Raw genomic sequence first — 108,933 nt, 5'->3', positions numbered from 1 at the left:
CGGCAGCCTGACAAGCAACTTCAACGTGTCCAGGCCGGGCAGTGGCGCCTATACCAGCGCCTACGACATCTGGGCCGACGGATCCACCTACGAAATCATGCTCTGGATGAACAAGCAGGGCGCTGTGGGTCCGATCGGCTCTCGCCAGACCTCGACCTCGGTCGGCGGTCACAGCTGGGACGTCTACAAGGGCTCGAACGGCTCCAACGCGGTCTTCTCGTTCGTCCGGACCAGCAACACCAACTCGGGCTCGGTCGACATCAAGGCCGTCCTCAACTGGATCCGCAGCCAAGGCTGGATGGGTGACGCGACTGTCGCCGAGGTCCAGTTCGGCTTCGAGATCACCTCGTCCAGCGGTGGCCTCAACTTCACCAGCAACAGCTACTCGGTCAACTACTCCTGACCCCGACCCTGGCGAGGCGCTGCCGGCTGGCGGCGCCTCGTCGCTGTTCGGCCCAGGGACTAGCGGTGGAGTGGCAGTTTGCGGGTGTCGATCAGTTCTTGGGCGACGTCGCGGAGTTTGCGGTTGTTGTCCTGGGAGTAGCGCTTGAGGATGGCGAAGGCGCGGTCACCGTCGACGTCGAAGCGCTCCATCAAGATGCCCATCGCCTGGCCGACCAGCTTGCGGGCGTCCACCGCGGCGGCCATGTGGGTCTCGTTGCGCGCGGTGACGACGGCGACCAAGGCATGCCGGGCGAGGATGTGCGCGATCGCCTCGTCGTCGGCACCGAATCCGTCCCGATGGATCGAGTAGAGACCGAGAGCGCCGACGATCTCGCTTCCGGTGGTCAGCGGGACGTCGAGGACACTTCGTACGCCGAGTCTGGCCACCGTGGCCGCCCATTCGGGCCAGCGGTCGTCGGTGGCGGTGTCGGCGACGTACACGGTCGAGTGGTCGCGCAGGGACTCGGTCAACGGACCCGCCCCACCGGCGACCTGATGCCGGAAGATCTCGGCCACGACCGGATGCGTGACCGCGGGAATCTCCAGCTTCCGGCCACGATTCGACGCCAGCGCGACGCCTGCGTGTGAGCAGTTCAGCGCCTGCAGCGCGAACTCGACGACCGCCTCGATGGTCTCCTCCACGCCACCGGTCCGGTGCAGATCCACCGCGAGCTGGGCGAACTGCTCCGCCGACGCCACCTCACGTGGCCGGATCTGCGTCACGTCCGCCAGTCCGGAGCTGTACCGCTCGGTGTGCCGCACGCTGGGGAGGGCATCTGTACTCATATCGTCAAGGTAACTTGACGACGAGGATGCGTCAAGGTAGCTTGACGATGTCAAGTGACATTCATCAGACGTCAAGATAGGTTGACGACCATGGGTGACGCGACGCAGCCTCCGGCGCCGACAGACAACAGGGGCCTTGAGGAGCTGCTCGATGTACTGCGAGTCAGCGATCAGCGCGCGAACTACGAACGCCGCATCGCCCACGACGAGCACGCTGGACACTCCGTCCAGGTTCTGGTGAAAGCCCTCGGCGACCTACCCGGCGTCACCGGACTCGAAGCGCTGCGCGCCAGCCGCCGCGTGGTGGAACTCCTCACCGGCGCCCGCTGGCACATGATCCGCCAAGCCCGCGAGGAAGGCTCCAGTTGGAGCCAGGTCGGCACCGCCCTCGGCGTCAGCAAACAAGCCGCCTACGACTTCTACCAACGCAACCTCGACCAGCAAGACGCTTCGCCCGACGAGAACAGCACCCCCCGCTCCCGAGCGGCCCAGGGCCCCAAGCCCACCGACTGACGGAGCTCCGGCCCAATGATGCGGCTGAGCCTGACTTACCGGCCGCTGCACAGTCCGGGATGGAGACTGGCCGCGGCCGGCGTCCGGGGTCAGTTCCACCAGTAGAAGTAGTAGCCACCACCCCGGTAGTAGATCTCGCCAACGATGTAGTTCTTCACGAACCCGTAGTCGTACCACTGCCTGACGCAGGCGTCGTACACGTAGCCGCACGACACCTCGCCTTCCGACTGGGTTCCAACGGGCTGTGCCGATGCTGCGGTCATCCCGCCGCCGGTCACCGCCGCCACGATTCCGGCCACCGCGATCGCTCGTCCGATACGTCTCATCGTGAACTCACCCTTCGCTCCTGGTGCTTGCCGTGCGCAACATCGTCACGCCTTGTGGACTTTCGGTACCCTCCGTAATTGCCCGCAATCGCTACCGTTTGTAACGATTGATTGCTTTGTGTAGTGGTGGGCACCGGGGCGGTATCGGTGACCGCAACGGGAGGCGTCATGAGTATCGGGTTCGGAATCTTCTTGATGGCGGTAGGGGCGATCCTCGCCTTCGGCGTGCGCGATCGCAGCGGAGCCGTCGATCTGACGGTGGTCGGCCTGATCATCATGCTGGCCGGCGCGGCCGGTATCTGGCTGTCGTACAGCATCACGAACAAGCGCCGGAGGGTCGAGAGCCAGTCGATGGATCCGGCCGTCGAGGAGGAGTACCGCGCCGTCCAGGAACCGGCGCCGGGCGATGCGCCCAGCTCGGCTGCCGAGGAACCCGTCGACCAGGCAACCATGCCGGTTGCGGAGGTCCCGAGGGTGGCGACCGAGCGGCACGTCGACCTGGATCCGGCCGCGAACGGGCTGCAGATCGAGGTCCCTGAGCGCCGCGTTCCAATGCGCGCCAGGCCGGACCGCGCCGTACCGGCGAGGAGTTCCTGGAGCTCGCGCCTGCGCACCCGTTTCCAGTCGCGCCGATGACCGGAGCCGATGTGGGACTGGCGTTCTGTGGAAGCGCTCGCGGCCGACCGGCCGTGTGTTGTCGAGTTCCTGACCGATCCCGCCGTACCGCCGTGCTCAGAACCCGTGGGCCGGCTCGTCCGGGGTGGCGCGTTCCTGCTTCATCTCGGCCTCGCGCTGGTGTCCCCGATCCGGGGTGAGCTGGTCGCGGACCTGGTGATGACGAGCGACGAAGGGCTCGTAGTAGGTGCGCTCGTAGTCCTCGACGATCTGGAAGGTCCAGCGACCCTCGTTGACATTGCGTCCGGCGATCTCGCGTTCGACCTGGTCGGCGAGGTCGTCGTGACCGCCGGACCGGAGCAGTGCGATCGCCTCGGCGAGTTCGTTGTCGGCCTTGCCCGTCAGCTGATGGAACTCGTACAGGGCGCCGCGGGCACGGATCACCGTCTCCATCGCGAGGGTCAGTTTGCCGACTGCTTCGACGGTGGTCGTGCTGACGCCGTCAGGTCGCTGGAACTCCGCCGGTAGGTCGTTCATGCCCCTTCGGTACCCAAGCGGTGACTGGTCAACGCAGTACCGCGAATTGGTGACGACGCCATCGCATGGGTGGCCCACGGCCGGGAACCGGGCAGGTTCGGCAAGGAGATGCCATCGGGGTGACGACGAAGTCTGGAGCGGATTCATGAAGGCGCTGACCTGGCAAGGCAAACGGAAGATCGAGTACGGCGAGGTGCCGGACCCGCGGATCGAGGATCCGACGGACGCCATCGTCAAGGTGACGTCGAGCGGGATCTGCGGATCGGACCTGCATCTGTACGAGGTGATGAGCCCGTTCCTGGACGCGGGTGACGTGCTCGGGCACGAGGTGCTGGGGATCGTCGAGGAGACGGGCTCGGCGGTGCCGAACCTGAAGGCCGGCGACCGCGTCGTCATACCGTTCCAGATCGCTTGTGGTGCGTGTTTCATGTGCGACCAGAATCTGCAGACGCAGTGTGAGACCACTCAGGTGCGCGATCAGGGGATGGGCGCGGCGTTGTTCGGCTACACCAAGCTCTATGGCCAGGTCCCTGGCGGACAGGCGGAGTATCTCCGCGTCCCCCAGGCGCACTACGGGCCGATCAAGGTCCCGCACGGTCCCCCCGACGATCGTTTCGTCTACCTGTCGGATGTGCTGCCGACGGCCTGGCAGGCGGTCCAGTACGCCGGAATCCCGGACGGCGGCACAGTCGCCGTACTGGGTCTCGGCCCGATCGGTGACATGGCCTGCCGGATCGCTTTGCACCTGGGATATCGCGTGATCGGCGTCGATCTGGTCGCTGAGCGGCTGGAACGCGCTCGGCTGTACGGCGTCGAGACGCTCGAGTACGCCGATGACGTGGCCGAGGCGATCCGGAACCTGACCGACGGTCGCGGACCGGACTCGGTGATCGATGCGGTCGGCATGGAGGCGCACGGCTCACCGGGCGCGAAGTTCGCGCAGCAGGCGGCCGGCTTGCTTCCCGACGCCGTCCAAGGGCCGCTGATGCGGAAGGCAGGAGTGGATCGCCTCGCGGCGTTGCTGCTGGCGGTCGAAGCCGTCCGGCGGGGTGGCACGATCTCGCTGGTCGGCGTGTACGGCGGGATGGCGGATCCGTTGCCGATGCTCACGATCTTCGACAAGCAGATCCAGCTCCGGATGGGGCAGGCCAACGTCCGCCGCTGGAGCGACGACATCCTCCCGCTGCTCGGCGACGACGACCCGCTGAAGGTCGACTCCTTCGCCACCCACCGCCTGGCGCTGTCCGAAGGTCCGGATGCCTACGACATGTTCCAGAACAAGCGCGACGGCGCCGTCAAGATCCTGCTCACCCCGTAACAGGACGCACCGGCCGATCGCCGATCGGCCGGTGCGCGGTTTCTACTCGGCCATCACCTGGGCGGCGCGGTCCCAGGCGCGGTGCAGGCCGACGGCGGCGAAGAGCTCGGTGGTGAAGGGCTTGCCGATCGCGTCGCCGAGGACGATCCCGGGCGCGGTGGTGTCGATGCCGGCCGCGGTCAGTACCTCGACTCCGTTGCCCCAGGCACCGATCGTCTTGCAGTGCCGGAAGAGCTCACCGAGCAGGACGGTCAGTTTGATGTCCTGCAGCTCCGGGTTGCCGTCAGCAACGACCAGGGCGTCGTACTCGATCGAGCGTGTGGTCAGGAAGGTCCGCTCGACGGTCTGGGTCGACCGGGCACGTTTGATCGTGCCGCCGACGGGCGCGAGCAGCCGCAGTACGGCGCCTTGAGCCTCGACCGCACGCCGCAGTTTGGTGATCCCGGGCAGGTCGGCACCGTCGGCTGCGACCACGCCGATCACGCGTCCGGCGATCGGTCCGGGCTCCACGATGATCTGCGAGAGCGCGGGCGACGGCACGGCGTCTGCGACCGGGGTGCCCTTCGGTGCGGGCAGACCGAGGCCGGCTGCGACCGCCGCGCACAGCTCGGCGTCGACGTTGGCGAGGACTCCGAGCATCCGTTCGCGGATCGGCTGCTCGTAGCACTTGCCGAGCTCGAAGGTGAATGCCTCGATGATGTGGACCCGCTCGACCTCGGTCATGCTCGCCCAGAACAACGACGCCTGCGAGAAGTGATCGGCGAACGACGCCGGGTTCTCCCGAACTTTGGCCCCGCTGACCTCACGCGGTACATGGACGAAAGCGCCCTCATCCACCTCGGCGGGAACCGGCTCACCCTCGGCGCCAAGACTGTTCGGCAGGTACGGCGCGATGCCGCGATGGACCGCGGTCTGGTGCATCCCGTCGCGCAGGTTGTCGTTGACCGCGGCGTGCGGGCAGTTGATCGGTAACTGGGTGAAGTTCGGTCCGCCGAGGCGCGTCAACTGGGTGTCGAGATAGGAGAACAGCCGGGCCTGCATCAACGGGTCGTCGGTCACCTCGATCCCCGGGACCAGATTGCCGGTGTGGAACGCGACCTGCTCGGTCTCGGCGAAGTAGTTGGTCGGATTGCGATCCAGGCTGAGCTTGCCGATCAGCTGTACCGGACACAGCTCTTCGGGCACGATCTTGGTGGGATCGAGCAGGTCGATGCCCTCGAAGGTCTGGTCCTCGGAGTCCGGCATGATCTGGATCCCGAGTTCGAACTCCAACGGCGTACCGGCGTCGATCGCGTCGGCCATGTCCCGGCGGTGGAAGTCCGGATCGGCCCCGGCCGCGATCTGCGCCTCTTCCCACACCAGCGAGTGGATGCCCGCGACCGGCTTCCAGTGGAACTTCACCAGGCAGGTCTCGTCCTTGGCATTCACCAGCCGGAAGGTGTGGACGCCGAAGCCCTCCATGGTCCGGTAGGACCGCGGGATGCCGCGGTCCGACATCGCCCACATCACGTGGTGGGTCGCCTCGGTGTGCAGCGAGACGAAGTCCCAGAACGTGTCATGCGCCGACTGGGCCTGCGGGATCTCCCGGTCGGGATGCGGCTTGCCGGCGTGGATGATGTCGGGGAACTTGATGCCGTCCTGGATGAAGAACACCGGCATGTTGTTGCCGACCAGATCGAAGTTGCCCTCGTCGGTGTAGAACTTGACCGCGAAGCCGCGGACGTCGCGCACGGTGTCGGCGGATCCGCGCGAGCCGAGCACGGTCGAGAACCGCACGAACACCGGCGTCTCCTGCTTGCCCTGCAGAAAACCGGCCTTGGTCGCGGCGGCGGCGTTCCCGTAGGCGGTGAAGGTTCCGTGTGCGGCCGCTCCGCGGGCGTGCACGACGCGCTCCGGGATCCGCTCGTGGTCGAAATGGGTGATCTTCTCACGCAGGTGGAAGTCGTCCATCAGCGTCGGGCCGCGCGTTCCGGCCTTCAGCGAATGATCGGTGTCCGGGAGCCGGACGCCCTGCGCGGTGGTGAGCAGCGAACTGGTCTGAAGCTTGCCCTCGGCGGCGCCGACCGGTCGGTCCTCCGGGGAGCGTGCAGGTGCTTCGGGCGCCGCACTCGCGCGGCGAGGGGCGCTGGAAGCCTTACGTTTCGGGGGCATGAGGTTCCTCCTGATCGATGCCGACCGCAACCGGTACCCCCGGCGTACACATCGCGGTCAGGAGATCGGCCAGCCCGCCGTGCGCCCGCCCGCGGAGCCGGGAGCTGGTGAGAACGTCGAGATCGCGGGGCTGCAGCATGACGTAGCCGGCGGCTTCCAGCCGGAACCACAGGTCGCGGTCCTCACCTGTGTCGAGGGCGCGATAGCCACCGACACCGGCGTACGCCGAAGCCCTGACACCGAAGCTCGCGCCGTGGATGTGATCGTGATCGGCGGGACGCGTCCGCGCTGCGACCAGGGCCTGGTACGCCGACCGGACGTCGGCCGTCAGGTGCTGGGCAGGCTCGAGGTCGACCAGACCGGTCACCGCGTCGACCCCGCGCTGGGCATGGTCCAGTTGCCGCTGGATCCAGTCGGGACGTACCCGGGTGTCCGCGTCCGTACCGAGCAGCCAGACCTGGTCGCGCGGATAGTTGCCAAAGGCCCGTAGTAGGTACTGCATGCCGAGGTCCCGGACCTGGCCGAGTGGTCGCCGGACGACGTTGTGCAGGACGACGACGCCGGGCAGTTCGTCCTTGGCGAGTTCGGCGGTCGCGTCGGTGCAGCGATCGGCGACCACGCAGACCTGGACCGGTACGGCGACCGGTTCCATCGCGATCCGGAGCGCCTGCAGGCATCCCGCGATCAGGTGCTCCTCGTTGTGGGCGGGTACGACGATGCCAGCGGCCCGGATCATCGGCGGACGAACACGTGCAGCAGGAAATCCTCGTCGACGTGCTCGACCAGCTGGTCCAGTTCGGGGCGGTCCCGAAGCACCTGGTGTGTGGCCGCCGCGTCACGAGGCGCTTCCGGAGCCCAGGGCCGCCAGTGCACCGCGAGCAGGTGGCCACCTGGTTCCAGCAACCGGAGGAGATTGTCGAGGCTGGCTTGCAGATCGTCGTCGCCGAGGTAATACAGGATCTCGCTCAGCACCATCAGGTCGACCGGTTCGTCCGTCGCCGTCGCAGGCAGGGCCGCGACACTCAGCTCGGCACTCGGAGCCGCCTCCGCGGCCTGGCGTACGGCGGCGTCGACGGGATCGAAGGCGATCACCTGGTCACTTCGCTGGACGAGCAGCGCGGTCAACGCGCCAAGACCGCACGCGGGTTCGAGCGTCCGGCGATAGCGCTCGGCCGGGAGACTGGCCAGGACGACAGCACGCTTGCGCCGCTCGTACCAGCTGTCGGCGGTGTGCCACGGGTCGTCCTGGGTCGCGTACAGGTCGGCGAAGCGTCCGATCGGTGCGGAGCCGATCGCGGGTTCGCGGAACAGAACGTCGTACGGGCGGTCGAAGTGGGTGAGCATGGCGCCGTCGACGATCGGGTCCTCGCCGTTCGGTCCGATGACCAGCTGGGACTCGAAGGCCTTGATCGCGATCTGTTTGCGGACCTGCTGGTCGTCGTCCAGGGGGCACCGCGTCGCGAGCCGCCAGGGGAGCGTCGGCTCGGCGGTGTTCATCCAGTGCCAGGCCCAGATCGGGTACGACCATCGGTGGGCGTGGACCGGGGCTGCGGCCAGGCCGGCCCGCCCCACCGCGGCATGGTCGGGATGGGGATCACCAGGCCACGGCACGATGACGCAGTCCGCGTCGCGCAGCAGGGGCTTGAGCTGTTCGGTCAGTTCGGTTTCGTGTTCGGCGACGGCCGAATCCGGAAGACCTAGCAGATGGACGGCGGCGGACTCGAGACCGAGGACGGCCATCGCCTGGGTGAGCTCGTCTCGGCGTACGGCGGCCAGTTCGGCGCGGGCAGTGGAGTCGAGGGCAGGGAAGGCTGCCTCGCCATCGCTGGCCACGATGAGGGAGACCGCCGCACCGGCGGCCTTCAGAACCTGTACGACGCCGCCCGCGCCGAGCGTCTCGTCGTCGGGGTGCGCGGCCAGCACGGCCACTCGCCGCAGACCGCCGGTCTCGAACGGCGGCAGGTCCTGCTGGTCGAGAAAACGTCGCCAATCGGATTCGTCGGTCACCGCTCGGGCCACGTGTGGTCCTTTCCTTCGCTCATCAACCGGCCGAGAGCGGCCAGGTCGCGTTCGGCGTGGTGCTGGCGGACGTAGACCTGGAGGTCGGTCAGAGCCTGGGCGAAAGCCCGGTCGCGCGACAGCGGGGTGGGCCCGGTGATCCGCGGGACCTGATCGATCGTTGCCCGGACGGCCTGCTCGACCGCGGCGCGCAGGATCCAGATCTCACGCATGACACCGGCCTGAGGTGACTCGTCGATGAGCCGGGCAGTGGCTGTCAGCAGCGCCGCGGCCGCGGCCAAGGTGGCCTCGAGCTCGCCCACATGAGCCAGTTGGTGCTCGTCGGGTCCCAGCCCTGCCTGGAGGTACCGCATCGCCCGGTCGACCAGGCCCCGGGCGCCGCCGAACCAGACGGCCGCGACACCGCCGCCGCCCCACCAGAAGCCGGGGCGGTCGAGATAGAAGCCGGCGGGTCCGACCTGGTCGTCGTCGCTGACCGGAACGTTGCCGAGGACAACGTCCGGGCTGTCCGAGGCGTCCATCCCGACCGCCTGCCAGGTATCCGGCCGCCGCTCGATCCGGGGATCGTTCAGATCGATGTCGAACAGCAGGCCTTCGCCGTCCGGAGTCAATGCCGCCACCAACGCCCGGTCCAGACTGTGCGCGCCTGAACAGAACCGGACCGTCCCGGTCAGCCGGTGATCGGCCACCATCGCCCCGGTTCCACCGGACCGGGCCGCCCAGACGCCGTACAAGGTGTTTCCCGGTACGGGGCGGCCGGCCTGCCGCAAGATCGACACCGCATCGAGGTGGCCTTCGGCGAGCCGGGCCAAGGCCAGATCCCGATGGCCGAGCAGAGCCAGCGCGGCCCATCGATCAATGGTTCGGCCCGTCCCCGGCTCCGGGACCTCGAGATCGCCGTCCCTCACCAACTGCCGCAGCTCGGCAGCCACGGATGACGCATCACGACGCGGACTCATGCCGCGCCGGTACCCGCGGAAGAAACGCTCGGCTCAGGGCCGGCGCGGACGCAGCAAAAGGTCGTGTGATCTCGCTTTCGCTGGGTACCGAGGGGGTCCGTCGGTGGAGGAGGATCACGAAGCAATGGCTGAAAATCAGGTCGGTGCGTGATGGCCAAGCAGGAGTTTCACGTCGGTGACTTGGTCGAGTGGGACAGCCACGGTGGAACGGCGTACGGGAAGGTGGAGCGCCGCATCACCGAACGGACGGAGGCCGGCGGCCGGACCGTGGATGCCTCGCCCGACGAGCCGCAATATCTCGTGCGGAGCGAGAAGTCCGGCGGTACGGCGGTCCACAAGCCGGGTGCCCTTCGGCACCGGAGCACCCGATGACTGAGACCCGGGGATGAGGGGTACCTGCAGACGTGGCTGATTCTGCTATTGCCGTTCTCGACATCGATGGGACGCTCATCGATTCCAACTACCACCATGCGCTCGCGTGGTACCGGGCCCTGCGGTTCGTGGGGGAGACCTACCCCGTCTGGCAGCTGCACCGGCTGATCGGCATGGGCGGCGATCAGATTCTGACCGCACTCGATGGGGAAGACCTGGAGCGACGGGTCGGCGATCGTGCCCGCGAACGACAGGGCGAAGAGGTCGACGCGCTGCTTGCCGAGATGGCACCGTTGCCCGGAGCCCGCGATCTGCTCGTCGCGATCAAGCACCGCGGGCACCCGCTGGTCCTGGCCAGCTCGGCCCAGGAGCGCCACGTAGAAGTCTTCCTGGACAAGCTGGATGCGCGAGACCTCGTCGACGGCTGGACCACGAGCGCCGACGTCGAGTCGTCCAAGCCGGCTCCGGACCTGCTCCAGGTGGCGCTGAAGAAGCTGGGCGCGTCCGCGCGTGCCTCGAGCGTCATGGTCGGTGACTCGGTGTGGGACATCAAGGCGGCGAAGAAGGTCGGCATGCCGGCGATCGTCGTACGTTCTGGCGGCTTCGGCGACGACGAGCTTCGGGACGCGGGTGCCGTCGCGATCTACGACACCCCCGGAGACCTCGCCGACGCCTTGGATGACACCGCTCTGGCCTGACAGCAGCTGTGGCGCCCGGCTCGTCGTCGGGGACTTCTCAGAAGCCTGGGAGGAACAGGCACAGGATGTGTCCGTGGGGGTCGCGGATGACTCGTACGCCGTCGGGTTGGGGCTGGTGGTCTTCGACGGTCGCCCCGAGGCTGACTGCGCGGGCGGTTTCGCGTTCCAGGTCGTCGACCTGTACGTCGAGGTGGGCCTGCATCTGCTGGTCGCCGGGTTGCTGGGGCCAGGCCGGCGGGGTGTGGTCGGTTTCGAGCTGGAAGCTGAGGCCGGGGCGGTCGTCGTCGGGGTGGCGGAGGCGGGCCCAGTGCGGTTCGCTGCTGGTGATGGGCCAGCCGAGGAGGTCGCGGTAGAAGGCTGCCAGTACCGGTGGGTCCGGCGTACCGAGCACGGTGGCGACGAGCTTCGCAGGCATGTCATTCTCCCAGTTCGGGTTTGGCTAGTGGGGTGGTGGCGGGGCCGTCGAGGACTGCGCCCTCGGCGGTGAAGCGGGAGCCGTGGCAGTTGCAGTCCCAGGTGGTGTCGCCTTGGTTCCAGCGCAGTGGGCAGCCGAGGTGGGTGCAGACCGGTACGACGGTGTGGAGTTGGCCGTCGTGGTCGCAGTAGGCGCCGACGGTGTGGCCGTTGACGTCGTACAGGCCGCCTTCGCCGACCTCGAGGTGGTCCAGGCCGCCGCCGAGCAGGCGGCGGAGGTGACCGGCGGCGAACTCCTTGCCGACCTTGAGATTGTCCTTCACCAGGCCGGCGACGGCGTGCGCGTCGCCGATCCGGCCGGCGTCGTACAGGGTGCTGAAAGGGTTGGCACGGTCGAGGACGAGGTCACGAAGGATGCCAGAGGCAACGGTTCCGTTGCTGAGTCCCCATTTGTGCATGCCGGTGGCAACCAGGATGGGTGAACCCGGTGCCTTGCCGACGTAGGGCAGGTGGTCGGGGGTGCTGTAGTCGTGGGCCGACCATCGGTATTCGGGTTCGATGCGGTGGTCCCAGAGCGAGCTCGCCCAGTCGGTGAGTTTGCGGTAGGCGTCGTCGGTGTCGGTCTGGTCGCCGACCTCGTGGTCGCTGCCGACGATGATGAGCCCGTTGGGTCCGCCACCTGGCCAGGGGCGGGTCGACCGGGTGGGGCCGTTGGCCGAGATCGCCATCCCGGCTGGTGCCGGGACGGGCAGGCGGACGGCGATGCCATGGGACTGTTGGGGCCGGGTCCGGGCGAAATACCCGCCGAGGATTCCGATCGGCAGCAGGGTCGCGACGATCGCGTGCTGGGCCTGTACGACGGCGCCCGGCTCGGTCTCGGCAGTGATGCCGTCGTCGTCGGCCGAGAGTGCCGTCACCCGGGTGTTCTCGAAGATCCGGCCGCCGGCCTGGGTGAAGGCCTGCGCGAGACCGGCGAGGTAGCGCGTCGGGTGCAGTTGTCCCTGGTCGTCGAAGCGGACCACGCCGGTGGCCGTGAGCGGTAGACCCAGCTCGGCGGGATCGGCGTACTGCGCGGGCAGCCCGAGCTTCGCCGCAACATCGGCTTCGTGCCGAAGGTCAGTCTCATCGGTGGCGTAGACGAAGGCCGGCGTACGGGCGAACTCGCAGTCGATGGCGAACCGGTCGACGAGTTCCGCGACTCGCTCGACACCGGTTTGGTTCGCGGCCGCGTACTGACCGGCGGTCTCCAGACCGTGCCGGTCGGCCAGAGCGGCATAGATCGCTCCGTGCTGCGAGGTGACCTTGCCGGTCGTGTTCCCGCTGGTCCGAGCGCCGATCCGATCGGCCTCGAGCAGTACGACGTCGGCTCCGGTCAGCTGGAGTTCCAGAGCGGTGGTCAGCCCGATGATGCCGCCGCCCACCACCAGGACCCCGGACCGCACATCGGCGTTGATCCTCTCGTACCGGGGTGGATCGGCAGTGGCCAGCCATACGGATGTGGACGTCGTCATACGGCGCCGGTACCCACCCGGAATCGGCGATGCAGATCTAGCTGTGTCCTTGGTGGTGGCGAGCGACACGGGCGCGGTTGCCGCAGCCGGGGCCGCACCAGGCCTGGTTGGTACGGCGCTGGAAGAAGAGCTGGCCGCATCCGGGGGCGTCGCACAACGCGAGATCGTGGCGGTCGTCACGGTCGGCGTCTCCTTCGCGACCCGGAAACACACCCGCTCACAGATCGGGACACGCGCGGTGTTCCGGTTGCCGTAGGCATCGGGTCTCCGGCTCATCGCTTCGTGCGTGCATGGATTGCCCCGGATCGGGGCACAGCGAGCGCGACGACAGAGCCGGGGGAGGTGGCCGCGCCGAATGTTCACCGAGATCAACGGCCATCGGGTGGCTGAGGTTTTCCGAGTGACGCATGCCGGGCCAAGGCCGAGTGCACTGACCTGCCTGCGGTGTGCGGCGCATTTTGCCGATCTGGACGAAGTGTGGCGCACGACCTGTTCACTGGCCGGGCGCACCCGAGGCCACGAGCTGGTGGCCGACCCCGACGACGGGCTGCTCTACTGCACGCGCTGCCCACTGGTTGCCTACGGCAAGGACGACGCCACGAGCGAACCGGAGTGCCCGATGCCGCTGCAATCGCGACCTGCCCATCACCGCTCGACCACTTGATCGCCAGCCTGGAATCTGCGCCAGAGCGCATCGCGACAGTCAGTTGACTCGTGCCGCTCTGCTTGCTGTCGCTCTGTTCGCCACCGTGCCATCACGCCAGTTCGGTTGCTCTGGCGCGCACGGCCAAGGGGATGACCAGCCAGAAGAGGGTGACCCAGAGCAGGAGGACGGCGACGGTGATGAGCGCGATGTGGCGGGACAGAACGACATCGATGGCGAGCAGGACACCCCCGGTGATCGCGGCGACGAGGAACGCCAGGCCGATCCGCGTGAAACGGTCGGTGATGACGACGAGCTGGTCGCGCAGGCCTTGGCGGTGGACGATGCGGTGGAAGGAGATCGGTGCGAGGAACGTCGCCGCCGCGAGGGCGCACGCGATCAGCGTGGCTGCGTAGACGACGTGGGTGAACTGGTCGGCGGCCTGGAACTGGCTCTGGAAGGCGATACTCAGCAGGAACGCGAACAGGATCTGGGTGCCGGTCTGGGCGAGGCGCAGTTCTTGCAGCAGTTCGTTCCAGTGCCGGTCGAGGCGTTCACCCGAGTCTTCTTCTTCGCGGGTGTAGCCGGCGTGTGAACGGGTCATGGCGGGCCCTTCATCCGTCGAGTGCGCCTGAAGGGAATTCCAGTTCCCTGCCGCCGCCGGATTCATGCAGTCCTAGTACGCCGTACCGCCGGTAACGCTGCGAGCGGGCGGTCAGCCTCCACCGTGACTGCCATCCCTGGAATGTGCTGTGGGCTGAGCTTCCCGCATGAGCGAACCGGTATCAGTGGAGACCGCCTTTCAGCCGGTCGAGCCAGTAGTTCAGCTCGAGGTCGGCGCGTCCTCCGTCGTGCGAGCTGCACCGGATCCGGGGGATCGCCATCGGATCGAAGCCCTTGCCTTGGGGGGATCGGGACGGGTTGGCTCCGACGAGCAGGACGGCCTCGTTGCGGTACGCCGTACGTCCGGAACCACCGTGAGCGAGGAGGGAGCGGTTTCGGGGGTGCACGCCCAGGGGTAGCGCCAAGGTCCTTGGCGCCGGGAGGCCGGCGGCGGTGACGAGTCCTGAGAGACCGCCGATTTCGGCCTGGACCTCGGCGTCGGTCAGTGTGTGCAGGTTCGGGTGGCTGAGGGTGTGGTTGCCGATCTCGCAGCCGAGCTCGGCGAGCTTGCGGAGTGCGCGGACGGCTTCGGGACCGTGATAGCCGAAGGGATTCTTGGTGATGTAGAAGGATGCGATCGCGGGGAAGTCCGGGTGGTCGGCGTGGAAGTCGAGCATCATCCCCAGGGCCGATGCGGGATGGACGGTGCCGCCGGCGTCCACCGCGAACTGGCCCGGGCTGCTGTCGTCGAAGGTGAGGACGACCGGTCGCTTCCCGGCCGGAACGGCCGTGAAGTTGCCGCGGGCAAGGTCTATGGTGCGGATCGGGTAGTAGCTCTCGCGACGCAGCCGGTCCAGCTCGGCGCGGAAGAACTGCGGCGTCATGTCGTAGCTTCCGGCGTCGGCGCGGACCAGGCGGTGATGCATCAGGACCGGAACCAAGCCGGTGAAGGGTGGCTTGGCCTTGTCGGGCTTGCCAGGCTTGGCGGTCGGCCTGGACGGCGGGGCTGCCTGCTGCTCGACAACGACGGGCGTCGGGTCCGGGCCGGTATCGGCGCATCCCGTGACGCCGGCAGCGATGGCGAAGCCGAGAAAGGTCCGCCGGGGGATGACGTTCATTCGTAGACCACCAGTTCGGGCCGCGGGGTGAGGGCCAGCACCTCGGGTGGTGTCATGAGCGCGCCATGCCGGGTGTCTTCGTGGTAGAAGAGCTTGAAACCGGTATGGATGCCCTTCGGCAGTGACTTGGTCAGTCCGTGGTACGTCGAGATCTTCTGACCACGCGTGCCGATCCCGTCGACCGACTTGGTGGTGACGACACCGGCGTACGGGCGCACTGACTGCTCCGCTCGCACGATCGGCTTCGACAACTGGTGGAAGACGAACAGTTTCTCCGGCAGCCGGTTCGTCGTGACCAGACCGGACAAGTACGCCGCGATCGCGTTGAGCTCGGCTCCCGTCGTCCGCCCGAAGACCCGTCCCGGCACTTGTCCGGGTCCGACCTCCCATTCGGGATCGACCGCGAGCCCGACATCGGGCTGACGCAGCCACGGCTCCAGGCGTTTGATCTCGTCGAGCGGTTTCGCCCGGCCTGGCTGCACGTCGAGCATCAGCAACATCTTGTGCCGGCGCGCCACGGCCAGGTAGCGGTCGATGGCCGCGGGGCTGATCCGGGAGCGATACTTGCCGTCGTTGCCGGCGGCCCCTTGTGCGGTGACGACGATCAGCTCCAGCACAGGCAACGCCGTACGGCCGCCGCGGTAGGACGCCGCCAGGCGTTCGAGGCGGGACGCGCGCTCGTCGAGGTTGCTGTCGAGCGGTCCGAGAGCCGGCGAGCCAGGTGCGCCCACGAACGCGACCAGTTGGTGGTCGGGCAACAGCCGACGCCCACCACGGGGTAGTTGCACCGGCGGCTTCGGCTGCGGCTTCGGCTGTGGCGACGGGGTGGTGATTGCCACGGCTCGGGAAGGGGGTTTCGCTTCCGCTGTCTCGATCGGAGTGTCGCTACAAGCGGTCAAGGCCGAAACGGCGGCAAGGACGAGAAGACCACGGGTTTGTTTCAGCACGCGGAGCTCGGTTTTCAGGAGTAGCGCCCGAGCGGTTTTCTGCACCCGGTCGATCACCTAATGTAGTCGATCGGACACGGAAAGCGATCAGAAATCGCGGAGGACGAGGCAAGCTCCTCCATCCCGGACCGGCGATGCCCGACGGAAGGCGAGACGTCGAGACAGTGAAACCGCAGTTCAAACCACGTTTTCAGCTGTACAGGTACTTGCCGTAGACCGACACCGTCGTACCGATCGGGGTGTCGGCGAAGATCTGGTGGATCTGCGGGCGCAGGACGCGGACGCAACGGTGGCTGGCCGGGTACGGCTTGATCAGCGAGTTCACGCGAGATCCGTGGAGAGCGATTCCCGGGCGATCTTTGAGGAAGTAGAGCGAGTCGTACATGTAGGCGTCCTCGTAGAGGCTGCTCTCGTGCGCGCCGGCGTACTTGCGCCACACCTTGCCGGTGCGGTTCGGGGTGTCGTAGCCGGGAGCGCCGGTCGAGATCCAGACGATCCGCTTGTACTGCTTGTTGACGACTTGGTAGAGCACCTGGCAGGTCTTGTTGACGTAGATGCCGTCGGCCTTGGTCGGCGTCGGCTTCGCGGTCGCGTTGATCACGGAGTAGGCCTCGTCGAGCGTCAGGCCCTTGCGGCTGATCGGCATACCGTTCGTCTCACGCCAAGCACACAAGGCCTGGCGGCCCCGGACCGTGATGTCGCCATCGGCGTCGCCGACCGGGTAGCCGAGCTTCTCCAGCTTCTGCTCCACCTTCAGTGCGTAGTACTGCGCGTTGTGCGGATTCTTCGGCTTCGGCTTGACCGTGGGCTTCGTGGTCGGCTTCGCCGTGGTCGGATTGGCCGTCGGCGTGGCGGTGGGCGTCGGTGTACTGGCTGGGGGAGCGCTCGTCGTACCGCCGGCGCTGGGTGACTGGCTACTGGTCTCGCTGGCGGCCACATCCGAGCAGCCCGCGAGAACGATGGACAGAACGACTGCAGCGGCTACCAGACCATGTCGACGAGACATGATTCCCCTCTCCCTCGAGCACCTTCAAGAGTTGCAGAACCACGCCGAGTGAGCGCGCAGCGACCCGCTGAGATTAGTCCTCCGGGGTTTCAGCGTCGCGGGATCGCGCTCTCCCGTCACCGAACCGTTGTCAAGGGCCCCATCGCGAGCTGCCGCCCTGCCAGACTGTGCCGATGGAGTTCCGCGTCCTCGGGCCGCTCGAGATCGTCGTCGACGGACGGACGATCCCTGCACTCGCGCCCCGGCTGCGGACGCTGCTGGCGACACTGCTCCTGCGTGCCCACCGGGTCGTCTCGGTGGACGAACTGATCGACCGCCTCTGGCCCGAGGACGATCAGCCCGCGAATCCCAAGGCGTCACTGCACACCTATGTACGGCGTCTCCGCGAGATCGTCGGCCCTGATGTGCTGCAGACCCGTGGTCAGGGCTATCTGCTGACCGCCGAACCGGCGGACCTCGTCGCCTTCCGCTCCGCCGTGACCAAGGCCGCCGCTGATCCGGGGCGGCAGGTCGAGCACCTGCGGAACGCTCTCGATCAGTGGCGCGGGGAAGCGCTCTCTCTGGATCCGCATGTTGCTGCCGGACTCAACGAGGAACGGCTCTCCGCTGTGGAGCAGTACTACGACGCCCGGCTGGCGCGCGGCGACCACGCGGACGTACTGCCGGAGCTCGTGTCGCTGGCAGCCCAGGAGCCGTTGCGAGAACGGCTCGGCGGACTGCTGATGATCGCGCTCTATCGCTGCGGCCGGCAGGCTGACGCACTTTCGGCGTACGACGCGATCGCCGCGCGCCTCGCCGACGAGTTCGGGCTCGACCCGGGCGACGAACTGCGTCAACTCCGCCAGGCGATCCTCACCTCCGCACTGGAACTGGCCCCGCCGCCCGACGACTGGCATCGGCAGAACCAGCTCCCGCTCGATATCCGCCAGCTCGTCGGCCGCGACAATCTGGTGGCTGAGGTGGCGAAGCTCGTGTCCGCGACCGACGGCGTACCGGTCGTGGTCCTTTCAGGCGCTCCGGGAGTCGGAAAGAGCGCTCTTTGCGTTCACGTCGCGCATCAGCTGGCCGCGGATTTCCCCGACGGTCAATGGTTCGTCCGGTTGCGAGGGGCGTCGGGTCAGCCGCGCCGCGCGGGCGACGTACTGGCTGAGCTCTTGCGCTCTTCTGGTGTCGATCCGTCGGTGATCCCGGACGACCTGGACGATCGGGCTGCGCTGTTTCGTGCCCGGCTGGCCGATCGGAGAGTGCTCCTGGTGCTCGACGATGCGCGGGATGCCGCTCAGGTCCGTCCGCTGCTGCCGGGTCGTTCTGGCAGCGCGGTGATCGTGACGAGCCGGAGTGCTCTGGGTGGCCTGATCGCGCTCGACGGGGCGATCGGTTTGCGCGTCTCGACGTTGACCGACGCCGACAGTGCGACGCTGATCAGTCTGTTGCTCGAAGCAACTGATGACGATGCTGTGCGCGAGTTGGTTGCTGCCTGCTCCGGTCTGCCGCTGGCGCTGCGGATCGCCGGTGCCAATGCGGCGCGCGGCTCGGTCTCGGAGTACCTCGCCCGGATGCGTTCCGCCGGAGCCTTGCCGACGCTCACGATCGACGACGATGTCGCGGTCAGCGCGGCGTTCCAGACGTCGTATGAACTCCTCGAACCTTCAGTCCAGCGTGGCTTCCGCCTGCTGGCCCAGTTCCCGGGTGCCGAGTTCGGCTGCGATGCGGCCGCGGCGCTGATCGGTGGAGATCACGAGATAGCGCTCTCCAGCCTCGAAGCCGCCAGCTTCCTGGAGCCGGTCGCCGACGGCCGCTACCTGATGCACGACCTCGTCAAGGAGTACGCCGGCCTGCTCGCGACGCCCGACCTCGCTGCCTGGAACGCCTTGTGCAGCTGGTATGTCGGTACGGCGAACGCCGCGATCAGCGCGTTGTACCCGGCCGCGGTCCGGCTACCGATCACGTCGTACGACGGCGTTGTCCCGGCGGACCCGGAGACCTGGTTGGAGACGGAGCTCGCCAACCTCGAGGCGCTCGCGACTGAGGCCCTGCGGATCGGGCCGGCCGAGATCGTCTGGCTGATCGCTGACATCGTTCGCCCGTATCTCTACCAGCACAGCCTGATCAGCATCTGGCGCAACCTGGTCGAACTCGGCGCCGCGGCTGCTCCGGACACTCGGGGCCGCGGGGCGATCGAGCACGCGCGGGGCGTGCTCGCGCGGATCACGGGCGACGCGACGAGCGCAACAGAGCACAGCACCCGTGCAATGGAGCTGTATCGAGAGAGCGGTTTCTCGGTGGGAGAAGCGGCGCTGCTGTGCAATCTCGGCCTCAGCTACAACGACCGTGGTCAGCTACGGAAGTCGTCCGAGCTGCTCGCGGCCGGGATCGCGCTCTTCCGTTCTCTCGGAGAGCTCGACCGGCTGCCGGTCGCGCTGCTGAACCAGTCGCTCAACCACCTGCATCTCGGTCAGTTCCGAGAGTGCATCGCCTGTGCGACGGAGAGCCTGGAGCTGGGCCTGTCAGGCCAGGGCTGGGTCGCCCGCGTGAACCTCGCGGCCGCGTACACCGACCTGGGCGAGTACGACAAAGCCGCGGCCGAGATGGCGCTGCCGCCCGGTGGCAACCGCCTGGACCTGATCAGCTGGCGCAACTCACTCGCCGAACTGGATCGCTCCCGGCGTGACTACCCGGCCGCGCTGGCCCACGCCACCGAGGCACTCAACCTCAGCCTGGAGGTCACCTCGTCGTACCACGAGTGCTTCAGCCGCCTCGTCCTCGGCGAGATCCACCTCTCCGCCGGCGACCTCCCGGCCGCCCACGCGCACCTCGGTCAGGTCGAAGTCATGGCCCGCGCCACCGGCTACGGCACCATCCTCGCGGACACCCACATGTGGCAAGCCGTCTGCCTCTTCCGCATGGGAAACCCGGAGAGCGCTCTCGAACTCGGCCTCACCGCCCTGGCCGAACTCGAATCGGTCGAGTACGCCGTCGGCCAGTACCACGCCAACGCTCTGCTCGCCGACTGCTACCGCTCACTCGGCCACCCCGAACAGGCCGCCGTACACCAATCCGCCGCCGACACCATCCGGCAGCGGACCGGCTACGTACCGGTCTAGGCGGTCAGAGACCGAGGTCGCGCAGGAACTCCGGCTTGTACGCCTGCAGCACGACGTACCGGGGATCCGGCACCTCCATGCCTGCGTTCTTCGCCTCGTCACTCGCCTCGTCATGCGCACCCACCGGCACGCTCGGATCCGTCCACTCCTGCTCGGCCGCGTTCCACCGAGTCACCGTGTACTCCGCCGTGAGGTTGTCCCCGGCAACAAGCTCCTTGACGGTCCGCTCCGCCTCCAGCGCATCCTCGAGCGTCTGCGTGTACAGCAGCATCCGGTTCCCGTCCCGCGTCACCGTCACCTGGTTCCCGAGCCGCTTGCGCGCATCGTCATCCAGATCGAGCGCCCGCAACCGATCCCAGAACGTCAACCCGTGCTCTTCGTTCCCCAGCACGACCTCAACCCGAAACTCATCCGCCATGCTCACACCCTACAGACAGCCAACCCCGCCCCCGCCCGCAACCAGATAAGACCCCAACCCAGGTCGGCCTCACTCCGCAACGCCGCCGCGCCACAGCACCTTTTGTACTTCATCTCGGACCCACACCAGCATGGCTGGTTGCGTCCCGGCGGCCACGCAACCCCGGTGGCGTCGTCCCGGGGCCATTTGATCGACGTAAAGGTCTGTCCAGGCACCTCCAGCAGTGGCTGAGCTTCCAGGGCTCGGTCGTAGAAGAAGCGAACAGACCGGTGCATGACAAGGACCGGCGAGTTGTGCCGGCGCAATACGCGTTCGACATCGTGGTAGTAGTCCGTGATGCTGTCGAGGCTGATACGCACAGGCCAGACCTCGTGCGCCCCAACGAGCTCAGACCGGCTCCAGACGTGGACCTGCCCACGGCTGACCTGCGGTTCCCGCAGGATGTCCAGCGCGTCGAAGTACAGGTTGGTTCTCTCGACCACTCCCATCTCACCCCTCCGGTCGAGGCTGTCCAACTCGATACCCAGCGCCTGCCTCATCCGCCGCCGGGCGTTGAGCAGCAATCGTGCCCACCCCGAGTCGCGCTTCTCCTCCTCACACAGCAGTTCGAACCCCTGCGAGTACAGGATCAGCGCCTCCACGTACTCACCCCGTCGTTCGCGCGCCTCGGCTGCACACCACCGCGCCATCACATCGGAGGCACCGTCAGGCAGCGAGTCTTCGTCGTCGTAGCCTCCGCCTCCGGCTGCCCGCTGTGTTGCCACCTTGAGCACCCATCGACCACTTTCTCCGGGCCTGGATGACCGAACCGTGCTCAAGGTCGACGATTCTCTCCACACCAACCGAAGGCGCCCGGACTCCGACCGGACAGTCCAGCGCGCGAACGCGGACGTCCGAAGACGCGCAGTACGTGGTCAGCGTGTTTTCCGACGTTGCGACGCCGAGCTGGAGTGGGCGAAGAGCCTGAGTATGCGACTGCCTGAGGGCGCCTACGCCATGGCCGATGATCCGGGTTCGTGGCGAACGGTCCCCGATCACCTCAAGATGCGCTTCTAATCAAGCTTGACTAGACGGTTCTTGCCCGTGTACTTTGGCCAAGTAGTCAAACTGGACTAGCTCAACCAATCCATGCGCAACACGGGAGAAGGAATCGAACCCATGGGAAGGCTCGCGATCGAGACGAGAGGGTCGAGCGGAGGTGGGCGCACGTCGGCGACGAAGCTCCTGGTGCTCGGTATCGTGCATCTCTCCGGCGGCGCGCACGGCTACCAGGTGCGATCCGAACTGCAGGGCTGGGGTGCGGAGAGTTGGGCCAAGATCAAGCCCGGCTCGATTTATCACGCACTGAAGAAGGCGGCGGCTGATGGCCTTCTCACCGAACACGCCGAGCCGGGCAACTCCGGGCCAGAGCGCGTTCTGTACCGCGCGACTACTCGGGGACGTAACGAGATGGTCGAACTGGTCCGTGATGGTCTGCGGCGCACCCATGACCCGGACATGCTCAACGCGTCCATCGCCATGTTGCCCATGCTGACCCGGGTGGATGCCATCGCGCAGGTTAACGAGCGGGTCGCGCGCCTGGAAGCGGAGCTCGTAGTGCAGGCCAAGTGGCGGGAGCACCCCAATCGGGACGCCCCTGAGCACGTCCGCGATCAGGTCGAACTGTGGGTGGGACAGGCACGCACCGAACTGGAGTGGGCGAGGAGCCTGAGCAAGCGACTGTCTGAGGGCGCGTACGCCATGGCCGATGATCCGGGTTCGTGGCAAACGGTCCCCGGTCACCTCAAGATGCGCTCCTAAGCAACCTTGACTGGATGTTTCGTCCTCCGCTTACTCTGGCCGAGTAATCAAATTTGACTAGTTAACCAATCCGTTCGCAACACCGAGAGAAGGAATCGAACCCATGGGAAAGTTCGCGATCGAGACGAGAGGGTTGAAGAAGAGCTTCGGCACGACCCACGCGGTCGCCGGTGTGGACCTGGCCGTGAGCACGGGGGGCGTGTACGGCGTGCTCGGTCCGAACGGGGCGGGCAAGACCACCACGATCCGCATGCTGGCCACGCTCCTGCGCCCCGATGCGGGAGAGGCGCAAGTGCTCGGCTACGACGTCGTGCGTGACGCCCGGGCGGTGCGGAGCAGGGTGGGCCTCACCGGGCAGTTCGCGTCGGTCGACGAGGACCTCACCGGGCTGGAGAACCTGTTGCTGCTCGCCAGGTTGCTCGGCTACTCACGCCGCCGAGGCAGGGAGCGGGCGACCGACCTGCTCGACGCGTTCGGTCTTGCCGAGGCGGCCGACCGGCAGGTGAAGAAGTACTCCGGAGGGATGCGCCGGCGCATCGACATCGCGGCGAGCCTGGTCGTCACTCCCGAACTGATCTTCCTCGACGAGCCCACGACCGGGCTCGACCCGCGCAGCAGGAACCAGGTCTGGGAGATCGTCAGGGGCATGGTCGCCGAGGGCGCCACCGTGGTGCTGACCACGCAGTACCTCGACGAGGCCGACCAATTGGCCGACCGGATAGCGGTGATCGACCACGGGAAGGTGATCGCCGAGGGCTCGAGCGGCGAGCTCAAGGCATCGGTCGGCGCCGGCTCGCTGCACGTACGGCTCCGTGCGCCCGAGCAGCGAACCGAGGCCGAACGGGTCCTCGCCGGCGTCCTCGAGGTGCCGGCCGAACCGTCCGCCGACCCGGCCGCGCTGTCCGCGCGGATCTCCGACCCCGAGCGGGTAGCCCGCGCCCTGGCCGAGCTGTCCCGCAGCGGCATCGACGTTACCGAGTTCGCGCTCGGTCAGCCGAGCCTGGACGAGGTGTTCCTCACCCTGACCGGACACGCCGCCGAGGAGACACCCGAGGAGGATGCCGCATGACCGCCACGTCCGCGGAGCAGGGATCGGCGCCGGTCACTGAGGACGCGCTGCGCAGCGTGCTGTTGGCCGGTGAGCGGCCGTCTCGCCCGGGCCCGGTGCGCACCTCGTTGACATTCGGCTGGCGCGCTCTGCTGAAGATCAAACACGTCCCGGAGCAGCTCGTCGACGTGACCATGTTCCCGATCATGTTCACACTGATGTTCACCTACCTGTTCGGTGGCGCGCTCGCGGGGTCGACTCAGGAGTACCTGCAGTTCCTGCTGCCCGGGATCCTGGTGCAGGCGAACGTCATGATCACCATGAACACCGGCATAACGCTGAACACCGACATCCAGAAGGGGGTGTTCGACAGGTTCAGGTCACTTCCGGTGTGGCGACCGTCGCCGCTGGTCGGCGCCCTGCTCGGCGATGTGATGCGCTACTCGATCGGGTCGGCGATCGTGATCACGCTCGGACTGGTCCTAGGGTTCCGGCCGGAGGGCGGCGCCGTCGGCGTGGTGCTCTCGGTGGTGCTGCTGCTGGTGTTCTCGTTCTGCCTGTCGTGGCTGTGGACGATGCTCAGCCTGATCCTGCGCACGCCGAACTCGGTGGCGGGGGTCAGCATGATGGTGATGTTCCCGCTGACGTTCGCGAGCAACATCTTCGTGGACCCGAAGACGATGCCCGGGTGGATGCAGGCGGTCGTCGAGGTCAACCCGATCACCCACCTGGCGACCGTGGTACGCGGCCTGATGGCCGGCTCGGTGCCCGCCGGGGAAATCGGCTGGGTGCTCGTCTCGTCGGTACTTCTCGTCGCGGTCTTCGGTCCCATCACCATGGTCCTCTACCGCAACAAGAAGTAGCTGCCGCTACCGCGAGCACTTGGTCCAAATCCACTCCGACAAACCCGGCAAAAGCCATCACCCGGACACGACAAGGAGAGCCGAATGAGCACCATCCCCAAGAACGACTCGGAAACCGTTGCGCACACGCCCGGGCGGGCGAGCAGCATCGGGGTCTGGATTCTGCACGTCGTGCTGGCGGCGATCATCGCCGGCGGCGGAATCTCGAAGCTCGCCGGCGACCCGGTCATGGTGGACATGTTCGCCGACATCGGGGCTGGCCAGTGGCTCCGGTACCTGGTCGGAGCGCTGGAGGTCGCGGGAGGGGTCGGACTTCTGATCCCGGCTCTGGCGGGCCTGGCCAGTCTCGGGTTGGCGGCATTGCTGACCGGTGCTGTCATCACCGATCTGTTCGTGCTCGAGCAGAGCCCTTGGCTGCCGCTCGCATGTCTCGTCGTGGCGGCCGTGATCGCAAGGGCGCGGTGGTCGCGCACCAAGGCCGTCGTCGGCACGCTGCTCAGGCGCTGAGACAAACCTCTCGAAGGGAGATGTGAGATGAACGAGATGGCCTTTCGCGTGACATCAAACGATGGCACCACCATCGCCTACGACCGGAAGGGAAGCGGTCCGGCCGTCATTCTGGTGGGCGGAGCACTCGACGAGGGGGTGGAGAACGCTCCCTTGGCGCCGGCTCTCGCCGAGCACTTCACGGTCTACAACTATGCGCGTCGGGGACGCGGCGCGAGCGGCTTCACCGAGCCGTACGCCGTGGAAAGAGAGATCGAGGACCTGGATGCGTTGATCGCGGAGGCGGGTGGCTCGGCACACCTGTTCGGGGCGTCCTCTGGTGGCGCGCTGGCGCTGGAAGCGGCCGCGGCCGGGTCAGCCATCGACACGATCGCCGTGTGGGAGGTGCCCTACGCGGTCGGGGACGACATCCGCCAGCAATTCGAGGAGTACGTCGCGGACACCCGACGCGCCTTCGACGCCGGGCGAGACGAGGAGGTTCTCGAACTGTTCATGCGCCTGTCCGGCGCTTCCGACGACAACATCGCGGCCAGGAAAGCGGTCGGCAAACAAACGTCGCATTGGGCGGATTCGGTCGCCCTCGCGCCCACGCTGGTCCACGACAGCGTCTTCCACAACCGCTACCAATTGCCGGCCGATCGACTGGCAACGGTCACCCAACCGGCCCTGGTCACCACCGGAGGACCGATCACGGTCCCCTACATGGCAGGCCTGCCTTCGGATTTCTTCGACCGCGCAGCCGACGAGCTTGCAGACCTACTACCCCACGCTCAACGGGAGACCCTCGACGGGCCGGATCACGTCGTCGACCCACAGACCATCGGCCCACTGTTGCTACGGTTCTTCAGCAGCGAACACTGAGAGGCCCGCTAGGTGGTGCGGGAAGACCGTTTAGTCACCGCGCAAGCAGATCTTCGTCGCGCCAGGGGCACGGGGCGGACAGGCGGTGGCGAGGTTGATGTCGTCGGCGGCATCACAGGCCTGATCCTGGGCGTGCTCGCCACCAACGTCTTCGTCGCCACGCAAGGCCGCGCCGTCGTACTGACCTGGCCTTCAGCTGACTCGACCTGGCCTACTCGCTGCTCATCGGCTCCGTCGTCGGTCGTACCCCGCACTCCGGACCGCCTCAGTACCGCCCACCGAACCCCTGCGCAGCACATGACCAGGCACCTCGGGAGGGCCAGTGATTCCGGGCTGTAGTCGCATGCGGTCACCGTTCCCGGGTCGACCTGTGCTGTGCGTCGACGAACTCGGCTACATGCAACTCGACCGCCGCGGCGGCGGCTGGACCAAGACCTTCACCGACCCCCGGCTATGCGCAGCCATCGTCGACGGACTCACCTTCGGCGGCACCATCCTCGAGACCGGCACCGACTCCTACCGTCTGGCCCAACCCACAAAGCAGCGGACTGACACCCGTCGGGCGCGGAAGCGGTGTCGACGCAAACCAACATCCGCGGCACCGCCAACAAGCGGTGTCGGACGAAACCTCCGCAGCCAATGGACAACGGCACGGTCGGTGCAGTCGATGGCCCACTGCGCACACGCAGCGAAGAGCGTCAAATGGCGAACACTCAGCGAGGCGGATCGACGAGCACCGGTACCGCTTCGCGGACCTGCAGTGGCGTCGAGGGACCAGTGATCGGAACGGGACCGACGTACTGAATGGGTCCACCGGCAACCTGGAAGCTGGCGGCGTACTCAACGGTGACCGACAACCCAACCTGCCCACGCTTCAGATACTTGTGGGTGATTTCCTTCGAGGGGTATGGCGCCCCGGGGGAGTAGGTGGTCTTGGACGTCCGGTCGCCAAAGCTCCAGATGTACTTAGAAGGCGTCGCCTTCACGACGACAGGGAAACCAAGAATCGGTACCTGGTAGGTGAGCACGCCGGTCTTGTCCGTGTAGACGATCGTGTCCTGGTTGAGGAGTGTCTTGTCCTTCGGCTGGACATGTACCGTCAGCTTCTTGAACAACACATCCTTCGACTCGCTAAACACCTGATCCCAAGTAACATCCTCCGGCCTCGGCCGCACCACCGGCCGCGGCGTAGTCCCCACCGGCCCAACAGGCCGCCCCGGCACATCAGGCTGACACCAATCAGGCCCCGGCACGGAACCATCCGGCTGCACCCGCCCACACAACCCAATGTTCAGCCGAACACCCTGCTTGAGGATCTTCGCCGGCGGCTTCTTGGGCAGGTTTGCGTGGCTTGTAGGGGCCTTCTTGCGGGAGCTCGAACTGTCTCGCGCGGGCGGTTGGCCGGTTTGTAGACGGTTCTGCTTGTTCTTGGTCCCATGGACCCTCAACCCGGTGTGAGTCTTCCCGCCGGTGACCGGTGGTGGTGAAACGTGGGCCACAGGCTCAGTAAGCACCTGCCCGCCGTCTACCCGCACGTTCGCAGCTGGGGCCAGGCTCGGCCACCATGCGACGGACATACCGACGACGGCAACGAATCCCCACCGGAAGACCTTCATTGCTCTGCCGAATCCATCTCGTACATGACCCAGTTCGTACCGCTCGCGGACAACGCAATCGTGTCGACGTAGTTCGTCGGTTCACTGATGATCGGCTTCGACGTGGGGGTGTCCTTCGTCGTGAACCTGCCGACCGACAGTTGTGCTTTACCGCCGACTCTGCCCGTCGAGCCGCGGGCGAGTTGAGAGACATCCTTGATCTTGAAGCGAAAGTCTCCGCTGATCCCACCGTTGGCGGCATTCACCTTCGCCACGAAGTCGGCGTACTCCTTGCAGCCCTCGCAACCGGCGTCGCTCTCGTCGAGAAGCGCCGAGGTATCGCCGGTGGCGGCTGCGTAGTTCTCGAGTTCGATGTAGTACCGATAGAACGCGTCCGCGGCACCCAGAGTCAGGCCGTTCGCGGCCGCGGGACGCTGAGGTGCGCCGCTGGGCGTGGTCGTGGGCGTCGAACTACTGCCGCTACCGGTGGTCGGAGCGGTGGCCGGCGGCGGCGGACTTGTGTTGGGGCGGCCGGCTTCGGGGCTGCCGGGGCCGCAGGCGCTGAGGAGGAGCGCGCTGAGGCAGGCGGCCGCCAGGAAGGCCGGTTTGTTGCGGATGGTCACCGAGTTCACCTCTCCGTAGTCAACACGATCGTAAACGGAGGACGTACCAGCCGGGGATACCGGTCGAGCCACCTGTGGATAACTGAACGGTCCTGAGAGGAGTGGTCAGCTGGAGATCGTCAGCGTAGATCCGCGACGACGCTCGCGAAGACCTGTTCGGGAGCCAAGGCTCCCGCCTCTTCCCGCCACTCGGCCAGGTGGTCCGCCATCACCTCGGCATCGAGAGGTTGCAGTCCGCTCTGGAGCAGTGCCTGTGCCTGTGCCACCGTGATCTGCTCGTAGTGCAGGTCGCGATCCATGAAGTAGTCGTCGCGGAGCCCGTCGTTGCGATGGAAGGTCCCGAGGTCGGGGACGAAGCAATACACCTCTTCCCCCAGCACAGCCGCCACCCAAAGAAACCGCTCCCCGTCCTTGACGACGTACAGGCTCACAGCTTTCGTCCCTCCTTGGCCGTTCTGATCTCTTCGATAGGTCGGTTGACAGTCTGCCCAGGGACCGGCGACCCGGGCCGGAAGCGCTGCGACTCCCGGCCAAGACCATAGCCCGCGACGCGTACAGAGCAGCCTCCGAGTTCTGTCAGGTCGGCGAGCCCCGGAGGCGTCGCCAAGCCATCGGTCAATCGGACGGCTTCGAGGCGGGCCTGCTCGCGGACCAGTGGTGACAGATCCCGATTGCGGGCGATCTCGTAGGGCTTGGTGGTCCCCTCCTTCACGGCAAGCGACGTCCGGGAGTGCACCTGAACCTCAATCCGCCGCCCCCGGGAATCGAGCGTCGCGACATGAAGACCCTTGTACCGGCTGCCGTCGACATACGAGTTGCGCACAGCGGTCACTAGCCAGCCGTAGCGAAGCAGATGTTGTGCAGCCCGTTCCGCAACCTCGACCAGTCGATCGTGCGCCGCGGCGGCAACCGTGTAACGCTGCGCATCCTCGATCACTGGGGCTTGTTGCCGTCGCCCCGTCAGGCTCTTGATCTTGCGGGCCAACGAGTGTGGTGACTTGATCCGATGCTGCAACTGGTAGAGCTCCACACCCGGCCCTACGAGCGCCGCAATCTCCGCTGACGCCGCAGCGTCACGCCAGCCAATGCCGGACAACAGTTCAAGGGCTCGCCGCGTCGCGAGCACCCCGGACTCGGCCACGATCGCAGCCTTGTCAGGCAACGGCCGACCCCAATCCAACCCATGATGCCGCCGGAGCCGCTCGTAGAGCTCTGCCGGCTCCGGCAGATCCTCCAACCTGTCAGACATCTCGCCTCCCGACCCAAGACCCTCCCTCGAAGGTAAGGAGTTCGAGCAGGCCTGTGGGGCGAGATCTGAGATCTGTGGATAACTGCAGCTATTCGATGCGTGACCCTCACCCGCGGATCACCCACCACCTACACGCTCAACGAGGCGGATCGACGAGCACCGGTACCGCTTCGCGGACCTGCAGTGGCGTCGAGGGACCAGTGATCGGAACGGGACCGACGTACTGAATGGGTCCACCGGCAACCTGGAAGCTGGCGGCGTACTCAACGGTGACCGACAAGCCAACCTGCCCACGTTTCAGATACTTGTGGGTGATTTCCTTCGACGGGTATGGCGCCCCGGGGGAGTAGGTGCTCTTGGACGTCCGGTCGCCGAAGCTCCAGGTGTACTTAGAAGGCGTCGCCTGCACGACGACAGGAAAGCCCAGGATCTCGATCGGGTAGGTGAGAACGCCTGTCTTGTCGGTATAGACGATTGTTGCTTGGTTGACGAGGGTCCGATCCTTCGGCTGGACGTGGACCGTCAGCTTCTTGAACAACACATTCTTCGACTCGCTAAACACCTGATCCCACGTAACGTCCTCCGGCCGCGGTCTCACCACCGGCCGCGGGGTCGTCCCTTGCGGCCGGTCAGGCTGCCCTGGCACAACCGGCTGACACCAGTCAGGTCCAGGCACCGAACCGTCCGGCTGCACTCGCCCGCACATCCCAATGTTCAACCGCACGCCCTGCTTGAGGCGGCTGCTCGGCGGCCGTTTCCCGTCCTGGTTCAGCGGACCTTTCAGGTTTGCTGCCGGCTTCTGACGATGCTTGGGCTTCTGCTTCGGTGTCGTAGAACCCTCGTTGAGGCGATTTCGTTTCACCTGTTTTCCGGTCGCCATGGCGCCTTCTTTGCCCTTTTGAACAGAAATGACAGGCGGGTTCGAGGCGTGGGCAACTGGTAGCAGGAGGGCCGAGTTGTCGTCCTGGCGTGACTCAGGAGTAGCGATAGCGCCGATCGGCCACGAGAGTGCCGCCAAGGTCAGCAGAACCGCCGCGCCTACCCGCCCCCGCCTCATTGCTCTGCCAGATCCGTCTCGTACATGACCCAGTTCTCGCCACTTGCGGAGAGCGCGATCGAGTCGATGTACTCCGCAGGCTGGACGATCGCCGGCTTCTCGGAGGGCGATTCCTTGACCGTGTACTTGCCAACCGCGAGGAGGGCCTTGCCGCCAACTCGACCGGTGCTACCCCGGGCAAGCTGGTACACGTCCTTCACCTTCTCGTCGAACTCCCCAGTCATCCCGCCGTTGGCGGCATTCACCTTCTTGACGTAGTCGATGTACTCCTTGCAGCCTTCGCAGCCGGCCTCACTCTCGGCCACCAGCGGCGCGGTGTCACCGGTCCTCGCTGCGTAGTTTCTGAGGTCGATGTAATACCTGTAGAACGCGTCGGCGGCGGGCAGCGTTAGGCCGTTGGCGGCTGCGGGGCGCTGGGGAGGACCGGTGGGCGTAACTGTGGGCGTCGAACTGCTGCCGGGGGCAGTAGGAGCGGTCCCCGATGGTGGTGCTGTGTTGGGGCGGCCGGCTTCGGGGCTGCCGGGGCCGCAGGCGCTGAGGAGGAGCGCGCTGAAGCAGGCGGCCGCCAGGAAGGCCGATTTGTTGCGGATGGTCACCGAGTTCACCTCTCCGTAGTCAACACGATCGTAAACGGAGGAGGTGCCAGCCGGGGATCCCGGTTGACGTACCTGTGGATAACCCAGCGACAACCCACGCAGGAAGATCAGGTTGTATCGATCGACTAAACTTCTGAGTCATGGAGCTCAGGCACTTGGAACACTTCGTGGCCGTCGCCGAGCAGAAGCACTTCACGCGGGCGGCCGAGGCGATGTCCATCTCCCAGTCCGGCCTCTCGGCGTCGATCCGCGCGCTCGAGCGTGAACTCCGGGCCTCCCTCTTCGTCCGCAACACCCGCAGCGTCGAGCTCACCGAGGCGGGACGCGCCCTCCTCTGCGAAGGCCGCCGTACCCTCGCCGCCGCCGAAGCCGCCAAAGACGCAGTCGCAGCAGTCCAGGGCCTGCTCCGCGGCCACCTCACAGTCGGCCTCGAGCAGTGCCTTGGCGTAGTCGACGTACCGGCCGTCCTCGCGAAGTTCCGCTCCGCCTACCCCGGCGTCGAGATCGAGGTCCGCCAAGGCGGCTCCACCCCGATGCTCGACGAGCTAGCCTCCGGCCGACTCGACGTCGCGTTCGTTGCCACCGCAGGCGACCCGATCGACGGCCTCGACCTCCGCCCGCTCTCCCGCGAGCCCATGGTCCTCGTCTGCGCCCCCGACCACCGCCTGTCCGCCGGCCGGCCAGTCTCCCTGCACGATCTCGCAGGCGAGTCCTTCGTCGACTTCGACCCGACCTGGGGTGCCCGCACCATCTCCGACCGCGCCTTCACCACCGCCGGCGTCGCTCACCCCGTCACGATCGAGGTGAACGACGTACACACTCTCCTGGCCCTAGTCGCTCACAACCTCGGCGTGGCCCTGGTCCCCGAGCGCATCGCAGCCAAGCGCGGCGACCACATCACCGTCCCGCTCACTCCCGGCAGCGCCTCAGAGTGGCAGGTCTCCGTAGCAGTCCCCACCGGCACCGCCGCCTCCCTAGCCGCCGACGCCCTGCTCGGCATGCTCCCGACGACTGCGGTCCACTAAAACGGACGGCCGCCGTACGACGGCCGTCCGCACCTGCTACCAGGCGTAGTCCTCCGGAGCGGTCTTGTACCCCGGGAAGATCTCGTCGAGCTTGGCCAGCGCCTTGTCGTCGAGCTTCACATCTACAGCCCGTACGGCGGACTCCAGCTGCTCCATAGTCCGCGGCCCCACAATCGGCCCCGTCACAGCCGGCTGGTGCAGCAGCCACGCCAGCGCCACGTCCCCCGGCTCATGCCCGAGCTCATCCGCAAACGCCTCGTACTGCTCGATCTGCGGCCTCAGACGCTCCAGCGCCTCCTTCGCGCGGCCCTCAGTACGACGTACGCCCTCGTTCTCCTTGCGGATCACGCCACCCAACAGCCCACCCTGCAACGGCGACCACGGAATCACGCCGAGTCCATACTCCTGCGCCGCCGGCAAGACCTCGCGCTCAACATCCCGCACGATCAGGTTGTAGATCGACTGCTCGCTCACCAACCCATTGAAGTTCCGCTTCGCCGCGGCCGCCTGCGCCTGCGCGATATGCCATCCAGCGAAGTTGCTGCTCCCGGCGTACAGGATCTTGCCCTGCTGTACGGCGACCTCGATCGCCTGCCAGATCTCGTCCCACGGCGTAGCGCGGTCGACGTGGTGGAACTGGTACAGGTCAACGTAGTCCGTCTGCAGCCGCTTCAGACTCGCGTCGAGCGCGCGCCGGATATTGAGCGCCGACAGCTTGTTCGTGTTGGGCCAGTCCGACCCCATGTCCCCATAGACCTTCGTCGCCAGCACCGTCTTCTCACGGTTCTTGGGATCCTTGGCAAACCACTCGCCAACGATCTCCTCAGTGCGACCCGGGTAGATCGACCGCCCATACCCGTTGGCAGTATCGAAGAAGTTGATGCCCTTCTCATGGGCCGCATCCATGATCGCGTGCGAGTCCTCAACACTCGTGTGCGGCCCAAAGTTCATCGTGCCCAGGCAGATACGGCTGACAGTAAGGCCGGTCCGGCCAAGATGAGTGAATTCCATACCTCCCAACCTCCTCCTCGCCATGCTGACCTGTCCAACAGAAGAATCCACTCAGTTCAATCACTGCTCGTTCTGAGTCCGGTACGACGTGCCGTGGCACAGGTCGCGATCACGCTCAGCTCCTAGGCTCGTCACCATGGCGACCACCAAGTTCGACGTCGGCAGCTACCAACTCACAGCCGAGATCACCGGAGAGCGCTCACCCACAGTCGTCTTCATTTCCGGCTCTGGCGGCGGTCGACACTACTGGGGCGCAACCATCGCCCACCTGCAGTCCTCAACCACCCTGTTGACCTACGACCGCGCTGGCATCGGCGACAGCGAGATCCCCGCTGACCCAACGCTCCGCACCTTCGGCGCCTCCGCAGACGAACTGCACAGCCTTCTCGCAGCAACCGACCTCACCGGACCATTCATCCTGGTCGGTCACTCCTTCGGCGGTCTCATTGCTCTGACCTACGCCGCCCGGTGGCCAGAGAACCTCGCCGGCCTGGTCCTCGTCGACACCTCCGACGTCCATCTGAACCTGGACATCGACGTACCAATACTTACCGCCGCCGACGGCGACAGAGACGGCCACCTCACGTACGACGTTGCAGCCAGCGTGGAGGAAATCACGCGCAGCCGACGCCCTCTCGCCGTACCGGCCGTCGTCATCGCCAGCCGCGTCGGCCACTGGCTCGAACTCGAAGACCACAACCGCTGGCAGCCCTTCAGCCCCGCCGAACTAGATGACCGTTGGCAACGCCACCAACGATCCCTGGCCGCTGACCTCGGCGCCATCCACAAAGTCGCCCGCTACGGCGGACACAACATCCAAAACGACGACCCAACCATTGTCGCCAACTCGATCGACGACCTCATTGACCTCGCCCGGCAGCCGACGCAGTGATCGACAACATCGCCGTGCCGACTGCCAACGTGATGTCCGACGCTCAAATCATCTGGGACTACCACCAGATGAACCACGCACTGCGCCCCGCCGACATCGGCATCGGCCTCGGCAGCCACGACCTCGGCGTCGCAACCTACGCAGCCCACCTCTTCCACCAAAGCCTGTTCCCCACGCTCGTCTTCACCGGAGCCACCAGCCCAAGCACCACCGCCTACTTCCCGCGAGGCGAAGCAATCCACTACCGAGACCAAGCCATCAAACTCGGAGTCCCCGCCGCCAACATCCTGGTCGAACCCCGCGCCACCAACACCGGCCAGAACATCGCCTTCACCCGCGACCTCCTCGCCGGTACGCCGGTGAAGTCCGTGCTGCTCATCTCCAAGCCCTACATGGAACGCCGAGCCTTCGCCACCTGCCAGAAGCAGTGGCCGGAAGTACAGGCGACCTGCGCCTCCGCCCCAATCGACCTCACCACCTACATCAACACCATTGGCGACGCCAACTTCGTCCTCAACATGCTGGTAGGAGACCTCCAACGAGTCATCACCTACCCAGCCCGAGGCTTCGCCATCGAACAGAACGTCCCAGCCGACGTCCACCACGCCTACGACCGCCTCATCGCCGCCGGCTACACCAGCAGACTCACGACCTGACACCGATAGCGCGGGCCGCAGTCAGTCAGAGCCGAACGCGAGAACGTGCAGTAGACCAACGAGGGAAGCCGCGCCGATGATCTCGCCAGCTTCGATGCGATCGCGGACCGACGCCAAGCTGATCCACTCGATGCGTTGAGCTTCGTTGATGTCCTCTGGCGCCCCAATATGGTCGGCACCACGCGACACAAACAGCAGGTTCTCGGCATCCGTCGTGCCCACCGACGGTTGAAGAGCGGCCAGCGGCTTCACGTTCCTCGGGCGCCAGCCGGTCTCCTCCTCGACCTCCCGGGCCGCCGTGACTGCCGGCTCCTCATCGGGATCGACGTAGCCACCAGGCAGCTCCCAGACCCACCGATCGATGATGAAGCGGTGCCGCCAAATCATTAGCACATGCTCTCGCTCGTCATCGAGCACAACCATCATCGCGGCCTTGGGCACCCGCAGCACGTACTGCTCAAACTGCGCACCATCAGGCAACTCAACAGACGCAATACTCAGCCGCAGCCGACGGGTGTCGTCGATCAAACGCTCGCCATGAACCTTCCACAAGGTGGATTCGCTGCCGCCGTCCGTCGCCACGCGACGGTACCGGTTCATAGTGAGTACTGCCCATGGTCGACTCCGTGCGCCCAGGCTGCCTCGAATGCTGAGGTACAGAGCTGAACCACATCTGAATCAGTGCTCATCTCGTTTCCGACGAACCTCCCGTCCCCCGCGAACAGACAGAACTGCACGGTCGCTTCGTCAAAGATCCATGCGTCGTTGCCGGGGAGCGCTATAGCCGACACCAGCCGTCGCGGCACCCAGCGGATCGCCTCACCGGCAGCGATGTTGACGCGTGAAGTCACGGCATGCTCGAAGGCGATGTAATCCGACACTGGCTCGCTGATGACCCGTACCCGCTTCATCTCGATACCTCGCGCGGTTGCCGAGTTGACGACCTCCGTCCAGCCGGCGTACTCACGAACCGCTTGATCGAGGTCACCCGCCTGCCACGCCGTATAGGCAGGATCATCAAGCATGTACTGGTCCCGAAACTCCAGCTTCAGCAAGGTCCGCGTGCTGCTTGCCAGTAGTTCATCAAACGACGGCTCCGGCACGACATGCCTCCTTGATCATCGCCGCAATTTTGGCGGGTAGCGTTCACAACAACGGACGCCGAGTTGCTGAGTCCGCTGTCCTCCGGTGCGGCCTCTGGCGGACGGACTCAGGTCGCACTGACAACAAGCCGCGATGCCACCTTCTCGATGACCTGGTGGTTCATCGCCTGGTCGAACGAGGTGACCGATCTAGGGGTACTCGCGCGAGTAACGGACGGTATCTATTGCCGTCCTAGCTCCGCCTATGCGCGGTATCAGTGGCCGCCGAGGATCAGCGATGCGCTGGTCTGAAGGACGGCATCGAGAGCCGGGATCCCTGGTGTGGTCTCCTCTGTTGGGATGTCGAACCGACAGGACTGCCAACGACCGCCGGATCCGATATCCCGTGGAGCCGCAGTTGATAGCCAAGTTGAGCGTACTGTCCGTAGGTCAACCACATTGTGGTCGGGTGACAAGGTAACTGCGACGAGCGTCCAGTTTGCGTCACGTCGCATGACCTCGAACTCGTTTCGGGAGAGGTAGATCGTCAAGCGCCCGCGGCGTGTTGAACTCTTGACTTCAAGGTGACTGGCGAAGTCTGAGGCCCTAACAGCTATGTCATAGCCCAGACCGTCCGACCACTGTGAGACTTGCTCAACCTCAGCGTTGACGGACTCTTTCAAGAGGCTGACGAGTGCTGCTTCCCCTGCTGCGCCGATCCGCGCACGCAGCTCGGTATCCACTTTTCCCCACGAGGTCACGAGGTGTTGAAACGCCTCGTTCGAGTCAAGTGAGAGTGCGTCGGCTGCGATCAGTGCGTCCTCGGGCAGTTCGCTGGGTTCCCGCACTTGGAGGTCGGCATCCCGGAACCAGGCCGCCTCTGCGACCGCCCTCGCGTAGACCCGAACCGTGGCTGGGGCGCCGTTCGCATCCTCGGTAAGGAGGCCAGTGCGCGTCAGCCAGAGAAGGGCTGTTTCGTACTGTGTTGGTGTGAGGTCAGAGAGACGCGGGCTCGTCACCAAGAGGGAACGAGTGCGAGCTACGCCGCTGCTCGGGATTCGTTCGAGCCAGCGGACGGCGCCGCGAAGGATCGAGTCAGGTGGAATGGGCACGGAGGTGACCCATCAATGCTTGGAGGTCAGCCTGAGCCAGGCCACCACCGAACGCCGGTTCTTCGTCCAGGTCGGCTAGCTCCCGAACCGCAGGGTCGTCAAGAATGCGACCCATGAAGTCGAGCTTGCTGCCGAGTCGCTGCTCTACTATCTCGTCGATCGTTCCCTCAGACACCAAGACGGTTACTCGGGTCTCGGTGTCCGCCGACAAACCTAGTCGATGGATTCGATCGAGGCTCTGAAGGAATCGGCCGGCGGCGAAGTCGCGGTCGACATACACGGCATCGTGGCAGTCGTGATGGAGACTTATGCCCTCGCCCAGGGTTGCAGGGTTCGACAAGAGGACGAAGCAGGCTGGATCTCGCCGGAAACGCGAAATCTCTCCGTCACGGTCTTCAGTCCCGCCGTGGACGAGTGCGGGTGAGAAGGCACCAAGCATCTCCCGGAGGGTGTTCAGGCTGCGGATGAACGTAGACCAAACGATGGTCTTGCGTCCCTGAGCCGCGTTGTCTTGAACGATCTTCAGGACCTCTCGATATTTCGGCGACAGCTCATAGCTGGGTAGGTCCTGCATTAGCTGTGCCAACGAGGTACCGGGCGGTGGTGACAGGGGTGGGACTCGGTACGCCAGCGGCTCGTACCTAGTCGTGCCCACGGCAAGCAGTGCAGGACTAGTCGCGGCCATCAGCATGTAAACGATGATCTTCCCGAGCTCTTCGAGATCGTTCCCGGCCCCAGCTGCTCGAGCTGAGAACCTCCCAAGAAGGGCGCCGTACACCTCATCGTGGAGGGGCGGCAACGGCAGACGGCGAACCTTCGTCGACACCGCGGGAAGGCCGAGCTCGGCCTTCGTTGTGCGGGTGAACAGCGGCCGAAGTGCTCGGCTCGCCTGTGCGAGATCTCCGCCGGCGACAGCCTGGACCACCTTCTGCCTCCCGGTCCCAGGCCACACGAAACCAAAGAGGTTTTCGAGGTCCTTGACGCCGTTAGGAGCTGGTGTGCCGCTCAGTATGAGTCGCCGACGGCTGTGTGGGCCTAAGGCGAGGCAGGCGGCCCCGTAGGTCCCGTCCGCTCCGAGTTTCATTCGGTGGGCTTCATCCAACAGCAGCATCGACGGTTTGGCATCGAGCCACTTGCTTAGCGGCGTGACCAACCCGGCCAGGCGTTCGTAGTTGACAATGACCGCGTCTGCTGACGGGCTAGGTGCCTTGCCAAGTATTTCCATGCGTAGGGGAGAGGCAAGGCAACTCGAGTTTTCCGTCTCCCACGCTTCGTAACTGGATTTCGGGCCAACGATGAGAAGCCGCTCGATCTCGTCGGAGCTCCGGAGAGCGTAGAAAACCGCCAGGCCGACACGAGTCTTTCCTGCTCCCGGCACTGAGAAGTTCGCGCCATGTCGGAGGGAGAGGAGTTTGGCGACATCGCGGCGCTGGAACGAAGTGAGGTCGCCGACCCAGTCCGGGCCGAGCCACGCTTGTAGATCGCTGGACTCGGCGGGTTCGTCAGGTTCGCCGTCCGAGAGCAGGCGCTGAGCTACCGCGTCCGCGTCTCTTACCGAGTCCTGGACGAGGGCTGACAATTGTGGCGTCCAAACAACGTCGCCGTGCCCCCATTGTGCGAGGTATCTCAGGTTGGTCAGCAGATCATCGAGTTCGAGTTCGACGATCGTCGTGGCGACTTGTGTACCAGTGCGAAAACGCAGCGTCAGGGATCGGAGGTCAGCCTCCAGACCCAGTCGAGTCTGGAGGCGTACCTTGCTGGCCCCGCTGCCGAAGCCGAGGGTGAGGCTAGGGTCGGTCATGCCTGGTTCAGTCCCGCCGCACCGCATTTAGCAGCCACTCGACCCCAGGACCGGGGTCATCGCCGACGGATCGCGTGGCCTGTCTGGCGAGTTGCTGCAGGCTGTCGCGCAGCGTGAGGAGCGCCTCGTCCAAGACATCTATCTCCAGAGTCCGCTCCGCTTTCGCCTTTGCGAATTCGCGGGCGCCCTGGATGAGACAGTCTGCGGCTTCGGAGATCTGGTCTGGCACCGCAGACCGCTTCTTTTGGAGCGTGTTGTTCTGACCTGCACGGCGCGCGGCCTTCCGGAACACGTCATCGGCCTCCTCAAACAGTTTTGCTGCTTCGGCCGCCTTTGTGTGGTCGTCGCCGATCATGTCGGCCTTGGCTTTCAGTAGCCTGTCGGTGAGCGCCTTCGCTGCTCGAGCATGAGTGTTCCGATCTGACACGACGATGTTGTGCGGGAGTCCCGGTATGTTGACCGAGGTTGCACCAGGGACCTCTGGCTTGAGCTCCTCAGGCAGCCGGTCGCTGATATAGCCGGAGTAGAAATCGCCTTCAACGAACCTGAGAGAGGTCTTCGGAAGACCGAGCAGGATCGCAGCGAGTCGAGCCTCCTTCAGCTGCTCGGCTGCGTCCGTGTCCGAGATAGCCAATGCGTGGTAGTGCCGGTAGAGCTCACGAAAGCTCTCCTGCTGGTCGTTGAACTGTAGGAGTGTGAGCTTGGCTCCATCCGCGGTGGCGCTTCGTTCGACTGCGTCCTCGATGAGCTGAAACGACCATCGATCGGCTTTGAGCGACTGGGGGCGAAGGTTCCACTCATGCGCCACATCCTCCTCGCGGACACCTGCCTGAATCTGCTCCTCGACTGAGATGAGCCTATTGATATAGGGGTAGTCGCGCCGCTTGTCACGGCGAAGCTGGATGCGCAACTCGACCTGGTTGATGTCTCGCCAGTCAGCCGAGGAGGGGAGGACGCCGACCCGGATGTCTGTCACCCCTAGTTCCTTGAGCGCGACGCACCGGGTGTTCGCGTCGACGAGCACTCCGGTCCGGGTAACGACGCCCGCTGCGAGCTGTCCATCCCGACGAAGCTCATCGAGGAGCTCTGCGTACTCCGGGTCTGGCTGCGACGGGTCAGATGGCTTCGCCTTGAGTAGCTCCTCGAGGTAGGCCTGCGATTCATCGCTCCACGGCGCCTCGTCAAGCCTCGCATCGCGGATCGCGTCCACTGTGCGCTGCGCCCGGACTCGGTGTGTGTTTGGGTTGAGGTACAGCTGCGCGACTGGCATCGATACCACCGGAAGGTTGGTAGGACTGCCGCGGAAGGACAGAGGGACGGTCTCTGGATTCTCCTGGCCCTTGAGATCGGCAAGTCGCTTCTCGATGATCTCGGCAATCTCGCCACTGGCCGGCGGCCAACCGTAGCTCCCACTCACTCGTTATGCTCCTCAATTCAGCGCAGGTGCCCGATCGTGACCACGACCGGGCGCGTCAAGTGAATGATGTCAGTCAGCGCCGACATTTGGGCTGTCTACGTCGAAGCAGAGTGGAAGAGGTGGCTGAGTGGCTCAACCCGCGTGGGATGCAGCTGACCTAAACGCAGGCGTCATGGTCAGGGGAGCCCTCTGGCTGTTGCAGCATGTTGGCGTGGGTAACGTCTTCACAAAGAGCGACATCCGCGAGGCGTTTCCGGACACCGCGCAGGCCGACCGTCGCATCCGTGATCTGCGTGACTTCGGCTGGGTGCTGCACGCGCGCTCCGAAGATGCCTCGCTGCTCCAAGAGCAGACTCGCTTCGTTCGCGCGGGTGTGGAGGTGTGGGACCCGCGTGCTCGGCGGGCAGCTGATCCCCAAAAGGCGATCTCGGCCAAGGTCCGGGACGATGTCATGGCGCGGGACAGCTATATGTGCACTACGTGCGGCATCACCGGGGGTGAGGAGTACCCAGACGCCGTGATGCAGTCCGGCGTGCTCTCGGTGACCAAGCAAACCGTGCGGCTACCTGATGGTAGCGAGCGTGAGGAGCTCGTGACTCGGTGCAAGCGTTGTAGGGCGGGACGCGGCGCTCGGTCCGTGAGTGTTGCTGAGGCGATGGCTGATGCAGCTGGTCTTGGCAATGACGACCTAAGAGAGCTGATCGGCTGGATCGGAGGCGGTCGGCGGCGACCCCTGCCGATTGAGCGCGCCTGGAGTTCGTATCTGGGGCTCCCTCCCGATGCTCGAGCTGACGTTCGTGCGCGTCTCGTTGAGAGAAGCCTGGAGGAGTGAGTCAGGGGGTGGCTAGAACAGGCTGGCACGGAAGCGGCATCGTGCAGCCGGTTGGCGCATCCCAGCAGAAGGTAGTCCTCGATCGATGCGCGGCACGCCTGGCCGATACGGGATCGTCTAGCCGTTAGGCTCTGTCTGTCGAGCTGACTCCGTGAGGATTGCGTCCGTGCTTCCAGATCTCCTGCACGTCATGTACGTCGATCGGCGCGATGCCGTCAGAGGTTGTTTGGCTACGAAGGGGGACCTATTTTGACCGCTGCTGGTGTGACTGTTTAAGCTTCGAATACACGTTCGGTTTCAAGGAGGGCCTACATGGATCCGCTGAGAGTTGTAGAGATTTGCGCGGGTGCCGGCGGCCAGGCTCTGGGGCTCGAGCGTGCAGGCTTTGAGCATGCGCTAGCTGTGGAGTTAGACCCGACAGCTGCGGCGACGCTAAAGCTGAATCGCCCAGACTGGGAAGTGCGTGTCGGTGACGTCGCAGACCCAGGCGTCTGGAATCCGACGGATTTTGTCGGGGTCGACCTCCTCGCTGGTGGCGTTCCGTGCCCGCCCTTCTCGATCGCCGGGAAGCAGCTCGGAGCGAACGACGAGCGAGATCTCTTTGCCTGGGCGGTCGAGCTCTGCGGGCAGATCAAGCCGCGCGCCTTGCTTCTCGAAAACGTGCGTGGCTTGTCGGCGCCGAGATTTTCGGCTTACCGGCAGCACGTGCTGGATCGTCTTGACGAGCTTGGGTATGTAGCGGATTGGAGACTTCTCCAGGCATCAGATTTCGGTGTGCCTCAGCTTCGGCCGCGGTTCGTCCTGGTTGCTCTTAGCAAGGAGGATGCGCCCTACTTCAGTTGGCCGGAGACCACGCCTATCGGTAAGACGGTAGGCGAGGAGCTTGCAGACCTCATGGCGGCCGGAGGCTGGAAGTATGCTTCGCATTGGGTGACAAGGGCAAACGGTATCGGCCCAACCCTCGTGGGAGGATCTAAGAAGCACGGCGGTGCCGACCTCGGTCCTACGCGAGCGAAGCGCGCGTGGGCTGAACTAGGTGTCGACGCGATGGGTGTTGCCGATGCACCGCCCCCATCTACGGCCTCGAGAACCTTCACGCCGAAGCTGACCATTGAGATGGTTGCGCGCCTGCAAGGTTGGCGGGACGAATGGAAGTGGCAGTTCGCGGGCCGGAAGACCTCGAAGTACAGGCAGATCGGCAACGCATTCCCGCCGCCAGTCGCAGAGGCTGTCGGCCGCCAGATTGCCGGTGCGTTGAGGAACCATGGAGAACCGCGAATCCTGGACGACGCTGTCGTTCATGACCCCGTCTACCGCCTGCTACGGAGCGTGGATGAGTCTCTGACCATCGCGCAGATCTTGACCCGTATTGAGGGCGAGCTCACGCTCGAGGAGATCCAGCTGCGCATCAAGCACCTGATGCGTGACTTCGACATGCAGGCCGGGGCGAGGAATGGCGAGGAGGCGTTCAAATTGGGACACTTCCGAGCGTTCGTCGGGCAGGATGATCATGCTCGGCATGAGTACATCGCCCAGATGCGCTCAAAGGTTAGCTAGATCGTTCCAGAGCTCTTTGAACAGTCACAACGCTGTGCTCAATCGACTCGTGCTCCCAGAGGCGGATGACGCGCCATCCGTCGGCAAGCAGGGCTGCATCCGTCTGCCGGTCTCGCTCAACGTTGCGCTGAAGTTTCGGAGACCAGTAACCGGTATTCACGGCGGGCTGGCGTCCGTGCTCTGGGCAACAGTGCCAGAAGCATCCATCAACGAAGATGGCTAGCTTGCGAGCTGTAAATACGATGTCGGGCCGCACGCGCCGAGCGGACGTCCGGATCAGAAGATCCTTCCGGAACCGTAGGCCACTTCGATGAAGAGCAGACCGCAACTGGACTTCTGGTTTGGTGTCAGTCCTTCGTATGGCCTTCATGTTGCGTGATCTGCCGGGGGTGGTCGGTGTGTCGACGCCGTAGATCACTTGGTGGGCGCTCGGTTGCAGCTTGCTGGCCTTGCCTGTCGCTGACTTAGCCGAGCTACTCCGGGCTGTCATGGAGCTTCATCGGGCGAGTCAGCCACCGCGCCCTTCTGCTTCCGGGTGTCTGGAAGCTTCGGTGCCGGTTCGATCGACTCCTCGGCGGCACCCGCCACCCGCCATCGGCGGCCTTCCAGTTCGATCGTCCACGGTGCATTGCTGCTTGCCGGCACCACCCGCACGCTGACGACCTCGCCCGGTTGAGGAACCTCGACACCAAGCCGCCGTGCTACCTCCCGATGCGCCTCGTAGTCGCCGCCAGGGATTAGATAGCCCTCCGGCCTCAGCATCGTTCGAGCGCCATTGCCGTCTCGGACGCGCGCCATGTAGTCGTCCTGCTGGGCAACGGTCGCAATGGTGTTCCGACCGATTCGCCTCTGGGTCACGCGCCTGAGCAACTCAGTGACGCGGGCTTGTCCCGAGCTTGGGCTAAAGACGCTCTCCAAGGTTACTGGGTCGAGCGCGAGGAGAACATTCGGAGGCAGGCTAGCCTCCAGCCGAATCCACGCGACTTGCTGCCTCCCGTATGAATTGAGGCCTGTCTTTCCGTCCCGGTTCTCACTAGTACGACGGTTAGCGTCGCTTGCGCGCACTACTCCGAGACTCCAGGCACTCTGCTCATCGCTGGCGGTGGCTACCAACAGCAGCTGTCCGAAACACTCTGGCGGCAGCATCCAGCCCCCCATGCGCTGCGAGTACTTGCAATCGATGTCGTGGCCGCAGATTCGGTAGTCGAGAAGCTGGCCGTCATCGATGATGTCGTCGAATTCTCGGCGGAGGTTGATCTCCAACAGGGTCCCGAAGTGAGTTTTCTCAGTCTTGTACAACTGCTCCCACCTGTACCGACCGGTGTGCTGACCGTCATACAGCTGATCGAAGGTGGATCGGAAGACGGCAGCTGCTCGTCGTCCGTCCGGATCGACCCGTCGGAAAGCGTCGACGACCTCGTCCCGCGCGTAGTCGCTCTCGGGGTCACCAATGGACAGCCCAGGCAGATAGTCGTCCGTCACCAGACAGATGTTAGAAGAGCCGAGGCGATCGCTGGCAATCGAGTGCGCAGTTCCGTCAGACCCGGCAGGCCGCGCTAGCAGCACTTTGAAGCTGGACTCAAGTATCGACCCTCCGGAGCGCCCGCGGCGGTCCGTCATCTGGCCCGCCCTCATCCAGCCCACCGCATCGGCAGACCGGACAGATGGCGCCGTCCACTGGCGGTCGTATAGACTCGATACCCCTGCTCGGGTATTACCAGTCCGACGCCTTTGAGAAGTCCGGACACTCCCGTTGCGTTATGGCCCCCGCGGGGCCGCAGCTGGGCCGGTGGAGTTGATAGGTGATGGCCGACTTTGGTTGGCCAGCAGCGGCCATGGAATCTGCCGCGGCCTTGTTTGTTCGTTCTAGTCGTCGTCCGCATGTCAGCTGACGTGGCCGACGGCTGTCTCTAGCTGCATCGACGAGGAGGACTACCTGATGGACCTTGGACGGATGAAGATTCGGGCGGGAGGACGCCCAAACTATCTCAACGTGGACGTTGATTACGTTGAGATCGGCTACCTGCAGCTCTCAATCGGCGGTGGCGTCACAGTTTAGGCGCACAAATTCGAAGACAGGCCGATGCTTGATGCAGTCCGCCGGTTTGTCGAGCCAGTGGTGACTGCGACTGCCTCGCTATAGCTGGTCTCGCTCGCATGACACCCGGACACGCCTGGGGTCATGCGAGCTGGGTCCGCGACCAGGCAGGGCGGCTCGTACCGCGTCGCACGGATCATCGAAGATGACGCCGATCAATCAAGAGTGCCTAGGTGGGCGTTGATTTGGCGTACGGCGTCGACGAGGTCGGGGTATTCGATGACCTTTAGGCCGGCGGCGGTTAGGAGCTCTACGCCTTCGCAGTCTACGAAGATGGTCGGCTCGCGCCAGGCCATTACTACGCGGGTGATGCCGGCGGCGATGATGAGTTCGGTGCAGGTGCGTGGGTGGGAGGAGCGCTTACTGCAGGGCTCGAGGGTGCTGTAGATGGTTGAGCCGGGTAGGCGCGGGTCGTCGGCGGGGAGTTTGTTGATGGCTACTTCTTCGGCGTGGTCGCGAAGGCCAGTCTCGCGGGAGTAGCCGGTGGAGATGGTCTGGCCGGAGGCGTCGATGATGATCGCGCCGACGGAGAACGCGCTCTCTAGCGGTGGGCAGGAGCGGGAGAGTTCGATGGCTTGTTCTAGCCAGTAGCGATCGTCGTGGTCAGTCATCAGCAGCCCTCTCCAGGAGATAACGCAACAAAACTACGTCACCGATCTGGCGGACCTCTGTGAGGTCCATCCGGTGGGCGGAGTTGTGGGGGAAGTTGCCGGGGGCTACGAAGTGGGCCGCGGTTGGATCGCCTACGAAGAAGGGGGCGATGACGAGGTGGAGTTCGTCTGCCAGGCCGGCGGTGAGGAACTGGGTGTGCATGGTGGTGCCGCCCTCCACCATCAGCCGTTCGATGCCGCGGTTGCCGAGATCCCGCAGTACTAAGTGCAGGTCGTTGGCCTCGATGACGGTCGCGACCTCGCCGAGTGAGGCGGCGGTCTTCTCGAAGGCGGAGATGTAGACGAGTTTGTCGACGTCGCCTTCGGTGAAGAAGTTGGCGGTGGGGGAGAGGTCGCCGGTGGACGTGATCGTCACCTTGGTGGGTGAGAAGGGCAGACTGGCGGCGACCCGGCGATCGCGGCGTTCCTGGGAGCGGACCAAGAGGCGCGGATTGTCTACGCGGATGGTGTTCGCGCCGACGAGGATTGCGTCGACGCGTGCCCGTACGTCGTCCACTCGGTCGAAGTCCGCGTCGTTGGAGAGGAGCAGGCGTTGGTCCGTGGCGTCGTCGATGTAGCCGTCAATCGAGCTGGCGGCCGACAGTACGACGTACGGGCGGTTGGGCATTGTGCCTCCGGAGTGCGGGATCAGGGTTCGCGGCTGGGTGGGCCGCTGTGGCGTGCTGGTATCTGCGGCCTGCCCAGCTGGGGTCGGTCTTTGACTGCGCCTTGGGCTGGGGCGGGGTTGGAGGCGGCGGCCAGGGCGCGGCGGAGGTCGGGGGGAAGGGGCAGGCGCGGTGGTCCGGTTGGTTGGGCGGTTGCGCGGTAGTTGAAGGACGGGTTGGGTAGTCCGTCTAGCTCGAGGACGGGCTGACCGATTTCGCGCTGGAGCAAGGCGCCTGCGAGCTCGAAGGGGAGGTCGTTACCGCGGTGCGCGAAGATTAGCGCTTCGCGATACGGCAGGCCGCCGTCCTCTGATTCGAACTCGCGGTAGATCAAGCGGTGCGATGGGCCAAGCTCTCGGCCGTAGCGTGACTCTGCGATGACGGGAACTTTGAGCTCGGCGCAGTCGCGGAGGTCGTGGTGGTTCGGTGAAGAGCCCAGGCGCTTGCCGTCCAGATCGTCTTCGCGACCTTCAGCGAGTGCCCGGAGACCGAGTTTGAGCGCTCGGAACTCGCGATCGCGCAGACCGCCTGGCTGTGTCGCGGCGGCCTGCTCGAGTGCAGCGAACTTCCGTCGCAGCCGTGGGCTGATGAGGATCCGGAACTGGACAGTCATTTCTTTGGCAGGTCGGAGTCATCGACCGGCTCGTTGAGGTCCCAAACGTCCTCGAGCGGGACGGACGGTTCGTCGTCGGTCAGGCTGTCGCGTGCGGCGTCGTACACGTACTCGAAGCCCGCGGTCTCCGCGGCCAGTACGGCGAGTTGCTGCCAGGCTGCCCACGGAATCATGACGGCCTCCGGCTGGCCGGCGTCGCCGATGATGAAGGGGCCATGTTCGCCGCCCCGGATTCGGCCGAGGATCTGCGGCAGGCTCGCCGCCGCGGAGGTCGGATCGATCACCCAGATCCGTTCACCCCCAGGAAGTATGTGTGGCGTCTCGGCGCTCATGAGTCCCTCCGATGAGGTGATGTTTCGTGGAGTTCGGCGTCGTCGATCGGGCTGAGGTCCAAGCCGAGTTCGGCGGCGATGTCTTCTAGGGGGACGGAGTTGCTCGGGTCGTTATTGAGGCGGTGGCGGGTTAGGGCTTGGGTGGTGTCGAAGCCTTCTCCGTCGAAGACTCGGGTGTCTAGGGCTTGCCAGAGTTCGAAGGGGACGACTACTGCTTCGGGTTGGCCGGCGTCGCCGAAGATCAGGGGGTCGGCGTGGCCGAGGCGGAAGCGTTCGAGCATCTGCGAGAGGAGCTCTGCGGCGACTGAGGGGTTGATGACCCAGACGCGGTCTCCGTTGGGGAGGAGGTAGGGCGTCTCGTCGCCGGTGGGCATGGGGTTCCTCTCGGTTGCGGTGCGTCGGTCTCAGCATAGGAGGCGGGGGTTGTGCCAGGGTGGAGTTATCCACAGGGCTGGAGGACTGGATGGGTGAAGGTCGTTGGGTGTTGGTGCGGGCGGGCGATGGGTTGAAGGGGAAGGCGCTGCAGCTGCTGCGGCAGGAGTTGGCTGAGCAGGATTTGGCGACTCAGGAGATGCCGGGGGAGGCGATTGCGGTGGGGTTGGCGGGTGGGGCCGCGGTGGCTGACACGGTGGTTGGGGCGTTGCGGGACTGGATTCATCGGCGGAAGAGTCCGGAGGCGGTGGTGCTGACGATCGGGGCGGATTCGCTGGAGGTACGGCGCGCGACCGTGGACGAGAACACCAAGCAGATCAAGGCGTTCCTGCAAGGGAACGTTTGAACGTTGTGGCGCTCAAATCAGCGGCGTAGCTTCGGAAGTGGGTTGTACGGCGGGGTGACTCGTCAGAGGAAGCTCTGCCTGGGATTCCCTCCAAACCGGGTGGAGCCCAAAGGAGCCCGGAGCGCTTGGCGCCCCGGGCTCCCTCACGGACCGTTGCGGGACGGTCGCCGTACCGGGATCATGGACGGAGATCCTGGGAGGGGTGTACGTGGGGGACTGGGTGGACGTCGTACTGCTGGATGACGATCCGGAGTTGGCGGATCGTGGAATCAGGCAGTTGCGGCGCGGGCTGGCGGAGCATGAGATCGACACGCGTGCCGTCGGGGAGACCGCGCCGGACGGCAGCAAGGGTGACGCGACTGCGTTCAATGCGGTGGCGATCGCGCTGGGTGGGGCCGGTGGGATGGTGCCGGTGCTGATCACGATCTTGCGGGACTGGATCGGTCGGCGTGCGCCGAAGCAGCGGGTGAAGCTGACGATCGGTGCCGACTCGATCGAGCTGGACTCGGCGGCGACGGATGAGCAGCAGCGGTTGCTCGAAGCGTTTCTGCGCAAGCACGAAGCGAGCTGAGACGTGGGGCGCCGAAGGGCGTTGCTCGTGGCAACTTACGAGTACGAGGACACGGGGTTGCGCCAGCTCGTGTCGCCGGCTCAGGACGCGGAGGCGCTGGCCGTCGTACTCGAGGATCCGGCGATCGCTGGGTATGAGGTGCAGGTGCTGATCAATGAGCCGTCGAGCCGAGTGGGCGAAGCGATCGACGAGTTCTATGCGACGGCCGAGCGCGATGATCTGACTCTGCTGTATTTCAGTGGGCATGGGTTGAAGGACGACAGCGGCCGGCTGTACCTCGCGATGAAGAACACCAAGCGGGAGCGGCTGCGCTTCACCGCGCTGCCGGCGCACATGGTGGACGAGGCGGTCAATGAGAGTGTCGCGCGGCAGAAGCTCCTGATCCTGGACTGTTGCTACGGCGGCGCGTACGCCGTTCAGCAGCTCGCGAAGGCGGACACGGCGGTCGACACCAAGGCCGAGCTTGGTGGCCGCGGCCGGATCGTGCTGACGGCAACTGAATCGACCCAGTACGCGTTCGAAGGGGCCAAGGTCCACGGGCAGGCGTCGCAGTCCGTCTTCACCCGTTGCATCGTGGAGGGGCTGCGTAGTGGTGCGGCCGATCTCAATGCCGACGGTGATATCACGGCCGACGAGCTGTATCAGTACACGTACGACGCCGTCGTCGCCGAGCAACCGAATCAGCGGCCCAAACAGATCGCAGACGTCCAGGGCCGGACGGTGATCGCCGCCAATCCGCACTGGGAGCTGCCGCCGCGGATCATCTCGGATCTGGAGAGCCCGGCGCATCGCGACGCCGCTCTGCAGCAGCTCGGTCTGTTGCTGGAGGCAACCAACGATCGGGTACGGCGAACTGCGCGCGCCAAGCTCGTGGAGTTGCTGGACAACGACAGTCGGGCCATCGCCGACACCGCGCGGGCGTATCTCGACCGTCCACCCGTGCGCCCGCAGCCGGTGGCGGCGCCCATTTCTCCGGTACGGCGTCCCACCGGGCCGACGTTTGGCGCGGCCGCACGAGCCGCCGTGCGGCGCTGGCGTCATCGGGTGAATCTGTTGCGCGGGCCGGCGGCGACTGTGCGCGACGCGACGTCGAGTTGGTGGCTGGTCGGCCTGTTGGCAGTCGCTGCGGGGCTTGCGATCTGGGCCGCCGCGCTCCGCGCCACGCCGTACACGATCGGGGTGGCAGCGGTCCTGACGAGCGCCGTCGTGGTGCAGTTCCGGGCGGTAGATACGGCCTTGGCCGCCGGCCTCCTGCCGCCAGGCGTCCTGAGTGCGGCGATCGTCGCGGGCGATCTGATCCATCTGGGGATCCACGACAACCTCCCGCGGGCACTCTTCATCGCAGCCCACGCGCTTTGGCTTGCGGCAGCTATCGTCGGCCTGCTCAAGTGGCGGCCGCCGAAACCCGGTCTGCGACTCGGTCAACTGATTCCGGCGGTGGTCGCGGCGGCGCTCGTCCTGATCGTGGTGGTGTCCGACTATCGCAGCCCGCACCAACTCGGCGGCGCGCCGCACCTCACCTATCCGGTTGCTATCGGTCTCATCGCGGCCGAGTTCGCGCTGATCGGCCCGCTGCTTGACCTCGGTCGTTCGTTCACCATCGGTTGGGTGGTCGGTGGATTCGCCCTGTGGCTCGGTCTGTTCGACGCGCCGCGGAGTTTGACCTTCCCGTCGACTGTGGTGGCGGCGCTGCTAGCCGTCTGGTTGCTGATCGGAGTCCTGGTGGTCACCAGGCGACGACCCGGCGCCCCGATCCGCCGGTTGGTGATGCTGACGCCGTTGCTGGCTCCCGTCGTACTGGGTGCTGTCGCGTTCGCCGTCGTACCGCCGGCTCTGCAGACACCGGGTGTTCTCGACGTTGCCCTCAGCTCAGACGACCGCACGCTCTATGCGGCCGATTTCACCAACGGCAGGATCCTGAAGTTCGACACGACGACGCGCGAGCAGGTCGGCGATGCTCTGCCAGTCGGCCGTACTCCGGCGAGGGTCTTACTGGCTCCCGACGGTACGACGATCTACGTCGCGAACGCGGGCTCCGACTCGATCTCCGTGATCGACGTGGCGGCCTGGAAGGTCGTCGGTACGCCGATCGCCGTTGCCCCCGGTCCGCTCGAACTGGCATTGAGCCCGGCGACTCATCGCCTCTATGTCCTCAGCCCGAAGTCGGAGACGATCACCGAGATCGACACCGAGACGCGACAGACGGTAGGTGGTCCGCTGGCCAGCGGACCGAGCCCGTCCGATCTCGCGGTCGATGCAAAGGGAACGTGGCTGTACGTCGCCAACCGCGACGCGGGCACCGTCTCGGCGACCGACACGACAACCCGGCAGGCCGCTCGCAGCCCGATCGCGGTCGGCGCCGGCCCGGCGGACCTGGCGCTCAGCCCGGACGGCTCGCTGTACGTCATCAGCAAAGCGTCGTACTCCGTGATCAATACCAACGTCCGGTCGTCGCGCCCGACTCCGATCACGCTGCCCGAGACCGAGAGCAGCGCCGCTGTAGGTGCCGACGGCAAGTACCTCTATCTTCGTGGCGGTTCGGGTTCGAAGGATGCGATCCGCGTGGTCGACGTCGGCCTCCGTGAGGTTGTCAGGACGCTCGCCGCCGATCTGGGCGGCCTGATCAAGCTTTCGGTCAGCTCGGACGGCGGGCGGATCTATGCGTCCAGTTTGGTCCAGCGGGGGATCATCGTGATCGACGGTGCCGGTCCCAAAGAGATCGGCTTGATCGAGATCGGACGCTGAGCCCGGAGCGCTGGGCGCCCCGGGCTCCCGCTGGTGTCAGCGGCGGTAGGAGTCGGCGTACGTCGAACTCGGCGTACCGACGCCGGTCAGGTTGTCGTAGCCGGCGGTTCCGACTAGCGGGCCGTTGATGGCGAAGGTGATCAGGCGGGTGAGGATTGCGCTGGTGGGATCGGTGATGTCGGCGTAGTCGTTGCGGACGACGCTGTAGAGGTTGCCGTCGGTCGGGTCCTTCAGGTCGGTGACGGCGGCGGTTCCGGCGCGTTGGTAGATCTGCGGGTTGGCGAGGCCGATGGGCGAGCCCTGCGCTTCTTGGGCCAGCGCTTGGATGCCGGCGATGAGTGGACTGGAGAGGCTGGTGCCGCCGAGGCGCACCTCGCGGTAGCCGATGGTGCCGTCGTGGAGGAGCCAGGTCTGGCCGACCATCATGCCGCTGTTGTTGTCGCCGTCGGCAACGATGTCCGGTACGACGCGCATCGGGTACGCCGAGGTTTCGCCAGTCAGCAAGGTCTTCGCGAGCTTGGTCGGTACGACGCCCGCCTGGTACGACGGTTGCCGCACCTTGGCGCTGGTCCCGCCGCCGGTGCCGCCGGTGAACGCGGCCGGGTAGCCCTGGCGCGGGTCCGGGCTCCAGCCGTTACCCGTCTTCGGCGAGCGGATGTTGCCCCAGCCGAACTCCCACAACTTCTTGCCGTTGGCATCGAGCGGCATCGTCGTACCGCCGACGCCGGTCACCCACTGGCTCTCCGGCGGGTACTCGGTCTGGACGCCGTTCGAGTCCTCGTTCTGCCCGCAACCACTGGTCGGGTCCTCGGTGCCGCAGTCGCCGGACGAGAAGTACACGCCGATGCCCTGGATCGCGGCGCGCTGGAAGACGTCTTCGTACGCCGCGCGGATCGCTTCGGTGGCCGGCCCGTTCGCGCCGTCACCCCACGAGTTGCTGACCATGTCGGCGAGGTGATTGTCGACGAGCCGGTTCAGCGCGTCGATCAGGCTTGCGTCGCTGCAGTCCTTCGCGCCGACGTACGCGACGTTGGCGTCGGGTGCCATCGCGTGCACGGCCTCGATGTCCATCGACTCCTCGAGGTAGATGGAGTTCGGTGGGCCGCCAAAGCAGTCCGGCGAGCCGCCGGGCGTCGTGTACTGCTTGAGCTGGCCCGGACGCCAACCCTGGAAGTTGTGCTTGTTCGCGTACGCCGCGACGTCGGCCTCGATCGTGGGCGATGCGTAGGGGTCGATGACGCCGACTGTGACGCCCTTACCGGTGTACTTCGAATTGGTCAGCCCGTACGCCGAGCGCAGCTCCTGCGGGCCGTAGCCGCACAGGGTCCACGGACGGATCTTGCCTTCGACCGGGGGCTGGTCGGTGGCGGGCTTCTGGCCCCAGTAGACGGAGCAGGGTTCGGCGCGGTAGAGGGCCGGCATGGGTCCCCAGGGATCCGGGTCGGCGGCTGGAGACTTCGAGAGAGCGGTTACTTGGTTGCTGGTCTTGACTCGGACGCCCTGCTTGGACTGATCCTCTAGCCCGATCACACCCTGTACGGCGGCCGCGATCCGCTGCGGGACCTTCACCTCACTGGCGGGTGCACGGTGAAGGCCCTTGGCGTCGGCGTAGTTGTGCAGTTCGACCTCGAAGGCCTGCTGCACCTTCTCGACCGAGCCATGGAACGCGACTGCGTGCTGGTCGGTGCTGGTGACGTTCAGTCCCTTCGACTTGAGCCAGGAGACGACCGCGTCGGTCTGATCCTGGGTCGGGCCGAAGCGCCGGTTGACCTCTTCGGCGGTGAGGAAATGGCGGTAGTTGGCGCTGTGCGGGTCGATCACGGACTCCGCATAAGCGGTCATGCCCTGCGGATCACGGCCGGAGAGCGTGATCCGTGCGTCTAGTTCGGAGTGCGGGTCGGTGGCGCCGCGGTCGGTGCTGCTGGTCGCCCAGCCGGGCCGTGCGCCGGGTACGACCCGGTCGGCGGGGGCCGCGGCGGCTGCGGGCAGCAGCGTGGCGAACAGCGCCGTACCGCAGACGGCGATCGCCAGGCCGCTGAGCCCGGTGCGTGTGGACCTGATCAAGGTCTCGTCCCTTCGTGTGTCGAGAACGGCAACCGGGACAGCGTGCGGGACCGGTGCAGACCGGGCAATCGATTTCATCACGGTGCTGGCAGGGCTTCGGGGTGCGCCGAAACCCTGCGCCCTCAGGGATCCGGAGATCCCTGAGGGAGCGCTTTCTCACAGGTTTCCGAAGAATTTCCGCAGGTCGGCGGTCACATCGGCGGGGCGCTCCAGGGAGGCGAAGTGGCCGCCCTGGTCGTAGGTGGACCAGTGCACGATGTTGGTGTTGTCGCGCTCAGCCAACGGGCGGATGGTCTTGAAGTCGTCGGCGAAGACTGCGACACCGGTGCGGGCGTGGTTGAGCTGCGGTTCGGCGCCGGACCTGGCCTCTTCGTAGTGGTAGCGGCCGGCGGCGGCCGAGGTGTTGGTGAACCAGTAGAGCGAGACCTCAGTGAGGATCTGGTCGCGGGAGACCAGGCTGGTTCCGTTGCCGAAGTTGTTGAAGAGCTCATTCCAGGCGAGCTGGCCGACCGGAGAGTCGGAGATACCGACGGCGACGGTCTGCGGGCGGGTCGAGTTGATCGCGTTGTACCCGCCGACCGACTGGAACCACTTCAGGTGTTCGAGTGCTGCGTAGTCCTCCGGCGTGAACTTCTCGAACTCGGACGGGTCGCCCGAGGGGAACGAGAACAGCTGCAGGACGTGCAGCCCGAGGAAGCCTTCGGGATTCAGTACGCCGAGCTCCCGCGAGATCATCGCGCCGGCGTCGGACCCGTGGGCGCCGTACGAGTCGTAGCCGAGGCGGCGCATCAACGCGTCGAAGGTCTTCGCGACCCGGGCCATCGTCCACCCGCGATCGACCAGCGGGGTGCTGAATCCGAAGCCGGGGATCGACGGGATCACCACGGAGAACGCTCTCTCGGCGGGCTCGCCGTACGCCTCGGGGTCGGTGAGCGGGCCGATCATGTCGAGGAAGTCGACGAACGAGCCCGGGTAGGTGTGGATCAGCAGCAGGGGCGCCGCGTTCTCGACCTTCGACGGGACGTGGATGAAGTGCACGGTCTGGTCGTCGATCTCGGTCAGGTAGTGCGGGAACTCGTTCATCCGCGCTTCCTGGGCGCGCCAGTCGAAGCCGTTGCGCCAGTGGTCGACGGCCTCCCGCAGGTAGTGGTTCGGGGTGCCGTAGTCCCAGTCGTCGCCGGGAGCCGGCTCGGGCAGCCGCGTCCGCTCGAGGCGGGCGTTCAGGTCGTCCAGGTCGCTCTGGGCGATGTCGACGGTGAAGGTGCGGATGTTCTCGTTGTTCGTCATGGCTTCACCGTATGATCCGTATAGGAACATTAGATTCCTAATTGATCGAGGAGTTTTCAAGTGCTGGAGACCTCGTCACGACTGCTCTCGTTGCTGGCCCTGCTGCAGACGCGGCCCGCCTGGACGGGGGCCGAGCTGGCCGAGCGGCTGGACGTGACGACGCGGACGATCCGGAACGACATCGACCGGCTGCGCGAGCTCGGGTATCCGGTGGACGCGGCGCGCGGGCCGGCTGGGCATTACAAGCTCGGGGTCGGTGCCAAGCTGCCGCCGCTGCTGCTGGACGACGAGGAAGCGGTTGCGGTAGCGGTCGGTCTGCGAACCGGCGCCGGCCTCGCCGGGATGGAGGAGAGCAGCGTGCGCGCTCTCACCAAGCTCGAGCAGGTCCTGCCGCATCGGCTCCGGCGTCAGGTGAACGCCGTCCATCGGGCGACCTCGAAGGGGCCGGACGACACCGGGACGAACTTCAACGCGCCCGACATCGACCCGTCGTTGCTGAGCACGATCGCGGCCGGCATCCGCGATGAGCACTACCTGCGGTTCGACTACGAGATCCCACAGGGAGCGCTCTCCCGTGACGCTGGATCCGCCCGTACGTCGGACCTCCCGGTGCTCGTGCAGCCGTACCGGCTGGTGAGCTGGCACGGCTTCTGGTACGTCGTCGCCCGCGACGAGCACGACGAGTGGCGGACCTACCGCGCCGACTGGATGTCGTTGCGGATGGCAACAGGTATGCGGTACGTACCGCGGCCGATGCCGGAGGACGACTACACCGAATTCGTCCTGCGCGACGTCGCGTCGACCGGCTGGAAGGTGCATGCCCGGATCACGGTGTTCGCTCCGGCGGAGGAGGTGCTGAGCCGGATCCACGCGGCCGTCGGGGTGGTCGAGCCGGTGGACGAACAGACCTGCATTCTCGTCACGGGGTCGGAATCGCTGGAGATGATCGCGGTGTACATCGGCATGCTCGGACTCGACTTCCGGATCGATGGCCCGGCCGGTCTGGTCGAGCACCTCAAGATCCTCGGAGAGCGCTATCTCCGGGCGATCTCCTAGGCCTTCTCCGTGCCCAGGCCGGCGTTGCGGGCCTGGATGATCGCGGTCGCGCGGTCGGCGATGCCGAGCTTGGTGAAGATCGCGGACACGTTGTTGGCAACGGTTTTCGAGGCGAGGTGCAGGCGGTCACCGATCGCCGGGTTGGACAGGCCGGCCGCGAGGAGATCGAGGATCTCGCGTTCCCGACTGGTGAGCTCCGGGAACGGTTCGGCCGTGGCCGCTGGTGCGGCGAAGAACCCGAGCACGCGGCGGGCGACGCCGGGTCCGAAGATCGCTTCCCCGGCCGCGACCGCGCGGATCGCCCGAGCGATCTCGTCCTGCTCCGCGCCCTTCACGAGGTAGCCGCGCGCGCCGGCCCGCATCGCGGCGAAGACCGAGTCGTCGTCCTCGAACATCGTCAGCACCAGTACGGCGACCTCCGGCGCCGAGCGCGCCAGCTCACGGGTGGCCGCGAACCCGTCGAGGTCGGGCATCTGCAGATCAAGTACGGCGACATCCGGCCGGCTCGTGATCACCTCGCGAACCGCTTCCCGCCCGTTCGATGCAACCCCGACGACCTCGATTCCCGGCAACGAGGTCAACAACGCCGCCAGTCCGGCCCGAACCACAGGATGGTCGTCCGCCAGCACCACGCGGACGGGAGCATCAGCCGGAGAGCGCTCTCTGCTGTCGCTCATGGCGTGACCAAGGGGAGGCTGGCACGGACGAGGCCGCCGGTCGGGGTCGGACCGGCTTCGAAGGCGCCGCCTAGTTCGGCGGCTCGCTCGCGCATGGCGTGGAGACCGACGCCGGGGTGCCAGGCGCCGTTGGGTGGGCCGTCGTCGGTCACTTCGACCTCAAGGTCATTGCCACAGCGCAACGCTAGTACGGCCGAGGTCGCTCGGGAGTGCCTGACCACGTTGGTGAGCGCTTCCGTGGCGATCCGGTACGCCGCGACCTCCAGTGCCGCAGGTAATGCGGGCAACCCCTCCGCCGCCACCTCGACCTGGATCGTTGCACCGTCCGCCCGGAACGAGAGCTGATCCGCTCGCTGGCGCAGCGCTCCGACCAGCCCGAGTTCGTCCAACGCCGGCGGACGGAGGTCGTCGACGAGTCGCCGGACATCACCGATCGCCGCACGGGTGTCGGTCCGCAGGGTGTTGAGCAGGTCGCGGGTCTTGTCGGTATCGGTGTCGACGAGGTTCGCGGCAGCATCGGCGGTGAACGCGATCCCGGTCAGCGTCGGCCCGAGACCATCGTGCAGATCGCGGCGCAACCGACGCCGCTCCTCCTCGCGCGCAGCGACCAGCTTCTCCCGCGATGATTGCAGTTCGGTCGACAGTCGAGTCGCGTGGACTGCAACCGCCAGCGGTACGGCGACCAGTGCGAGCACATCGCGATCGGCGGTCGACAACGTGGACTCGCCTGACCGTAGGCCGATCAGCAGTTGCGCGACCGACGTACCGCCGTACTGGAGTTCTATCGGTACGACGATGTCTGGCGGGATCCCGTCGGAGGCGATGACTGTGTCGTCGATCGTGAGAGCGGTATATGGGAAGCGCAGGCCGGAGCGGATCGCGGCAACGACACCGGGGAGTCCGGCGGAGAGCTGTTCGCCGACCCGGGACGCGATCCGGGCGGGATCGCCGCGGTCACCGTAGAGAGCCCGATCTACGAGTTGCCGGAGGCGGGGCAGGACCGGCGCGATGATCAGCGCCACGAGAACGGTGACGGCCGCCGAACGACCCACCCGGGACGGGATCAGCGCACCGAGGAGAGCGGCCAATGCGGCATAGGAGCCGATGGCAACCAACGTCAGGAGTCCCCAGGTCAGCGCCCGCGAGACGACCAGCCGGATGTCGAGCAGTTGGTGGCGCACGATGGCGACCGCGACCGCGATCGGAATCAGTGGGATGGCCAGCAGGACGAAGATCGGGGTTCCGGCGATGAAGGCCCAGGGCGTGATGAAGAGCAGGGCGACCACCGAGGCCAGGAGCAACCAGAGGAGCTGACGACGGCCGATCTCGTCCGCTCGGCGGAAACGGATCACGAGGCAACTGATGGCGAGCACGATTGCCACCAGATTGCGGACCTCGGCGACGGTCCACAGTGGCTGCAGGTCGGCGTACGACGGGATGGTCAGGTACCCGCCAGGGAGGCCGGGGGTAATCGGATCGCCGCCGGTACCCGACTCGAGCGCGAACAGTGGTGAGGTGACGATGACTCCGATCGAGACCCAGCGCCAGCGTGCAGAGAGCGCTCTACCGTTCGGGAACAGCAGCAGGGCGAGGGGGAGGAAGAGCCCGATCGACCACGGCCAGGCGAAGAGGGCAACGGTGGTGGCGAGGCGCTGTGCCGCGATCGGTGCGCCGGCGTCGGCCAGGACGGAGGCCAGCGGGGCGCTGAACGCGGTCGTTGCGTGACCGATGCCATCGGCAAGGAACAGCCAGCCGATCGGGTTGCTGGGCCGATGCCACGCGATCACCGCGCCGCATAGGCCGAACGTCACCCCCATCAGGCCGTTCGTGACCACGAAACCGTCCAGCATCTCGGCCCAGCCCCAGCCGGTCACGAGCGACAGGACGACACCGGCCAGCACCTCGGCGACGGCCAGCCCGCCCAGGGCGCCCGCGAGCGTCCGCCGAGAATGCGCTCTCTCGGCCGGCGCTGGTTCGGAGGTCGTCATAACGGCAGTGTGCTCCCGAGAGTGTCCCGGCGTCTCGGGATCACGATCCCGGACCGGCCGGGGAACTGCCCGAGATCGGGGGACAGCGCTCTCAGGTGCAGTACGGCGGAACTCGCGACGGTGGTTCCAGACGAACTGGAAGGAGATCTGAAATGTCTGGAATCAACAAGGCCGGCCTCGTCGTCCTCGGCCTGCTGTCGGTGGCGGATTTGTTCACCCCGCTGATGACGGATGGCGAGCACCCGCCGATGGTGATCGCCATCGGGAGCGCGGTGGTGGGCCTGATCAGCCTCGTGCTGGTCGTCCTGGGGTGGGGTGGCAAGCGATGGGTGCTGGCTCCGCTGATCACGCTGCGGTTGGCCTCGGCGTTGCTGGCGGTACCCGCGTTCTTCGCGTCCGACGTACCGGCGCCTGCCGTAGCAGCAGCCGGAGTCGGCGTCGCGGCGACGATCTTCGGAGTGATCGCGGTGCTGCTGCCCGCCCGAGTGCCGGCGCGTGCATGATGAGCCAGGTCCAAACGACCGCTCCGCGCGGCGACATCCGTACGGCGTCGCGCTGGTTCGGCGCCTTGATCCTCCCGATCGGGCCGGCGGCGATCGCCTTGCTGCGTTACCTCCTGCCCTACGACACCGTCGACGATCCGGCGACGATCACCAGCAAGATGCTGGCCCATCCGGGCAGGGCCTCGTTGGTGCTGTGGCTGGCGTTCGTGGGGGTCCTCACGCTGGTGCCTGGCGCCTACTTCGTGGCCCGGCTGATCCGTCAGCGAGCTCCGTTGCTGACAGCGCTCTCCCTGTTGCTCGTCGTACCGGGGTATCTGGCGCTGCCGTGGATGACGTCGACTGACATCTTCACCTGGTCGGGCGGGCAGGCGGGGCTCGACGCCGCCTCGATCACGAGGGTCGCGGAGGCGACGCACGGGTCAGTGGGCGTGGCAGGCGTGGTGTTCGTGGTTGGCCACGTGCTGGGGACGGTCTTGCTGGGGAGCGCTCTCTGGCGTTCTCGGATGGTGCCTCGCTGGGCGGCGGTGGCGACTGCGATCTCGCAGCCGATCCACTTCATCGCGGCCATCATCCTGGTCAGTCACACGCTGGATCTGGTCGGTTGGGGTCTGCAGGCAGCCGGGTTCGCCGCGGTGGGGTGGGTGATCCTGCGCCTGCGGGACGACGAGTGGGAACCGTTGCCCTAAAGGGAAACGTACTGAAAACCAGGCTCGTCCGGCGCTAGTCTCGACGTGCCTAAGGGACCGTGCACAGGGGGATGACAGATGAGCGAGATCGAGGCGCCGGGCGAGCTGGGCGCGAAGGTACAGATCGGCAGCTTCAAGGTTGCCGATGCGGCGCGGGCCGATGCCGCCGGAAGGGCTTTCGTGCTCGACCAGATGGCGCAGCGGCCCGCCGTACTGACCTTGAAGGCGTGGGCGCTGGAGCAGCTGGCGCCGGTGGCGGGGGAGACCGCGGTCGACGTCGGTTCGGGAACCGGCGAGGACGTGGTCGTGTTCGCTGACCTCGGGCTGCGTGCCATCGGCGTTGAGCCGAGCGCCGGGCTGCGTGAGGAGGCGGTACGGCGTGGGCCGGCCGGCAAAGGGGAGTTCGTCGACGGGCTGGCAGACAAGCTGCCGTTCGACGACGAGTCGGTCGACGTTCTGCGCTGTGAACGCGTTCTCCAACATGTCGATGACCCAGCCGGATCGGTGCGGGAGATGGTCAGGGTCTTGCGGCCCGGCGGCCGGATCGTGCTTATCGACACCGATTGGCAGACGGCGATCATTCACCCGGCCGATCCCGATGTGCTGCAGCGGATGGTCGGCAGCTTCCTGTCCCAGTCGGCGAATCCGTACTCGGGCCGGCAGCTCCGCGGTCAGCTCGCCGAGGCCGGGCTCGAGATCACCGGCGAGACCGCGGCCACCTGGCTGGAACCGCAGGCGGGTGCGCGCCAAGGGTTCGTCTCGATGATGCATCTTCGCGCTGCGCAGAGCGGCGCGATCACCGAGGCAGAGGCGACGGCGTTCGCCAACGGAATCACCTCGGCCGCCGACCGGGGCGCGTTCCACATGTCGTTGACCATGTACGCCGTGAGCGCGGTCAAACCCCCTGTTGCTTGAGGAAGGCAACAGTTCGGCTCATCGAGGTCGGCCAGGCCGCGACGAACGAGTGCTCCTCGCCGGGATAGGTGTAGAGCGTCGCCTTCTTGCCGGCCGCGGTGAGCGCCGAGAGCGCTCTCCGGGACCAGGCGATCGGGCAGGTCGAGTCGGCCTCGCCGTGATGGATCAACACCGGTTCGGTGACCCGGTCGAAGAACGTCACCGGTGACACGTTGCGCCAGAACTCCGGGTTCCGCGCGGGCTCGCCGTACGCGCGCAGGATCGCGCCGGCGTCCGCTGCCTCCGGCCGGGTCCAGCGGTTGAAGTTCTCGACGGTGTCGGTGCTGACCGAGTCGTACACGATCGCGGCCTTCACCAGGCCGGGCTGCGTGACGAGCACGTTGTAGGTGACCCCGCCACCCATCGAGCGGCCGAACATTCCGATCCGCTCGGGATCGACGTACTGCGAGGTCCGCAACGCGAGGACGGCGTTGATCGAGTCCTCGGTGTAGCCGAGCCGGAGGTTGAGTTCGGAGCGTGGATCCTTGGACGACTGCGCGTGGTTGCGGTAGTCGGTGTGCAGTACGACGTACCCGCGGCGGGCGAGGTAGTCCTGCTCGCGGGCGAGACCGCGGCCGGTGGTGTAGACGGCCGGGTCGATGTAGCCGTGGTTCAGGACGACGGCGGGATGCGGACCCGGAGTCGATGGGACGTTGAGGATCCCGGAGATCGTGAGTGCGCCGCTCGCATAGGTGATGTGGTGCCGGGTGTAGGCGGCGTTGCGCGCCAGCACGCGGTCGAGGCGGAGGTTGCGGCCGTCGTACTTCTTCGCCATCAGCGCCGGGAGAGAAACCGGGTGAGCGCTCTCTGGCGTTCTCGTGGGGGTCCCGCTGGGCGTCGCCCCGGTGCTCGGGCTCGCAGACGAAGGGCTGGGGCTCGACGGCCCGCCGGACGGCGTGGGTCCGGTGCTGCTCGGAGCGCTCGCGGTGGGTGCCGTGTCGTTGCTGCTGCATCCGACGGCAGCCGCCGCCACGAGCGCACCGAGAGTCGTCAACGCTGTCCGTCGCTCCATGCGGGTCAGTCTGCCGTCCGCCATCGAAAACCGATCGAAAGCGCCGGGAAACGAGGCGAGAGAGCGGTTGCTCAGCCGTCGCTTCGGCAGATCCTCGACGCAGCTTCGACGGAGCTCTGACAGAGCCTTACCGGAGCCGAACGGCGCCGCTCATGGCATTGACGAACCTCGCGAGCGGGAGGAGGGTCGAGGGGAGCGGGCGAGGTCTGGGGGAGGGCCGACCGACTGCCGGGTTGAGGCGCTGACTGGGGCGAGGCGCGCTTCCGGCGACGATCGGTCTGTACGGCGCTGCGTCGTCTGATGCGCGCCGTGTCGTGAGCAGCGACCGGGGGTCCGGGGAGCAGACATGAGCACCATCGAGAACATGAGAGAGCGCGTTCGCGGGCAGATCTTCACTGCCGGCGACGACGGGTACGACGACGCACGCCGCGTCTACAACGCGATGCACGACAAGCGGCCGCAGGTCGTCGTGCGCTGCGAGAACGCCGGGGACGTGATGGCCGCGGTCGACTACGCCCGCACGAACGAACTGGAACTGGCGGTCCGGGGCGGTTCGCACAGTGTGCCGGGGTTCGGCACCGTCGACGACGGGGTCGTGATCGACCTGAGCGGCATGCGCAACGTCCGGGTGGATCCGGTCAGCCGGACCGCGAGGGCAGGCGGCGGCGCGACCTGGGGTGATTTCAACGCGGCCACGCATGCGTTCGGGCTCGCGACCACCGGCGGCATCATCTCGACCACCGGCGTCGGCGGCCTCACGCTCGGCGGCGGCATCGGGTACCTGGCCCGCGGTCTGGGCCTGTCCTGCGACAACCTGATCTCGGCCGACGTGGTGACCGCCGACGGGCAGTTCCTGATCGCCAGCGAGAAGGAGAACGAGGACCTCTTCTGGGCCTTGCGCGGCGGTGGCGGCAACTTCGGAGTGGTGACCGCGCTCGAGTTCCGGCTGGCTCCTGTCTCGACCGTGTACGGCGGTCCGATGCTGTTCGAGATGTCCGACGCGGCCGCCGTACTGGCCGGGTTCCGGGACCTGATCGGCGATGCGCCGGAAGAGCTCGGCGGCTTCCCGGCCTTCCAGCTCGCACCGCCGTTGCCGTTCATTCCCGAGGATCGGCACGGCGAGCCGTTCACGTTGATCGTCGCCTGCTGGGCCGGCGACCCGGAACGCGGAGAGAGCGCTGTCTCGGCGTTCCGGGAGTTTGCTCCGGTGGTCGCCGAGCACGTCGGCCCGATGCCGTACCCGGCGTTGAACAGTGCGTTCGACGGCCTGGTTCCGGCCGGACTGCAGCACTACTGGAAGGCGAACTTCGTCACCGAGCTCACCGACGACGCGATCGAGGCCCACCTGCGTCATGCGCCGGGCTTGCCTGCCGTCAACTCGACCGTGCACATCTACCCGATCAACGGCGCGTGTCATCGGGTCACTCCGGATGCGACGGCGTTCGCCTACCGCGACGCGAAGTTCGCCACCGTGATCGCCGGCATGTGGCCGGACCCGGCCCAGAACGAGGCGGGTACCGACTGGGTCCGTTCCTACTACGACGACATCGCACCGCACTCCGAGGCCGGCGGCTACGTCAACTTCATGGCCGACGACGACCAGGGGCGGATCCGCGACAACTACAAGGGCAACTACGACCGCCTGGTCGAGGTGAAGCGCAAGTACGACCCGGGCAACCTGTTCCACCTCAACCAGAACATCGCGCCGTGATCCGGCTCTGACCCAGCACACACAGCACTGCGGCCCGGTACGTCGTACCGGGCCGCGCTGTGACGTTCAGGGCTGCTGCGGTGCTCAGGACTTCAGGACTTCGGGGCGAGCTTGTGGACGACGATGCCGGACTTGAAGGTGGTGGTGCCGAGCAGATCGAGGTGGTGGATGTCCAGGCCCTGCCCGCTGAACATGGTTTCGCCGTCGGCCAGCACCGGGAAGACCCAGAAGTGGTACTCGTCGACCAGCTTGTTGTCCAGCAGCGTCTTGGAGAGCGATCCCGTGCCGAACTTGAGCAGGTTCCCGCCGTCCTGCTGCTTGAGCTCGCGGATCGCCTCGACGGTGTCGCCCTGAAGCAGGGTGGCGTTCCAGGTCGTCTCGGTCAGCGTGCGGCTGGCGACGTACTTCGGCATCTTGTTGAAGGTATCGGCCATGTCGCCACTGCGCTGCGACCAGGCCTCGGCGAACCCCTCGTAGGTCCTGCGGCCGAGCAGCAGGGCCTCGGTCTCGGCCATCAGCGCGCCGGAGTAGCCGAAGTGGTCCTCGTCCCAGTAAGGGCCGGAGTAGTCCTGCGGGTCCGAGATGACGCCGTTCAGGGTGACGAACGTGGACTCGATGAGCTTGCGCATGATGCTTCCTCTTTCAGTGTTGGTACGGGTGCTTGGTGCGCGCATCCCGGAGCGCTTGGGCCCACCAGGTGAGCTGGTCGAGCATGAGCTTGGCTTGGGCCTCGTAGCCCGCAGCCGGCCGCGGCCAGGAGCCGTCGGCGGTGAACTGCTCCCAGTAGCAGGGGAGGGTGACCGTGTTGCGGATGGTGACGGCTTGCAGTTCGGCGAAGACCTGCCGCAGCTGTGCGGTAGCCAGCAGGCCACCGCTCTCCCGTCCGTAGCTGACGACTGCGACGGGCTTGGCGTGCCACTCCTCGTAGAACCAGTCCAGTGCGGTCTTCAGTGCGGCAGGAAAGCTGCTGTTGATCTCCGGAGTGACCACTGCGAACGCATCGGCAGCAGTCAGCCGCGGAGCCAGTACGGCGACCTCCGCCGGCACCGGGTCGTCAGTATCCAGAAGCGCAGTGGGCAGGTCGGCGTCTGCGAGGTCGATCAGGTCGACCGTGAACTGTTTGGCCGCCTGTGTCGCCAGCCAGTGCGCGACGGTCGGTCCGAACCGGCCGTGGCGGGTGCTGCCGATGATGACTGCGAGTCGCATTTCCTGCCTCCTCTCTGGTGCTCTGTACTCTGCCGGAGACCGTTTACGGTTTCTTTCCGGTGCGGACGGCGGCCGCCGGAAAGATAGGGTGCGGCCATGCGTTTCGGCGTACTAGGACCGGTCACAGCCTGGACCGACGCGGGGGAGCCCGTGACGATCCAGGGGCTCAAGGGGCGTGCGCTCCTGGCCGACCTGCTGGTCCACGAGGGCCGCCCGGTCCCGGCTGACCGTCTGATCGACGACCTGTGGGGAACGCAGCTCCCGGGTAACCCCGCCGGGACGCTGTCGGCCAAGGTCTCGCAGCTGCGCCGTGCGTTCGAAGACGCCGAGCCCGGCAGCCGGAGCCTCGTGCGCTCCGGACCAGCGGGCTACTCGATCGCCGTCGACAAGACCTCGTACGACGCGCTGGCGTTCGCAGACCGGGTCTCACGGGGCGAGCTGGATGAAGCGCTGGGACTGTGGCGCGGACCGGCGTACGCGGACTTTGCCGACGAGGCGTTTGTGGAGACTGCGGTCGCGCGACTGACAGAGCAGCGCCTCACGACTCTGGAGCGCGCAGATGTGCCGGTCGGGGAGCTGTCTGCTCTGGTGGCCGAGCATCCGTTGCGTGAGGGGCTGCGTGCGGCCCAGATGCGTGCGCTGTACCGAGCTGGCCGGCAGAGCGAGGCCCTTGAGAGCTACGAAGAGCTAAGGCGACTGTTGGCCGATGAGCTCGGGCTGGACCCCAGTCCGCCGCTGGTCGCGTTGCAGCAGTCGATCCTGACGCAGGAGCTACCGCACGCGCGCAGCAACCTGCCTGCTCAGCGGACCGACCTGATAGGTCGGTCGGACGCGGTCAACGACGTCGGTGCTGCACTCGCATCCTCGCGGCTGGTGACGCTGACCGGACCAGGAGGAGTGGGCAAGACACGACTGGCTCTGGCCACGGCGGCTTCGGTGGCAGACCGGTTCGCGGACGGCGTTGTCCTCGTCGAGCTGGCCGCCGTCACCCCGGCAGCGCTCTCGGTGCGAGACGCGCTCACCGACGCCGTACAGGCTGCTCTGGATCTGCGAGACAGCAGTGGTCCGGCTGAGACCGCAGTGGAGCGCCTGGCGGCCGTCATGGGCTCACGACTGCTTCTGCTCGACAATTGCGAGCAGGTGATCGCTGAGGTTGCAGACCTGGCGGACGAGCTGCTGGCTGCAGCACCGGACCTGCGTGTGCTGGCGACCAGCCGTGAGCCTGTCAACCTCGCAGGCGAGGCGGTGTGGACCGTACCGCCGCTGGAGGTCCCGCCGGCTGGTCAGGAGCCAGATGCGGCGGCAGACTGCAGTGCGGTCCGGCTGTTTGTCGCTCGGGCAGCTGCAGCATCGCAAGACTTCGCACTGACCGCAGACAACCTTGCTGACGTTGCTGTGCTGTGTCGGCGGCTGGACGGCATCCCACTCGCTCTGGAACTCGCCGCCACGCGCGTGCGTGCTCTCGGCATCCAGGGCTTGGTAGCTCGGCTGGACGACCGGTTCCGGCTGCTGGCGACCGGGCATCGTGGAGCTGCACCACGTCAGCAGACTCTGCAGGCGATGATCGATTGGAGCTGGGAGCTGCTAGCTCCCGACGAGCAGATCGTGCTGCGACTCCTCGCCGTACACGCTGATGGCAGTACGGCGGATGCCGCGGCCGAAGTGTGCGCTGAGCCGGCGATCGACGTACTGGAGGTTCTGGTTCGACTTGTCGACAGGTCGCTCGTCGTACCGGTGCATGGTGTCGACGGACCGCGGTACCGGTTGCTGGAGTCAGTGGCGGCGTACTGCCTGGAGAAGCTGCGTGCGGCTGGCGAACTGGAGTCAGCGCAGCAGCGGCACCTCGAGTACTACGTGGCGCTGGCGGAGTCGGCCCAGCTCTTCGGTGCTGAACAGAGCCGGTGGCTGCGTCTCCTGGATGCGGATGCGGCGAACCTGCGGACGGCGCTCGACCGGGCCGTAGCCACTGGACAGTCGGACCTGGCTGAGCGACTTGTCGACGCGCTGGCGTGGTTCTGGTTCCTGCGTGGCCGTACGGCGGAGGCGGTCCGCGCGCTGGACGCCGTACCGGAGTCAGCGCGCGCAGGTGTCTGGCGGGCTGGGTTCCTCTATCTGCAGGCGGATCGCCGGGCAGGTGCCGAGTGGGAGCGCTGGTCGGAGACGGCTGATGCACGCGATCAGTGGTGGGTCGCATTCACCAGCGTTGATGTCGGTGAAGTCGTCATGGGTGAGGCGCTACTGGAGCGATGCCTGAAGGCTTTCGAAGCAGCCAGTGATCAGTGGGGAGTTGCTGCGGCGCTCCTGGCTCGCGCCAAGCACGCACACCTGCGGTCCGACGTGAAGGCGCTGCGAGCTGACGCAGTGGAGAGCACGCGAAGCTTTCGTGCCTTGGGTGATGCGTGGGGCGAGCTCCAGGCGACAAGCTGGCTCGGTGCAGCGGCTGAGCTGGATGGTGACTTCGAGGAAGCCGCACGCCTGCACGGTGAGTGTGTGCAGCTTGCGGAGACGCTTGGGCTGTGGCCCGACGTAGCTGGGGCGCTGGGCATGCTCGGCTGGACTGAGATCAGGCGGGGCGACTACCAGGCTGCCTGTGCGCACGGCGAGCGTGCGCTGCGACTGGCGACAGAGCAGGGGCAGCGGTCGTTGCAGGCCCTGGCTGAGATCGTGTTGGCCTTCGGAGCTCGGCGGATGGGCGACCTTGGCGACGCAGAGCGCCGACTGCGGGCGCTGCTCGCAGCAGCCCGCGCGCAGAGCGAGTCGGTGCTCTACCTGTCGATGGTGCTGGCTGAGCTCGGGTTCGTACTGGAGTTGCAGGGTGATCCGGCTGCGGCTCTGGACCTTCACAAGGAGTCCTTTGAAGTCTCTGAGGCTCACGACTCCGTCCGGAGCATGTGTCTGGCGCTTGAGGGGATGGCTGCGGCTGTCGAGGACAAGAACGTAGCCGCGCAGCTTCTCGGAGCGGCGTCAGCCACCCGAGCAGCCGGTCAGCACCTGATCGCCTCCACCGAAGTCGAGGACCTCGCACGGGCCGTTGCAGCAGCAGAGACTGCTCTCGGCGCAGGCTACGACGAGGCGTTCGGACGCGGCCGTGAGCTCACGCCGCGGCAGGCCTTCGACCTGCTCTGTGAGTAGATGTTCTGTGTTTGAGATTATTTGCTAAGCCAAGTAGTTTGGTGCTCATGGATTACGGCCACGATCTGGTCTTCGGGACCTTCCTGACCCCCGCGATCGACGACCCCGCGCGCGTGATCGCGCTGGCACAGCTGACCGAGCAGGTCGGGCTGGACCTGGTGAGCTTCCAGGATCATCCCTACCAGCCGCGCCTGATGGACGCCTGGACGCTGCTGTCCGTCGTCGCAGCGCAGACCCAGCGCATCAAGGTCACCACGAACGTCGCCAACCTGCCGCTGCGGCATCCGGTGGTGCTGGCGCGCAGCGTGGCCACGCTGGACCAGATCACTGGCGGCCGGGTGGAGCTGGGCCTCGGCGCCGGCGGATTCCTGGAGGCCGTCGCGGCCAACGGCGGACCGCGCCTCACTGCGGGCCAGAGCATCACAGCCCTGGAAGAGGCCATCGCGATCATGCGGGAGGTCTGGACGCCGACAGGTGGCGGTATCAAGCTTCCCGGCAAGCACTACACGGTTGCTGGTGCGAAGCGCGGCCCACAGCCTGCACACGACGTGGAGATCTGGCTGGGCGCGTACAAGCCACGCATGCTGGCCGTCACCGGCCGCCTGGCCGACGGTTGGCTCCCCAGCAGCGGGTACGTCGGACCGGACCAGCTCGCTGCGATGAACAAGCTGATCGACGAGGCGGCTGTCGAAGCAGGACGCGACCCGGCATCGGTACGGCGCCTGTACAACCTCTCTGGGCAGTTCGCCGGCAGCGGTGGGTTCCTGCAGGGGCCAGAGCAGGTGTGGATCGACCAGCTCACTGAGCTGACGCTGGGCGAGGGGATGAGCACCTACATCCTCGCTTCTGACGACCCGACCGACATCCGCCGCTTCGCTGAGGTCGCGGAAGGGGTTCGCGAGGCGGTCGAGGCCGCGCGGAACGGGACCGCAGCCGTCGCTCAGACGCCACCACAGTCGTCCGGGTTCGCCGTCGTACCGACTCCACCGCCTGCGGTACGACGGAGCGCCGTACAGGTGCTGGACGAGTCGGAGCGACCTACCGGGCCGGCGCTGGACCCGTCGCGCACGTATACGTCGTACCAGCTGTCGTCGGGGCAGCACCTGATCGACGTACACGACCATCTGCGCTCGGAGCTCGAGCAGATCCACGATCTGGTCGAGCAGGTCGCGGCTGGTTCGATGGGCATCGGTCAGGCGCGCTCACACATCAACACGATGACCATGCGGCAGAACAACTGGACGCTCGGCACGTACTGCGAGTCGTACTGCCGGCTCGTCACCACGCATCACTCGATCGAGGACGCGTCGCTGTTCCCGCAGCTGCGCCGGGCCGACCCTGCGCTGGTACCGGTCGTGAATCGGCTGCAGGAGGAGCACCTCGTCATCCACGACGTACTGGAGGGCGTGGACAAGGCCCTGGTCGCGCTGGTGGATGGGTCCGGCACGATCGACGGACTGCGGGCAGCGGTCGACCTGCTGGACGACACGCTGCTCTCGCACCTGTCCTACGAGGAACGTGAGCTGGTCGAGCCACTGGCTCGACTCGGCGTCATGTAGTGGACTACTTCGCCTCACCGAGCAGTGAGGCGAGGATGTCGAGCAGGCGAAGCGTAGGAGCCTCACCGAGCAGCCGGGCCGCCGACGTGGGCGGCTCGGCGTTCAGACGGACCTGCAGCAGCTTGAAGTCGCGCACGTTGGCCGGATTCACCAGGTCCGCGTGCACTGCGCCCAGAAGCTCAGCACCTGCAGAGGCGTTCGTGTACGTCATCCGGATGAAGCTGTCGCTGACAGGGAAGAGAAACGGGCGCTTCAGGTGCAGCAGCTTCGACTTCTTCGCCTGCCCGAAGCCCCGGTGCCCCGAGAACACCTCGTCGAGCGCCATGGCCGAGTCGAACAGCGCAGTCCCCGGCGCAGCGTCCTCCAGCCGCGCATCGACCGGCACCGCGGCGAACTCCTTCTCCGCATCCACCTCGAGCAGCCAAGGGATGTCCAGCGCCCGCAGGTCCGCACCGATCACCATGGTGCGCGCCAGATCCTCCAGCGTCACCCGGTTCGGGTCAGCCCCACCGACATTCGTCATCCCCGGCAGCCCGTCGTAGTACCGCAGGACGGCGCCGTTGCCCTCGGCATAGATCCGCAGCTGGGCGATCGCCTCGTCGACGACGATCTTCCGAGTACCGATGTTCATGGCCACACCCTCACACTCTTTGTGGCAGACCCGCCAGCAGACGAGCCATCATCCGAGCGATTCCCTCACAGCGTTTCCGCAGATCGTAGGCGACCCGGCGCTCATCCACACGCCTGGGTCGCCCCACTTATCCACAACCAGTAATCACCGTGCCACAACACCCCCAAACTCCATAAACTCTCCGTGACATCCCCACCACCGAACGGAGGCGCCCATGACCCACCCCCGGCGACTGCTCGCGCAGATGCAGGCGGTGGGCCAGGAGCCAGAGTCGGCGCTGAATCCGCGGGAGGACATGACCTCGCTGTGCGAGTGCCCTGTCTGTGGCGCGACTTCTCTGACCGCGCAGCCGTATGAGGTGTGGCCGGTTCCGGAGTATGCGGAGTACGTCGAGCCGGATGCGGAGACATACCTGTGTTACCGCGACGGCCGGCTCAGGTCCGAGGAGGTTACGGAGTTGCGATGGGGCGGGCAGGGCGCGCCGCCGGCTACTGACGCGTCCGGAGCCGTCGACTACGGACATATCGACAGCATGAGGTTCCAAGAGGGGGTCTTCGACCTTGAGGGAGATTTGGGGCTCGATGACCGTTCGCGCCGTGGCTGCGCGGATCGTGCTGGATGGCGGTGGGTGAGCCTGTGGTGAGCTTGATCGGGCAGGCGGATCTGCCGGAGGGGTTTGTGTATCCGGCGTCGTTTGTGCGGGTGGTTGAGCTGGGGCTGGTTGAGTTTGAGCCCTGGCAGGTGTTGAGCGGGGAACTGCTCTACTTCCAGTACCGAGGCTTGGGAGAGCGGTATCCGGGGCGGGTCCTGGTTCCGTTCGCGCGGCGTCGGGACAACGACGATGTTGCGTGTTGGGGCGCGGGCGGTGCGGAGGTTTTGCTCGTCCATGACTTTGCTGGTCCGGGGTGCGAGCTGAGGGAGACGCTGCCTTCGTTTTATGACTGGCTGCGGCGGGCGGTGGAGGACCTTATTGAGTTTGAGCCGGAGTAGCTCCTATGTGGGCGGCGAGGGCTGGGGCTAGGGGGTAGGGGAGTTCCGGGGGGAGGGCTGCCTGGGCAGTGGCAGAGTCGGATTTTGTCAGGGCGTGGATGTGGTGCATTTCGGGGGTGGCGTCCTCGATGCGGATGATCCAGTCGTTGACGTGGTGGGTGACGGCTGGGCCGGAGAGGCCTAGTTGGAGGGAGCGGATGTTGGGTTGGGGGGTGAGGGTGAGGGTTTGTTCGGGGTCCCATTGAACGCGGACGGGGGAGGTGGTGAGTGATTCGCGCCAGGCCTCTTCGCTGGCGTGGTGGGCGGGGTCGTAGTGGGAGAGGGTGCTGTTCGCGAGGGCCCACTCGAAGCCGGAGCGTTTGAGGTGGATGCGCAGGACGCGGGTTTGGCCGGGCTTGGTGGCCCAGCCGGAGCGGTAGGCCATCCAGAGGAAGGAGGGCTTGATCCAGGTCATGCGGGAGAAGCCGAAGGGTGCGACGAAGGTGCCGGCGGCAAGGGCCGGTACGGCGATCTCGGGGGCGTAGGCCTGGTAGACGGCGATCGTGTCGTCGTCGTGGAGCGCACGGATCTGGCGGTGCATGGGGACCTCAGAGGTTGGTGATGAGGGATCGGATGGTGGCGAGGGTTTCGTCGGGGTGGGTGAGGTGAGCGTTGTGGTCGGCGGTGGGCCAGGACTCGATGGTTGCGTTGAGGGCGACGGCCAGGCGGGCGTGGGCTTGGGCGACCGGGGCGGCAGGCTTGCGGTCGGCAGTGATGAGGATCGCGGGGACGACCGGGAGGGTCGACTCGTCGAGGGCGGCGGAGAGGTCCGCGAGGCCGTGGACTGCGTGGCCGAGTTGGGCGATGTCCAGGTGGGCGGTTCGTTCGAAGACGGCTGCGCAGTCGGGGCGGAGGGTGCGGTTGCGGGTGCTTCGGGCGACGGCGGCGCGGAAGGTGGCGGCGACCAGGCTGCGCAGGACGGGCAACTTGCCGAGTGAGGCGAGGGTGCTGGTGAGGCGTTCGATGCGGGCGCACGATCGCGGGTCGTTGATCGGGGTCGGGTCGATGAGGACCAGACCGGCGACGCTCTCGGGGTGGTCGTCGGCCAGCAGCAGCGCTACCGCGCCGCCGAGGCTTTGGCCGACCACGACGACGGGGCCGAGACCGAGTTCGTTGATGAGGGCATGCAGATGCGCGGTGGCGTCGGCGAGGCGGCCGGGTTCGGAGGAGGTACCGGTACCAGGGCGGTCGTGGACGATGACTCGGCAGCCGGGGTCGGTCACAAGGCCTTCGACGATGCCTGGGAAGAAGCCGTCGCAGGACTCGGCCCCGCCGGGCAGGAGGAGCACCGGCGGACCGGAGTCGCCGTGGATCTTCACGTTGTCCAGCTGCACAAGGGCTCCTCTGGGTTCACGACGTAAATGAGTTGAGGGAAGGGTGAGGCGGTTCGCATGATGAGGGTATGACTACGACTTGTGGAGTGTTGCTGATGGGACCGGTTGCCGACGTGGCGGCGCGGGCTCAGCAGCAGGCCGGTCGTGGCTGGAGGTCTAGCCGCCTCCAGTCGTGATGGAGGTGGTGGTCGCCGGGGTGCTCGCCGGGTACGGGATCGCAGTACCGGTTGGGCCCGTGGGGACCTACTTGGTGGGCCTGAGTGCGCGAAGTTCGGCGCGAGTGGGAGCTTGTGCAGCTCGCGGCATCGCATCGGCGGACGGGATCTACGCGCTGGTCGCAGCCGTGGCCGGTACGGCGTTGGCTCCGCTCCTCATCCCGATCGTGGTGCCGTTGCGTTGGGTGTCCGTGGTGGTCCTCATCGGGCTCGCGGTGATCGGCGCGGTCACCGGCGTACGGCGGTATCGCGCGCGCCGGTTGACTGGAGTCGCGCGGGAGACTCCGGTTCGCGGGCGAACGGCGTACTGGGGGATGCTCGGGATGACGCTGCTCAGTCCGATGACGGTGATCTATTTCGCGGCGCTGGTACTCGGCGGCTCCGGAAGTCGATCGACTGCAGAGCTGGCCGTGTTCGTGGCTGCTGCGTTCTTGGCGTCGGCGAGCTGGCAACTGTTGCTCGCCGGTGGCGGCGTCCTACTGGGACGCGTGCTGACCGGACCCACAGGTCGGCTCATCACCGCGCTGATATCCAGCGTGGTAATCGTGGTGCTCGCGATCCGACTAGTTGCCTAGGGCAACTGATGGGCGACCGCGCCGGCTGGATTGAGGAACAGCAGGACCGGTGGGCCGGTGTTGGGCAGGATCTCCGTGTACGCCTGCAGCTGGGGAGCGTAGTAGGCGACGCGGCTGTCCAACGCGGCCGCCGGGATGACGTCGGTCTTGTAGTCGACGACCGTCAGGCGGCCATCGTCCTCGCGGTAGATGAGGTCGACGAAGCCTTCGAGCACCGTGCCATCGGGCTGGACCGTGCCGACATACGACTCGCGCCAATGATCGCGGGCCGCTGCTCGCTGCACGACGTCCGCAGCGAGGGCGGAACGAACCAGCGCGGTCACGACATCGGCGTACTCGAGGACGCCTTCGGCGAGGCACTGGCTCGACACGGCGGACTCGAGACCGGCGCCGGTCGAGAGATCGACGACCTGCAGTACGCCGTGGACCGCGCGACCGATCGCGGTCCCGTACCGGCCCTTCGACCACGGTGGGAGTTCAAGGTCGCGTGGCGCCTTGGCGGTCCCGGGGTCGACAGGCTCGTCGGTCAGGGCAGATTCCGGTCCCGTGCCTTCGAGACCGGATGCACTGCGCGCCGACGGGCGACGGCTGGCCTGCCGGGCTGCGGTGATCTGTTCGTCCCAGTCGCGCCGACTCATCGGCGGCGTGACGTCCGAGGTGGATCGCGGGTCGCGATCGGCCGGCGGCGGACCGTCGAACAGCGTGATCCCCGGCAACTCCGCGGCACCGGCAGAGGCGAACATCTCGGCGTTGCTGGAGTGACGACGCGTACCTGATCGGTGCAGCGAGACGACGAGGTGGTCGCGAGCGCGGGTCGCGGCGACGTACAGGAGACGGCGTCGCTCGTAGTCGTCCATCTGCTCGTCGACCGGCTGGACGAGATCGAAGTCCTCGGTCTGGACCGAAGCCTTGAGCTTCACCGCATAACCGCCGATCGGCGGCCACAGAACCTGGACGCCGCGCTGCCGGTTCGGCGCGGCCGTCATGCCGGACAGGATGACGATCGGGAACTCGAGCCCCTTCGCGGCGTGGATCGTCATCACCCGGACGGCGTCCGCGTCCGTCTCGGGCAGGACGGCCTCGGCGACGCGCGACGCCTCCTCGCCCTGGTGAGCAGCCCAGGCGAGGTACGAACGTAGACCGCCGTGCTCAACCTCCGACCAGGCACGGGCCTGATCGACGACGAACCGGATCCGCCGCCAGGTGTCGCGGGCCCGCGGTCCGATCGCAGCGACCTCGAGCATCCGGCGGTCGGCGACGATCTTGGCGAGGACTTCGCTCGGGGTGAGCCAGCGCGACGCGTAGTACGTTCGGCGCAGCCAGTCCATCGCTTCGCCGATCGGATGCGTCAGCAGGTCGTCGGAGACCGGCGCGGTCAGCGTGAACGAGCCGCCGGAACGCTTCCAGGTAAAGAGATCGTCGTCCCCACACCCGAAGAGCGGCGAGCGCAAGGTGGTGACGAGCGCGAGCTGATCGCTCGGGTCGCCGAGCGCGCGAGCACAAGCGAGCAGATCGCGAACCTCAGCGGTCTGATAGACGAGTGAGCTGGCCTCGGCCCGGTACGGAATATCGGCCCGATCTAGTGCATCTTCGAGGAACGGCAACGACGTCCGCGCCGGAACCAGTACGGCGATATCGCCGGCCGCGGCTGGTCGCCAGGCCGACGTGCGTTCGTCGTACACGAGCCAGCCGTCGCGCAGAGCCTTCTCCACGGTCGCCGCGACGTCAGACGCTTCGCGTTCACGAAGAACCGAGGCCTGTGCGCGCGGAAGGTCGTCATGTGGCACTGCGCCAAGGATGGTGACAGCGGGTCCGGAGACAGAGTCGTCGTACGGCGCCGGCGTGGGCTCGGGCGGACTGTCGTCGGTAGCGCGCCGGAAAGGCAGGACAGTCGCAAGCTCAGGCTCTGGTTCGGCAGGGGAGTCGTCCAGGAAGTCGAAGAGGGTGAGCTCATCGTCGGGGTCGCGACTGACGTCCGCGGGAAGCGGCGCGGCCGGTGGCGGCGGAGCTGTAGTGGGCGTGGTCGTGCGATGCGGCGTCAGCGCGTGGTACGTGGGTTGAGCGCCGTCCTTGGGCTGGATCAGCGTCGTGAAGACGTGGTTGATCCAGTCGAGGATCGGCGGCACTGTGCGGAAGTTGGTCGTCAGCGTGACCGTCTCGCCGAGCAGGTCCTGGGCCGTCAGGTACGTCGCGATGTTCGCCCGGCGGAACCGGTAGATCGACTGCTTGGGGTCGCCGACGACGAACAGCCGACCGTCGGGAACCTCGACGTCCTGCCAATCCGAAGCGTCGCCGTCCGCGCCGGCCGCGATCCGGACCGCGAGCTCGATCTGGATCGGGTCCGTGTCCTGGAACTCGTCCAGCAGGAGCCGTTCATACCGCTCGTGCAGCGCAGCACGGACGGAGTCATCGCGCCGCAGCAGGTTGCGCGCCAGCACCAGCAGGTCGTGGAACTCGAGCCGCCCCTCGCCCCGCCGTACCTCGGCCGACTCCAGCACCCGCTCGGCGATCCAATGCGAAAGGTGCCGAAGGCAAGCATCGAGGAGCAGCTCGACGAGAGACCCGGCGACCTCGACGACCTCGGCGCAGTCCGAGCGCAGTTTGGCGACGTCCGGCCAGTTCTCCTTGCGGCCGATCTTGCCGACCTTCAGCCCGCGCAACGCCTGCAGGTAGGCCAGCTGCGTCTCCTGATCGGTCGCCGCCTCCAGCATCACGCCGAGCTCACGAATGGTGTGAACCTTCGGCAGCAGTCGGTCCTCGGGATCGCGGCAGGAATCGACGGCCGCGCCCAGTTGGGCGGCGGCAGCGATCAGCCCGGTGAGGTCCGGCATCGACACGAGCTCTGGCGGATCCACCAGGACGTGCTCCTCGATCAAGTCCCAGTCGTTGCCGAACAGCCGCGCCAGCGACCGCAGGTGCTTCAGCTCGACGCCGACCGCCATCGCGAGCAGCAGCGGCTCGGCGATCGAGTCGTCATCCAGCAACCGTTGCTGCAGCTCGGCCCACCGCTCCTCGAACGCGACCGACGAGCCGACCTCATCCAGTACGTCGATCAGTGGCGGCAGCCCGGCCTCGATCGGATGCGCGAGCAGCAACTGTTGCGCGAACGCGTGCAGGGTCCCGATCGACGCCGAATCCAGATCGTCGAGCGCCTCGTCGGCCAGCGGTCCGGCCGGTCCCTTCCGCGCCTTCTCGAACTCGACCCGCAGCCGATCCCGCAGCTCCGCCCCAGCCTTCTCGGTGAACGTGACCGCAGCAATCGTCCGCAGCGGTACGCCGTCGCGCAAGACCAACGTGGTCACCCGGTCGACCAGCGCATGCGTCTTCCCGGACCCAGCACCGGCCTCGACGAACAACGTCGTGTCGGTATCGGTCCGGATCCGCTCGCGCGCCGCGCCGTCGAGCAGTTGCTCACTCATCGCCGGCCTCCTCGTAGACGACCGGATCGATCAGCCGCACCAATCGCTCGAGCGTTGGGTCATGCCGCTTGCGTTCCCAGCGCGCTCGCACCTCGCTGTGCCCGAGCCCGTCCGGATTGCAGTACGGGCATTGCACCCACAAGAAGTCCGGCACCTCGGGCGCCTTCGGCGGGAACAGCCCGTTCGCGATCGATGACACGATCACGTCCAGCGTTTCGACGTACCGGGCCTCGACCTCGGGCGTCAGTGGCACCGGGATCCGTTTGCCGCCACGCCGGACGAACCAGTACGACGCCTCGACCGGGGTCGTCGCCTCACCCAGCCGAGCACGGGCCGCGTACGCGTAGACCGGGAGTTGGAGCTTGGTCCCGCCGGCCACCGGGTCGCTCTCGATGCCTTCGTAGCGCGAGAAGCCGCCCGTCTTCACGTCCGTGACGTAGATCGTCCCGTCCCGTCCGAGGTCCACCTTGTCGGCGGATCCGCGCAGCAGCACCCGCCCCGACGGCACCGGAATCTCCACCGGCGGCTCACCGTCGAACCCGAACCGCAGCTCGCTGGCGACCACCGAAGCGTCGCGCGACACCCGCCACCGCTCGTCGTCTCCCAGCAGCACCATCAGGTCGCCCAGGATCCGCAGCCGCTCCCGCTGCCACAGCCTCGGGTGACCGGTCAGCCCCTCTGCCTCGAACTGGTCGGCCAGGTCTGCCCCGATCGCGAGCAGCAGTTGCCGTTGCTCGGCCGACCACCCCTCGCCGTACTCGGGAAGCGAGCCCGCCAACCGGGACACGAAAGCGTCGAGGCTGTTGTGAATCAGGTTCCCGACCTGGATCGGTGAGATGACGAGCAAATCCTCCGGGGCCTCCAACGGCTCCACCTGAAGCAGCCGCTCGACGAAGTACGCATGCGGACAGGTCGCATACGCCTCCAACGACGTCGGGGAGGCAATCCGATCCTCCACCGCATACTCCGGCAGCCCCGGTACGCCGGACAGGTCGCCGTCGAACCGTGTGAACGCCAACGACCCGCGCCCCCGCAGCATCTCCCGAGCCCGCACCAGCACCCGATCGCTCAGCCACAGACCGGCTGCCGCGGACCGCACCTGCCACTCCTGCTCACTCGCCGGCATGGTTGCCGTCGTCAACGACCCCGCGTACGACGCCGAGGTCCGGAGCTGGTCCCCATAAGCACCCTGGTCCCAGGCGGTCGCGGCCAACGCGTGGTCGCCACTCAACTCCCGCATCGAACCGAGCAGCCAGCGCGTCGGCAACCGGCGTGACGATCGCCGCAGGTCACCCCGGGGGAACGACGCGACCACCTTCTTCGCGCCGGCCGAGAACGCGACCAGCAGATGCCGTTGCTTCTCATCGAGCCGATCCCGGAACGACGCCAACTCCGGTGCGGCCGCTTCACGCACTCGATGCGGCAGCAGGGCGTCCTCATGCACACGCCCCGGATAGAGATCCTCGGACAGCCCAACGACGTACACGATGTCGGCTGCGAGCCCGACGCTTGCCGACAGTGGAGCCACCAGGATTCCGGTCCCGAAGGTGCCGACTCGCGGCAGTGATTGCTGCAGCTCCAGATCCAGCACGTCGCGCAGCACGGACAGGCTCGCCGGTGTCCCGAGCTCGTCCAACGTGGAGAGCCCGCGCAACGAGCCTTCGACGGCGGCCGCGGCATACTGCTCCTCGATCGGCAGGGCGGAGTAGTCGCCGAGCAGATCCTGGAAGAGCTCCAGAACTCCGATGGCCAACGCCGACCAGCTCTCCAGTTCGGCGACAGTCCGCAGTCGTCTCCGCAGTTCAGAGGCAAAGGCGTGCAGGGCCTCGGCTCGGTCCGCGTTGGCGCGCGCACGCCGGATCGCGGCCGGTCGCGGATCCTCGGCCGCCTCCTCCTGATCGGCGGTCCGGCGCTCCGACTCCGCGTACCGGGCGAGCCGCGTGTCCCAGTCATCACCGCGCACCACACCGGCCGCGCGCGACATCCGCTCCCACTGCGGCACCGGGATGCGTTCGCCGGTGAAGTCGCGCGTCGGGGCGTTCGCCAGGGCGCGGAACACATCGGCGCGCGGCAGGTCTTGATCGACGAGCGCGAGCACCTCGAGCAGCGTCCGCGCGATCGCCCGCTCATGCACCGGCCGCGTCCCCGGGCCGTTGACGGCGATCCCCGCGGCCGCGAGGTGCTCGTGCAGCAACCGTGCGTACGGCGTGATCGCCGAATACAGCACGGCGATCCGGTGTGCGGGAGTCTTCTTGAGCGACGCGACCACGTCCCGCACGACACAACGGATCTCGTCGTCGGCATCGGACGCGTTCAGGATTTCGGTCGCGACCGGATAGTTCCGCGAGATCGACGTCGGCAGGTCGAGACCGATCCGCTCGAGTGAACGTCGGACCGCCCGATCGGCACGCCGTACGTCGGTGAATCCCACGATCACCGTCAGATCGGCCGCGGCGGCTCCGAGCGCCTCCACGAAGGCGGCCTCGGCCTGGGTGAGCTCCTGCGGAAGGTAGAGCACGAGCGCGCCGAGCTCGCGGACGATCGCCGGCTCGGCGTCGACGCGGGCGGAGGCAGCCCGCAGCAGGTCGGTCTCGTCGTACCAATCGGTGCCGAGATCGGACCCGACCTGGCGATGCAGTCGCACCAGATCCGGGCCGAGGACCGAGGCCGCGGCGACTCTTTCCAGCGCGGGCTCGGACAGATCGCGCAGCTCACGATGGGCTGACGCAAGCGCTTGGATGGTGGACGGATGCTCGGCGACGTCCTCGAAAATGCCCGGAGCCTTGGACAAAGCGGTCCGCCAGGTCGCCGCGACGATCGGACGCGTGGCCGGCCGTCGTGGCGACAGCACACCGGCCGCGAGCTGCTCGGCCAATCGCTCGAGGGTGGCGAGGAACAACCCCGCGATGCCGGTCGTCGCGAGCTCCCGGCGGGCGACGACACCGGCCAGGTTGTTCGGTAGCAGCAGAGTGACAGGCGCCATCGGATCGTCGGCCTTGAGCCGCGTCACCACGGCATGCAAACGCTCCAGGGCGGGCGCGCCGTACGCCGTGCTCTCGATCCGGGTGCTGCTCACGAAATCCCCGATCTCTCGACTGTCACCGCAGACGGTAGACCCTGCCACGGACAAGTTCCGAAACGGCGCGAAACGCCCTGGTTTCTGCAGGGTTCCCGGCGGGCTCGGACAATGAAGAAATGACCAGGCAGACGGCGATCGCACGGGTGCTGATGGTGGCTGTGTTCGCACCGTCCGGCGGCCTGTTCGGCAAGGGCGTCGCCGAGGTCTCGCAGGGCCGGGAGTGGTGGCCGTGGCTGGTCGCGGCGCTGGTCTGGCTGATCGTGTCGGGGTCGATCGCGATGGCCGTGTCGAACCATCTCGACGAGCACAGATAATGCTCCGATGGTCGCTGCCGTGCATCACGTCGAGATCTGGGTCCCGGACCTTGTCCGCGCCCAGCAGAGTTGGGGCTGGGTACTGAATCGGCTGGGCTGGAAGGACGGTGACGGCTGGCCCGGCGGGATGACCTGGACCGCCCCCGACGGCAGTTACGTCGTGGTCGAGCAGAGCCCGGCGATGTCGGCCGACGTCCACGACCGGCTCCGCCCCGGGATGAACCACCTCGCGCTGAACGTCGCCTCCCGCGCCGAGCTCGACGCGCTCGTGGCCGAGGCCGCTGCCAACGGCTGGACGCTGATGTTCGCCGACCGGCATCCGTACGCCGGCGGGCCGCAGCATTACGCCGCATTCCTGCACAACGAGGACGGGTACGAGCTGGAGCTCGTCGCCCCCAACTGAGGCCGTCTGACTGATGCGTGAGACTACTGATGCCTGGAGTGACCACTGGGACTACTGGTGTGACACAGTTGTCCAGGCAGTAGGTGTCGCGGGGCAGAGGTGGAAGGACGGTGCTCGTGACGGAGAAGCCTGACGGGGAAACTGCGCCCCCAGTGGCTTCGCGCTCGGCGCGAGAATCAGATACGGGGCCTGAGGTTCTGGAAGCGCGGATCCGCGGCCTCCAGTACGCGCTGGGGCAGTTGCTGGAGCATGCGCGCCGGCTGACCCAGGGCGAACACCAGCGGGCTGTCCAGCTGCATCGGCAGCTCCAGGAGCAGACTGCGATCGCGCGCCGCGAGTCCCGTGCGCAGGTCGACGCGAACACCGCTGCGGCGCTGGCAGAGGCAGAGCCGGCCGCACGGCTGCTCGCACACCGCCTCGCCCCCGGACTGGCCTCGATTCCGCCGAACGACGCCCGCTGGCGCTCCCGGCAACTCGTGGGCGCCGGAGTCCCGCCGTACATCCGGATCGGTGAGCTGGAGGCCGGTACGCCGGTCGCCGTGCCGCTGCTGCGGACCAACGGCTGGAAGGTGACCGCGGACCGGAACGAGTCCGCGCGCCGGCTGCTGCAGAGCGTCGCACTGCGGCTGGTCGCCGCTGCAGAGCCCTTCCGGCTGCGGATCGACGCGTTCGACCCGAAGCTGACCGGCACCATGGGCCTGCTCGGCCATCTGACCACGAAGTACCCGCAATTGGTGCCTAGGGCAACCCACACCGCTGAGCAGCTGCACGCGGTGCTGTCCGGACTGGTCGACGTGTCGTCGCTCCGGGCCAGCCGGCAGGCGCAGCTCGGGCACAAGCGGTTCGAGGACCTCATCCGGGAGACCGGTCGAGTGACCGATCCGTACCGGCTCGTCGTCCTGTTCGACTACCCCTCCGGCATCGATCAGCTCGCACAGCGCGATCTGCTGCGGCTTGCGGCGACGGCGGGGGAGCGGGGCATCTGCTTCCTCGTCCACCACGATCCGTCGTCCCCGGCCGAGAGTGACGTGGATACGAAGCAACTGCTTGAGCTACTGGACGCAGTGGTCGTCACCGGCGACAAGGTGGAGGCAGCGACGCTGCCGGGAGTGGCAGCCAAGCTGGACCCGGCCTTTGAAGCGAACGTTGCTGCAGGCATCTGTGACGTGGTCGCCGAGCTCGCAGAGATCGCAGTACTGCCGACCATCGACTTCGAGCGCACACTGCCGGACCGCTCCACCTGGTGGCAGCCGGTCAAGGATGAGATCGGCACAGTGATCGGGTACGACGACCGCACGCCCGCACTGGTGCGGTTGCGCAGCGGCAACCCTGCACTGCCGCATGTGCTGGTCGGTGGCGCGGTCGGTCAGGGCAAGTCGAACCTGCTGCTCGTGCTGATCCACGGACTGGCTGCGCGGTACGACCCTGTCGATCTAGAGATGTACCTGCTGGACTTCAAGCACGGTGTGGAGTTCTCCGCGCTCGGTCCGGCCGGAGAGCGTGAGCACTGGCTGCCGCATGTGCGGGTGCTGGGGATCCACAGCGACCGGGCGTTCGGTCTCGCCGTACTGCGGCATCTGTCTGATGAGCTGGCGCGGCGGAGCGAGATCTTCAAGGCGCACGGCAACGTTGCGGACATCGCTGAGCTGGCTCCGGGACCGGACCGGCCGCCGCGGATCCTGGTGGTCCTCGACGAGTTCCAGGTACTGCTTGAGGACGACGACGAGCTGGCGGACGAGGCGGCCAAGCTGCTGGAGCGGTTGGTGCGGCTGGGACGTGCGTACGGCGTTCACGTCGTACTGGCGACTCAGACGATCGAGGGGGTCAAGCGGCTGTCGACGCGGCGAGACTCGATCTTCGGTCAGGTGCCGTACCGGATCGCTCTGAAGACCACGCCAGCTGATTCACAGGCGATTCTGCGCAGTGGGAACACTGCGGCGGCTGAGCTGCAGTTCCGCGGTGAGGCTGTGCTGAACGCGAACTTCGGCTCACCTGACGACAACCAACACGTCCTGGTCAGCTTTGCGGACAAGGCGGTGCTGGACGACCTGCGGCGTGAGCTATGGCTCCGAGCCGGTACGGCGGCGCACCCGCCGCGCGTGTTCCACCTGGCAGAGCCGGCACGGCTGGCTGACACTGCGGCTGCGGTGAAGCCGGAGCTGGGACGGCCATGGATCGGTCTGCCGATCGCAGTGACCGAAGAGCCGGTGCAGGTGGAGGTACGGCCCGAGCCGGGAGCCGGCGTACTGGTTCTGGGTGACGGTCCGGTGGATGCGCTCGGCGTACTGACTGGGTTGGCGTTGTCGACTGCTGGGGCTGCAGTGGAGCCGCCGCGGTTCATTTTCATAGACGGGACCGACTCCTCGCCTGCTGTCGCGGACGGCAAGGGTGCGCTGGTGCATGCGCTGCGCTCACTCGGGTGTGAGGTCGAGACGGTCGACAAGCACGATGAGGTCGGACCTCGGTTGTTTGCGTTGCGGAACGCGCTGCGGGACGGACAGGTCGGCGGTCAGACCTATCTGCTCGGCTTTGGCTTCCATGGCGTGCCGCGGATGCAGCTGCATGCGGAGGGGTTCTTCGAGAGCCCGGCCAATGCACTGCAGGACATCGTCCGGGACGGTCCGGCGCAGGGGCTCATCACCTTCGGCTGGTGGAACAGACTGCACGTAGCTACCGAGCACCTCGGCTATGGACGAGCGAACGTGGCGACGCATCTGTTCTTGCGGCATCCGCAGGACGGTGTCCGGGCTGTATGCGGACCGCTGGTTCGGTGGGCTTCGGAGCCACACCGCGGGCTGCTGTGGGACGGACTGCATCCGGAGGCGCAGGTCGTCGTACCGTTCGCTGCTTTGCGGACTGACGAGGTAGAGCGTGCAGTGGAGTTGGTGCGGCGATGAAGACGGAACAGCAGCAGTGGTCCGAGTACGCACGTGCGCTGCGGATCGTCGCAGGTGCCCGTACGGACGCTCAGCAGGCGCAGGACCGGCTCACCGCCACCAAGTCCCGCGCAGAGGCTGCAGCGCAGGCTGAGGCCGCTGCCATGGCCGAACGCGGCCGACAGGTAGAAGAGCGGCTGAACGCGCTCGCTGAGAAGGCTGCGGTCAGTCTGCAGCGTGCTGGGCTGCCGGCTGACGGGCGTCGGATCAACATCCCGTCGCCGGAGATCCGCGGTCTGAGCGACCTGGAGTCCGCCGCGGCCCGCCTCACCAAGCAACTGGGTGAGGCGGTCGACCAGCTCGAGGAGGTCCGGGCCGAGGGGCGCGCGCTTCAGGAGCGGCGCAAACGTCGTACGATCAGCGCCGTCCTGACGCTGGTCGGGTTCGTGCTGGTGTGGATCACCGCGTCGTTCCTGGCCGGGGTCGAGGCGGCAGCGATCGGTGCGGTCACCATGCTGGCCGCATCGCGGATGCTCGGGCTGCCCAGGCTGCCTGGAGCGCGGTGGTGGGGCTGGGGCGGTGCCGTCGTGGTCGTGGTCGCGATGGCGGCCGGGCTGCCCTGGTGGCTCGCGATCCTGGTACCGGTGGTCGTGGCCGGTACGGCGATCGTGCTGCCGAAGAAGCGCAACTGACATAGGAGTGGGTTCAGGTGTCCGACGTACAGCGGCTCAAGGAACAGCTGTTTCAGGTCTCGATGGAGGCCAAGCAGGCAGCGGGCGGGCTGGCCGGCTTCAAGCTGCGCTTCACGCAGCACAGCCAGCAGGTCGAGAGCCTGATCGCGGGTACGGCGACCGGGGTGGACCGGGACATCTCCGAGATCCTGGATGCGGCCGGCAAGGCCGTGGAGCAGGCAGCCGAGGCTCTGGAGATCGCCTCGGCCGGATGCAAGAGCTACGCCGACCAGATCTGACCTCCGATGCCGTCGGACCTGCAGCGGGTGGCGCGTGGGTTGGTCGAGTGCCTCGACGAGGTACCGGGCGTGCTGCACCACCTACAGCGCACAGCCGTCCGCTGCCGCGAGAACGCGGCAGTAGCGGCGCAGGGCGGTGCGACTGTGGCCGCGCATCAACTGGACGCTGCCGCACGGGCGTGTGAGGCGGCAGCGCACTACCTGTCGATGGCACCGCCGAAGGCGCGACTGTGGGCCGATCGACTGGTCGGTGGCGGATCGGGGACGGACCGGCTCTCGTCGGACTCCGCCGATCGCAACCGCGCTACTGGCGGCAAGGGCGATGTGGTCGAGCGCGACACCCGCGGTCGCACCAAACGGCTCACGGCGACCTTCGAGGACGTAGAAGTTGCCGACGACAACGAGCCCCCGCTGATCACCGTCGCCCGCAAAGCCTTCGAGAAGTTCCGCAAGGACCACGAGAAGGACGACGAGCAGAACCCGAACCCCGACGAACCTCTCGAGGTCGAGATCGTCGTCACCGAGACCGGCGAGTTCGAGATCGAGGAGAAGACCGAGAAGGAAGAGAAGGAGGAGGAGAAACGCAACGAGCGCCTCCTCGCCGACCACGAGTTCCTGGTCGACCTCGAGGAAGAGGTCGACGAGTTCCTGGTCGACCTCGAGGAAGAGGTCAAGAACCTCCTCGAAGCCATGGCCGAATCCGCCGACCAGTCCTGGGACCACGCCACCTTCACCATCACCCCCACCACCATCGAAGCCACCTTCGACTACCCCGACAACGACAAGCCTCACCCCATCGTCGTAGACATCAACCTCCCCCCGCTCAGGCACGACGGATCGTCGAAAGCGGCAGCGAGCTTCAAGGAGTATCGCGAGCGGCTGGCTGGGAGCGGTCGAACCCGGCCGCTGGTCGGAGATGGTCCAGAGGCTGACTTTCAGCGCAAGCACTGCGGTCCGCTCGAGTACCGACTGACGTCGGACGAGGACCTACCGCGAGCATCGTGGGCCGATGGTTTGGACGATCTGCTCAAGCGTGCCCAGGACGCCAAGTACGTCGCGCCCTCCTCGGAGCGGTCGTTCTACCGCCCGGAGTCCCTGCCGCCCTTCCTGCGGAAGATCGCTGAGGAGAAGAACGATCATCAATTGCTCAAGTACCGCGCGGTGATCGGGGACGTCGACAATCCGGTCGAAGGGCTCGAAATCATCACCAACGATGCGACTGCGGCGGCATACTTTCGAGAGCGGATGCGACTGCTCGACATCCCGGGACAGGTAACCGTACGGCGAGAGGACGATGACTGATGGCGGAGTACCTGGTCGCACCGTTGGAAGAGCCGGACTGGGTGCTGGAGGTCGACGATTTTGCCGAGGCGCTGCAGAGCAGGTGGCCGGGGGCACGTGTCGGCCGAGGAAGTGTCGAGGGCTCGACGATGGCTTTCGAGGCTTTGATTTCGCTGGAACCGGCACCGCGGGAGTTGGGGGTGGCGCTGAGTGGGACACGGCAGGCGGTAAGTCTCGATCCTGCGGACGCGGAGGCTGCGGCGGAGTTTGCGCAGTGGATGGCCAGCAGCGTGCTGCCGGGGGCAGGCCTGCATCTGATCGAACCAGGCTCGTACCGGACTGTGGAGTTGAGCGCCGACATCTCGGTCGGGCAGATTCTTGCGGCGCTGCGCGCTGAATGATCTCCGGAACTGCGGGCGGCTCGGTGTGCGGGCGGTTCGAAAGGAAGTTCGAACGGGGTTGGGGAAAAAGATCTGGGGAATTGCGTCATGAAGCTTTGTGGGGGCCGTCACTACCAGTGAACCCATCCCCACAGGGAAGTGGAAGTGATCGACGTGAACCGTAGGTCTTGGATGCCGCTGATGGGAACAACCATGACGCGCCGGGTGCATTGAGATGTCCGGTGAGTCTGGTTCACAACGTTGCCGTGTACGGGTGTGGTTCGGGGACCATGTCGTCGCGGATTACAGTGCCGAGGCCGAGTTGGCCGAGAGGTATGCGGAGGCGATGGCGCGGCGGTTCGCGGGGTTGAAGGTGACCAGCGATCCGATTCCGGTGACCGATCCGGGGCAGTACCGGGCGTTGCCGGGGGAGCGGTTGTGGGAGGTTGCTCCGAAATGAGCTCTCGCCGTTTTCGGCTGATTCGCCACCATGATGTCTCCGGGGTGAGTGGGACGGGGCCTGTTGCCGAGGGCGTGCAGTTCACCGATGGATCGGTGGCGCTGCGCTGGTACGGCGACTATCCGACGACGACCGTGTGGGACGGGATCGAGTCGGTGGTCGCGATCCATGGTCATGGCGGGGCGACGGAGGTCGAGTGGATCGATCCGGAGTCCGGTCCTGATCCGGAGCTGATGGTGCCGCCGCGCGAGACGCTTGCGGCGCGGCCGTGGCCCGACCTGCACTCCGCGCCCGAACCCGAGGACCCTGACCCTTTGCACCACGAGCGCGACTCAGGCTCGTACGGCGGTGCGCCGCCGGGAAGCTGGTCGTCGTACCGCGTGTTCCGCTGACACGCCCGACGCGACACCCCTAAGCCGGTCCGGATCCGGCGCCGCGGACCCGGGCCGATGCGGCCGCCGATGCCGACCTCCTTTCCGGCATCGGCACCGCCCTCCCCTGTCTCGGGCCCAGCCGAATGCGAGTCCGGCTGGGCCCGAGCACTCAGCGGAAGTCGGTCGCCTCGAGGACGTCCAGGTCGTGGAACGTCGTCGGTCCGTCGCACAGCGCCATCAGGGCGGCCGCGAACTCACTGGTGTCGGGTCGCTTCGAGTTCTCCATCGCTTCCTCGTACGACGCGAACTCGACGATCGCGACGTACCGCGTCGGGTCCTTGCGGTCCGAACACCACACGGAGCGGATCGGCATCGGCCCGTCGCCGCCGGCCTCACGCTTGGCCCGGTAGTCCTCGGAGAGCGCCGTGACCTCGTCCGGTTTCGACGTCCGGTACTCGATGATCTGAACGAAACCAGCCATTTCTCCCCCTTGCTCAAGGCGCCGTCGAAAGGTGCCGTCATGGCCGACACTGCGCCTGGAACCGGTTGTCGGCAAGTGTTCGCGGCCTGCGGTGACGGGACGCCGTACCGGGGTCACTTTCGGTGTGCGGTTCTGCCCTCGGCTAAGCGAGCTGGGTTTTGTCGGTGGGGCCTGATTTGCTTACCTGCATGGAGATTCTGGTCCTTGGTGGGACGGCATGGTTGGGGCGCGAGCTCGCGGCTCAGGCGGTGGCGCGTGGGCATGCGGTGACGTGCGTGGCGCGGGGTGAGAGCGGTGCCGTGGCCGAGGGCGCGGAGCTGGTCGCGGTGGACCGCAGCCTTCCTGATGGGTACGGCGCTGTGCCCGATCGCGACTGGGATGCCGTGTTCGAGGTGTCGTGGCAGCCGGGGTTCGTGCGTGGGGCGCTGGCGGCGTTCGGGGCGCGGGCCAAGCACTGGACGTATGTCTCCACGGGGAACGTGTACGAGAAGTTCGATACGCCCGGGGCGGATGAGACGGCGGCGTTGCGGGCGCCGTCCGAGGATGACGTCGCCGACCGGGAGCAGTACGGCGAGGCCAAGGTCGCGTGTGAGCAGGCGTCGATCGAGGCGGTGGGGGATCGCCTGGTGATCGCGCGGGCCGGGTTGATCGGTGGGCCGGGCGACGGGAGTGATCGGGCCGGGGCGTGGGTGGCGCGGGCTGCCGCGCGGCCGGAGGAGCCGATGCTGGTGCCGGATTCGCCTGACACGCCCACCGCGGTGATCGACGTACGGGATCTTGCCGGGTGGTTGCTCGACTGTGCGACTGAGGGCCGGACGGGAATCTTCGACACCGTCGGTCCCGCCGTGCCGTTCGGGGAGTGGATCGAGCTCGTGCGCGAGGTCGGTGGACACACCGGTCCGGTGGTCAAGGCGAAGCCGGAGTGGCTGGAGGAGCGAGAGGTCGGTCAGTACATGGGGCCGGAATCGCTCACGATGTGGATGTCCGACCCGGAGTATGCCGGTTGGTCCTGCCGGAGCGGCGCCGCGGCGGCAGCGGCGGGGCTGGTGCATCGGCCGCGCCGCGAGTTCTTGGCCGACACGCTCGCCTGGGAGCGCGAGCTGGGCCTGGAGCGCGAGCGACGCGCCGGGCTGAGCCTTGGCAAGGAGAGGGAGTTGATCGCGGCACTGGAAGAGTAGAGGGTTGGGGGATGCGGCTGGTGCTGATTTCGGACACCCATCTGCCGGTGCGGGCGAAACGCCTGCCTGATCCGGTGTGGGAGGCGGTCGACAGCGCCGACGTGGTGATTCACGCCGGCGACTGGGTGAACGTTGCGCTGCTCGACGAGCTGGAGGCGCGCGCTGCCCGGCTGATCGGCTGCTGGGGCAACAACGACGGGCCCGAGCTGCGTGCCAGGCTGCCTGAGGTCGCGCGGGTGACCCTCGACGGGCTGAGCGTGGCGGTCGTGCACGAGACCGGTACGGCGAAGGGTCGCGAGGAGCGCTGCGAGAAGGCGTACCCGGGAGTCGATCTGCTGGTCTTCGGGCACAGTCACATCCCGTGGGACACGACGAGTCCAGGTGGCCTGCGCCTGTTGAATCCTGGATCACCGACCGATCGGCGCAGGCAGCCCCAGTGCACGTTTCAAACGGCTGTCATTACGGCGGGCCGGCTTAAAGATGTTGCCTTGCACAACCTTTAGATCCCCATCGACGGCCGGGTCGGCGTAGGATCTGGATATGACTCCGGCCGGGCGCGGAGGGGTGTCGCCGTACCACCGAGTTACGGCGTCCTCGCGCCCGGCCGAGCGTCGTACCGGGATCTTTGTGCGTCTGGGTCAGACGCGCGCGGCTTGTTTGGCGCGGTCCTTGAGGCGGTCCCGCACCTCTTCCGGCGTGTAGGCGCGACGCTTCCGCTCGCCCCGTGCAATCACTACGCCCGTTGCGGCCACGCCGACGAGCCCCGCAAGTCCTACGACCTTCCATACCTTCATGGCGACTAACCTAGCGACGTGGAGAGCCGGATTTCACTGGATGACGCTACGGAACTGACACGAACAGGTGACATTTGGCTGTTCCGTGGTGAGAGTGCCGCCGATCGCGCGATCCAGACCTTGACCAACAGTCCCGTCAACCATGTCGGGATGGCGATCGTCCTCGACGACATGCCGCCGCTGATGTGGCACGCGGAGCTCGGGCGGTCGCTGGAGGATATGTGGACCGGCACGCATCACCGCGGTGTGCAGCTGCACGACCTGCGGGATGCGGTGACGGTGTGGGCGCGTAAGTACGGTCAGCGCGGCTGGTTGCGTCAGCTGGATCACCCGGTCACGCACGAGATGGAGGACGCCGTACTGCGGACTGTCGCACGACTCGACGGTACGCCGTTCCCCTCGACCGCCCGACTGGCGTCGCGCTGGGTGCGTGGGCGGATCCCGGCGCTGAAGCGCGGTCAGCGGGAGCTCGAGTTGGAGTCTGCGTACTGCGCGGAGGTCGTCGCGGTCACGTACGAGGAGATGGGCCTGCTGATGCCGGGGCGGCGGCCGAACTGGTACGACCCGGGGCGGTTCTGGAGCGGTGACGAACTCGCCTTGATGCACGGCGCGAAGCTCGGGGCCGAGATCGCGGTCGACGTTCCCGTGGAGTAGGCGTGCGGAAACTGTCGGTGGCCTCTGATTGGCTTGTGGTGGGTCGGAAACCGAGCTCGAGGAGGCCCGCATGTATGCCGTGATCGACACCGAGACGACCGGTCTGTTGCCGAGCCATCGGCACCGCGTGATCGAGATCGCCGTTGTCCTGCTGGACGAACGCGGCCAGGTCGAGGACGAGTGGGTCACGCTGCTGAATCCGCAGCGCGACCTGGGGCCTCAACACATCCACGGGATTCTCACTGCCGACGTGCTGGATGCGCCGGAGTTCGGTGCGGTGGCGCGACGGCTGGGTGAGCTGCTGGCCGGGCGGATGGTTGTCGGGCACAACGTCGAGTTCGACCTCGGGTTCCTGCGGGCGGAGTTCGCGCGGCTCGGCTACATGGTGCCGTTGATCACCGAGCGATCGATGTGCACGATGGCGCTGGCCGGACATCTGTATCCGGGGGCTAAACGGACGCTGGGTGCGTGCTGTGCGGCAGCTGGGATTTCGCTCGAGGGATGGCACTCGGCGCTGGCCGACACCCGGGCGACGGCTGAGCTGTTCGGTCATTATCTCCAGGAGTTTCCGTCCCCGCCGCCCTGGCAGTGGGCGTATGAAGAGCTGCGCGGCTGGCGCTGGCCAACGCTGCCTCAGGAGGAGTTCACGCCGACGGTGAGGCCGGTGCACGCCGGTGGCCGGCACGGGTGGATGAGTCGACTCGTCGACCAGCTGCCGCGGGTGCCGGAGCCGCCACAAGCTGACTCGTATCTGGCGCTGCTCGACGGCATCCTGGCGAACCGCGAGATCACCGCGACCGACGCCGACCAGTTGGTGCAGGTCGCGACGGAGCTCGGGCTGACGCGGTTGCAGGTCCAGGATCTCCACTGTGACTACGTTTCCGGGCTGGCCGAGGGGTCGTGGGCAGCCGGTGGGATCACGCCGGAGCGCCGCAGCGATCTCGACAAGGTCGCAGTGATGCTCGGGTATCTGGAGTCCGATGTGGACGATGCGTTGCTGAGGGCAAGCTCCGGCCAGTACGTCGTTCCGCCACGGCCCGGGGCGAGCGGGTTCCCGGCGGGAAGCACGCTGGTGTTCACCGGCGACATGATCGAGTCCCGCGAGGTGTGGTGGGATCGGGCGGTCGCTGCCGGGTTCGCGCCGCAGGAGGCGGTCCGGCCGGACACGACCTTCGTGGTGGCCGCGGACCCGGACAGCCTGTCGGTGAAGGCACGCGCGGCCCGGGAGTTCGGCGTACCGATCATCTCCGTGGACGCGTTCCGGCGGCTGCTGCCGGCCGAGGAGAGACAGCAGCATGCGAGTTAGGGTGCGGGCGTGGAGATTGCTGAGCTGGGGCGACGGGTTTATCAGACTGCGCACTTGACCGGAGAGTTCCTGCTGCGGTCAGGGCAGACGACCGGGGAGTACTTCGACAAGTACCGGTTCGAGGCCGACCCGGTGCTGCTCGACGAGCTCACTGCCGCGATGGTCGCCCTGGTCCCGCCCGACACCGAGGTGCTGGCCGGGCTCGAGATGGGCGGCATCCCCGTGGTGACCGCGCTGAGCCGCCACACCGGCCTGCCGTGCGCCTTCGTCCGCAAGAAGGCCAAGGAGTACGGCACGAAACGGCTGGCCGAGGGCGCGGACGTGGCAGGCCGACGCGTGACGATCGTCGAGGACGTCGTCACGACCGGCGGTCAGATCGTCCTGTCCACCCACGAGCTACGCGCGGCAGGCGCCGAGATCAACCACGCGATGTGCGTGATCAACCGCAACCCCACCACGCCGGAACCCTTGACCGAGGCCGGCCTGACGCTGCACCCGCTCCTCAGACCGGCCGACCTCGTCCCCACTGCCGGGTGATCGGTCAGTCGTCGGCTGGTTCGATTTCGAAGCGGAGTTGTTTGCCGGAGCGGATGCGTTCGACGGCGGCCAGGCAGGCGGGTTCGCTCATGTGGACGCCGATCTCGGCGAGTTTGTGCAGGAGGACCCGGGCGGCGTCTTCGGCCGAGCGGGCGCTGGACTCGTTGATCGCCTCGATGGTGGTGGCGGTGAGTCGCTCACGGATGTCCGGGTGTGCCTCGTGGATGTCGTGGGTGATCCTGAACTCCGTCATGCGATTCCCTTCGTGCCCGGCGGTTGCGGGCACCAGCCTAGGGCCGGGGACCCGCTGTCAGGCAAGGACGCGCGTGACGAAGGTGTCGAGGCGGGTGGTGAGGCGCTCGATGCGGAGTTCGGGGGCGATCGTTTCGCCTTGGGGGACCTCGGGGTCGCGCAGGCCGCGCAGGTAGAGCGAGCAGGCCAGGTCGGCGCAGATGTAGGTGCCGACCGTGTTGCCTTCGCGACCCGCGGTGCCGGCGCGGCGGGCGGCGAAGAGGGCGACGTCGGTGACCTGGTGGGCGGTGGTGCAGAGGTCGCAGAGGCCGGTGCCGCGGCGGGGCTTGGTGGTCGCCTGGGTGTTGAGGGCGATCCCGGTCACCCCCTCGGTACGCCGTACGACGAGGTAGCCGCGGTTGGGCGCCTTGGGGTCCCGCCAGCCGAGGAAGTCGAGTGACTCCCACGGGAGGTCGGTGAACTTTGGCGGCGGCGTCATCGCCTTCACCAGGCTGCGCGTCGAGTTGACGAACGAGCCTCTGATCTCGTCGATGCTGAGCGGTTCCACGCCTCCATCAGAGCTGTTCGCGGGCACCGGCCGCAACCGAAATACCCGAGATGGTTGCCGAAGGCATCAGCTGTCCAGGTAGCCCGCGCTCCGGGTGTCGTCGTGGTTGCGGAGGTCGACGCCGAAGTCGACCCAGGCCTTCAGCCGCAGCAGCACCGAGATGTCGCCGGCCAGGTGCGGGCCGGTCGAACTGGTGACGGTGAGGTCGGTTCCGCCGGCGTCGTCGGGGATGAGGTCGAAGGTGAGGGTGCGGTCGGTGTACCAGGTGAACCGGTACCGGCGGTCCTGGATCGCTTCCTCGATCCGGGCGTCGGTGGTGTGGCCGGCCGGGAAGGCGAAGTGGATCGTTCCGTCGGTCTCGGGCGCGTCGGCCCAGTACCGGGAGCGGCCGCCCGGCGTGCTCAGGGCGCGGTAGACGTCGCTCGGTCCGGACTTGAAATGCAGTTTCCAGGTGGGCAAACCAGAGCACCTTTCGCTGGAGCGGCGTGATCGAGGGGACGCCGACCGGGGCGGACCACGAGGTGGTCCAGATCAAGGTTAGTGCCGTTGGATGGCAGTGCGGTCACGATTGGCGTGGCCGGGTTCGGCGGCGCGTTCACCTGGGGACACTGCACCATAAGTGCCGGCTAGGTCGAGGGGTCCGCCGATGATCGACACGAAACTTAAGCGATGGCTGCCGCCGCTGTTCGGGCGCGCCCGAAAGCAGTCGCACGGCTTCCGGCCGCGCGGGACGAGCTCGCGGGTGAGCCGGTTGGCCGAGCGGTACGACGCGGACGTCGATGCCGCGCTGCAGCGGCTCTGGCCGAAGGCCCGGATCTATCACGACCGCGAGTTCACCCGGGACCGGGCGGACTTCCTGCTCGTCGTCCGCGGGCGTGGAGTGATGGTCGAGACCAAGGTGAAGAGCGATCCGGGGGTGTTCCGCGGGTCCACGTTGCCGCCGCTGCTCGATCGGCTGCAACGCGACGGGCGGCGGCTGATCGTCGTACTGAATCAAGGCGACCCGACCCCGGCCCGTGAACTCATCGCGGACAGGCTCGGCGACAAGGGCTGCGTTGTCGTCTGGTCGGGTCCGCAGCACGACGCCGACCTGCATGGCGCCGTCGAAGCCCTCCTTCGGCAGATGGTCCGCCACCAGTAGGACGCCGGCGGAAGTGAAGCGGCGCGGAGAGGGGCGTCTCCGCGCCGCTGGCTTCGGACCGCGAGGTGTGCCGTGTGGCGGCGAACCGAAGGTCTGAGTGACTAGCAGGAGGTCGGCGCGGTGCTGCCGCCGTCGACGATCCAGCGGGAGTTCTGCTGCTGGACGCGCATGTGGTCGAGCCAGCGCGTGGGAGTGCCGGCCGGGAGGACCGAACGGCCGGCGGCGTCCACGGTGCGGGCGGCGGTGGTGTCGTAGCAAGCGGTCACGATGACGCCGTTGGAGGCGAGCGTGCGCTTGGCCCACACGACGGTGGTGACGCCGGTGTTGCGCAGCTTCTTGGTCCGGTAGTACTTCGCCTGGACGCTGATCGACTGGAACAGCTTCGTCGTCATCAATGGTTTGAGCTGCGCGGTCTGGACACCGCCGCTCTGCATCATCTCGTCGAGCCCGCCGCGGTAGTCGTAGTACGCGTTGACGACGGGGTCGGCCGAGCCGACCGCGGGCCCGCTGACCTGCTCGGTGAGACCTTGTTTGGACACCTTCTGAGCGCCCGGGGACGAAGCGGCGACGTTGGACGTCGCCTCGCTACCGCAACCGGCGAGGATCATCACCGGGACGAGAACCGCGGGAACTGACAAACTCCGAATGCGCATGCCGAACCTCCACTCTGGCCGCGCGCCGCCGACGCAGAACGTCGTTCGGCACTGACCGTGTAACGCGATGGCACGGACCGTGGTCACTGTGACCTAGGTCACATTCGACCCCCTACCGGGGTACCGGTCCGGAGTTGGCTCCCTGGCTGGAGGTCCCGGAGGCCGCGAATTCCTAGGCTCGACGACATGACACAAACGCTTGTCAATCACCGGATCCGGCCCCTGCCGCGGCCGTCCGCGCACGCCGGCCGGATGGTCCGGCAGATCGGCTGCACCCTCCGGCTCGCTCCGGTCGGCATCCAGGCGATGGCCGACGCGATCATCGGCCGCCCCGATGACGCGAGCGCCCGCTGGCAGCGGCTGCACCCTGACCTCCAGAAACAAGACGGTACGGCGGCCCGCGGGCTGACCGTGTTCGGAACCGGACTCGCGAGCGCGGTGATGGGCCTGATGAGCTGGTTCCTGCTGCTCCTGTTCGTGACGTCGATCGTGCGTGGCCCGTTCTACGGTCTCGTCGAGCACGGCCCGTACGGGCCCGGCACGTGGGGCGGCCCGACCCGGACCGGCGCCTGGGCGGTGCACGCGGCGGTCGCGATCCCGATCATCGTGCTGATCCCGCTCGTCCTACGGGGCATCAGCCTGCTGCACCGCGCGCTGATCCGCCGGGTGTACGGCGTGACCTCGGCCAAGTGGGTGCTTCCGGCAACGATCCTGTTCTGCGCCGGCGGCATGCTGTTCTTCTGGTCGTGGATCCAGCAGCTGTGAAAGAGTCCGTTCGTGACCGCTGAGCAGCAACCCCTCGGCGCCTGGCCACGCGGTAGGTGGAGCTGGGTCGCCCTCGCGGGCGTCGTCGTACTGGCTGGGCTGTCGGCGCTCGATCTCTACCAGCACTACACCTTGGGCGACGGCGCCCTGGGCGAATTGTTCGGCTTCACCATCGCGCCCGGACCGTTGGCGTTGGTCCTCGGCCTGGCCCGGGGACTCAGCCTGGCGCTGGCCTGGTCGCGCCCTCGGGCAGCGTTGCGGATCGCGCTGGTGACGACGGTGGTCTCGGCGTTGCTGGGTGACGCGATCAGCTCGAGTGAGCCGTGGCCGTGGGCGGCAACGGCTGTCTTCGGGTACGCCGCCATCCTCGCCATCGCCGGCGCCCGCGGGATGCCCAGACGCCGGCTCGTCCGCTGGTGGCTGGTCGCCCAGGTGCTGAGCGTGGTCTTCTACATCCCGGCCTGGGCACTGTCCACCACCAACTTCGCCTCCGGCATCGTGATGGCGATCGTGTCGGCGGTCGGCGCCGTACTGGGCGACCTGCTGCGGTCGCGCGCCGAGGCCGGCCGGCGGCTGGCCGAACAAGAGGTCATTAGCGAGACCGAACGTGGTGAGCGAGCCCGCCTCCAGGAGCGTGCCCGGATCGCCCGCGAGCTTCATGACGTGGTCGCTCACCACCTGTCTGTGGTCGTCGTACGGGCGGACAGCGCCCCGCATCGTTTGACCGCTGTGTCGGACGAGGTGCAGAAGGAGTTCGCCGAGATCGGTGAGGCGGCTCGGGCGTCCTTGACCGAGATGCGTCGAGTACTGCGGCTCCTCCGTGATGACGAGCCGCAGCCCGAGCTCGAACCGCAGCCGGGCCTCGCACAGATCCCCGAGCTCATCGACAGCGCTCGGCAGGCCGGTGCCGACGTACGGCTGAAAGGCGGGTCCGTCGCAGATGTCGACCCCGCGGTACAGCTGACGGCGTACCGGGTGGTGCAGGAGGCCTTGAGCAATGCGGTCCGGCATGCCCCCGGGGCGCCGGTACGTGTCGTGGTGGGCCGGTCCGCGAATGCGCTCGTCGTCCAGGTGGCGAACCGTCCTGGAACCGGTGCACCGATCGCGGTGGGGAGCGGACACGGCCTGGTCGGCATGCGGGAGCGTGTCGAGTTGGTCGACGGCCGGATGACGGCCGGCAAGACCTCGGATGGTGGTTACCTGGTCGAGGTCGCGATACCGATGCGGGCGGAGGTGGCTGGTGACGATTCGCGTACTCGTCGTTGACGACCAGGACATGGTTCGGGCCGGCTTCGGTGCGTTGCTGAACGCGCAGCCCGATATCGAGGTGGTCGGTCAGGCCGGTGACGGCGCCCAGGCGATCACGGCGGCCGCCGAGCTGAGCCCGGACGTGATCCTGATGGACGTGCGGATGCCGGTCATGGACGGACTGGCCGCGGCCCGCGCAATCCTGGCGGCACCGGATGCACCGCGCGTCATCATGCTGACCACCTTCGATCTGGATGACTACGTGTACGCCGCTCTGCGCGCCGGAGCGAGTGGATTCCTCCTGAAGCACTCGACACCGGATGAGCTCGCCGGCGCAGTGCGGGTGGTCGCGGCCGGTGACGCGTTGCTGGCGCCCTCGGTGACCCGGCGGCTGGTCGAGGACTTCGCCCGTTCCCAGCCAGTCACCAGGACCACTCCGGACCGCCTCACGCCGCGTGAGGCCGACGTACTGCGGCTGGTTGCGCGTGGGCTGTCCAACCGGCAGATCGCGGCAGAGCTGGTGCTCGCCGAGCAGACCGTGAAGACCCACGTGAGCAACATCCTGGCCAAGCTGGATCTCCGGGACCGCGCTCAGGCAGTTGTGTACGCCTACGAGTCGGGCGTCGTGGTCCCAGGGCCGAGGCACTGATGGACGTCCTGGAGCGGCTGCGAGCGCTGTGTCTGGCGCTGCCGGAGACGACCGAGCGGTTGAGCCACGGTGAGCCCACGTGGTTCGTGCGGGACAAGAAGGTGTTCGTGATGTTCGCGAACCAGCACCACGACGACCGGGTCGGTCTGTGGTGCGCGGCCCCGGCAGGCGTGCAGGAGTCGCTGGTGGCCGAGGACCCCGAGCACTTCTACCGCCCGCCGTACGTCGGTCATCGCGGCTGGCTCGGGGTCTACCTGGACGTGGATACCGTCGACTGGGAGCACCTGGCGGACCTGGTCGAGAACGCGTTCAGGCAGGTCGCACCGAAGTCTCTGACCGACTTAATCAGCTAGGTCCTGTGGCGTCTGAGGGAGACGCGGCAGCTCAGCACTCCAGGCAGCTGCGTGTTCCGGCGTGCTCCACGCCCAGGACTCGATCTGAGCGGCACTCCGGCGACCGAACAGCGCACGGAACAGCTCGTACGACGAAGTCTCGACCGCGGCCACCGGCCCGTCACCAGAGACGTAGAACACGCCGTCCGATGTCGTCACGGTCAACGGCCCGGACTCGTCCACGATCCAGTCGATGGTCGCGAGCCAGACCTCCCGCGGCGGGCGGCCGATGCCGAGGACCCCGTGCAGGTCCGCCTCGTGGGTGCCGGCGTCGACGTACGGGTTGCAGATCATCGGGTGCGCGGTCGTGCCGCTCAGGATGAGCTCCTCGAGCTGGCGGCCGGTCGTGGCCCACTCGTCGAGCACACCGCCGATCGACCGGTCGCGGCGGGCGTCGACCTGGACGGCGGTCCACGGCGGCCGAGGTGCGCCCTCGAGGTTGCCCGCGACGAAGTCCGCGGCACCGCCGGCGAGATGCGAGACCAGGTTGTGCACGGTCCACTCCGGGCAGGCCGGCACCAGCCGTTGCAGGTCGGCCGCCCCGAGATCACGGACCGCGGTGGTGATCCGCGCGCGAGCATCGGCGTACAGAGTGGCACTGGTTGTCGGGTTCATCACGACCTCCTTTCTGCACCTGACGAACGAGCGTAGGCGAGATCGACACACACCGGGCGGATCGTGTGCTTGCATGTGGTCATGCACCCACGCGCAGGCCAGCCCGCCCAGCCCGGCGATCTCGTCGACGTCACCGCCCTGCTCGCGGCGTACGACGGCATCACGCCGGACGTCGAGAACCCCGCCCAGAAGGTCGTCTTCGGTACGTCGGGCCACCGTGGCTCGAGTCTGGACGGCGCCTTCAACGAGGCCCACATCCTGGCGATCACCCAGGCGATCTGTGAGTACCGGGCCGGTGAGGGGACCAACGGCCCGCTCCTGGTCGGCCGCGACAGCCACGGCCTGTCCGAGCCGGCCTGGCGCACCGTCCTCGAGGTGCTCGCGGGGAACGACGTACAGACGCTGGTCGACAGCGAGGACCGCCTCACGCCGACTCCGGGCGTCTCACACGCGATCCTGCGGCTGAACCGTGGCGCGGGCGCCGGTGCGGACGGCATCGTCATCACTCCGTCGCACAACCCGCCGCGCGACGGCGGCATCAAGTACAACCCGCCGCACGGTGGCCCGGCCGACTCCGACGCGACCGGCTGGATCGCCAACCGCGCCAACGAGCTGATCGCGGGCGGCAACCGCGAGGTCAGCCGCAAGCCCTTCGAGCAGGCGCGGCAGCACGCCGGTTCCTACGACTTCCTCGGTCACTACGTCGATGACCTGCCGTCCGTGCTCAACCTGGATGCGATCCGCGAGGCCGGCGTCAGGATCGGCGCCGACCCGCTCGGTGGCGCGAGCGTCGACTACTGGGCCGCGATCGCCGAGCGGCACCGCCTCGACCTGACCGTGGTGAACCCGCGGCTCGACCCGGCCTGGTCGTTCATGACGCTGGACCACGACGGCAAGATCCGGATGGACTGCTCCTCGCCGTACGCGATGGCCTCCCTGGTCGCCCAGAAGGACCGGTACGACGTCGCGACCGGCAACGATGCGGATTCGGACCGGCACGGCATCGTCACGCCCGACGCGGGCCTGATGAACCCGAACCACTATCTGGCGGCGGCCATCTCCTACCTGTTCGCGAACCGGAGCTGGGGCCCCGAGGTCGCGGTCGGCAAGACGCTGGTGTCGTCGTCGCTGATCGACCGCGTGGTCGGCGATCTCGGCCGCCGGCTGTGGGAGGTACCGGTCGGGTTCAAGTGGTTCGTGCCCGGTCTGATCGACGGGTCGGTCGGGTTCGGTGGTGAGGAGTCCGCGGGCGCGAGCTTCCTGCGCTTCGACGGCACGGTCTGGACGACGGACAAGGACGGGATCCTGCTCGCGCTGCTGGCCAGCGAGATTACCGCGGTCACCGGCGAGACGCCGTCCCAGGCCCACGCGAAACTCGTCGAGCGGTTCGGAGCATCGGCGTACAGCCGCGTGGACGCTCCGGCGACCCGCGATCAGAAGGCCAAGCTGTCCGCGCTGTCGGCCGATGCGGTCACGGCGACCGAGCTGGCCGGTGAGCCGATCGTCGACCGGCTGACCAGCGCACCGGGCAACGGCGCCGCGATCGGTGGGCTCAAGGTGACGACCGAGTCCGCGTGGTTCGCCGCGCGGCCGTCCGGGACCGAGGACCTCTACAAGATCTACGGAGAGTCCTTCAAGGGCGCCGAGCACCTCGAAGAGGTCTTCACCGAGGCCCGCGACGTCGTCTCGAAGGCCCTCGACAGCTAACGGACGAAGGCCTCTAACAACCGGTCCAGATCCGCGGCGGGCGCGTTGGTGAGCCCGCTGTGGATCGGACTCGGATGGACGACGGTACTGCGGGGCGCTGCCAGCCACCGGAAGCGTTCGCCGATCCGGGTCGTTGCCGCGGGTCCGCCCACCGGGTCGCCCGCGCAGATCGCGCGGATGTGCTCGAGTGAGGCGCAGACGACGTCCACGTCGACTGCCGGATCGAGCGCGCGGAGCCGGGTCGGCTCGACGTCCCAGGCCGCGCCGAGGAAGTCGAGCCCTCGGCAGTACAGGACCGCGCCGACGTTCACGAACTCGCCGCGCTGGATGCGCGGCGCGGCGCGCAGGATCACGTAGTCGAACGGCACCAGGTCGCTCATGCCGCACCACCTGGCTGCCAAGCGGCCCGATGCTCCAGCCGTGCGAGGAGATGCCCGAGATAGCGCTCTCTGTCGCCCTCTCCGAGCCACTCGTCGGGAACCAGAGCGATCACCTCGGTGAGGAGCTCGGGCGTGATCGCTGCGGCCAACTCCTCCACAACAGCCGGTACGCCGGGCGCCGCGACCGCGAACACGTGGTCATCGGCGTCGTACGCGAGGGTGGCGAACTTCTCCGCCGACATCCACGAGTGGTGGAAGTACAGCGCGGCACCGTGGTCGATCAGCCAGAGCTGTTTGTGCCAGACCAGCAGGTTGGTGTTGCGCCACGACCGGTCCACGTTCGCGACGAACGCGTCCAGCCAGAGGATCTTGGCCATGCCCTCGTCACCAGGGTTGCCGGCTGAACCGTCGTACCCGAAAGAGCCGGGCAGGAAGTCGACGGCCAGGTTCAGGCCGGCGCTGTTGGTGAGCAGCGTCTGCACCTCGTAGTCGGGCTCCGACTTGCCGATCACCGGATCGAGCATGATCAGCTTCAGCTCGGGCACCCGCAGGCCGAGCCGCCGGAACAACTCCCCGACGATCACCTCGGCCACCAGCGCCTTCGGCCCCTGGCCGGCGCCGTGGAACTTGATCACGTACGTTCCGAGATCGTTGCCCTCGACAACACCGGGCAACGATCCACCCTCCCGCAACGGCAGCACGTACCGGGTTGCGGTGACCACTGGCAGACTCACGGCGCCGAGCCTAACCCGTTTCTCCACGGGTACCGGCCTCGGGTGAAGCATCCGTCCATCGGCGTCGAAGAAGAACTTCTGCTGGTATCCGCCACCGGCGACCCGTTGCCCCGTAGCCAGGCCGTCGTCGACGAGCTGCCCGACCTCGACGTCACGCTCGAGCTCACCCGCGCCCAGGTCGAGCTGAACAGTCCGGTCTGCGACTCCGCGACCGAGCTGCATCGGCACCTCACCAGCATGCGCGCCGAACTCGCGGCCGCGGCGCATGGCGAGGGCGCGCGGTTGCTGGCGATCGCCGTACCGCCTGCTGGTGAGGCTGCTCAGTTGGTGACCAGGAAGCCGCGGTACCGGGAGATGGCCGAGCGGTACGGGCTGCTCGCGCGGGAGCAGGGGGTGTGCGGTTGCCACGTGCATGTCGATGTTCCCGACCTAGAGAGCGCTCTCCGGGTTTCCAACTACCTGCGGCCGTGGCTGCCTTCGCTGCTGGCGCTGACGTCCAACTCGCCGGTCTACCTCGGCCAGGACACCGGGTTCGCGAGCTGGCGGTGGTTGATGTGGTCGCGCTGGCCGAGTGCCGGACCGCCGCCGTACCTGGAATCGGTGGACCACTACGAGGCACTGATCGCGATGCACATCGCGACCGGGACGGTCATGGACGAGCAGATGATCTATTGGGATGTGCGACCGTCCAGCCACTTACCCACGATCGAGGTGCGGGTGAGCGACGTACCGATGACTGTCGACGAGACCGTGCTGCACGCAACGCTCAGCCGCGCTCTGGTGATGACAGCGCTCGCTGATGGCGGTCAGGGACCGACAGTGCAGCCCGAGATCCTGCGGGCGGGCTACTGGCTGGCCGCCCGCGACGGGCTGACCGGTGGCTCGGTCGACGTGGCGACGGGGGAGTTGCTGCCAGTGGCCGAGCTGCTGACGAAACTGACCCAGTACGTCGGTCCCGCGCTGCAGGAGCTGGGTGACGAAGATCTCGTGACCGAGGGGATCGAGCGAGCGCTCTCCGAGGGCAACGGCGCGATGCGGCAGCAGCAGATGTTCCGCGGCGGCGGCGACGTAGTTGCCCTCACAGAGATCACCGGCTGAGGTGAGCGCGACGCTCACCCCAGCCGATTCAGGGTCTACCGGTTCCGAAGGAAGTCTTCGAGGCCGTGCAGGTCGTCGGTGTTGAGGTGATCCACCCCGGCCGCAGCCAGCTCTGACCAGAGGGCGTCGCGAGCAGCGCCGCGGGCGTCCGGGGTCTCCCAGAAGCGAACCCGGTAGCCGGCATGGTGGGCGGTCAGGACGATCTCGCGGAGCTTGGCCTGCTCGGCGATCGGCATCGGGCCGTCCCCTCGCCAGGTGAAGTTGTTGCTCCAGTTGTCGCTGACCAACGGCATCAGCGACGCGGGCATCCCCGAGTTCAGGTCACTCAGCCGGCCGTCGTACCCGGCGTACCGGATCTTCTGGGCCTTGAGGACGTCGAGCGGGCGGTTGCCGCTGATCACCGAGGTGACCGCGCCCTTGAGGACCCGGCCGTGCGCGAAGATCGTGCTGATCCCGCGGTACTTGCGCAGCGCCGTGTCCACCGCCGCGTACGTCGACGGTCCGTCGCTCTTGATGTCGATCAGCAACTGGAAGTCACGACCGTGCTGATAGACCTGACCGTGGTTCGCGCGGACCCGATCGGCCAGCGGCTTCAGGTACAGGCTCTCCAGGGTGCGGCCCGGCTTGGCGTCCTGCTCGTCGTGCGCGACCCGGAGCTCGCCGTCGATCAGCCAGACGTCGGCCTCGACGCTGTTGAACCCACGGTCCAGCGCATCCTGCAACGGCCGCCGGTGCTCGTAGTCGTTGTGCGCGTGCGCCGCAGGCAACGCCCGTACGGCGGGGGCGTCGTACTGGCGTGGCAGCCGGAACCCGTTCTCCCGTACGACGGAGCGCAGGCGGTCCGGGTAGTCCGTGATGATCCCGTCGACCCCCTTGTCGATCAGGGACTGCATCGTGGCCGGGTCGTCGACCGTCCACGGGATCACCTTCATCCCGGCCTTGTGTGCCGACCTCACCATCTCCGTGGTGACGTAGGGCTGGTAGCCCGGATCGGAAACCTTGCCACCTTGGGGAAATCCGTGCACGGGCGAGATCGCCGACGCACCGAAGGACTTGGCCGCCTTGACCAGGTCACCGCCGAAGTCGTCGATGTCGAGACCGCCCAGCCACGGCGACTTGCCCGGCTGGCCGGTCTGCAGGAAGTCGTAGTTGGTCAACGCGACCAGCGGCAGCTCGGGCGCGACCTGACGCATCCGCATCAGCGAACCCCAGTCGAAGCTCTGGATCGTCACCTGGCGGCCGATCCGGGCCTTGCGGATCTCCTGCGCGACGACCTGGACGAACTGCTCGCGCGGCGCGGTCTCGCTCGGTGCGCCGGCCTCGACCTTGGTCTCGATGTTCAACTTCACGTCGTCGGCGCGGTAGCGATGCACGAGCGCGAAGACCTCGCGCAGCTCAGGCATCGTCGCGCCCGGGTCCGGCTGCTGCTGCGGGAACTCCGCCTGCGGCAGCGAACCGCAGTCGAGCTGCTTGACCTGCTTCAGGCTGAGCGTGTTGATGTACTTGCCGACGTACGGGTACTCCGGGTCGTTCGGCGTGTACGGCGCGGTGTCGCGGCACTTGGTCCCGGTGACCTTGCGGTCGTGGGTGACCACGGCGTACCCGTCCTGGGTGATCTGGACGTCGAGCTCGAGCGTGCTCACGCCCAGCTCGAGGCCGTGGGAGAACGACGCGATCGTGGACTCGACGGTCAGGCCGAGGCCGCCGCGGTGGCCCTGGATGTCGAAGCTGCCGCGGTGGGCGTCGGCCGGCGCGGCCGGCAGTAGCAGGCCACCGACCAGGGCGAGCGGCAGCAGCACACGGGGAAGGCGGTGCATGAGAGAGGTTCCTTCCGGGGGATGGTGGGCGGATGCCCCGAGAGTCTCTGGGGAAGGTAACCGACAAAAGGCCGACAGGTAACCGTCAAGCGTTTACGGAGTTGAGACGATCGAGCGCTTCGACACCGCCTGGGCCCTGACGCTGCCGTCCTTGAAGGCCGGGTCCAGCCTGCCCTCGACCTCGCGGGTCAGCGTGATCTCGACCGAGCAGCGCGTCGCGGCCTGCCCGGGTGACGCGCTGGTGGTGGTGGTGTTCGCCTTCAGCATGCCGGCCGGGATCACGGTCGAACTCGCTCCGGGGGTCAGGATCATCCGGCCCTGGGTCACGCACGAGCCGGACCAGCTGAGGATCGTCTGCTGATCGGTCGGGGCGGTCTCGAACCGGATCGGAACCGGCTGTTGCCGCGAGTACGTCGTGCTGTTCGTCGGCGCGGTGAGGTGGACGCGCTCGGGGAGGGCGACCGTCGACTTCGGCGCCGACTCGTTCGCGCTGTCGCGCTGGAGCGCGAAGGTGATCTCGGTGCCGGCGTTCAGGACGTCGTTCAGGCGGCTGGTGTAGTTGATGGTGCCGAGCGACTTCTGCCGGCGCAGCTGCTGCGGAGCGCCGGAGCCGGTGACGCTGATCGACTCGCCGTCACCGAGGTCGACGTACGTCAGTGTGCCCGACCGCAGCGACGCGGTGGCCACGGCCCGCTGCTCGTTGTCGTCGACCGTCACCACGAAGCCGGCCGACATGCCGCTGGTGCGGATGTCCTTGGATTTGACGGTCGAACAGCCGGTCAGGACCAGTCCTGCCGCGACAATCACCGCTGCGATATGCCTCACGACCCGGGAAGCTAGCACCGGAGAGGTTTAAGGGTGCCGGACCGGGAAGCGCCTCACGGCGCGTGGCCGCTCGTAGCGGCTTTATTTGGGACCCGGGGCTTGCACCGGCCCGACACCTCGAACAGTGTAACCGGTGCCCAAACCCCTTGTCCTGTTGAGGATCCGGCGTACGGAATGCCATAACACCTGGTGGCGCGACACGCAACTACCAGAGTTGTCCGGCGCGTTCGGCGCGCGCCGACGTCTGCAGCTGATCGGCCATCTCGAGCAGCTTGGAGGCCGACAGCACCTGATCGTGGCCGTCGTCGGCCAGATGCGCCCGGCCGGTCGCGATGATCCGCGCGAACGCGGCCGCCCGATCCAGCGTGGTGGCGAAATCCCCGGTCGCGACACCCCGCAGTACGGCGTCGACCATGTCCCGCACCTCGGTCGGTCCGGGCGGCTCGGCGACACCGGCGACCACGGCGTGCACTTCGGCGTACTTGCGGCCGGTGGCGAACTCGCGCGACACCTGGTCGGCGTTCGAGTGCACCCAGGAACGCAGCAGGTACAGCCGCCACAGCGCACCAGGCAACGAATCCGACGGTGCGTCGGACCATAGTTCGGCAAGCTCGTCGAGACCGTAGTCGTCGGCCAGCTTCACAACCCGCGCGTGTACCTCGGCGTCCTCGGACGACCGCACTCCACGCACCAGCAACTCGGCGGTCCGGTGCGCGACTTCGGTCACGACCGCCGGGTCGGCAGCACCGGGCAACGACTCGAACAGCTTGTTGCCGGGCAGGATCGGGCGGCGCGGATTGGGGGAGCTCACGGCCTCCATGGTGCCTGACGCCGGAAACCCTCGCATCTCAAGCGGGCTCCGCGGACAAGTCGCTGCTGAACCACTTCGTCGGCCGAACGGTGTAGAGCATGGGCGCGGAGTCCGGGTGAGCGAACTCGTTCTGCACGAAGCCCTCGGCGTACTCGGCCGGCATGTAGCGCTGGGCGATCTTCTTCATCTCTTCCGGAGTCGCCGGTCCGGTGCTCACGACGGCGCCTTCGACAGTGACGTACTTGTAGGGCATCTCTTCGGTCTGCACGGTCATGGTCAAGGCGCCGGCGGCCTCGATCAGTTCGGCCTTACGGGTCTTGCGACCCAGGGTGTTGGTGAAGAAGGTTAGGTCGCCGCCGGGCTCGTAGTGGTAGAAGACCGGCGACGCGAGCGGCGGCCGCCCGTCCGCGCCGGCGACGGACAGGATCGCGACGTGCGACGACGCCAGGAAGGCCTCGCGGCCGGGGGTGCTCATCGGACCAGGCATTCGACTACTCCTCTTCAGTGACATAGACTTTGCTTAGCCAAGAGTTTGACTATCAAAGTCTATGGCTGTCAAGGAGGATGTCGTGACCGATTCCGTCGAGACCGAGCTCGACCACCACCTGGCCGGGCACGACCAGGCCGATCCGGTGGTCGAGGGGGTGCTCTACCGGATCATCGAGCTCGCCCGCCGGCACGAGGAGGGCCAGCGAGCGGTCGCGGCCCGCGAGGGGTTGTCGCTCGCCGACTGCGAGGTGATCCTGCGCCTCGCCCACCTGGAGCCCGCCGACTGCACTCCTGGCCAGCTGGCCCGGCTGTTCCACATCACCGCGGGCAGCATGACCTCGCGCCTCAGCCGGTTGGAGTCCGGCGGCTACCTCACCCGGACGGTCCAGCCAGGCAACCGCGCCCAGATCCAGGTCGACCTCACCGACAAGGGCCAGGTCCTGCACCACCGCTTCGCCGACCAGATGGTCGCCATCCACCAGGAGATGGTCGGTGGCGCGCTCCCGGCCAAAGACCGGGCGACCCTCAACGACCTCCTGCGCCGGGTCCTGACCCACGTCGAGGCACAGGCTTGATGTACTGGCCTGGTGATTCCTCTCGACACCTCGGACCAGGCACTCGCGTTGCGGGCCGCATACGACGAACAGATCCGGTCGCGACCGGTGCGCGCCAGTGACGGCTGGACGATCGAGCAGGTCGGACCGCTGGTCCGCAAGATCGGCTTGTCGGGCGAGGGGTTCATCACGTCCGCGGATCTCGGTGGTCTCGACGGAGCCGAGCTGGACGCGCTGATCACGCAGCAGGTCGAGTACTTCGCGGGGCTGGGCAAGAAGTTCGAGTGGAAGTACTACACCCACGAGCTGCCTGAAGACCTGCCGGAGCGGCTGACCAAGGCCGGGCTGGCGCCGGACGAGCCTGAGTGCGTGCTGATCGGTGACGTGGCCGACCTGCCTCGGGAGGCCGTGCTGCCCGACGGCGTCCGGCTGCGGGAGGTGACGTCGCGCGCCGATCTCGAGCGGATCCAGGCGATGGAGGAGGAGGTGTGGGGCCACTCCCATGCTTGGCTTCCCGACGCGCTCACCGCCGACATGGCCGACGCCGACCCGGCCGTCGTACTGGTCGCGGAGACCGATGAGCAGGTCGTCTGCGCCTCCTGGATCCGGTTCCACACCGGGACGGAGTTCGCCTCCCTCTGGGGCGGGTCGACGTTGCCGGCGTACCGGGGGCAGGGGATCTACCGCGCCCAGGTGGCCTACCGGCGCGCGCTGGCGGCCGAGCGCGGCTACCGCTATCTGCAGGTCGACGCTTCGCCCGACAGTCGCGGCATTCTGGCTCGTCTCGGGCTCCGGCCGGTCGCAGTCACCGTCCTGTACCTGTGGCGTCCCACCGGTTGACCAGTAGGCTCGACGTATGGCGGCTGGGAAAGGCCAATTGGCCAAGAACTTGATCAAGTACGGCGTGCGCTACGGACCGCTCGTCGTCGAAGCGGTCAAGCACGGCCGTGAACCGGCCCAGCAGGCGATGCAGGCGGCGGTGGCCCGGCGGACCGCGCGGAAGAAGGCGCTCGAACACGCGCTGACCGTGCGCGAGGGATCGCTGCTGAAGGTGATGAAGGACGGTCAGGCGATCTTCTTCGTCTTCTCCGGCGACGCGATCGTGACGACCTACCCGGCGGTGCCGCAGGCGGCGTACCCGGAGCTGTTGCGGCATGCGGACCTGGACAAGCGGGAGTCGGCCGACCAGCTGGCCGCGGCCAAGGCGGCCCGTCGGCCGCGGATCGGCGCCCGCCTGCCGAAGGTGGTCCGTCGCCGCTGACCGGGCGTGCGTTGACGCGGACGTAACATTCGCGACCCGGCGAGGCAACAGGTCGCCCGCAGAGTAGAGGGACGAAGCTCCACGAGGGAGGGCGTCCGCATGCTCTGGAAGATCAGGACCGAACTCGCCGACCGGCCCGGTGCACTGGCCGAACTCGCTGCACGGTGTGGTGCGGACGACATCAACATCCTGAGCCTGGAAGTCTTCACCGCCGAAACCGGTGCTGTCGACGAGCTGGTCGTGTCCACCGGAGTGGGCTGGTCCGCCGAGGACCTGACCGCTCTGGTCACCGAGGCCGGCTGTGTCCGGACCACGGTCAAGCCGTGTCAGGCCGACGTACTGAGTGATGCTCCGACGCGGTATCTGCGGGCCGTTCTGCGGCTGGTGGAAGATCCGCTGTCGGTCGATGACGAGCTCGGGACCCTGCAGGGGTTCGGTGAGTACACGCCGGCCGAGTGGGCCCGGGCCGATGTCCTGGTCGAGATCGCGGGCCGCCTGGCTGAGCGGTTGCAGGAGCCGGTGATCGACGGCCCGCGGCCCGGCAGCGGCGTACCGGAATTGCGTCGTGCATCGGTCGAGGACGCCGAGGCTGTCGTCGCCATGCATGAGCGCTGCTCGCATGAGAGCCGCACCCGGCGCTATCACGTGCCGATGCCGAAGCTGACCACCCGTACGGCACGACACCTGTCCGCGCCCGCCGGTGGGGTCTCGGTCGTCGCGTCGATCGGCGGTTCCGTGGTCGGGATGGCTACGGCTGCTCCGTGGGAAGAGCTCGGCGGTACGGCGATGGAGGTCGCGGTGCTCGTCGAGGACGGCTGGCAGGGACGTGGGCTGGGAGCCCAGTTGCTGCGCCAGGTGATCGGTGCGGCGCGTGATCTGGGTGCCGATCGGGCCGTCTGTGTCGTCCAGCCGGAGAACGCGGCGATGCTGCGCACGATCGAGGGTCTGCGGATGCGGACCCGGGTCGTTCACGACGGCGACAACCTGATGGTCACTGTCGCGCTGTCTCACGAGAGCCTGTCGCATGCAGTGGATCAGGCGCCGGTGCAATATGGTCGATCCCGTGTCATCCCTGCCCGGTCGCAATCCGCACGGCCTACTGGTCAACCTGCCCGCGAGCACACGCTCGCCGCTCTTTCAGCTCTTCACCCGGTTGCTGGTAGCGCTGGCGCTGTTGACCGTGATGGTGCTGATCGTGGTGGTCGACCGTGACGGCTACAAGGACAGTTACGACGGCACTGTCGGCCTGATCGACAGCATCTACTACGCCACCGTCACCCTCACCACCACCGGGTACGGCGACATCACTCCGGTGACGCCGACGGCCCGGCTGGTGAACGCCTTCGTCGTCACACCACTGCGCATCTCCTTCCTGGTGGTCCTGGTCGGTACGACACTGGAAGTCCTGGCCAACGAAGGTCGCCGTGTCATGCGCGACACCCGATGGAGGAAGCGGATGAAGGACCACGTCGTGGTGGTTGGCTACGGAACCAAGGGCCGGTCTGCGGTGCAGACCCTGCTCAGCAACGGGGTCAAGCGCGACAACATCGTCGTGATCGACCCGCGGGCCCAGGCGGTCGGTGACGCGGGCAACGATCAGATGGCCGCGTTCCACGGCGACGCCACGAACCGCACGGTACTGCGCCGGGCCGAGGTGATGTCGGCGCGCGAGGTGATCGTCACCACGGATCGCGACGACTCCGCCGTACTGGTCACGCTGGCCGTGCGGCAACTGAACCCGACCGCGCACATCGTGGTCGCCGTCCGCGAAGAGGACAACGTGCCGCTGCTGCGGCAGAGCGGCGCCGACGCGGTCGTCACCTCGTCGGAGGCGGTCGGCCGGCTGCTCGGTCTGTCCGCGGTCAGCCCGAACCTGGGCGAGGTGATGGAGGACCTGCTCACCTACGGCGAGGGCCTCGAGGTCGCCGAGCGCCCGGTCCTCGGCCGCGAGGTCGGCAAGCCCCCGTCCGCCCTGCCCGACCGCGTCGTCTCGGTCGTCCGCGACGGCAAGGTCCACCGCTACTACGACGCCAACGTCTCGGTCCTCGCCGCCGGCGACAAACTCATCGTCGTCCGCCCCGCCAAGGAAACCCCCTGGGCCGAGCGCCCCGGCGCCGAAGACAACGACGACTAGCCACACCCCCCGTACGCCGCCGCCCCTCCTCCCTTCGCGTTTGGTGGGTGAACCCACCAGGTAGGGGGTTCCCCGCTGAAATTCCCGGGTGGGAACCTCCCATTTGATGGGTGCACCCACCAAATGGGCTCAGGGGGCGGGGGCGGGGGCGGGGGCGGGGGTTAGGTGGCGAAGGGGATGGCGGGGTGGGGGGTGTGC

General features: G+C 67.0%; 117 protein-coding genes and 1 pseudogene (2 of these 118 running past the window's edge). 57 read left to right on the top strand and 61 right to left on the bottom strand.

Going from position 1 to position 108,933, the window contains the following annotated elements:
• On the top strand, positions 1-403 hold the 3' portion of the coding sequence (locus ACIA49_RS34555) for a hypothetical protein (protein ID WP_396382312.1). It extends 311 nt beyond the left edge of the window; only the last 403 of its 714 coding nucleotides appear in the window; its start codon lies beyond the left edge, outside the window; it ends in the stop codon at positions 401-403.
• Between the two features lie 59 nt (positions 404-462).
• Here ACIA49_RS34555 and ACIA49_RS34550 read toward each other — a convergent pair whose 3' ends face one another.
• The gene (locus tag ACIA49_RS34550; RefSeq protein ID WP_396382310.1) at positions 463-1,230 is read right to left on the bottom strand and encodes a GAF and ANTAR domain-containing protein; all 768 of its coding nucleotides are present in this window, start codon (positions 1,228-1,230) and stop codon (positions 463-465) included.
• A 90-nt stretch (positions 1,231-1,320) separates the two neighbouring features.
• Here ACIA49_RS34550 and ACIA49_RS34545 point away from each other — a divergent pair, with 90 nt between their 5' ends.
• Positions 1,321-1,743 (top strand): hypothetical protein, encoded by a 423-nt coding sequence (locus ACIA49_RS34545; protein WP_396382309.1) that lies wholly within the window; start codon positions 1,321-1,323, stop codon positions 1,741-1,743.
• Positions 1,744-1,832: 89 nt separating this feature from the next.
• Here ACIA49_RS34545 and ACIA49_RS34540 read toward each other — a convergent pair whose 3' ends face one another.
• Complete coding sequence (locus tag ACIA49_RS34540) at positions 1,833-2,069, bottom strand: hypothetical protein (protein WP_396382308.1); 237 nt, start codon at positions 2,067-2,069, stop codon at positions 1,833-1,835.
• A 168-nt stretch (positions 2,070-2,237) separates the two neighbouring features.
• On the opposite strand from ACIA49_RS34540, the gene ACIA49_RS34535 reads away from it, so the two are divergent.
• Positions 2,238-2,705 (top strand): DUF6458 family protein, encoded by a 468-nt coding sequence (locus ACIA49_RS34535; protein ID WP_396382307.1) that lies wholly within the window; start codon positions 2,238-2,240, stop codon positions 2,703-2,705.
• Positions 2,706-2,801: 96 nt separating this feature from the next.
• On the opposite strand, the gene ACIA49_RS34530 is transcribed toward ACIA49_RS34535, so the two are convergent.
• Positions 2,802-3,221 carry a hypothetical protein gene (locus ACIA49_RS34530; protein ID WP_396382305.1) on the bottom strand — a complete coding sequence of 140 codons (420 nt, stop codon included), beginning with the start codon at positions 3,219-3,221 and terminating at the stop codon, positions 2,802-2,804.
• Between the two features lie 145 nt (positions 3,222-3,366).
• Between ACIA49_RS34530 and ACIA49_RS34525 the strand changes: the two genes are divergently transcribed.
• Positions 3,367-4,539, top strand: coding sequence for an alcohol dehydrogenase catalytic domain-containing protein (locus ACIA49_RS34525; protein ID WP_396382303.1), 1,173 nt, complete (start codon positions 3,367-3,369; stop codon positions 4,537-4,539).
• 42 nt (positions 4,540-4,581) lie between these two features.
• Here the strand turns inward: ACIA49_RS34525 and ACIA49_RS34520 are convergent, their stop codons facing one another.
• From ACIA49_RS34520 to ACIA49_RS34505, 4 genes are read right to left on the bottom strand one after another with little or no spacing between them, the layout of a single operon-like run.
• Positions 4,582-6,690 (bottom strand): catalase, encoded by a 2,109-nt coding sequence (locus ACIA49_RS34520; RefSeq protein ID WP_396382301.1) that lies wholly within the window; start codon positions 6,688-6,690, stop codon positions 4,582-4,584.
• Positions 6,674-7,426 carry a glycosyltransferase gene (locus ACIA49_RS34515; RefSeq protein ID WP_396382299.1) on the bottom strand — a complete coding sequence of 251 codons (753 nt, stop codon included), beginning with the start codon at positions 7,424-7,426 and terminating at the stop codon, positions 6,674-6,676. The genes ACIA49_RS34520 and ACIA49_RS34515 overlap by 17 nt, the downstream gene beginning before the upstream one ends.
• A complete protein-coding gene (locus ACIA49_RS34510) occupies positions 7,423-8,709 on the bottom strand; it encodes a PIG-L family deacetylase (RefSeq protein ID WP_396382297.1) in 1,287 nt (428 codons plus the stop codon). The genes ACIA49_RS34515 and ACIA49_RS34510 overlap by 4 nt, the downstream gene beginning before the upstream one ends.
• Positions 8,694-9,668, bottom strand: coding sequence for an acyl-CoA dehydrogenase (locus tag ACIA49_RS34505; RefSeq protein WP_396382296.1), 975 nt, complete (start codon positions 9,666-9,668; stop codon positions 8,694-8,696). The genes ACIA49_RS34510 and ACIA49_RS34505 overlap by 16 nt, the downstream gene beginning before the upstream one ends.
• 150 nt (positions 9,669-9,818) lie before the next feature.
• Here ACIA49_RS34505 and ACIA49_RS34500 point away from each other — a divergent pair, with 150 nt between their 5' ends.
• Complete coding sequence (locus tag ACIA49_RS34500) at positions 9,819-10,040, top strand: DUF2945 domain-containing protein (protein ID WP_396382295.1); 222 nt, start codon at positions 9,819-9,821, stop codon at positions 10,038-10,040.
• Positions 10,041-10,072: 32 nt separating this feature from the next.
• Positions 10,073-10,738: an HAD family hydrolase gene (locus ACIA49_RS34495; protein ID WP_396382293.1), complete on the top strand. Its 666-nt coding sequence runs from the start codon at positions 10,073-10,075 to the stop codon at positions 10,736-10,738.
• 37 nt (positions 10,739-10,775) lie between these two features.
• Here the strand turns inward: ACIA49_RS34495 and ACIA49_RS34490 are convergent, their stop codons facing one another.
• From ACIA49_RS34490 to ACIA49_RS34480, 3 genes are read right to left on the bottom strand one after another with little or no spacing between them, the layout of a single operon-like run.
• On the bottom strand, positions 10,776-11,153 hold the full coding sequence (locus tag ACIA49_RS34490) for a VOC family protein (RefSeq protein ID WP_396382291.1): 378 nt from the start codon (positions 11,151-11,153) through the stop codon (positions 10,776-10,778).
• A 1-nt stretch (position 11,154) separates the two neighbouring features.
• Positions 11,155-12,663, bottom strand: coding sequence for an FAD-dependent oxidoreductase (locus tag ACIA49_RS34485; protein ID WP_396382289.1), 1,509 nt, complete (start codon positions 12,661-12,663; stop codon positions 11,155-11,157).
• Between the two features lie 37 nt (positions 12,664-12,700).
• Complete coding sequence (locus ACIA49_RS34480; RefSeq protein ID WP_396382287.1) at positions 12,701-12,874, bottom strand: CGNR zinc finger domain-containing protein; 174 nt, start codon at positions 12,872-12,874, stop codon at positions 12,701-12,703.
• A gap of 144 nt (positions 12,875-13,018) precedes the next feature.
• On the opposite strand from ACIA49_RS34480, the gene ACIA49_RS34475 reads away from it, so the two are divergent.
• The gene (locus tag ACIA49_RS34475) at positions 13,019-13,327 is read left to right on the top strand and encodes a hypothetical protein (protein ID WP_396382286.1); all 309 of its coding nucleotides are present in this window, start codon (positions 13,019-13,021) and stop codon (positions 13,325-13,327) included.
• 91 nt (positions 13,328-13,418) lie between these two features.
• Here ACIA49_RS34475 and ACIA49_RS34470 read toward each other — a convergent pair whose 3' ends face one another.
• From ACIA49_RS34470 to ACIA49_RS34455, 4 genes are all read right to left on the bottom strand, one after another.
• The gene (locus ACIA49_RS34470) at positions 13,419-13,910 is read right to left on the bottom strand and encodes a DUF6328 family protein (protein WP_396382285.1); all 492 of its coding nucleotides are present in this window, start codon (positions 13,908-13,910) and stop codon (positions 13,419-13,421) included.
• 181 nt (positions 13,911-14,091) lie between these two features.
• The gene (locus tag ACIA49_RS34465) at positions 14,092-15,027 is read right to left on the bottom strand and encodes a polysaccharide deacetylase family protein (RefSeq protein ID WP_396382284.1); all 936 of its coding nucleotides are present in this window, start codon (positions 15,025-15,027) and stop codon (positions 14,092-14,094) included.
• Positions 15,024-15,866 (bottom strand): hypothetical protein, encoded by an 843-nt coding sequence (locus ACIA49_RS34460; protein ID WP_396382283.1) that lies wholly within the window; start codon positions 15,864-15,866, stop codon positions 15,024-15,026. The genes ACIA49_RS34465 and ACIA49_RS34460 overlap by 4 nt, the downstream gene beginning before the upstream one ends.
• A gap of 298 nt (positions 15,867-16,164) precedes the next feature.
• Complete coding sequence (locus ACIA49_RS34455) at positions 16,165-16,980, bottom strand: L,D-transpeptidase (protein ID WP_396382281.1); 816 nt, start codon at positions 16,978-16,980, stop codon at positions 16,165-16,167.
• 173 nt (positions 16,981-17,153) lie between these two features.
• Between ACIA49_RS34455 and ACIA49_RS34450 the strand changes: the two genes are divergently transcribed.
• On the top strand, positions 17,154-20,084 hold the full coding sequence (locus ACIA49_RS34450) for a BTAD domain-containing putative transcriptional regulator (protein ID WP_396382280.1): 2,931 nt from the start codon (positions 17,154-17,156) through the stop codon (positions 20,082-20,084).
• Between the two features lie 4 nt (positions 20,085-20,088).
• On the opposite strand, the gene ACIA49_RS34445 is transcribed toward ACIA49_RS34450, so the two are convergent.
• Both ACIA49_RS34445 and ACIA49_RS34440 read right to left on the bottom strand, forming a co-directional pair.
• Complete coding sequence (locus ACIA49_RS34445; RefSeq protein ID WP_391545782.1) at positions 20,089-20,502, bottom strand: hypothetical protein; 414 nt, start codon at positions 20,500-20,502, stop codon at positions 20,089-20,091.
• A 2-nt stretch (positions 20,503-20,504) separates the two neighbouring features.
• The gene (locus tag ACIA49_RS34440; protein ID WP_396382277.1) at positions 20,505-21,275 is read right to left on the bottom strand and encodes an SEC-C domain-containing protein; all 771 of its coding nucleotides are present in this window, start codon (positions 21,273-21,275) and stop codon (positions 20,505-20,507) included.
• A 385-nt stretch (positions 21,276-21,660) separates the two neighbouring features.
• Between ACIA49_RS34440 and ACIA49_RS34435 the strand changes: the two genes are divergently transcribed.
• From ACIA49_RS34435 to ACIA49_RS34410, 6 genes and pseudogenes are all read left to right on the top strand, one after another.
• On the top strand, positions 21,661-22,302 hold the full coding sequence (locus tag ACIA49_RS34435) for a PadR family transcriptional regulator (RefSeq protein WP_396382276.1): 642 nt from the start codon (positions 21,661-21,663) through the stop codon (positions 22,300-22,302).
• A gap of 103 nt (positions 22,303-22,405) precedes the next feature.
• Positions 22,406-23,371: an ATP-binding cassette domain-containing protein gene (locus ACIA49_RS34430; protein ID WP_396382274.1), complete on the top strand. Its 966-nt coding sequence runs from the start codon at positions 22,406-22,408 to the stop codon at positions 23,369-23,371.
• A complete protein-coding gene (locus ACIA49_RS34425) occupies positions 23,368-24,213 on the top strand; it encodes an ABC transporter permease (protein ID WP_396382273.1) in 846 nt (281 codons plus the stop codon). The genes ACIA49_RS34430 and ACIA49_RS34425 overlap by 4 nt, the downstream gene beginning before the upstream one ends.
• An 84-nt stretch (positions 24,214-24,297) precedes the next feature.
• Positions 24,298-24,720 carry a DoxX family protein gene (locus ACIA49_RS34420; RefSeq protein ID WP_396382272.1) on the top strand — a complete coding sequence of 141 codons (423 nt, stop codon included), beginning with the start codon at positions 24,298-24,300 and terminating at the stop codon, positions 24,718-24,720.
• Between the two features lie 27 nt (positions 24,721-24,747).
• Complete coding sequence (locus tag ACIA49_RS34415; protein WP_396382271.1) at positions 24,748-25,581, top strand: alpha/beta fold hydrolase; 834 nt, start codon at positions 24,748-24,750, stop codon at positions 25,579-25,581.
• Positions 25,582-26,002: 421 nt separating this feature from the next.
• Positions 26,003-26,107 (top strand): annotated as a pseudogene (locus ACIA49_RS34410) (AAA family ATPase); the annotation flags it as partial.
• 187 nt (positions 26,108-26,294) lie between these two features.
• On the opposite strand, the gene ACIA49_RS34405 reads toward ACIA49_RS34410, so the two are convergent.
• The 6 genes from ACIA49_RS34405 to ACIA49_RS34380 all read right to left on the bottom strand — a co-directional run bounded on the left by ACIA49_RS34405 (position 26,295) and on the right by ACIA49_RS34380 (position 30,701).
• Positions 26,295-26,720 carry a hypothetical protein gene (locus tag ACIA49_RS34405; protein WP_396382270.1) on the bottom strand — a complete coding sequence of 142 codons (426 nt, stop codon included), beginning with the start codon at positions 26,718-26,720 and terminating at the stop codon, positions 26,295-26,297.
• A 473-nt stretch (positions 26,721-27,193) separates the two neighbouring features.
• Positions 27,194-27,799: a DUF6318 family protein gene (locus ACIA49_RS34400; protein ID WP_396382269.1), complete on the bottom strand. Its 606-nt coding sequence runs from the start codon at positions 27,797-27,799 to the stop codon at positions 27,194-27,196.
• A 119-nt stretch (positions 27,800-27,918) separates the two neighbouring features.
• The gene (locus ACIA49_RS34395) at positions 27,919-28,230 is read right to left on the bottom strand and encodes a hypothetical protein (RefSeq protein ID WP_396382267.1); all 312 of its coding nucleotides are present in this window, start codon (positions 28,228-28,230) and stop codon (positions 27,919-27,921) included.
• On the bottom strand, positions 28,227-29,048 hold the full coding sequence (locus tag ACIA49_RS34390; protein WP_396382266.1) for a hypothetical protein: 822 nt from the start codon (positions 29,046-29,048) through the stop codon (positions 28,227-28,229). Before ACIA49_RS34390 ends, ACIA49_RS34395 begins: the two co-directional genes overlap by 4 nt.
• A gap of 136 nt (positions 29,049-29,184) precedes the next feature.
• On the bottom strand, positions 29,185-29,928 hold the full coding sequence (locus tag ACIA49_RS34385) for a PKD domain-containing protein (RefSeq protein WP_396382265.1): 744 nt from the start codon (positions 29,926-29,928) through the stop codon (positions 29,185-29,187).
• Between the two features lie 173 nt (positions 29,929-30,101).
• Entirely contained in the window at positions 30,102-30,701 is a 600-nt protein-coding gene (locus ACIA49_RS34380) for a DUF6318 family protein (RefSeq protein WP_396382263.1), read from the bottom strand.
• Positions 30,702-30,841: 140 nt separating this feature from the next.
• Between ACIA49_RS34380 and ACIA49_RS34375 the strand changes: the two genes are divergently transcribed.
• The gene (locus ACIA49_RS34375) at positions 30,842-31,726 is read left to right on the top strand and encodes a LysR family transcriptional regulator (RefSeq protein WP_396382261.1); all 885 of its coding nucleotides are present in this window, start codon (positions 30,842-30,844) and stop codon (positions 31,724-31,726) included.
• Positions 31,727-31,762: 36 nt separating this feature from the next.
• On the opposite strand, the gene ACIA49_RS34370 is transcribed toward ACIA49_RS34375, so the two are convergent.
• Positions 31,763-32,737, bottom strand: a complete 975-nt coding sequence (locus ACIA49_RS34370) for an aldo/keto reductase (protein WP_396382260.1) — start codon at positions 32,735-32,737, stop codon at positions 31,763-31,765.
• Between the two features lie 136 nt (positions 32,738-32,873).
• On the opposite strand from ACIA49_RS34370, the gene ACIA49_RS34365 reads away from it, so the two are divergent.
• Both ACIA49_RS34365 and ACIA49_RS34360 read left to right on the top strand, forming a co-directional pair.
• On the top strand, positions 32,874-33,629 hold the full coding sequence (locus ACIA49_RS34365; protein WP_396382258.1) for an alpha/beta fold hydrolase: 756 nt from the start codon (positions 32,874-32,876) through the stop codon (positions 33,627-33,629).
• Entirely contained in the window at positions 33,626-34,285 is a 660-nt protein-coding gene (locus ACIA49_RS34360; RefSeq protein WP_396382256.1) for a YdcF family protein, read from the top strand. The genes ACIA49_RS34365 and ACIA49_RS34360 overlap by 4 nt, the downstream gene beginning before the upstream one ends.
• Positions 34,286-34,306: 21 nt before the next feature.
• Here the strand turns inward: ACIA49_RS34360 and ACIA49_RS34355 are convergent, their stop codons facing one another.
• The 5 genes from ACIA49_RS34355 to ACIA49_RS34335 form a co-directional block, all read right to left on the bottom strand.
• Positions 34,307-34,885 (bottom strand): NUDIX hydrolase, encoded by a 579-nt coding sequence (locus ACIA49_RS34355; RefSeq protein WP_396382255.1) that lies wholly within the window; start codon positions 34,883-34,885, stop codon positions 34,307-34,309.
• Positions 34,882-35,388: a DUF6879 family protein gene (locus tag ACIA49_RS34350; protein ID WP_396382253.1), complete on the bottom strand. Its 507-nt coding sequence runs from the start codon at positions 35,386-35,388 to the stop codon at positions 34,882-34,884. The genes ACIA49_RS34355 and ACIA49_RS34350 overlap by 4 nt, the downstream gene beginning before the upstream one ends.
• Before the next feature lie 254 nt (positions 35,389-35,642).
• Positions 35,643-36,386, bottom strand: a complete 744-nt coding sequence (locus tag ACIA49_RS34345; RefSeq protein WP_396382251.1) for a DUF3883 domain-containing protein — start codon at positions 36,384-36,386, stop codon at positions 35,643-35,645.
• Positions 36,387-36,462: 76 nt separating this feature from the next.
• Positions 36,463-38,280, bottom strand: coding sequence for a DEAD/DEAH box helicase (locus tag ACIA49_RS34340; protein WP_396382250.1), 1,818 nt, complete (start codon positions 38,278-38,280; stop codon positions 36,463-36,465).
• A 7-nt stretch (positions 38,281-38,287) separates the two neighbouring features.
• Positions 38,288-39,697, bottom strand: a complete 1,410-nt coding sequence (locus ACIA49_RS34335) for a transcriptional regulator (RefSeq protein WP_396382248.1) — start codon at positions 39,695-39,697, stop codon at positions 38,288-38,290.
• 211 nt (positions 39,698-39,908) lie between these two features.
• On the opposite strand from ACIA49_RS34335, the gene ACIA49_RS34330 reads away from it, so the two are divergent.
• Positions 39,909-40,529 (top strand): hypothetical protein, encoded by a 621-nt coding sequence (locus ACIA49_RS34330; RefSeq protein ID WP_396382246.1) that lies wholly within the window; start codon positions 39,909-39,911, stop codon positions 40,527-40,529.
• A gap of 312 nt (positions 40,530-40,841) precedes the next feature.
• Positions 40,842-42,086: a DNA cytosine methyltransferase gene (locus tag ACIA49_RS34325; protein WP_396382245.1), complete on the top strand. Its 1,245-nt coding sequence runs from the start codon at positions 40,842-40,844 to the stop codon at positions 42,084-42,086.
• Here the strand turns inward: ACIA49_RS34325 and ACIA49_RS34320 are convergent.
• The 7 genes from ACIA49_RS34320 to ACIA49_RS34290 all read right to left on the bottom strand — a co-directional run bounded on the left by ACIA49_RS34320 (position 42,079) and on the right by ACIA49_RS34290 (position 46,818).
• Positions 42,079-42,576, bottom strand: coding sequence for a very short patch repair endonuclease (locus tag ACIA49_RS34320; protein WP_396382243.1), 498 nt, complete (start codon positions 42,574-42,576; stop codon positions 42,079-42,081). The two genes, ACIA49_RS34325 and ACIA49_RS34320, sit on opposite strands and share 8 nt — an antisense overlap.
• Positions 42,573-43,568: a NaeI family type II restriction endonuclease gene (locus tag ACIA49_RS34315; protein WP_396382242.1), complete on the bottom strand. Its 996-nt coding sequence runs from the start codon at positions 43,566-43,568 to the stop codon at positions 42,573-42,575. Before ACIA49_RS34315 ends, ACIA49_RS34320 begins: the two co-directional genes overlap by 4 nt.
• A 771-nt stretch (positions 43,569-44,339) precedes the next feature.
• On the bottom strand, positions 44,340-44,795 hold the full coding sequence (locus ACIA49_RS34310; RefSeq protein WP_396382240.1) for a dCMP deaminase: 456 nt from the start codon (positions 44,793-44,795) through the stop codon (positions 44,340-44,342).
• Positions 44,788-45,462 carry a RibD family protein gene (locus ACIA49_RS34305; protein ID WP_396382238.1) on the bottom strand — a complete coding sequence of 225 codons (675 nt, stop codon included), beginning with the start codon at positions 45,460-45,462 and terminating at the stop codon, positions 44,788-44,790. The genes ACIA49_RS34310 and ACIA49_RS34305 overlap by 8 nt, the downstream gene beginning before the upstream one ends.
• Before the next feature lie 20 nt (positions 45,463-45,482).
• Positions 45,483-46,112, bottom strand: a complete 630-nt coding sequence (locus tag ACIA49_RS34300; RefSeq protein ID WP_396382237.1) for a hypothetical protein — start codon at positions 46,110-46,112, stop codon at positions 45,483-45,485.
• Positions 46,109-46,444: a hypothetical protein gene (locus ACIA49_RS34295; RefSeq protein WP_396382235.1), complete on the bottom strand. Its 336-nt coding sequence runs from the start codon at positions 46,442-46,444 to the stop codon at positions 46,109-46,111. Before ACIA49_RS34295 ends, ACIA49_RS34300 begins: the two co-directional genes overlap by 4 nt.
• Positions 46,441-46,818 (bottom strand): hypothetical protein, encoded by a 378-nt coding sequence (locus ACIA49_RS34290; RefSeq protein ID WP_396382234.1) that lies wholly within the window; start codon positions 46,816-46,818, stop codon positions 46,441-46,443. The genes ACIA49_RS34295 and ACIA49_RS34290 overlap by 4 nt, the downstream gene beginning before the upstream one ends.
• 89 nt (positions 46,819-46,907) lie before the next feature.
• On the opposite strand from ACIA49_RS34290, the gene ACIA49_RS34285 reads away from it, so the two are divergent.
• From ACIA49_RS34285 to ACIA49_RS34275, 3 genes are all read left to right on the top strand, one after another.
• The gene (locus ACIA49_RS34285) at positions 46,908-47,222 is read left to right on the top strand and encodes a hypothetical protein (RefSeq protein WP_396382233.1); all 315 of its coding nucleotides are present in this window, start codon (positions 46,908-46,910) and stop codon (positions 47,220-47,222) included.
• Between the two features lie 208 nt (positions 47,223-47,430).
• Complete coding sequence (locus ACIA49_RS34280; RefSeq protein ID WP_396382231.1) at positions 47,431-47,793, top strand: hypothetical protein; 363 nt, start codon at positions 47,431-47,433, stop codon at positions 47,791-47,793.
• 3 nt (positions 47,794-47,796) lie between these two features.
• Positions 47,797-50,538, top strand: coding sequence for a caspase family protein (locus tag ACIA49_RS34275; RefSeq protein WP_396382229.1), 2,742 nt, complete (start codon positions 47,797-47,799; stop codon positions 50,536-50,538).
• Positions 50,539-50,574: 36 nt separating this feature from the next.
• On the opposite strand, the gene ACIA49_RS34270 is transcribed toward ACIA49_RS34275, so the two are convergent.
• Together ACIA49_RS34270 and ACIA49_RS34265 are read right to left on the bottom strand one after the other, a co-directional pair.
• On the bottom strand, positions 50,575-52,602 hold the full coding sequence (locus ACIA49_RS34270) for a protease pro-enzyme activation domain-containing protein (RefSeq protein ID WP_396382228.1): 2,028 nt from the start codon (positions 52,600-52,602) through the stop codon (positions 50,575-50,577).
• A gap of 156 nt (positions 52,603-52,758) precedes the next feature.
• The gene (locus tag ACIA49_RS34265) at positions 52,759-53,889 is read right to left on the bottom strand and encodes an epoxide hydrolase family protein (protein WP_396382226.1); all 1,131 of its coding nucleotides are present in this window, start codon (positions 53,887-53,889) and stop codon (positions 52,759-52,761) included.
• Between the two features lie 60 nt (positions 53,890-53,949).
• Between ACIA49_RS34265 and ACIA49_RS34260 the strand changes: the two genes are divergently transcribed.
• Positions 53,950-54,945 (top strand): helix-turn-helix transcriptional regulator, encoded by a 996-nt coding sequence (locus ACIA49_RS34260; protein WP_396382225.1) that lies wholly within the window; start codon positions 53,950-53,952, stop codon positions 54,943-54,945.
• Here the strand turns inward: ACIA49_RS34260 and ACIA49_RS34255 are convergent.
• Both ACIA49_RS34255 and ACIA49_RS34250 read right to left on the bottom strand, forming a co-directional pair.
• Positions 54,942-55,622 (bottom strand): response regulator, encoded by a 681-nt coding sequence (locus tag ACIA49_RS34255; protein ID WP_396382224.1) that lies wholly within the window; start codon positions 55,620-55,622, stop codon positions 54,942-54,944. The two genes, ACIA49_RS34260 and ACIA49_RS34255, sit on opposite strands and share 4 nt — an antisense overlap.
• Positions 55,619-57,610 carry a sensor histidine kinase gene (locus ACIA49_RS34250; protein ID WP_396382222.1) on the bottom strand — a complete coding sequence of 664 codons (1,992 nt, stop codon included), beginning with the start codon at positions 57,608-57,610 and terminating at the stop codon, positions 55,619-55,621. Before ACIA49_RS34250 ends, ACIA49_RS34255 begins: the two co-directional genes overlap by 4 nt.
• Before the next feature lie 152 nt (positions 57,611-57,762).
• Here ACIA49_RS34250 and ACIA49_RS34245 point away from each other — a divergent pair, with 152 nt between their 5' ends.
• From ACIA49_RS34245 to ACIA49_RS34235, 3 genes are all read left to right on the top strand, one after another.
• Positions 57,763-58,113, top strand: a complete 351-nt coding sequence (locus ACIA49_RS34245; RefSeq protein WP_396382220.1) for a hypothetical protein — start codon at positions 57,763-57,765, stop codon at positions 58,111-58,113.
• On the top strand, positions 58,113-58,799 hold the full coding sequence (locus ACIA49_RS34240) for a hypothetical protein (RefSeq protein WP_396382218.1): 687 nt from the start codon (positions 58,113-58,115) through the stop codon (positions 58,797-58,799). Before ACIA49_RS34245 ends, ACIA49_RS34240 begins: the two co-directional genes overlap by 1 nt.
• Before the next feature lie 78 nt (positions 58,800-58,877).
• Entirely contained in the window at positions 58,878-59,714 is an 837-nt protein-coding gene (locus ACIA49_RS34235; RefSeq protein WP_396382217.1) for a methyltransferase domain-containing protein, read from the top strand.
• Here the strand turns inward: ACIA49_RS34235 and ACIA49_RS34230 are convergent.
• The gene (locus ACIA49_RS34230) at positions 59,695-60,765 is read right to left on the bottom strand and encodes an alpha/beta hydrolase family protein (protein ID WP_396382216.1); all 1,071 of its coding nucleotides are present in this window, start codon (positions 60,763-60,765) and stop codon (positions 59,695-59,697) included. The genes ACIA49_RS34235 and ACIA49_RS34230 overlap by 20 nt on opposite strands.
• Positions 60,766-61,111: 346 nt before the next feature.
• Between ACIA49_RS34230 and ACIA49_RS34225 the strand changes: the two genes are divergently transcribed.
• Positions 61,112-62,476, top strand: coding sequence for an FAD-binding oxidoreductase (locus ACIA49_RS34225; RefSeq protein ID WP_396382215.1), 1,365 nt, complete (start codon positions 61,112-61,114; stop codon positions 62,474-62,476).
• A 92-nt stretch (positions 62,477-62,568) separates the two neighbouring features.
• On the opposite strand, the gene ACIA49_RS34220 is transcribed toward ACIA49_RS34225, so the two are convergent.
• Together ACIA49_RS34220 and ACIA49_RS34215 are read right to left on the bottom strand one after the other, a co-directional pair.
• Complete coding sequence (locus ACIA49_RS34220) at positions 62,569-63,105, bottom strand: dihydrofolate reductase family protein (RefSeq protein ID WP_396382214.1); 537 nt, start codon at positions 63,103-63,105, stop codon at positions 62,569-62,571.
• Between the two features lie 13 nt (positions 63,106-63,118).
• Positions 63,119-63,682 (bottom strand): NADPH-dependent FMN reductase, encoded by a 564-nt coding sequence (locus ACIA49_RS34215; protein ID WP_396382213.1) that lies wholly within the window; start codon positions 63,680-63,682, stop codon positions 63,119-63,121.
• A 96-nt stretch (positions 63,683-63,778) separates the two neighbouring features.
• Between ACIA49_RS34215 and ACIA49_RS34210 the strand changes: the two genes are divergently transcribed.
• Positions 63,779-66,814, top strand: coding sequence for a BTAD domain-containing putative transcriptional regulator (locus ACIA49_RS34210; protein ID WP_396382211.1), 3,036 nt, complete (start codon positions 63,779-63,781; stop codon positions 66,812-66,814).
• 47 nt (positions 66,815-66,861) lie between these two features.
• A complete protein-coding gene (locus tag ACIA49_RS34205; RefSeq protein WP_396382209.1) occupies positions 66,862-68,373 on the top strand; it encodes an LLM class flavin-dependent oxidoreductase in 1,512 nt (503 codons plus the stop codon).
• 4 nt (positions 68,374-68,377) lie between these two features.
• On the opposite strand, the gene ACIA49_RS34200 is transcribed toward ACIA49_RS34205, so the two are convergent.
• Positions 68,378-69,004 (bottom strand): DUF6308 family protein, encoded by a 627-nt coding sequence (locus ACIA49_RS34200; RefSeq protein WP_396382207.1) that lies wholly within the window; start codon positions 69,002-69,004, stop codon positions 68,378-68,380.
• A gap of 636 nt (positions 69,005-69,640) precedes the next feature.
• Here ACIA49_RS34200 and ACIA49_RS34195 point away from each other — a divergent pair.
• Complete coding sequence (locus tag ACIA49_RS34195; RefSeq protein ID WP_396382205.1) at positions 69,641-69,994, top strand: hypothetical protein; 354 nt, start codon at positions 69,641-69,643, stop codon at positions 69,992-69,994.
• Here the strand turns inward: ACIA49_RS34195 and ACIA49_RS34190 are convergent.
• Together ACIA49_RS34190 and ACIA49_RS34185 are read right to left on the bottom strand one after the other, a co-directional pair.
• Positions 69,972-70,574 (bottom strand): DUF4291 domain-containing protein, encoded by a 603-nt coding sequence (locus ACIA49_RS34190; RefSeq protein WP_396382204.1) that lies wholly within the window; start codon positions 70,572-70,574, stop codon positions 69,972-69,974. The genes ACIA49_RS34195 and ACIA49_RS34190 overlap by 23 nt on opposite strands.
• Positions 70,575-70,581: 7 nt before the next feature.
• Positions 70,582-71,367 (bottom strand): alpha/beta fold hydrolase, encoded by a 786-nt coding sequence (locus ACIA49_RS34185; protein WP_396382202.1) that lies wholly within the window; start codon positions 71,365-71,367, stop codon positions 70,582-70,584.
• 175 nt (positions 71,368-71,542) lie between these two features.
• Here ACIA49_RS34185 and ACIA49_RS34180 point away from each other — a divergent pair, with 175 nt between their 5' ends.
• The gene (locus ACIA49_RS34180; RefSeq protein WP_396382377.1) at positions 71,543-72,157 is read left to right on the top strand and encodes a LysE family transporter; all 615 of its coding nucleotides are present in this window, start codon (positions 71,543-71,545) and stop codon (positions 72,155-72,157) included.
• On the opposite strand, the gene ACIA49_RS34175 is transcribed toward ACIA49_RS34180, so the two are convergent.
• Together ACIA49_RS34175 and ACIA49_RS34170 are read right to left on the bottom strand one after the other, a co-directional pair.
• The gene (locus ACIA49_RS34175; RefSeq protein ID WP_396382201.1) at positions 72,154-75,576 is read right to left on the bottom strand and encodes a UvrD-helicase domain-containing protein; all 3,423 of its coding nucleotides are present in this window, start codon (positions 75,574-75,576) and stop codon (positions 72,154-72,156) included. The genes ACIA49_RS34180 and ACIA49_RS34175 overlap by 4 nt on opposite strands.
• The gene (locus ACIA49_RS34170) at positions 75,569-78,652 is read right to left on the bottom strand and encodes a PD-(D/E)XK nuclease family protein (RefSeq protein ID WP_396382200.1); all 3,084 of its coding nucleotides are present in this window, start codon (positions 78,650-78,652) and stop codon (positions 75,569-75,571) included. The genes ACIA49_RS34175 and ACIA49_RS34170 overlap by 8 nt, the downstream gene beginning before the upstream one ends.
• 119 nt (positions 78,653-78,771) lie before the next feature.
• Between ACIA49_RS34170 and ACIA49_RS34165 the strand changes: the two genes are divergently transcribed.
• The 9 genes from ACIA49_RS34165 (at position 78,772) to ACIA49_RS34125 (ending at position 85,731) form a co-directional block, all read left to right on the top strand.
• The gene (locus tag ACIA49_RS34165; protein ID WP_396382198.1) at positions 78,772-78,969 is read left to right on the top strand and encodes a hypothetical protein; all 198 of its coding nucleotides are present in this window, start codon (positions 78,772-78,774) and stop codon (positions 78,967-78,969) included.
• A gap of 7 nt (positions 78,970-78,976) precedes the next feature.
• A complete protein-coding gene (locus ACIA49_RS34160; protein WP_396382196.1) occupies positions 78,977-79,372 on the top strand; it encodes a VOC family protein in 396 nt (131 codons plus the stop codon).
• A 116-nt stretch (positions 79,373-79,488) separates the two neighbouring features.
• Entirely contained in the window at positions 79,489-82,269 is a 2,781-nt protein-coding gene (locus ACIA49_RS34155) for an FtsK/SpoIIIE domain-containing protein (protein WP_396382195.1), read from the top strand.
• On the top strand, positions 82,266-82,940 hold the full coding sequence (locus ACIA49_RS34150; RefSeq protein ID WP_396382194.1) for a hypothetical protein: 675 nt from the start codon (positions 82,266-82,268) through the stop codon (positions 82,938-82,940). The genes ACIA49_RS34155 and ACIA49_RS34150 overlap by 4 nt, the downstream gene beginning before the upstream one ends.
• 17 nt (positions 82,941-82,957) lie before the next feature.
• On the top strand, positions 82,958-83,218 hold the full coding sequence (locus tag ACIA49_RS34145; RefSeq protein ID WP_132414728.1) for a hypothetical protein: 261 nt from the start codon (positions 82,958-82,960) through the stop codon (positions 83,216-83,218).
• A gap of 6 nt (positions 83,219-83,224) precedes the next feature.
• The gene (locus ACIA49_RS34140) at positions 83,225-84,520 is read left to right on the top strand and encodes a restriction endonuclease fold toxin-2 domain-containing protein (protein ID WP_396382191.1); all 1,296 of its coding nucleotides are present in this window, start codon (positions 83,225-83,227) and stop codon (positions 84,518-84,520) included.
• Positions 84,520-84,900: a hypothetical protein gene (locus tag ACIA49_RS34135; RefSeq protein ID WP_396382189.1), complete on the top strand. Its 381-nt coding sequence runs from the start codon at positions 84,520-84,522 to the stop codon at positions 84,898-84,900. Before ACIA49_RS34140 ends, ACIA49_RS34135 begins: the two co-directional genes overlap by 1 nt.
• Positions 84,901-85,153: 253 nt before the next feature.
• Positions 85,154-85,339: a hypothetical protein gene (locus ACIA49_RS34130; RefSeq protein WP_396382188.1), complete on the top strand. Its 186-nt coding sequence runs from the start codon at positions 85,154-85,156 to the stop codon at positions 85,337-85,339.
• Positions 85,336-85,731 carry a hypothetical protein gene (locus ACIA49_RS34125; protein ID WP_396382186.1) on the top strand — a complete coding sequence of 132 codons (396 nt, stop codon included), beginning with the start codon at positions 85,336-85,338 and terminating at the stop codon, positions 85,729-85,731. Before ACIA49_RS34130 ends, ACIA49_RS34125 begins: the two co-directional genes overlap by 4 nt.
• A 151-nt stretch (positions 85,732-85,882) precedes the next feature.
• Here the strand turns inward: ACIA49_RS34125 and ACIA49_RS34120 are convergent, their stop codons facing one another.
• Positions 85,883-86,194, bottom strand: coding sequence for a hypothetical protein (locus ACIA49_RS34120; RefSeq protein ID WP_396382185.1), 312 nt, complete (start codon positions 86,192-86,194; stop codon positions 85,883-85,885).
• Positions 86,195-86,382: 188 nt separating this feature from the next.
• Here ACIA49_RS34120 and ACIA49_RS34115 point away from each other — a divergent pair, with 188 nt between their 5' ends.
• Both ACIA49_RS34115 and ACIA49_RS34110 read left to right on the top strand, forming a co-directional pair.
• Positions 86,383-87,372 (top strand): oxidoreductase, encoded by a 990-nt coding sequence (locus ACIA49_RS34115; protein ID WP_396382184.1) that lies wholly within the window; start codon positions 86,383-86,385, stop codon positions 87,370-87,372.
• Positions 87,373-87,383: 11 nt separating this feature from the next.
• Positions 87,384-87,875 (top strand): metallophosphoesterase family protein, encoded by a 492-nt coding sequence (locus ACIA49_RS34110; protein ID WP_396382181.1) that lies wholly within the window; start codon positions 87,384-87,386, stop codon positions 87,873-87,875.
• A gap of 135 nt (positions 87,876-88,010) precedes the next feature.
• On the opposite strand, the gene ACIA49_RS34105 is transcribed toward ACIA49_RS34110, so the two are convergent.
• Positions 88,011-88,166 (bottom strand): hypothetical protein, encoded by a 156-nt coding sequence (locus ACIA49_RS34105; protein ID WP_391545858.1) that lies wholly within the window; start codon positions 88,164-88,166, stop codon positions 88,011-88,013.
• A gap of 150 nt (positions 88,167-88,316) precedes the next feature.
• On the opposite strand from ACIA49_RS34105, the gene ACIA49_RS34100 reads away from it, so the two are divergent.
• From ACIA49_RS34100 to pyrE, 3 genes are all read left to right on the top strand, one after another.
• Positions 88,317-88,820, top strand: coding sequence for a hypothetical protein (locus ACIA49_RS34100; RefSeq protein WP_396382178.1), 504 nt, complete (start codon positions 88,317-88,319; stop codon positions 88,818-88,820).
• Between the two features lie 70 nt (positions 88,821-88,890).
• On the top strand, positions 88,891-90,126 hold the full coding sequence (locus ACIA49_RS34095; protein ID WP_396382175.1) for an exonuclease domain-containing protein: 1,236 nt from the start codon (positions 88,891-88,893) through the stop codon (positions 90,124-90,126).
• A gap of 9 nt (positions 90,127-90,135) precedes the next feature.
• On the top strand, positions 90,136-90,663 hold the full coding sequence (gene pyrE / locus ACIA49_RS34090; protein ID WP_396382173.1) for an orotate phosphoribosyltransferase: 528 nt from the start codon (positions 90,136-90,138) through the stop codon (positions 90,661-90,663).
• Between the two features lie 4 nt (positions 90,664-90,667).
• Here the strand turns inward: pyrE and ACIA49_RS34085 are convergent, their stop codons facing one another.
• The 3 genes from ACIA49_RS34085 to ACIA49_RS34075 all read right to left on the bottom strand — a co-directional run bounded on the left by ACIA49_RS34085 (position 90,668) and on the right by ACIA49_RS34075 (position 91,921).
• Positions 90,668-90,916 (bottom strand): hypothetical protein, encoded by a 249-nt coding sequence (locus ACIA49_RS34085; protein ID WP_396382170.1) that lies wholly within the window; start codon positions 90,914-90,916, stop codon positions 90,668-90,670.
• 57 nt (positions 90,917-90,973) lie between these two features.
• Positions 90,974-91,462 (bottom strand): FBP domain-containing protein, encoded by a 489-nt coding sequence (locus ACIA49_RS34080; RefSeq protein WP_396382168.1) that lies wholly within the window; start codon positions 91,460-91,462, stop codon positions 90,974-90,976.
• Positions 91,463-91,528: 66 nt separating this feature from the next.
• Complete coding sequence (locus ACIA49_RS34075) at positions 91,529-91,921, bottom strand: SRPBCC domain-containing protein (RefSeq protein ID WP_396382167.1); 393 nt, start codon at positions 91,919-91,921, stop codon at positions 91,529-91,531.
• 187 nt (positions 91,922-92,108) lie between these two features.
• On the opposite strand from ACIA49_RS34075, the gene ACIA49_RS34070 reads away from it, so the two are divergent.
• A complete protein-coding gene (locus ACIA49_RS34070; protein ID WP_396382164.1) occupies positions 92,109-92,603 on the top strand; it encodes a hypothetical protein in 495 nt (164 codons plus the stop codon).
• Positions 92,604-92,704: 101 nt separating this feature from the next.
• On the opposite strand, the gene ACIA49_RS34065 is transcribed toward ACIA49_RS34070, so the two are convergent.
• Positions 92,705-93,256, bottom strand: coding sequence for a hypothetical protein (locus tag ACIA49_RS34065; RefSeq protein WP_396382163.1), 552 nt, complete (start codon positions 93,254-93,256; stop codon positions 92,705-92,707).
• Positions 93,257-93,442: 186 nt separating this feature from the next.
• Here ACIA49_RS34065 and ACIA49_RS34060 point away from each other — a divergent pair, with 186 nt between their 5' ends.
• The 4 genes from ACIA49_RS34060 to ACIA49_RS34045 are packed head-to-tail and all read left to right on the top strand — an operon-like array spanning position 93,443 to position 96,271.
• Positions 93,443-94,021: a hypothetical protein gene (locus tag ACIA49_RS34060; protein ID WP_396382161.1), complete on the top strand. Its 579-nt coding sequence runs from the start codon at positions 93,443-93,445 to the stop codon at positions 94,019-94,021.
• Positions 94,022-94,033: 12 nt separating this feature from the next.
• A complete protein-coding gene (locus ACIA49_RS34055) occupies positions 94,034-95,287 on the top strand; it encodes a histidine kinase (protein ID WP_396382158.1) in 1,254 nt (417 codons plus the stop codon).
• Positions 95,262-95,918 carry a response regulator gene (locus ACIA49_RS34050; RefSeq protein ID WP_396382155.1) on the top strand — a complete coding sequence of 219 codons (657 nt, stop codon included), beginning with the start codon at positions 95,262-95,264 and terminating at the stop codon, positions 95,916-95,918. The genes ACIA49_RS34055 and ACIA49_RS34050 overlap by 26 nt, the downstream gene beginning before the upstream one ends.
• Positions 95,918-96,271: an MmcQ/YjbR family DNA-binding protein gene (locus tag ACIA49_RS34045; protein WP_396382153.1), complete on the top strand. Its 354-nt coding sequence runs from the start codon at positions 95,918-95,920 to the stop codon at positions 96,269-96,271. The genes ACIA49_RS34050 and ACIA49_RS34045 overlap by 1 nt, the downstream gene beginning before the upstream one ends.
• On the opposite strand, the gene ACIA49_RS34040 is transcribed toward ACIA49_RS34045, so the two are convergent.
• Positions 96,260-96,925 carry a maleylpyruvate isomerase N-terminal domain-containing protein gene (locus tag ACIA49_RS34040; RefSeq protein ID WP_396382150.1) on the bottom strand — a complete coding sequence of 222 codons (666 nt, stop codon included), beginning with the start codon at positions 96,923-96,925 and terminating at the stop codon, positions 96,260-96,262. The two genes, ACIA49_RS34045 and ACIA49_RS34040, sit on opposite strands and share 12 nt — an antisense overlap.
• Before the next feature lie 81 nt (positions 96,926-97,006).
• Between ACIA49_RS34040 and pgm the strand changes: the two genes are divergently transcribed.
• A complete protein-coding gene (gene pgm, locus ACIA49_RS34035; protein ID WP_396382148.1) occupies positions 97,007-98,632 on the top strand; it encodes a phosphoglucomutase (alpha-D-glucose-1,6-bisphosphate-dependent) in 1,626 nt (541 codons plus the stop codon).
• Here pgm and ACIA49_RS34030 read toward each other — a convergent pair.
• Both ACIA49_RS34030 and ACIA49_RS34025 read right to left on the bottom strand, forming a co-directional pair.
• Entirely contained in the window at positions 98,629-99,012 is a 384-nt protein-coding gene (locus ACIA49_RS34030; protein ID WP_391545872.1) for a DUF3037 domain-containing protein, read from the bottom strand. The two genes, pgm and ACIA49_RS34030, sit on opposite strands and share 4 nt — an antisense overlap.
• A complete protein-coding gene (locus ACIA49_RS34025) occupies positions 99,009-99,746 on the bottom strand; it encodes a HipA family kinase (protein WP_396382146.1) in 738 nt (245 codons plus the stop codon). The genes ACIA49_RS34030 and ACIA49_RS34025 overlap by 4 nt, the downstream gene beginning before the upstream one ends.
• 42 nt (positions 99,747-99,788) lie before the next feature.
• On the opposite strand from ACIA49_RS34025, the gene ACIA49_RS34020 reads away from it, so the two are divergent.
• Positions 99,789-100,844, top strand: a complete 1,056-nt coding sequence (locus ACIA49_RS34020) for a glutamate--cysteine ligase (RefSeq protein WP_396382145.1) — start codon at positions 99,789-99,791, stop codon at positions 100,842-100,844.
• A 35-nt stretch (positions 100,845-100,879) separates the two neighbouring features.
• Here ACIA49_RS34020 and ACIA49_RS34015 read toward each other — a convergent pair whose 3' ends face one another.
• The 4 genes from ACIA49_RS34015 to ACIA49_RS34000 form a co-directional block, all read right to left on the bottom strand.
• Positions 100,880-102,661 (bottom strand): glycerophosphodiester phosphodiesterase family protein, encoded by a 1,782-nt coding sequence (locus tag ACIA49_RS34015; protein WP_396382142.1) that lies wholly within the window; start codon positions 102,659-102,661, stop codon positions 100,880-100,882.
• A 93-nt stretch (positions 102,662-102,754) separates the two neighbouring features.
• Entirely contained in the window at positions 102,755-103,486 is a 732-nt protein-coding gene (locus ACIA49_RS34010; RefSeq protein WP_396382139.1) for a hypothetical protein, read from the bottom strand.
• Between the two features lie 205 nt (positions 103,487-103,691).
• Positions 103,692-104,306, bottom strand: a complete 615-nt coding sequence (locus tag ACIA49_RS34005) for a hypothetical protein (protein WP_396382136.1) — start codon at positions 104,304-104,306, stop codon at positions 103,692-103,694.
• Positions 104,307-104,334: 28 nt separating this feature from the next.
• Positions 104,335-104,784, bottom strand: a complete 450-nt coding sequence (locus tag ACIA49_RS34000; RefSeq protein WP_396382135.1) for a pyridoxamine 5'-phosphate oxidase family protein — start codon at positions 104,782-104,784, stop codon at positions 104,335-104,337.
• Between the two features lie 82 nt (positions 104,785-104,866).
• Here ACIA49_RS34000 and ACIA49_RS33995 point away from each other — a divergent pair, with 82 nt between their 5' ends.
• The 5 genes from ACIA49_RS33995 (at position 104,867) to ACIA49_RS33975 (ending at position 108,735) form a co-directional block, all read left to right on the top strand.
• The gene (locus ACIA49_RS33995) at positions 104,867-105,361 is read left to right on the top strand and encodes a MarR family winged helix-turn-helix transcriptional regulator (RefSeq protein WP_396382133.1); all 495 of its coding nucleotides are present in this window, start codon (positions 104,867-104,869) and stop codon (positions 105,359-105,361) included.
• 12 nt (positions 105,362-105,373) lie between these two features.
• Positions 105,374-106,180, top strand: coding sequence for a GNAT family N-acetyltransferase (locus ACIA49_RS33990; RefSeq protein WP_396382130.1), 807 nt, complete (start codon positions 105,374-105,376; stop codon positions 106,178-106,180).
• A gap of 16 nt (positions 106,181-106,196) precedes the next feature.
• Positions 106,197-106,601: a hypothetical protein gene (locus ACIA49_RS33985; RefSeq protein ID WP_396382127.1), complete on the top strand. Its 405-nt coding sequence runs from the start codon at positions 106,197-106,199 to the stop codon at positions 106,599-106,601.
• Positions 106,602-106,700: 99 nt separating this feature from the next.
• Positions 106,701-107,813 carry a GNAT family N-acetyltransferase gene (locus ACIA49_RS33980; RefSeq protein ID WP_396382126.1) on the top strand — a complete coding sequence of 371 codons (1,113 nt, stop codon included), beginning with the start codon at positions 106,701-106,703 and terminating at the stop codon, positions 107,811-107,813.
• Positions 107,785-108,735 carry a potassium channel family protein gene (locus ACIA49_RS33975; protein WP_396382376.1) on the top strand — a complete coding sequence of 317 codons (951 nt, stop codon included), beginning with the start codon at positions 107,785-107,787 and terminating at the stop codon, positions 108,733-108,735. Before ACIA49_RS33980 ends, ACIA49_RS33975 begins: the two co-directional genes overlap by 29 nt.
• A gap of 129 nt (positions 108,736-108,864) precedes the next feature.
• On the opposite strand, the gene ACIA49_RS33970 is transcribed toward ACIA49_RS33975, so the two are convergent.
• Positions 108,865-108,933, bottom strand: partial view of an LLM class flavin-dependent oxidoreductase gene (locus ACIA49_RS33970; protein WP_396382123.1) — the 3' end only. 1,164 nt of this gene lie beyond the right edge of the window; only the last 69 of its 1,233 coding nucleotides appear in the window; its start codon lies beyond the right edge, outside the window — the gene reads right to left on this strand; it ends in the stop codon at positions 108,865-108,867.

Source organism: Kribbella sp. NPDC051587, from assembly GCF_044453945.1.
Taxonomy (GTDB): Bacteria; Actinomycetota; Actinomycetes; order Propionibacteriales; family Kribbellaceae; genus Kribbella.
The sequence above is the reverse complement of the archived record's forward strand: the minus strand, read 5'-3'. Positions and strand labels throughout refer to the sequence as shown.

What these genes read in the sequence shown, in the direction of transcription:
- ACIA49_RS34550 (WP_396382310.1), bottom strand. Translation starts at nt 1,230, where the DNA reads ATGAGTACAGATGCCCTCCCCAGCGTGCGGCACACCGAGCGGTACAGC.
- ACIA49_RS34545 (WP_396382309.1), top strand. Translation starts at nt 1,321, where the DNA reads ATGGGTGACGCGACGCAGCCTCCGGCGCCGACAGACAACAGGGGCCTT.
- ACIA49_RS34540 (WP_396382308.1), bottom strand. Translation starts at nt 2,069, where the DNA reads ATGAGACGTATCGGACGAGCGATCGCGGTGGCCGGAATCGTGGCGGCG.
- ACIA49_RS34535 (WP_396382307.1), top strand. Translation starts at nt 2,238, where the DNA reads ATGAGTATCGGGTTCGGAATCTTCTTGATGGCGGTAGGGGCGATCCTC.
- ACIA49_RS34530 (WP_396382305.1), bottom strand. Translation starts at nt 3,221, where the DNA reads ATGAACGACCTACCGGCGGAGTTCCAGCGACCTGACGGCGTCAGCACG.
- ACIA49_RS34525 (WP_396382303.1), top strand. Translation starts at nt 3,367, where the DNA reads ATGAAGGCGCTGACCTGGCAAGGCAAACGGAAGATCGAGTACGGCGAG.
- ACIA49_RS34520 (WP_396382301.1), bottom strand. Translation starts at nt 6,690, where the DNA reads ATGCCCCCGAAACGTAAGGCTTCCAGCGCCCCTCGCCGCGCGAGTGCG.
- ACIA49_RS34515 (WP_396382299.1), bottom strand. Translation starts at nt 7,426, where the DNA reads ATGATCCGGGCCGCTGGCATCGTCGTACCCGCCCACAACGAGGAGCAC.
- ACIA49_RS34505 (WP_396382296.1), bottom strand. Translation starts at nt 9,668, where the DNA reads ATGAGTCCGCGTCGTGATGCGTCATCCGTGGCTGCCGAGCTGCGGCAG.
- ACIA49_RS34500 (WP_396382295.1), top strand. Translation starts at nt 9,819, where the DNA reads ATGGCCAAGCAGGAGTTTCACGTCGGTGACTTGGTCGAGTGGGACAGC.
- ACIA49_RS34490 (WP_396382291.1), bottom strand. Translation starts at nt 11,153, where the DNA reads ATGCCTGCGAAGCTCGTCGCCACCGTGCTCGGTACGCCGGACCCACCG.
- ACIA49_RS34485 (WP_396382289.1), bottom strand. Translation starts at nt 12,663, where the DNA reads ATGACGACGTCCACATCCGTATGGCTGGCCACTGCCGATCCACCCCGG.
- ACIA49_RS34475 (WP_396382286.1), top strand. Translation starts at nt 13,019, where the DNA reads ATGTTCACCGAGATCAACGGCCATCGGGTGGCTGAGGTTTTCCGAGTG.
- ACIA49_RS34470 (WP_396382285.1), bottom strand. Translation starts at nt 13,910, where the DNA reads ATGACCCGTTCACACGCCGGCTACACCCGCGAAGAAGAAGACTCGGGT.
- ACIA49_RS34465 (WP_396382284.1), bottom strand. Translation starts at nt 15,027, where the DNA reads ATGAACGTCATCCCCCGGCGGACCTTTCTCGGCTTCGCCATCGCTGCC.
- ACIA49_RS34455 (WP_396382281.1), bottom strand. Translation starts at nt 16,980, where the DNA reads ATGTCTCGTCGACATGGTCTGGTAGCCGCTGCAGTCGTTCTGTCCATC.
- ACIA49_RS34450 (WP_396382280.1), top strand. Translation starts at nt 17,154, where the DNA reads ATGGAGTTCCGCGTCCTCGGGCCGCTCGAGATCGTCGTCGACGGACGG.
- ACIA49_RS34445 (WP_391545782.1), bottom strand. Translation starts at nt 20,502, where the DNA reads ATGGCGGATGAGTTTCGGGTTGAGGTCGTGCTGGGGAACGAAGAGCAC.
- ACIA49_RS34435 (WP_396382276.1), top strand. Translation starts at nt 21,661, where the DNA reads ATGGGAAGGCTCGCGATCGAGACGAGAGGGTCGAGCGGAGGTGGGCGC.
- ACIA49_RS34430 (WP_396382274.1), top strand. Translation starts at nt 22,406, where the DNA reads ATGGGAAAGTTCGCGATCGAGACGAGAGGGTTGAAGAAGAGCTTCGGC.
- ACIA49_RS34425 (WP_396382273.1), top strand. Translation starts at nt 23,368, where the DNA reads ATGACCGCCACGTCCGCGGAGCAGGGATCGGCGCCGGTCACTGAGGAC.
- ACIA49_RS34420 (WP_396382272.1), top strand. Translation starts at nt 24,298, where the DNA reads ATGAGCACCATCCCCAAGAACGACTCGGAAACCGTTGCGCACACGCCC.
- ACIA49_RS34415 (WP_396382271.1), top strand. Translation starts at nt 24,748, where the DNA reads ATGAACGAGATGGCCTTTCGCGTGACATCAAACGATGGCACCACCATC.
- ACIA49_RS34390 (WP_396382266.1), bottom strand. Translation starts at nt 29,048, where the DNA reads ATGTCTGACAGGTTGGAGGATCTGCCGGAGCCGGCAGAGCTCTACGAG.
- ACIA49_RS34385 (WP_396382265.1), bottom strand. Translation starts at nt 29,928, where the DNA reads ATGGCGACCGGAAAACAGGTGAAACGAAATCGCCTCAACGAGGGTTCT.
- ACIA49_RS34375 (WP_396382261.1), top strand. Translation starts at nt 30,842, where the DNA reads ATGGAGCTCAGGCACTTGGAACACTTCGTGGCCGTCGCCGAGCAGAAG.
- ACIA49_RS34370 (WP_396382260.1), bottom strand. Translation starts at nt 32,737, where the DNA reads ATGGAATTCACTCATCTTGGCCGGACCGGCCTTACTGTCAGCCGTATC.
- ACIA49_RS34365 (WP_396382258.1), top strand. Translation starts at nt 32,874, where the DNA reads ATGGCGACCACCAAGTTCGACGTCGGCAGCTACCAACTCACAGCCGAG.
- ACIA49_RS34355 (WP_396382255.1), bottom strand. Translation starts at nt 34,885, where the DNA reads ATGAACCGGTACCGTCGCGTGGCGACGGACGGCGGCAGCGAATCCACC.
- ACIA49_RS34340 (WP_396382250.1), bottom strand. Translation starts at nt 38,280, where the DNA reads ATGACCGACCCTAGCCTCACCCTCGGCTTCGGCAGCGGGGCCAGCAAG.
- ACIA49_RS34325 (WP_396382245.1), top strand. Translation starts at nt 40,842, where the DNA reads ATGGATCCGCTGAGAGTTGTAGAGATTTGCGCGGGTGCCGGCGGCCAG.
- ACIA49_RS34320 (WP_396382243.1), bottom strand. Translation starts at nt 42,576, where the DNA reads ATGACAGCCCGGAGTAGCTCGGCTAAGTCAGCGACAGGCAAGGCCAGC.
- ACIA49_RS34310 (WP_396382240.1), bottom strand. Translation starts at nt 44,795, where the DNA reads ATGACTGACCACGACGATCGCTACTGGCTAGAACAAGCCATCGAACTC.
- ACIA49_RS34305 (WP_396382238.1), bottom strand. Translation starts at nt 45,462, where the DNA reads ATGCCCAACCGCCCGTACGTCGTACTGTCGGCCGCCAGCTCGATTGAC.
- ACIA49_RS34300 (WP_396382237.1), bottom strand. Translation starts at nt 46,112, where the DNA reads ATGACTGTCCAGTTCCGGATCCTCATCAGCCCACGGCTGCGACGGAAG.
- ACIA49_RS34295 (WP_396382235.1), bottom strand. Translation starts at nt 46,444, where the DNA reads ATGAGCGCCGAGACGCCACACATACTTCCTGGGGGTGAACGGATCTGG.
- ACIA49_RS34290 (WP_396382234.1), bottom strand. Translation starts at nt 46,818, where the DNA reads ATGCCCACCGGCGACGAGACGCCCTACCTCCTCCCCAACGGAGACCGC.
- ACIA49_RS34285 (WP_396382233.1), top strand. Translation starts at nt 46,908, where the DNA reads ATGGGTGAAGGTCGTTGGGTGTTGGTGCGGGCGGGCGATGGGTTGAAG.
- ACIA49_RS34265 (WP_396382226.1), bottom strand. Translation starts at nt 53,889, where the DNA reads ATGACGAACAACGAGAACATCCGCACCTTCACCGTCGACATCGCCCAG.
- ACIA49_RS34255 (WP_396382224.1), bottom strand. Translation starts at nt 55,622, where the DNA reads ATGAGCGACAGCAGAGAGCGCTCTCCGGCTGATGCTCCCGTCCGCGTG.
- ACIA49_RS34250 (WP_396382222.1), bottom strand. Translation starts at nt 57,610, where the DNA reads ATGACGACCTCCGAACCAGCGCCGGCCGAGAGAGCGCATTCTCGGCGG.
- ACIA49_RS34245 (WP_396382220.1), top strand. Translation starts at nt 57,763, where the DNA reads ATGTCTGGAATCAACAAGGCCGGCCTCGTCGTCCTCGGCCTGCTGTCG.
- ACIA49_RS34240 (WP_396382218.1), top strand. Translation starts at nt 58,113, where the DNA reads ATGAGCCAGGTCCAAACGACCGCTCCGCGCGGCGACATCCGTACGGCG.
- ACIA49_RS34235 (WP_396382217.1), top strand. Translation starts at nt 58,878, where the DNA reads ATGAGCGAGATCGAGGCGCCGGGCGAGCTGGGCGCGAAGGTACAGATC.
- ACIA49_RS34230 (WP_396382216.1), bottom strand. Translation starts at nt 60,765, where the DNA reads ATGGAGCGACGGACAGCGTTGACGACTCTCGGTGCGCTCGTGGCGGCG.
- ACIA49_RS34225 (WP_396382215.1), top strand. Translation starts at nt 61,112, where the DNA reads ATGAGCACCATCGAGAACATGAGAGAGCGCGTTCGCGGGCAGATCTTC.
- ACIA49_RS34220 (WP_396382214.1), bottom strand. Translation starts at nt 63,105, where the DNA reads ATGCGCAAGCTCATCGAGTCCACGTTCGTCACCCTGAACGGCGTCATC.
- ACIA49_RS34215 (WP_396382213.1), bottom strand. Translation starts at nt 63,682, where the DNA reads ATGCGACTCGCAGTCATCATCGGCAGCACCCGCCACGGCCGGTTCGGA.
- ACIA49_RS34210 (WP_396382211.1), top strand. Translation starts at nt 63,779, where the DNA reads ATGCGTTTCGGCGTACTAGGACCGGTCACAGCCTGGACCGACGCGGGG.
- ACIA49_RS34205 (WP_396382209.1), top strand. Translation starts at nt 66,862, where the DNA reads ATGGATTACGGCCACGATCTGGTCTTCGGGACCTTCCTGACCCCCGCG.
- ACIA49_RS34200 (WP_396382207.1), bottom strand. Translation starts at nt 69,004, where the DNA reads ATGAACATCGGTACTCGGAAGATCGTCGTCGACGAGGCGATCGCCCAG.
- ACIA49_RS34190 (WP_396382204.1), bottom strand. Translation starts at nt 70,574, where the DNA reads ATGCACCGCCAGATCCGTGCGCTCCACGACGACGACACGATCGCCGTC.
- ACIA49_RS34180 (WP_396382377.1), top strand. Translation starts at nt 71,543, where the DNA reads ATGGAGGTGGTGGTCGCCGGGGTGCTCGCCGGGTACGGGATCGCAGTA.
- ACIA49_RS34175 (WP_396382201.1), bottom strand. Translation starts at nt 75,576, where the DNA reads ATGAGTGAGCAACTGCTCGACGGCGCGGCGCGCGAGCGGATCCGGACC.
- ACIA49_RS34165 (WP_396382198.1), top strand. Translation starts at nt 78,772, where the DNA reads ATGACCAGGCAGACGGCGATCGCACGGGTGCTGATGGTGGCTGTGTTC.
- ACIA49_RS34160 (WP_396382196.1), top strand. Translation starts at nt 78,977, where the DNA reads ATGGTCGCTGCCGTGCATCACGTCGAGATCTGGGTCCCGGACCTTGTC.
- ACIA49_RS34150 (WP_396382194.1), top strand. Translation starts at nt 82,266, where the DNA reads ATGAAGACGGAACAGCAGCAGTGGTCCGAGTACGCACGTGCGCTGCGG.
- ACIA49_RS34140 (WP_396382191.1), top strand. Translation starts at nt 83,225, where the DNA reads ATGCCGTCGGACCTGCAGCGGGTGGCGCGTGGGTTGGTCGAGTGCCTC.
- ACIA49_RS34135 (WP_396382189.1), top strand. Translation starts at nt 84,520, where the DNA reads ATGGCGGAGTACCTGGTCGCACCGTTGGAAGAGCCGGACTGGGTGCTG.
- ACIA49_RS34125 (WP_396382186.1), top strand. Translation starts at nt 85,336, where the DNA reads ATGAGCTCTCGCCGTTTTCGGCTGATTCGCCACCATGATGTCTCCGGG.
- ACIA49_RS34120 (WP_396382185.1), bottom strand. Translation starts at nt 86,194, where the DNA reads ATGGCTGGTTTCGTTCAGATCATCGAGTACCGGACGTCGAAACCGGAC.
- ACIA49_RS34115 (WP_396382184.1), top strand. Translation starts at nt 86,383, where the DNA reads ATGGAGATTCTGGTCCTTGGTGGGACGGCATGGTTGGGGCGCGAGCTC.
- ACIA49_RS34110 (WP_396382181.1), top strand. Translation starts at nt 87,384, where the DNA reads ATGCGGCTGGTGCTGATTTCGGACACCCATCTGCCGGTGCGGGCGAAA.
- ACIA49_RS34105 (WP_391545858.1), bottom strand. Translation starts at nt 88,166, where the DNA reads ATGAAGGTATGGAAGGTCGTAGGACTTGCGGGGCTCGTCGGCGTGGCC.
- ACIA49_RS34100 (WP_396382178.1), top strand. Translation starts at nt 88,317, where the DNA reads ATGGCGATCGTCCTCGACGACATGCCGCCGCTGATGTGGCACGCGGAG.
- ACIA49_RS34095 (WP_396382175.1), top strand. Translation starts at nt 88,891, where the DNA reads ATGTATGCCGTGATCGACACCGAGACGACCGGTCTGTTGCCGAGCCAT.
- ACIA49_RS34085 (WP_396382170.1), bottom strand. Translation starts at nt 90,916, where the DNA reads ATGACGGAGTTCAGGATCACCCACGACATCCACGAGGCACACCCGGAC.
- ACIA49_RS34070 (WP_396382164.1), top strand. Translation starts at nt 92,109, where the DNA reads ATGATCGACACGAAACTTAAGCGATGGCTGCCGCCGCTGTTCGGGCGC.
- ACIA49_RS34065 (WP_396382163.1), bottom strand. Translation starts at nt 93,256, where the DNA reads ATGCGCATTCGGAGTTTGTCAGTTCCCGCGGTTCTCGTCCCGGTGATG.
- ACIA49_RS34060 (WP_396382161.1), top strand. Translation starts at nt 93,443, where the DNA reads ATGACACAAACGCTTGTCAATCACCGGATCCGGCCCCTGCCGCGGCCG.
- ACIA49_RS34045 (WP_396382153.1), top strand. Translation starts at nt 95,918, where the DNA reads ATGGACGTCCTGGAGCGGCTGCGAGCGCTGTGTCTGGCGCTGCCGGAG.
- ACIA49_RS34040 (WP_396382150.1), bottom strand. Translation starts at nt 96,925, where the DNA reads ATGAACCCGACAACCAGTGCCACTCTGTACGCCGATGCTCGCGCGCGG.
- pgm (WP_396382148.1), top strand. Translation starts at nt 97,007, where the DNA reads ATGCACCCACGCGCAGGCCAGCCCGCCCAGCCCGGCGATCTCGTCGAC.
- ACIA49_RS34030 (WP_391545872.1), bottom strand. Translation starts at nt 99,012, where the DNA reads ATGAGCGACCTGGTGCCGTTCGACTACGTGATCCTGCGCGCCGCGCCG.
- ACIA49_RS34015 (WP_396382142.1), bottom strand. Translation starts at nt 102,661, where the DNA reads ATGCACCGCCTTCCCCGTGTGCTGCTGCCGCTCGCCCTGGTCGGTGGC.
- ACIA49_RS34005 (WP_396382136.1), bottom strand. Translation starts at nt 104,306, where the DNA reads ATGGAGGCCGTGAGCTCCCCCAATCCGCGCCGCCCGATCCTGCCCGGC.
- ACIA49_RS34000 (WP_396382135.1), bottom strand. Translation starts at nt 104,784, where the DNA reads ATGCCTGGTCCGATGAGCACCCCCGGCCGCGAGGCCTTCCTGGCGTCG.
- ACIA49_RS33985 (WP_396382127.1), top strand. Translation starts at nt 106,197, where the DNA reads ATGGCGGCTGGGAAAGGCCAATTGGCCAAGAACTTGATCAAGTACGGC.
- ACIA49_RS33980 (WP_396382126.1), top strand. Translation starts at nt 106,701, where the DNA reads ATGCTCTGGAAGATCAGGACCGAACTCGCCGACCGGCCCGGTGCACTG.
- ACIA49_RS33975 (WP_396382376.1), top strand. Translation starts at nt 107,785, where the DNA reads ATGGTGCTGATCGTGGTGGTCGACCGTGACGGCTACAAGGACAGTTAC.